We start from the raw sequence: 115,343 nt of genomic DNA on the forward strand, positions 1-115,343 counted from the left end.
CGACCTGCAGCGCGACATGAAGCATCCCGAACGCCTCTTCGTCGCCCATCCCTATAATCCCGTCTATCTGCTGCCGCTGGTGGAGATCGTCGGCGGCGAGAAGACMTCGAAAGCGACCATCGAGGCAGCGATGGAGCGCCTGGCTCCGATCGGCATGAAGGGGGTCCACATCGCAAAGGAGATCGAAGCCTTCGTCGGCGACCGGCTGCTGGAGGCGCTCTGGCGCGAAGCGCTCTGGCTCATCCATGACGATATCTGCACCGTCGAGACGCTCGACGACGTCATCCGCTATTCCTTCGGACTGCGCTGGGCGCAGATGGGCCTGTTCCAGACCTAYCGCATCGCCGGCGGCGAGGCKGGCATGCGCCATTTCCTCGCCCAGTTCGGGCCATGCCTTGCCTGGCCTTGGACGAAGCTTACCGACGTCGTCGATCTCGACGAAGCGCTGATCGAGAAGATCGGAAAACAGTCCGACGAACAGGCTGCCGGCCTTTCAATCCGCGCACTGGAGCGCATCCGCGACGAAAACCTCGTCGGCATCCTGCAGGCGCTGAAGGCTGGAAACGACGGCAAGGGTTGGGGCGCTGGCGAGTTGCTGAAGGATTTCGAACGTGCCCTCTGGGCCGCAGGCGGCGGGAAAACCACTGCTGCCGATCCTACAGAGCCCCTGAAGCTCGTCGAGACGAAGGTAAGCCCCGCCTGGGTCGACTATAATGGCCATATGACGGAGCATCGCTACCTGCAGGTCTTTGGCGACACCTCCGACGCGCTCTTGCGCCTGATCGGGGTCGATCTTGCCTATGTCGAGGCCGGGCAGAGCTACTATACGGTCGAGACCCATATCCGCCATCTCGGCGAGGCAAAGCTCGGGCAGGCCATCCATTCGACATGCCAGATCCTCGCAGTCGATGAGAAGCGGCTGCACCTCTTCCACACGATCTGCGACACCGAGAGCGGCGCCGTGCTCGCCTCTGCCGAGCAGATGCTGCTGCATGTCGATACCGGCGCCGGCAAGGCGACCCCAGCGCCATCACACGTGCTCGACAAGGCGAATGCTATTGCGGCGGCTCACTCAACGCTGCCTCCCCCGGAAGGCGCCGGCCGCCATGTCGGTCCGAAACGGTAAGGAGATCAGCATGGATTTCGGCCTCAGCGAAGAACAGGAAATGATCGTCGAGACGGTCCGCGGCTTCGTCGAAACCGAAATCTATCCGTATGAAAACGAAGTCGAGCGCACCGGCATCGTCCCGCCGGATCTCGCCGTTGAGATCCGGCGCAAGTGCATCGATCTCGGTTTCTATGCCTGCAATTTCCCCGAAGAGGCTGGCGGCGCCGGCCTCGACCATGTCACCTTCACGCTGGTCGAGCGTGAGCTTGGCCGCGGCTCAATGGCGCTGACGGTCTTTTTCGGCCGTCCCTCTGGCATCCTGATGGCCTGCAATAAGGAGCAGCGCGAACGCTATYTCCTGCCTGCCGTCCGCGGCGAGAAGATCGACGCGTTGGCGATCACCGAGCCCGATGCCGGCTCCGACATGCGCGGCATGAAATGCACCGCTCGCAGCAACGGCAGCGATTTCGTGCTCAATGGCACCAAGCATTTCATTTCGCATGCCGATGCCGCCGATTTCATCATCGTCTTTGCCGCAACCGGCGAGGAGGAAACGCCAAAGGGCCTTAAGAAGAAGATCACCGCATTTCTGGTCGACCGCGGCACGCCGGGCTTCGAAATTCTCAAAGGCTATGATTCTGTCTCCCACCGCGGCTATCAAAATTGTACCCTGAGCTTTGCCGACTGCCGTATTCCGCAGTCCCAGGTGCTTGGCGAACTCCATCGCGGTTTCGAGCTTGCCAACCAGTGGCTCTATGGCACGCGGCTGACGGTCGCCGCCACCTGCGTCGGCCGGGCGCGCCGCGTCTTCGACATGGCTTTGTCCTATGCCGCCGAGCGCAAGCAGTTCGGCAGGCCGATCGGCGCCAACCAGGGCGTCTCCTTCAAGCTTGCCGACATGATCACGGAGATCGACGCAGCCGACTGGCTGACGCTTTCGGCGGCATGGCGCCTGGATGCCGGCCTGTCCTCCGATCGCGAAATCGCGTCGGCCAAGCTCTACGCCTCTGAAATGCTTGCCCGCGTCACGGATGAGACGATCCAGATCTATGGCGGCATGGGCCTGATGGACGACCTGCCGCTCGCCCGCTTCTGGCGTGATGCACGTGTCGAGCGCATCTGGGACGGCACATCGGAGATCCAGCGGCATATCATCAGCCGCGATCTCCTGCGGCCTCTGGGAGCGTAGCCGATGACGTCCCGCCCGCTCGAGCGCCTGTTCAGACCACAAACGATCGCCGTCTTCGGTGGCCGTGAGGCGCGCCGGGTGATCGAACAGTGCGACCGGATGGGGTTTGCGGGTGAGATCTGGCCCGTTCATCCGACGCTCGACGAGGTCCTCGGACGGCGCTGTTACAAGAACGTTTCCGAACTGCCCTCTCCGCCAGACGCGGCCTTCGTCGGCGTCAACAGAACATTGACCATCGAGATCGTCCGCAGYCTGTCGGCGGCTGGCGCCGGCGGCGCAGTCTGTTATGCCTCGGGCTTCAGCGAGGCCGTGGCGGAACTTGCCGATGGCGCCGACCTGCAAAAGGCGCTGATTGCCGCTGCAGGCGATATGCCGATCCTTGGGCCGAACTGCTACGGCTTCATCAACGGCCTCGACGGCGCGCTGCTCTGGCCCGACCAGCACGGCATGGCGCGTGTCGATCGCGGCGTGGCGATCCTGACCCAATCGTCGAATATAGCGCTCAACCTGACCATGCAGACACGTGGTCTGCCGATCGCCTATGTCGTAACGGCAGGCAACCAGGCGCAAACTTCGCTGTCCGACGTCGCCTGTGGCCTGCTTTCCGACCCCCGCGTGACGGCGCTTGGCCTGCATATCGAAGGCTTTGGAGATCCAGCAGCGCTCGAACGGCTCGCCACTACCGCCCGCCTGACGCGAAAGCCTGTCGTCGTGCTGAAAGTCGGCAAGTCCGAACAGGCAAGGCAGGCAACGCTCTCCCACACCGCATCGCTTGCCGGTGGCGATGCACTGGCCGATGCGGTGCTTGCCCGCCTAGGCCTGGGTCGCGTCGAAACGCTGCCGGCGCTGCTTGAAACACTCAAGCTCCTGCATGTCGCCGGCCCGCTGCCAGGCCCTTCAATCTCCTCGATGAGCTGTTCGGGTGGCGAGGCCTCGTTGATGGCGGATGCCGCAATCGGGCGCGCCGTCACGTTCCGGGACCTCGAACCCGAGCAATTGCCGCGTCTGAGACGCATACTTGGCGATATGGTGACACTCTCCAATCCGCTCGACTACCACACGTTTGTGTGGGGTGATCTTGCGCGCCAGAAAGAGGCTTTCACTGCCATGTTCGAGGGCAGCTACGCCCTTAATCTCGTCGTGCTCGATTTTCCCCGCACCGACCGGTGCAGTACAGCCGACTGGGTGACGACGGCGGATGCCGTCATTGCCGCCGCCTCTGCGACAGGTGCGCTCGCCGGGATCCTGGCGACCCTACCCGAGACCATGCCGGAAGCCGTTGCCAGCCGCCTGATCGCCGAAGGCGTCGTTCCCTTCTGCGGCATCGATGAAGCCCTGATTGCTGCGGAAGTCGCAGCCGGTATCGGCCGTGCTTGGCGCAAACCACCTCCTCTGCCGCTTCTCGATGTGTCATCCGTTGAAGGCGCAATCGAAACGCTGACGGAGGCCGATGCCAAGGCCGAACTCAACCTCGCCGGCCTTCGGATACCCAAAGGCCTGATTGCAAGCTCGCCCCTTCAGGCGGCAGACTGCGCTGAGCGGATCGGTTTCCCCGTCGTCCTGAAAGCTCTGGGCATCGCCCACAAGACAGAGGCTGGCGCAGTCGCACTCAACCTGAAGGATGCAAAGGCCGTATCGGATGCCGCATCGGCGATGGCCGCGACAAGCCGTTTTCTGGTCGAGCAGATGGTTGACCAACCCGTCGCCGAGCTGATTGTCGGCGCCTCCCGAGACCCGGTCTTCGGATTATCACTGACGCTTGGCGCCGGCGGGATTTTTGTCGAATTGCTGGAGGATTCCGTCATTTTGCCGTTGCCGACGACGAGAGCGGAGATTTCCGAGGCAATTGCACGCCTGAAGATCGCAAAACTGATCGATGGCTATCGTGGACGCCCGAGAGGCGACCTCGAGGCGACCGTAACGGCTGTCGCACGGGCGGCAGATTATGTCGTAATGAATGCGGCACGGCTGGAGGAACTGGACATTAATCCATTGTTGGTTCTTCCCGAAAGTCGCGGCGTTGYCGCAGTCGATGCCCTGATCCGGCGAAGGAGGTAGCATAGGTTGAGCGACCCCATTCGCACCCGACAGGTTGGCGCAGTGCTGGAAGTCATCATCGATCGGCCGAAGGCAAATGCCATCGACCTTGCCACCAGCCGCGCCATGGGACTGATATTCCGTGATTTCCGCGACGACCCTACGCTGCGCGTGGCGATCATCTCCGGCGCGGGCGAGAAATTCTTCTGTGCCGGATGGGACCTGAAGGCAGCCGCTGCAGGCGACGCGGTCGACGGCGATTATGGTGTCGGCGGTTTCGGCGGGCTGCAGGAACTGCGCGATCTCAACAAGCCGATCATCTGTGCTGTCAACGGCATCTGTTGCGGCGGCGGGCTGGAGATCGCGCTCTCGGCCGACCTGATCCTAGCAGCCGAGCATACGACCTTCGCCCTTCCGGAAATCCGCTCCGGCACGGTTGCCGACGCCGCTTCGGTGAAGCTGCCGAAGCGCATTCCCTATCATATCGCCATGGACATGCTTTTGACCGGCCGCTGGCTTGACGTCCAGGAGGCGCATCGCTGGGGTTTCGTCAACGAAATCCTGCCAACGGACAAGCTGATGGAGCGGGCCTGGGATCTTGCCCGCCTGCTCGAAAGCGGACCGCCGCTCGTCTATGCGGCAATCAAGGAAATCGTGCGTGAATCGGAGGGCTCGACCTTCCAGACTGCCATGAACAAAATCACCAAACGGCAGTTTGCAACGGTCGACAGTCTCTATTCGAGCGAGGACCAATTGGAAGGCGCACGGGCTTTCGCCGAGAAACGAAGCCCTAACTGGAAAGGACGCTAACAAGGCGGCGGCAACCGCATCGTCTTCCCGCAAGCGTACGGGCACCACGAACGGAAGAGGAAACCGCGCGTGGATCATGCCCAAAATCGAAGTCAACGCACCATAAGAAGGAGAAGGGGAATGAACGACTACACGAAATATCTCTCAAGCCGGGTGACCGCCGGCGGCCTCAGCCGCCGCGAATTCCTGGGACGTGCCATGGCAGCCGGCCTGACGCTTGCTGTTGCCGACAAGCTCTTTACCGAAAGTGCCGAAGCCGCCGAACCGAAGCGCGGCGGTCATCTGAAGCTTGGCCTGGAGGGCGGAGCTGCAACCGACTCCAAGGATCCGGCGAAATTCCTGTCACAGTTCATGTTCTGCGTCGGTCGCTGCTGGGGCGACATGCTGGTTGAATCCGACCCGCTGACGGGTGCCGCGGTGCCGGCGCTTGCCGAATCCTGGGAGCCGTCGAAGGATGCGGCGATCTGGACCTTCAAGATCCGCAAGGGCGTCAAGTTCCACAATGGCAAGGAACTGACGATCGATGATGTGGTCGCGACCCTCAAGCGTCATACTGACAAGGCATCGGAATCCGGCGCGCTCGGCGTTCTCGGCTCGATCAAGGAAATCAAGGCGGACGGCGCCGACCTTGTTCTGACGCTGTCTGAAGGCAATGCCGACATGCCGCTGCTTTTGACCGACTATCATCTGGTCATCCAGCCGAACGGCGGTGCGGACGATCCGCTCGCCTCGATCGGCACCGGCCCCTACAAACTGACGAGCTTCGAGGCGGGCGTGCGCGCCACCTTCGAGAAAAACGCCGACGACTGGCGCACCGATCGTGGCTATGTCGATTCCGTCGAAATCATCGGGATGAACGATGCCACGGCGCGCATCGCCGCACTTTCGTCCGGCCAGGTGCACTACATCAACCGCGTCGATCCGAAGACTGTCGATCTGCTGAAGCGCGCTCCGACTGTCGAAATCCTTTCGACTGCCGGGCGTGGCCACTACGTCTTCATCATGCATTGCGACAAGGCACCGTTCGACAATAACGACCTGCGCCTCGCGCTCAAATACGCCATGGACCGTGAAACCATGGTGCAGAAGATCCTCGGCGGTTACGGCAAGGTCGGCAACGACTTCCCGATCAACAGCACCTACGCGCTGTTTCCCGAGGGTATCGAACAGCGCGCCTATGATCCGGACAAGGCGGCCTTCCACTACAAGAAATCGGGCCATAGCGGCTCGGTTCTGCTGCGCACATCGGAAGTCGCCTTCCCGGGTGGCGTCGATGCTGCCGTCCTCTATCAGGAAAGCTGCAAGAAAGCCGGCATCGAGATAGAGGTCAAGCGCGAGCCCGGCGACGGCTACTGGTCGAACGTCTGGAACGTCCAGCCCTTCTCCACTTCCTACTGGGGCGGGCGTCCGACGCAGGACCAGATGTATTCCACCGCCTACCTTTCGACGGCCGACTGGAACGACACCCGCTTCAAGCGTCCGGATTTCGACAAGTTGCTGCTTCAGGCCCGTTCCGAACTCGACGAAGCCAAGCGCAAGGAGCTCTATCGCGCCATGGCGATGATGGTCCGCGACGAGGGCGGTGTCATCCTGCCGATGTTCAACGACTTCGTGAACGCCTCCACCAAACAGGTGAAAGGCTATGTCCACGACATCGGCAACGACATGTCGAATGGATACGTCGCGACACGCGTCTGGCTGGAGGCCTGACGAAGGGCGTCTGCCCTCCGATCTCCACSGAAGCCAGGACCGTGGGATACCCCCCGCGGTCCTCCTGACGTTTCAGCGCGAGGCCTTCATCATGTCCAATCCGATCCCAGGCAATATCCTGCCCGGCCTTAGGTTCCGGCAGCGTTTTCCACTGCTTGCCCTCATTCTCGAGCGCTTCGTGCTCAGCATCATCCTGCTCTTTGCCGTCTCCATCCTTATCTTCGGCGGCCTGGAAGCTCTTCCTGGCGATTTCGCCACCACCTATCTCGGCCAGTCGGCAACGCCGCAAGCGGTTGCCAATATCCGCAAAGATCTCGGGCTCGATCGGCCGGTGACGACACGCTACGTCGAATGGCTCGGAAATGCCGTAAAGGGGGATTTCAGCACCTCCTGGGCCAGCAAGAATTCCGTCAGCGAGCAGATAGGCAAGCGGCTCGGCAACTCGCTCTTCCTTGCGGGATTTGCCGCGCTGATCTCCGTTCCGCTTGCCGTCGGTCTCGGCATGGTCTCGGTACACTTCCGAAACCGCCTGCCGGACAAGATCATCAACATCATTTCGCTTGCGGCGATCTCGTTGCCGGAATTCTTCATCGGCTACCTGCTCATCATGTTTTTCGCCGTGAAATTCGGCGTCGCCACCTTTCCCGCCACCGTCTACGAGAGCATGGGCTTCGTCGACCGGCTGAAGGCCATCGCCCTGCCGACGGCGACCCTCGTGCTCGTCGTGCTTGCCCACATGATGCGCATGACACGCGCTGCAATTCTCTCCGTCATGTCGTCGGCCTATATGGAAACGGCAGAACTGAAGGGGCTTTCTGCATTCCGCTCGATCGTCAAGCATGCCGCGCCGAACGCACTTGCACCGATCATCAACGTCGTGGCGCTGAACCTTGCCTATCTTGTGGTGGGTGTGGTCGTGGTCGAGGTGGTCTTCGTCTACCCGGGTATGGGTCAGTACATGGTCGATGCCGTCACCGTGCGCGACATGCCGGTGGTGCAGGCCTGCGGCCTGATCTTTGCTGCCGTCTACATTTTCCTCAACATGCTGGCTGACATCCTCGCCATCATCGCCAATCCCAGGCTGAGGCATCCCCGATGAGATTGAGAGACATCCCCATCACCGCCTGGATCGGCATGATCGGCATCGCAGTCGCTTTCATCTTCGCGCTCTTTGCGCCCTTCATCGCTCCCCACGGCGAGACCGAGGTCGTCGGCAGTGTCTGGCAGATGCCGGACGCGCAATATATCTTCGGCCTCGACAATCTCGGCCGTGACATCCTCTCTCGGCTGATCTACGGGGCGCGCACAACACTCTTCGTGGCACTCACCGCCACGATCATCTCCTTCTCGCTCGGCGTCATCTTGAGCTTCACGGCAGCCGTCTCGCGCGGGATGATCGACATGATCTTCTMCCGTTTCAACGACTTGATGATGTCGATCCCGACGCTGATCTTCGCGCTCGTGGTACTTGCTGTCCTGCCACAGAACATCATCGTGCTGATCCTCGTCATGGCTATCCTCGATTCCACCCGTGTCTATCGTCTCGGCCGTGCCGTGGCGCTCGATGTCGCGGTCATGGAATTCGTCGAGGCGGCCAAGCTGCGCGGCGAAGGAAAGCTCTGGATCATCTTCCGGGAGATTCTGCCGAATACCATGACGCCGCTGCTTGCCGAGTTCGGCCTGCGTTTTGCCTTCTCGATCCTGTTCCTGTCGACATTGTCCTTCCTCGGTCTCGGCATCCAGCCGCCTTCGGCCGACTGGGGCGGCATGGTCAAGGACAATAAGGACGGCATCATCTTCGGCATTTCGGCCGCCCTCGTGCCGGGGACGGCGATCGCCGTGCTTGCCGTCTGTGTCAACCTGGTTGTCGACTGGCTTTTGAAACGAACCTCGAGCCTCAAGGGAGGGCGCGGCGATGCCTGATCTTCTTTCCATCCGCAATCTCAAGATCGAAGCCACCAGCTATCCACCGGGCGAAGCGCCGAAGCGTGTGACTATCGTCGACGGCGTTTCCTTTGATGTGCAGAAAGGCCGGGTGCTCGGCCTCATCGGCGAATCCGGCGCCGGAAAGTCTACGATCGGGCTCTCCGCACTTGCCTATGGTCGCGGCGGTGCGGAGATTACCGGTGGCCAGGTGCTGCTTGATGGCAGCGATATACTCACCCTCGGCAGGGGCGGCATCCGGCAGATCCGTGGCGCCCGCGTCTGCTACGTCGCACAGTCGGCCGCGGCCGCCTTCAATCCCGCCCACCGGCTCGGCGACCAGGTGATCGAGGCCTCGGTCAAGCACGGGCTGATGAATAAGCAGGAGGCGAAGAAACGGGCGCTCTACTTGTTTCAGGTGCTTGGCCTTCCCCATCCCGAAAGCTTCGGCGAACGCTTCCCCCACCAGGTCTCGGGCGGCCAGCTGCAGCGGGCCATGACGGCGATGGCGCTCTGCTCCAATCCCGAACTGATCGTCTTCGACGAGCCAACCACGGCGCTTGACGTCACCACCCAGATCGACGTGCTGGCGGCGATCAAGCATGCGATCGAAGAGACCCATACCGCTGCTCTCTACATCACCCATGATCTGGCTGTCGTCGCCCAGATCTCCGATGACATCATGGTGCTGCGGCACGGCAGAACCGTGGAATATGGCAGCGTCAAGCAGATCATCGAAGAACCGCGGGAGGATTATACGCGCGCCCTCGTCAATGTCCGGCAAACGCTGCGACAGGAGGCGATTGACCAGTCCGACACACTGTTGAAGGTCGAAAACGTCAGCGCGGAATATTCCAATGGCTTCAGGGTGCTAAACGATATCAGCCTGCATGTCCCAAAGGGACAGACGCTGGCAATCGTCGGCGAATCTGGCTCGGGAAAGTCGACGCTTGCCCGCGCCATCACCGGGCTCTTGGCACCGACCGCCGGTACGATATCCTTTGCCGGAAAACCACTGACGCCTGAAGTCCGGCATCGGCCACGCGACGACCTGCGCCGCATCCAGCTCATCTATCAGATGGCCGACACGGCGATGAACCCGCGCCAGACCGTGCGCGACATCATCGGCCGGCCGCTGACCTTCTACTACGGCCTGCGCGGCACCAGGAAGACTGCCCGGGTGAAGGAACTGCTCGACCAGATCGAGATGGGAAACGGCTTCATGAACCGCTACCCAGCCGAACTTTCCGGCGGGCAGAAGCAACGCGTGGCGATCGCACGCGCCCTTGCCGCGAGACCCGAGCTCATCCTCTGCGACGAGCCGACCTCAGCGCTCGACCCGCTGGTGGCCGAAGGTATCCTGAAGCTGCTGCTGCGCCTGCAGGAGGAGGAAAAGCTCTCCTATGTCTTCATCACCCACGACATCGCCATCGTGCGCGCCATTGCAGATAGTGTCGCTGTGATGCATCGCGGCAGGCTCGTGCGCTTCGGCCCGAAGGCGAAGGCGCTCTCGCCGCCCTTCGACGACTATACCGACCTGCTGTTGAAATCCGTTCCCGAAATGGAGATCGGTTGGCTGGAAAAGGTGCTCGCCACCCGCCGGATGGAAAGTGCCGGAAACTGAACCATTCAGGCGGCCAATCCCAGTTGGCTGCCCGAACAATTGCTTCCGGGGAGAACCATGAGCCAACGCTCCTTCACGACGATCGAGAACCAGTGGATCACACTTGAGGACGGAACGCGCCTTGCCGCGCGCATCTGGATGCCGGATGGAGCAGACGCCGATCCGGTGCCGGCCGTCTTCGAATTCTTGCCTTATCGCAAGCGCGATGGCACGAGCCTGCGCGATGAATCGACCTATCCGGTCTTTGCCGCCGCAGGTATTGCCGGAGTGCGCGTCGATATCCGCGGCTCGGGCGAATCCGAGGGGGTGATCGACGGCGAATATACCGAGCTTGAGCTTGCCAATGCCTGCGAACTGATCGCCTGGATCGCCGCCCAGCCGTGGTGCAACGGGTCGGTCGGCATGATGGGCATTTCCTGGGGCGGTTTCAACAGCCTGCAGGTCGCAGCGCTTCGTCCCCCGGCTCTGAAGGCCGTCATTTCGATCGCCTCGACCGTCGACCGCTATAATGACGACATCCATTACAAGAACGGCTGTCACCTTTCTGCGCAACTCTCCTGGGCCGCGACCATGCTCGGCTACCAGTCCCGCCCGCCAGATCCTGCCGTCGTCGGCGATCGCTGGAAGGACATTTGGCTGGAACGCCTCAGGGAGGAGCCCTTCTTCATGGAGGAGTGGCTCACCCACCAGCGGCGCGACGCTTTCTGGCAGCACGGTTCGATTTGCGAAGATTTTTCGAGTGTCCGGATCCCGGCACTTGTGATTGCCGGTTGGGCCGACGGCTATCGCAATACGCCATTGATGGCGATCGAGGGGTTGGGGACCGATGCGAAAGCGTTGATTGGCCCTTGGGTGCACAAGTATCCGCATTTCGCCTGGCCGAAGCCGCGCGCGGACTTCCACGGCGAGGCGATCGCCTGGTGGAACCGCTGGCTTCGCGGCGAGGAGAACGGTGCGGAGAAGACGCCGCAGCTTCGCGCCTATGTCCTCGATGCCGTACGGCCTGCACTACGCCGCGATGCCGACCCAGGTTTTTGGATCGCGAAGGATGCATGGCATGCACCCAGGATGCATTCGCTGYACGTCGGACCGTCAGGCAGGCTCGAGGAAGGTGTGGCGGACCCGCAGGCATTGTCGAATGACGTCTATCTGCGTTCGCCGCTCGATACCGGAACCGCCTCCGGGGAATATTTCACGCTGAAACCGGATGCCGAAATGGCGATGGATCAACGTGGGGATGATGCCGGCTCGCTGGTTTTCGAAACCGCACCGCTTTCTGACGATCAGGACTATCTTGGCCGACCCGTCCTCACTCTTGCGCTGCGTTGCGAGGGCGAAAACGCCAATATCTGCGCACGGCTTGTGGACGTGCATCCTGACGGTACGGCAACGCGTGTTGCATTCGGTGTCCTCAATCTTGCCCATCGCAATGGCAATGCCGAACCGGAGCCCATGGAGCGCGGGAAACAGACGACAGTGCGGCTGCTTCTGGATGTCTTCGGCTATCGGTTTCGTACGAGTCACCGCATCCGCCTTTCGCTTTCGACGGCCTATTGGCCAATGATCCTGCCACCGCCAACCGATCCGGGACTTGTCATCGACACCGCTTCGGTCGAGTTCGCCCTGCCGCTTCTGGGCGACCATCAGCTTTTTGCCGTGAAGGAACCGGAAAATCCCGATCCGCTGCCGAAATATATCGAGCATGCGCCGGGAGAGACGAGAAGGCGGGTCACGCGCGAACTGTCAGCCAACCGGACCGAATACGCTATTCGCGAGGATACCGGCCTCTTCGAGCATCCCGACACCGGGCTCAGCACGCGCCAGCTGCGAGACGAGATTTGGTCGATTGCATCAGACGACACGCGCTCGATGACGGGGCGGTCCACCTGGACCTGCGACATGCAGCGCCCCGGCTGGGCCGTCACCACGGTCGCCACCGCCTCGATCGGCTGCACGGCAACACACTGGATCATCGCGGCCACCGTCACTGCCTATGAAGGTGGTTTAAAAGTCTTCGAGAAGGACTTTGGCGAAAAGCAGATAGCCCGCGACCTGATGTAGTCCTCAGCGCGAGGCAAATAGCCGTACTGCCTCGCGCACCGCCCGGAATCCCTCCCGGGCGCCCTCACTCATGTGACGGGCACGCAACCAGGCGTGCACCATCTGCGGCTCCTCCCGAAACCAGACCTCGATGCCTGCGGCCGCAAGCCGGGCAGCATAGGTGCGGCCGTCATCTCTCAGGGGATCGAAGTGAGCAACGGTGATGAAGGCGGGCGCAAGTCCGTTGATCGAGGCTGCGTGAAGCGGCTCGGCCACCGGGTCACGCGGCGGAGCTTCTACGACGTCACGGTAATAAGCGACGTCGGCCGTGGTCAGGCCCGGCGCATTCGCCATCTCGACATAGGAACCCGTTTGCAGGTCGCCACCCAGCGCGGGGTAGATCAGCACCTGGCCGGCGACGCCGGGCAGATCCTCTTGCAAAGCCCGTACGGCCAGCCCCGCCGCGAGATTGGCGCCTGCGCTGTCACCGATCAGGACGACCTTGGCGCCGGTAGACGACAGAAGGTGTTTCAACACGAGGAAGCAATCCTCGCTCTGCGCCGGCCAGCGGTATTCGGGTGCCAGTCGGTAATCGACGGAAACGAGTTCGGCGCCAGCAAAATCTGCGATTTCAGCACAGATCGAGTGATGGCTTTCGAGCGAGCCGACAACGAAGCCGCCGCCGTGAAGATAAAGGAGAACGGTTGATGTCGTGATTGTCCGCGGCCGATACCGGCGGATCGGTATACGCAGCACCATGCCATCGGCATAGACCAGCCCCTGCGGCAGAAGGTGGTCAAACCGCGCGCAGAGCGCATCGTACCATTGCCGTTGCTGCTGGATCGATGCTTCGACCGCGTCCGGCGGATAAAAGCCTTCGCAAATCTCCAGAAACTCCAGAATACCCTCTTCGGTGGGCATCGGTCGGGCGGTCGGCATGAAGATCCTTCCACGTGCTCGCAAGATGCTGTCGAGGCGGCGGCCAGCCAATACCTCATCATGCACGCGCTCCGCCACGACACCTGTCTTGCCGCGACCCTTGGTGTCGCCGGCAAGTCTGTCGCTGGAAAACAGACCCGCGCGCTTGTCCGGAACAACCGATGTCGGCGAGGCGATAGTGCGCAGTCACTCGGTCGGCTATCGTTAAAGTGCCAATTGCGACCCACGCCGCCGAGAGGATCACTCATGCGACGACCAGTGCCGTTTCTGAAGAGGACAATGGATCTGATCGGCGCTAGCCGAAGCAGACCGGCACCCGCCGCCTACAAGCAGTTCCGTCAGGCGGTCGTCGACCGGTAGCGGATGCATCCGTAGGCCTTTCCCCCTTAAAGCCAACGAACACAAGCAACAGCGATTACATCATGGCGCGTCCCAATATTCTCATCATCATGGTCGATCAGCTCAACGGCACGCTGTTTCCGGACGGGCCGGCCGACTTCCTGCATGCGCCGCATCTCAAGGCACTCGCGGCACGTTCGGTCCGCTTTGCCAATAGCTATACGGCAAGCCCTCTTTGTGCTCCGGCGCGCGCCTCCTTCATGTCGGGCCAGCTGCCGAGCCGAACGCGTGTCTACGACAACGCGGCTGAATTTGCCTCCGACATTCCGACTTATGCGCATCATCTCAGATCCGCCGGCTATCACACCAGCCTGTCGGGCAAGATGCATTTCGTTGGCCCCGACCAGCTGCACGGCTTCGAGGAACGCCTGACGACCGATATCTACCCGGCAGATTTCGGCTGGACGCCCGATTACCGCAAGCCTGGAGAGCGTATCGACTGGTGGTATCATAATCTCGGCTCGGTCACCGGCGCTGGCGTTGCGGAAATCACCAACCAGTTGGAATATGACGACGAGGTCGCCTACAACGCCAGCCGAAAGCTCTACGACCTGTCGCGCCGCCAAGACGAGCGTCCCTGGTGCCTGACCGTCAGCTTCACCCATCCTCACGATCCMTATGTGGCCAGGCGCAAATTCTGGGATCTCTACGAGGACTGCCCGGCTCTCGACCCAACGGTTTCGGCACTGCCGTTCGACGAGATGGATCCGCATTCGAAACGCCTGCTCGAGGCCTGCGACAACGGGGCCTTCGATATCACCGCCGAACAGGTCCGGCGGGCGAGGCGCGGTTACTTCGCCAATATCTCCTATGTCGACGAGAAGGTCGGAGAAATCCTCGGCGTGCTGGAGCGCACGCGGATGCGCGACAACACCGTCATCCTGTTCGTCTCTGACCACGGCGACATGCTGGGCGAGCGCGGACTGTGGTTCAAGATGTGCTTCTTCGACGGCTCCGCGCGTGTGCCGCTGATGATTTCGGCGCCCGGCTGGCAGCCCGCCTTGGTCGATCAGGCGGTCTCCACGCTCGACGTCACGCCGACGCTTGCCGGTCTTGCCGGTCTTGATATCTCGGCGATTGCGAAATGGACGGATGGCGAAGATCTGGCACAACTGGTGAACGGCACGAACGCCCGCGGTCCGGTTTTGATGGAATATGCGGCCGAAGGATCGATTGCACCGCTTGTGGGAATTCGCGATGGGCGCTTCAAACTCACGGTCTGCGAGAAGGATCCGCCTTTGCTATACGATCTTCAGGCCGATCCGCACGAACTGGTCGATCTAGCCGGCGATCCGGCCTATGCGCAGACGCTGGAAGCGCTTCTCAGTCAAGTAAAGCTACGCTGGGACCTTGCAGGTTTCGATGCGGCGGTTCGAGAAAGCCAGGCGCGTCGCTGGGTCGTCTATCCCGCGTTGCGGCAGGGGTCTTACTATCCCTGGGACTATCAACCGCTACAGAAAGCCGCCGAGCGATACATGCGCAATCATATGGACCTCAACGTGCTGGAGGAGAATCAGCGTTTTCCTCGGGGCGAATGACGGTCGAAGAGGCGCGTGGCCGACCTGAAGGACATGTTCGAGCGTGATGTGTCGCTCGTCGCTGACATCCTCATTCGTCTGGCAACTGAACGCAGACACGGCTTGCTCTCTGAAGACCATTCGGCGGCCGAACAACGTTTCCACCCGTCTGCCCGGTATCGGCCGAGCGGTCGGGCATGATGACCGCGGATCCCGCAAATGCGTTTGGACACATTGGAGGACCAAATCATATCGGGGGTAGATGCGTCATGAGTACCTCACCCCCCCCCGGAAAACTCCAGCCTTCGCCGGTCCAGAAACCTGGAGCGGCTCAAAAAGGGCCTGGGCTCCAATCGCCGCCGGATGAAAGTTCAGTGGTGGGTCATCAAGCCACCAGACCCTTGGTCAACTCCAGCGCCTGCCGCTCGAACAACCGGCGATAGATGCCTTCCTTAAGCCGGATCAGCGCTTGATGGTCGCCCTCTTCAACAATCTTCCCTTTGTCGAAGACCAGCAGCCGGTCCAGCGCCCGCACCGTGGACAGCCGATGCGCGATCACCAGCGTCGTGCGGCCGTCCATCAGGCGTTCCATGGCCTGCTGAATCTGCACTTCGCTCTCGCTGTCGAGGCTCGACGTCGCCTCGTCCAGGATCAGCACCGGCGCATCAGCCAGGAAGGCACGGGCAATGGCGACACGCTGCCGCTCGCCGCCTGACAACTTGACGCCGCGTTCCCCCACCATCGTCTCATAACCCTTGGGAAGGTTCATAATGAAGTCGTGCGCACTGGCCTGTTTCGCCGCGTACTCGATCTCGCGGCGCGAGGCGGCCGGTCGACCATAGGCGATGTTTTCCGCCAGCGTGCGGTGAAACAGGATGGGTTCCTGCTGCACGATGGCGATCTGGCCGCGCAGGCTTGATTGCTTGACCCCTGCGATATCCTGTCCGTCGATGCGGATCGAGCCCGACGTCACGTCGTGGAGGCGCTGGATGAGCTTGACGAATGTCGTCTTGCCCGAGCCCGAATGCCCCACCAGGCCCACGCGCTCGCCCGGCTTGATGGTGACCGAAAAGTCCTCATAAAGCGGGGTGGGATGCGCGCCATATTGGAAGGTGACGCGATCGAAGACAATCTCGCCCTCGCCAATCTTGATAGACGTGGCGTGCGGTTTGTCCTCGATGCCCAGCGGCATCTTGTCGAGCAGCACCAGTTCTTCCATGTCGTTGACGRCACGTTGCAGATTGCGGATGTCCTGGCCTACATTGCGCAGATAGCCTTGCAGAACGAAGAACATTGCCAGCACGAATGTGATATCGCCAGCCGTCGCCAGCCCCTGCTGCCACATGATCAGGCCCGTGCCCAGAATACCTGCCTGCATGGAAACCATCATGAAGCCCTGGATCGTGCCGCTCGATGTGCCGCGCTTCCATGTCCGTCGCGTGCGGCTGTCCCATTTGGCCAGCACGTGGCGCAAGCGGGCCTCTTCGCGGCTTTCAGCGCCGAAGGCTTTGACCACCGCATTGCAGCTTATGGCATCCGCCAGCGCACCGCCCAGCTTGGTGTCCCAGGCATTGGCAAGCCTCGCCGCCGGTGACACGAAGCCCATTGAAAGCGCCACGGTTACGCCGATATAAATCAGCGACCCCGCCCCAACGATCAGACCCATGATCGGCCAGTAACTGCCCAGCACGATACTGGCGCCCACGAGCATGACGATGGACGGCAACAGGGCTACCAGCAGCAGGTCGTTGAGCGAGTCAAGCGCCCACATGCCGCGGGTGATCTTGCGCACCGTCGAACCGGCAAAGCTATTGGCGTGCCAGTCGGTCGAGAACCGCTGCACCTTGTGGAAGCCGTTATTGACCACATCCGCCATGATGCGCAGTGTCAGCCGGATGATGCCATTGAAAATGAACCAACGCAGTACCACACTGGTCAGGCCCAGAACGACGACGATGACAAAGGCGCGGAACGCACTATCAGCTGCATTGCTGCCGGCAATGGCATCGACGATCCTGCCGGAAAACACCGGCACCATGACTTCGGCCAACGTACTGGCAATCACCAGCACAATGATGATGCCGACCAATGCCGGCCGATGGCTCCAATGATGAAAAACAAAGCCGAGCACGTGGCGATAGGCATCGGCGCGGAAATCGAGCTTCTTGCGAGTCATTTTAACCAGCCCGGCCCCGTGTTTCGGCAACCGGTCCTCAAAATCGAGAGTTAGATGGCACAGCCCGAACGGGAGACGAAATGATCCCGTCAGATCAATCGGGCTATGAAGGAAGAGAAAACCGCATGTCGCGCCCTCGAGGCGGGCCGCGAATGGAAATGACCTAGTGTCGGGACATCCCACGCGGGAAGGTTTCGATGATTGCTGGTGTCATGCAACGCCTCCCTTATGTTCGATCTAAAGCGGTGAGCGTTTTGTACCGAACCAATTCGCCATTGCCAACCGGTTTTTTACAACCTTATCGAAAGTGATGCGAAAACGACACAATTTGGCTKGCGGACTGGCGAGAGCCCGTCACCCCGATCTGATACAGGTTTGCAGATCGTGAGGAGACTTCTTTAGGCCACGGGCGCCTCTTGCCGGCCGAAGGCGCACATCGCCTTGTCGGCGGTCACCTCCTCCCTAGATCTCCGATATGGACGCGGCGCAAACAACAGTCGATGGCAGATCGGTCAGAGCAGCCCCACGCAAGCCTCTGCAAAGGCTGAACGCAGCCGTTGTGCAGGAAGTCGAGCGCCAATTGGGTGGGCGCACGCGTGATATCCACCTCGATGGTGAGCTAGCTTATCTTTTTCGCGAGCGCTCCTGGCCGCAGGCTTCAAAAATCATCCGCGCATGGATGGTCTGGGTTATCGTGCTCGATGTCCTGACCTTGAGCCTCAACGCCGTCCTGCTTTCGATCGAGACTGTTGAGCCAATGCTGCTTCCAGCATCTATCCTTCCCCCCGCTGCGATCGTCACGGCGATAGCTTTTCGAAAGCCGCTGTCCCCGTGGCAACAGGGCGCTTTCCTTATTTCTGGGGTTTTCCTGATTCTACTGTCCGTGKCGTTGGTAGGYGTCAACACTGGTGGCGAGTTTTATGAACGGCACCTCACGATCATGCTGTTTGTGGCCGTCACCGCCATCGTTATATTCCCTGTCCCATTAAGCTGGACCATCACGATTGGTGCCTACGCCTTGGGCATCTACCTCGTGTTTCAGCTGCGAAATCCGGACATCGGCGTGGGTAGTGCAATTGCGGGAACACTGTTTTTCACAAGCGGCGTGGCTGCAACYGTGATGGCGCGCCGCACAGCAACAATCCTTGCCCAGAAGACTTTCCTGCTCGAGCTGCGGGATCGAAATCGCCTCGCGGACCTGACTGATGCAAATGCCCGCCTCGAACTGCTTGCGCGAACAGATCCGTTGACAGGTGTCGCGAACAGACGTTCGATGATGGACGCGCTGCAGCGTTGTTGGAACGACGATCATAGCCCAAACAACGGTGTCGCGATGCTGATGTGCGATATCGACGACTTCAAGAAGCTCAACGATAATCTCGGTCATTCCGAGGGCGATCGGTGCCTGGTCAAGGTTGCCGGCATTATTCAGAGCAGCATGAGAGATGAGCGGGATCAGGTCGCTCGCTACGGAGGTGAGGAATTTCTTGTTCTTCTTCCAGGCGCCCATGAAGAGGCTGCCAGGGCAGTCGCTGAGACAATCCGAGGACGTGTGGAAGCTGCCTCTCTTCCGAATCCGACATCTCACGTCATCCCTTATATCACCGTGAGCATTGGAGTAGCGACAGCGACGCGAGACGGTGCCGGGGCGTCGGCGGAAGACCTTCAACGCCAGGCTGACGCGGCTCTCTACCTTGCCAAGAAAAGAGGAAGGAACTGCGTTGTTTCCTACGGGGCCGAAGCAGAGCAAGCCTTGAAATGAGCTGATGGTCCTTAGCGTGTCATAGATGGACAGCCCGGCGAGACAACTCGAGTGATCTGCTTCCGCCGCAAAGTCGACGTGGACCAAGGCAGGGCCCGATCTGCACACGGACGGTACCTCAAAGGCGTCTTTAAGCATTCGCATCGAGCGCCAAGTGAACCTTCCTTCGGCGAAATCGGTTCTATTGATTACAGACGGAAAACGACAATGGAGGAAACCATGGCTCGTCATGGCGGCTGCCTGTGTGGCGCGGTTCGATATCAGGTGGCGGGAGAGCCATATCGCATCGGTCTTTGCCACTGCGCTGATTGTCGGAAAGAAAGCGGATCGTCCTTCACATCCTTCGCCCACTGGTCACGCGACGCATTCTTATTTTCCGGCCATATCGAGACCTACAAGGGGCGCAGCTTCTGCCCTCGATGCGGCAGCAGGCTGTTCTGCCTGAACGATAACGACGTCGAGATACGCTTGGGCTCGCTTGACGCTGCGCCTGCCCGACTCCTTCCGGAAATTGAGGTCTGGACGAAGAGGCGCGAACCTTGGCTGCAGCCGCTAAACGGGACAACTMAGCATGTCGAAGACACGCCTCCGGAGTAGAGCGACTGTTCCCGGCTCGGCAGAGCTTGGATTGGTCTCACCGTTCGAGAGCTGCGATGGCATGTGGAATGTCGTCAAAGCACTCTTGACGGTCATGTCGCCCCTTATCGCTGACTGGGTGCTCAAACGCAGTTTGGTCTCAGTTGGGTATTGAATATCCAGTGATAAATGAGTTTCAACAACCAATCGCGCAATTTACGGTCGTTTCATCAGTTCATGATTATGTACACGACGCCTCGGGTCTGAGCAGCGGCAACTGAGTGGCCTTCTCGATCTCCACCGGCTTCGGCCGGAGCCCGACGACCCGACTACTCCTTTCGGTTGAAAACCTGCAAAGCTCCTTCCTTCCGCCGATGACGATGCTAGAGTTTCGACTAGTGACCCGGCTAACATCGACAGAGTGGTGAATGAAGGCATTGCTTACAAAAGCCGCGGCGACGGTCATCGTACTGTTCGCCCGCGCGGTCACGGCGGTCCGCGCCGTGTGGCCCGAGGGAGGGCTGCCTTCCCGCCCCTGCGTTTATTATGCCAACCACTCCAGTCACGGCGATTTCGTTCTGGTCTGGACGGTATTGCCGCCAAGACTGCGTCATCGGGCTCGTCCGGTGGCAGGGGCCGAATATTGGCTGAAATCCTGGCTCAATCGCTTCATCGGCAGCGATGTCTTCAATGCGGTGCTGATCGCGAGGGATCGGGACAAGCGGACGGAAGATCCCGTTACGCAGATGGCCTCGGCCATCGATGACGGTTCGTCCCTCATTCTCTTCCCTGAGGGTACGCGAAACCAGTCCGATGCCCGGCTCCTTCCGTTCAAAAGCGGCATTTTCCATCTGGCCGTGGCGCGCCCTGATGTCGATCTAGTGCCGGTCTGGATCAGCAATCTGAACCGCGTCATGCCAAAGGGTGAGATCGTTCCGATACCGCTGATCTGCACTGTGACCTTCGGCAGCGCTTTGCAGATCGCGCCGGGTGAAGACAGGGATGTTTTTCTTGAACGGATGCAGGCCGMTCTCCTGGCTCTGTCTCCGAACACTGTAGGCGGTGGGGAATGAGTGGCGCGAATTCCGATCTTATGACGCTCGTAGCCGGAATCTTCGGCGTGCTCATCGTTGCGTCAGTCATCGGTTACATATTGCAACAACGCCTCTCGCCGAATGGTTCGAACGCAGCTGTCGAAAACCTCAACGCGCGGATCAAGGCCTGGTGGGTCATGGTCATCCTGATCGGCATCGCTTTCATAGCGGGCCGTATCGGCGTCTTGATCCTGTTTGGCTTCTGTTCATTCGCAGCACTTCGCGAATTCGTAACCCTCATCAATACCCGAAGGGCGGATCATTGGGCGCTTGCGGCAGCCTTCTTCGTCGTCGTTCCGATCCAGTATTTTCTGCTCTGGGCTGAACAATACGGCATCTTTTCGATCTTCATCCCCGTCTATGCCTTCCTGCTGATGCCGATCATCTCGGTACTCCGAGGCGATACGGAGCGCTTTCTCGTTCGCATCGCGGAGGTACAGTGGGCCCTGATGATCTGTGTCTTCTGCGCTTCCCATGTACCTGCACTGCTGACCTTGAAGATACCGGGATATGAGGGGCGCAATGTGCTGCTGATCGCCTTTCTGGTCATCGTCGTCCAGCTTAGCGATGTCCTGCAATATGTCTGGGGCAAACTGTTCGGGCACACGAAGATTGCGCCAAGACTGTCGCCATCGAAAACGGTCGAAGGCTTTGTCGGTGGGATCATAAGCGCGACGCTGATTGGGACAGGCCTTTGGTGGATTACACCATTTGCCCCGCTTCAGGCGGGGCTGCTCGCCTTGGTCATCACCCTGATGGGCTTCTTCGGTGGCCTGGTCATGTCGGCGATCAAACGCGACCGCGGTGTCAAGGACTGGGGCAATCTCATCGAGGGCCATGGCGGATTGATCGACAGACTGGATTCCGTCGTCTTCTCGGCACCCATCTTCTTCCATCTTACCCGTTACTGGTGGTCGCTCTGATGCCTGTTGTCCTGCAACGTCTGTTGCGCAGCGGTGTGGTACACGTCCTGTTCGCTTTTCTGGCGATGGGCAGCTGGGCCGTCTTCGCCAATCGCGTTCATACCATGCCAGCGCCGCTCTATGCCGGTCTTGTGCAGGGGACGATATCCGCCTGCATGACGCTTTTCCTGAAATCGGTGATTGACTGGCTTTCCAGCCGCTTCAGCGGTTCAGCACGATTTTGGGCGCCACCGCTGATCGCCTGCCTTGGCTCGGCCAGCATTCTCGCGGCGATCCACGCGGCGAGCGGCACACCGGAGATACTCCGGACCATCGCGCTGCCGCTGCTGGTGTCGACGACGTATGCTGCAATCTACAATTATTCGATCTCCACAAGACGAGGTTTTGACACATGATGGAGACAGGAGACAGGAGACCTCTGGCGAGCCGCAATACCCGCTGGGCGGGCGCAATTGCCCGATGGATGGCCGCGCGGGCCATCACGCCGAACCAGATTTCGCAAGCCAGCATGCTGGCGGCAGCAATCGCCGGCGGCGCTTTCTATCTGGCGGGACAGACAACAGGCCTGCCACGTGCCTGCTACCTGTTGCTGGCCGTTCTATTCTGCCAGGCACGCCTCCTTTGCAATCTGTTCGACGGCATGGTCGCCGTCGAAGGCGGAAAGGGAGAGGCTGACGGTCCTTTCTGGAACGAGTTTCCGGATCGCATCGCCGATCTGATGATATTCGCCGGCGTTGGATATGGAATCGGTATGCCGGGCCTGGGCTGGGAGGCCGGCGCCTTCGCTGTGTTGACAGCCTATGTCCGCGAACTCGGTCGCGCCACCGGCAATCCCAGCGACTTCTCTGGCCCGATGGCAAAGCAGCATCGGATGGCGGCGGTAACGGCGGCGGCGTTGGTATCCCTTCTCGAGCCATTGTGGGGCGGGCAAAATCAGATCCTGATGATCGGACTCTGGGTAATAGCGCTGGGAGCAGCCCTTACAACGATCCGCCGCTCGAAGACATTGGTCACGCGTCTCAAGCTTCGCTGACGAAGTGGTCATGGGGATTTCGGCGTCGCCGGTCTCGACAGTCGTCAGGCGCCTTCCGGTTCTCTCATTGCCAGGCCTGGCCAGAGCGCGCCGATCGGAGCGAAGGCCGAGGACGGTATCGTCGTTGACATAAGCGCGAGAGCGCAGCCAAAGCGGCCGGTATCCATGTCAGCCAGCTCTTCCGCTAGCGCAAGGGCCGCCGTCCCGGAAGATTCCTCTCTCAGTCCGCAGCTTTTCATTTTCCGCGCCTTGCAATTGCGTCAGCTCTCCGCTTCCTTGCTGTACGAAAATGTTTTGGGAGGCACGGATGAGGGAATTCGAACGCGTCGATCAACTGTTCGAGGCCTGGAACAATCAAGAGTCGCCCGGCTGCGCGGTTGCGGTCATACGCGATGGGGATATTGTCCATAAGCGCGGCTTCGGCATGGCCAATCTGGCCCATGGCATCGCGATCGGGCCGTCCACTGTCTTTCATTCGGCATCCGTCTCCAAACAGTTCGCGGCATTTGCAATCCTGCTGCTGTCAGCCGAAGGAAAACTGTCCCTTGACGATGCCGTGCGGAAATACGTGCCCGACCTGCCTGATTTCGGCGCGCCGATCACCCTGCGACATCTGCTCCACCATACCAGCGGCATCCGCGATCATTGGGAATTGCTGTCCCTCGCAGGCTGGCGTTACTCCAAGGACTTGATCACCGACGACGACATCCTTGCCGTCGTCTCCCGCCAGCAGGATCTGAACTTCCAGCCGGGCGACGAACATCTCTATTGCAACACGGGTTATGCCTTACTGGCGCAAGCCGTGAAGACGGTCAGCGGCCAGTCCCTGCGTGCCTTTAGCTCGGCCCGGATTTTCGAACCCCTCGGGATGCGCAATACGTTCTTTCGCGACAACTATGCCGAGGTCGTCAGGAATGTCGCCGACGGTTATGTGGAGACGGAATGCGGAGTAGAGATCTCGAACACCAATTTCGACACGGCAGGCGCGACCAGCCTGCTGACGACAGTCGAAGATCTCGCGCTTTGGGACGAAAATTTTTACCATCGGCGCGTAGGAGGGCCAGACGTCATCGCAAAGATGCTCGAACGCGGCCGGCTGAACGATGGCAGTGAAATCGGCTATGCCGCGGGCCTCGGCATCGGTACCTATCGCGGCATAACGATCGTCGAACATACCGGCGGCGATGCCGGCTTCCGCTCCGATCTCATCCGTTTTCCCGAGCAGCATTTCTCCGTGGCGATCCTCGCCAATTTCGGGTCGATCGTGCCCAGCGCCCTCGTCCGACGGATCGCCGATATCTACCTCGCGGATGTGTTGCAGCCGGTACCGGAACCTGCGCCGAGCAGGTTTCCACAGCCCGACGCGGATGCATTGGAACTGCTCACCGGCTATTACGCCGAGGCGCGACTAGCCGGCCGGGTCGCCCGCCTCGCGACGCATGATGGGAAGTTGCTGGGCGGCTACGACATCGAGTATGATGGCTATGCCCTTGAAGCAGTGGATGATCGTCGCTTCCGTTTCAGCGATTTCCCAAACAGTGAGATCGAGCTGGAGCAACAAGAAGGTCAGCCGGCGACCGAGCTTACGTCCTATGTCGACGGCAAGCGCGGCTACCAATACCGGCGATTGCCTGCATATACGCCTTCACCAACGGAGCTTGCCGACCTGGCCGGCTCCTATCGTCCGGTCGAAAACGACATGCCCTATGAAGTGAAGGTCAGGGAGGCGGGCTTGGTGTTCAGATCTTTGAAATCCCGAGAAATCTCGCTGACTGCAGTCGCTCCGGATCATTTTCTCGGTGATGGCGACCGGTTCACCTTCACCCGCGACGGAGACGGCCGGGTCACCGGCGTGCTGATGAACAGCGGTCGCGTCCGCAATTTCCGCTTCGAACGGCTTTGATCCGCTCGCTTGTGGCACACAACCGTTCAGTTTGACTTTTCGGGCGTCGCAGGATCGGCTTCCGCCTTGAAAGGACGTGAACCAACGACCCCGTCGTCCGAATATGCGAGGCGCGTGAAAAGCAAAATTTGTGGTGATTTCGTTTGGTTCGTAAGGTCGTCGCTTCGCCGCCGCCTAACTCGGCGAGGCGTCATGACCGCCGGCGGCTCTTTGACCTAAGCGGGCAACAACTTCAGTGCGGTTCTGCGCCTGCAACTTGCGCATTATGTGTTGCAAATGCATCTTCACCGTATGTCCCGATAAATTGAGTTTTCCGGCAATTACCTTGTTTGAGCAGCCGGATTGCAACTCTGCGAGGACATCAGCTTCCCGGGGAGTGAAATCGGCAATCGCCAGGTACTGCATCCTGTCATCCAAGCTTTTTTCGGCCTCGCTTCTGGCCGGACCATGCTCGTTTGAGCCGTTTRTAACAGCTCCCAACAGCTGCGGGAAAAATGTTCCTCCTGCCAGAACGAGACGAAGACCGGCGAGGGCAATGTCAATCGGCAGTGAAGTCGAGAAAAAGCCGCGGATACCCATCTTGAGCGCCTKACGGGCTATGTCGACGTCGTCGGTACCTGAGAGCAACGTGATAGAAGCCTCGGGAAAACGTGCAGCAATTGCCGCGAGGTCATCCCGCAGGCTGGTGCTCTCGACACCTCTACCGGCGAGATCTAGTGCAATCAAGCGCACCTCAGCTCCAAGAGCTCGGTCGAGGCTCTCGGTCGAGACCAGATCGATAAAACTCCAACCGGCGAGTTCACGCTCGAGAAGCTTCACCACGGTGGTGCGCGCCAGTGTAGAATGCTCAATAACGATCACAGTTGGTGCATTGCGCCCCATACGGCGCTTAGGTTTAACACTGTCGGACACTTGCGTGCTCCCCGGAATATTTGCAACCCAACAGTTTTGGATACTATTCCTGTTCTCGCTTCATGTCATGATAAAAAGCGAGTGTATTTTCGATATCAATAGTCTGATCTCTCATGATAATTCTTATAGTCTATAAAGCTTCATCGAGAGATAACTGGGCTTGCAGAGCATGTTGAAAAGCTTGTTTCGAGGATCTGCTGAATCGACTTGTCGCTGCAGACTTTCCAGTCTCCGCCCAATTGACGTACGGCAAGCAAGTCAACAAAGCTTTCAAAGGCACTGAAAAGGCAGCCGATCTACTACAGACCCTTTCCGGAAAGAGCCGTTGGATATAACGAGCTGCCGATCAGCTCGGCTTTGTTTCCATTTCTCAATTCAAAGCAGGTGCAGACCTCGACAGTGAAAGCGACTAACGCGAAAAGTGACACAAGCGTGAGATCGCTGATAACCCGTTATGATTATTGAAAAACTCGGCTCTGGCGACGCATAAATACCAGTTAGCATCGTTTTCACTCAGGCAGCACTGCGCCGGTACCCGCAGATGCAGGCCGGAGGCAACTGCCTCGCCGCCGAAATCCAAAGCATGTCACCCAAAAGTGTACAGCGGTTTTGCGACGACGACATGCGAAAACAAAGGCCTACGCATCGGCCCRAAAATCGGAATCGATTTGCGGGCCGGTGCGTAGATTAAAAGAGTTAGAGGTCCTTAGCGCGTCCGAATGGACGCACGGCGTTCTAAAGTGTGGCAAGCGAATCTGAAAGATTGTGACACGCCTTAAAGCAATGCGGATAGGTCATGGTGGAATGTTCGGCGTCTCAATGAGCCGGCCGTGGCCATGTCGGCCCGGGAGACGAAAGCCGGGCGGAGGAAGCAATTCGACATATGGCYTGAAATGGCACGAAGAACAGTCTCGTGCAATTGAGCCTCCGCAAAGCAAGTGGGGAGTCCATCCGCTAGAGTATTGTTTTCACGCGATTCCGAACGCAAACCGCTGCACGCTTTTGCTGGAGTTGCGCTAGCTATGCATGAAGCCCAGAATGTCGTCTACGAGAGCCGAATGGGCGTCCGTGAGGTTGCCCCCGCCGCCATGGCCCCCGATGCCGGCCAGCTGAAGCGCATCCTGATCATAGAGAACGTGATCGATCTGTTGGGCGTCTGCCGTGCCACCGGCGGGAACGGCAATGTTGATGGGATGGAAATAGGCGAAATTGACGTCAACCATGCTGCCGGTTGACGATCCAACCCCGCCACCGCCGCCCGCGTGGTTACCGGTAAAAATCGTGTCTGACGACAGGTTGAAGCCACCGCCATCGCCGCCGATGCCGGCGATCTGCACAGTGCCCTGATCGAAAATGACATTGTTTGTCTGATGAGCCTGCGCCGAGCCGCCTGCGGCGCCGATAGCGATGTTGATCGGCGAGAAGATCGCTATGCTGACGTCGACCATGCTGCCGACGAAATATCCATCGCCGCCGTGGCCCGCATAATAGTCGCCGGTCAATGTCAGCGCAGTTCCCGGGCTCATCGACGGGCCATGGCCCGCAACGTTATGGTCTCCGCCCGAGCCACCCATACCGCCAATCTGGGTTGCGCCCTGCAGGAACAGTGCATTGTTGGATTGCTCGGAGTGAGCCGTGGCACCGGGGCCGGCAGCCACAGCAGCATTCACGGGGGCAAACAGCGCGACTTCGGTGCTGACGAGTCCGCCGTAGAAGAGCCCATTGCCCCCGCCGCCGGCATGACTGCCGCCATCACCGCCGCCGATGGCAACATTTCCGCTTCCACCATTCCCCCCAATTCCAGCCATTTCGGTGGGATGCTGATTGATGAGCGCGTTGTTGCCCTGAAAGGCGTCGACACTCGAATGAGGTCCAGCAATAGCGGCATTGGACGGCATGAAGACGGCCAATGCGTTGCTGCTGATCACGCCTTCGCTTATCCCGTCACCACCGCTACCGGCCGACGTATAGCTCGGACCTGAAGCGACATCCAACGGAAGCCAGGTCGGCACCAGCGCCAGATGCCCCGCGGCCACATTTGAAGCGAGGTTTTGATCGGTGCCCGCTTTGGGCACGTCTTCCAGTAAGGGACGAGTTTCCGTCATTACCGTCTCCGTTCCGCGTCCGACCGCGCGTCCATCGGGCGTGCAGCACATGCAGCCTGAATTTTTCAGCATTGTGCCTCTGAACGTCAGAAAAGCAGAGCCTGCAATTCGTCTACATCCCCGCGGCTAGTACCGTAGCCATTTGGCTGTCATGGCCGGAGCGTCCCATTGTCCGGGTTCGAGAGCACCATCCGTCTTCGGACGAAAGGTCCTGCAGCTTGCACCCACTTTCTCGCGGCGGACATGAAAGTTTTGCAGCCTCGAACAGGATCTCTTCCGCCAGGCGCAGGCTGATCAAAACCCCGCAATACTGCCGGTTCGCCCGGACGGCCGTGCTTCGAAGAGCGGCGTCGCTTCGACGAAGTCGGACCACCAGATACCAATCCAAAGCAACGCCTTATCATCTCCAAGTATACGCCCAAAGGAACGTCGCCGAATATCTAGATAGTTCGCAGATTAAATCGCGAGCAATATTCGCCCGCGGTTGTATTGGCTGGCGGTGATAACGAATACCCACGCCGTAAGGTGGACGCCGTAAAAGGTTCACGGACGAAACGAAGTAGAAGGAGTGACATCAATGCCTATTCCACAAATGTCTGACACGATTTATCTCAACAACCCGGATGCGGGCGACGCCAATGCCGGCAACGGCGGTGATGGCCACAACGGTGGCAACATTAACTACAACCCGGTTGCATATGTAGACCCCGTGCAAACGGTCTACGGAGCAACCACCGATGTGCATAACGGCGATCACGTCTGGCAGGGGGCAGATTGGGACGCCGGCGGCGGTGGAGCCGGTGGCTTCAGCCAGGCCCAGAACGGTTTCCTGGCATCGCTCACCAGCGGCGCTGGCGGCGCTGGTGGAGATTCACACTCCAACGGCGATCAAGGAAACACGAGCGGCGGCGATACGGCTGCGGTGGCTGCGGCGACGACCGCGACACAGTATACGCAGCTCGTGGCCGATCAGCACGCCACCATCCTCGCAGGCGTCGGCGGTAACGGCGGCAACGGGAACAACGCTCTGGGCGGCGATATCTCGTCAGCTTTGGTTCACACCGATCCCGAAACGACGACGGTGAACAATGCTCTCGATCATTTCATCAACGCCTTCGGCCATATCGACGTCAGCCATCTTGGCTCATGAACTCATTCGCCTTGAGGGTCGCCGGTTTCGGCTGGCGACCCTGATCATTTGCTGAACCAGCAAGCAGCCTCTTCTTGTCAGTATCAAATGCAGCGAGATCTGATAATGGCAACGATTTCTACAAAGCCATCGCGCCCGCAGACACATCTCGTTGTCGCGCTCCGAGCTTGTGCAGGAGCCTTCACGTTGGTCTTCCTCTATAGCTGCGGCTACAATCTCTTTCTTCTGGCGCCTTCCATCTACCTCCTGCAGATCTATGACAGGGTCCTGTCGAGCCGAAGCTCTGACACGCTCCTGATGCTGACGTTGATCATCGCCGTCGCGGTGCTGGTCGGGTCCATGCTCGATATCGTGCGCAGGGCAGCTCTTTCGCGCATCGGGAGCTGGCTGGACCACAGGCTGCGGCCCGTGGTGCTGACCGCATCATTCGAATATGCCGCTCGCGCCGATACGGGAGCCGCCACGGAATGCTACAGGGATCTGGCCGCATTGCGCCAGTTCCTCGATTCACCGGCCAGCTCGCTGTTTTTTGACGTTCCCTGGGCGCCGCTATTCCTGCTCCTGCTCTTTCTTGTTCATCCGCTGCTCGGGACCATCGGTCTTCTGAGCGCATTTGCGCTTCTGCTGTTTGCATTCCTGACGGAACTGGCGACGCGAGAGCCGCTTGGCCAGGCCAATCTTGCCCTTTCGAGGAGCTATTTGCGATTTGCGACCGCCCTCAAAAACATCGAGGTTATCAGGGCGATGGGCATGCAGGATGGCGCAGCGCAGATCGTCTATCGCGATGCGGAAATGGCAAGAAGGTCGCAGGACATCGCGATGCATCGCACGGAGATCATTCTTGGTTTCTCCAAATCGATCCGCACACTCGCGCAGATCCTCATGATGGGATCGGCGACATGGCTGGTGCTCGCCAACAATGGCAGCCCCGGAATCATCTTCGTTGCCAGCCTGCTGCTCGGACGCGGRCTCGCGCCGATCGAGGGCGCAATAGGGGCATGGCGCGCCTTCACGTATGCGCGCAATGCCTTTAATCGTCTGAACAATATGCTGATAACAGTTGCATCGGGATCCGATGCCCGAATGGTGCCGGTACCGGAACCCGGTGGCCTCGTTCTCGATAACGTCAGCTATATCAAGCCATTCGCCAATCAGCCAATATTGACGGATATCACCTTGCGCCTGGCACCTGGCGATTGCGTAGCGCTTATCGGTCCGTCCGGATCGGGAAAATCGACACTTGGACGCGTCATAGCAGGCGTTGTGCAGGCGACGAGCGGATGTGCTCTTCTCGGTGGGGTCGATATCTCGGCTCTACGCCTTTGCGGCGGGACCCGCCACGTCGGATACCTGCCGCAGGACATCGAACTCTTCGGCGGAGCAATCAAGGATGTGATCGGCCGGCTGGACGGGGGAGATCCCGGCAAGGCGATCGACGCCGCAAAGCTGGTCGGATTGCACGAAGCGATCATGCGGCTCCCCCGGGGTTATGAGACCGATATCGGTGAAGGGGGAAACCTGCTCCTTCGAGCTCAGCGCCAGCAGCTGGGACTGRCACGGGCGGCCTATGGAAATCCATCTCTTATCGTTCTCGACGATCCGAATTCGAGCCTGGATTATGACGGCGAACGAATGCTGTTCATGGCAATCGAGCGCATGAAATCCAGGGGCATGACCATCGTCATCATAACGCACCGGATGGGGATCCTGCCGGTCACCAACAAGATTGCCGTCATGCGTAACGGGACCGTGGCTGCCTTCGGCGACAGTGAGCGGATTTATGAAACTTATCTTCAACCACCGTCTCGAACAAGAACATAGGGAAGGACGCTGCCATGACCCTTGTTCAACTGGACGCAAAGCCGGCGAGATCTTCAAATTGGTCAAGGACGGTCCAGCGGTTCGCTCGACGATCGACAGCGGCAACCAGGCAACAGACGGCCTATTCGTCTGATATCGGATCGCAACAGCGCGGGCTCGCCCCCCCTTCACCCATGCCGGGGCTCAGAGGCGTTGTTTGGACGGGTAACCTGTTGATCCTGGTCTTCATCGTCGGATTGGGGATCTGGTCGGTTCTGGCGCCGCTTAAAAGCGCTGCGATCGCATCGGGCGTCATCGAKCCGGAATCCAGCCKCAAGACCATTCAACATCTGGAAGGCGGGATCGTGCGACGGATACTCGTCAAAAACGGCGATGCGGTCACGGCCGGGGAAGTCGTCATAGAACTCGACGATACGAAATCTCGCTCGGAGCGCGACAGCATTCAAGGGCAACTTTGGGACGCCGAAGGAAGCCGCGCCCGCCTGCTTGCGGAGCAGACGGGCCGCGACAATGTCGCCTATCCCCAGGATCTCAGGGCAGCAATGGACAAATATCCTGCGGTCAGCGCGATTCTGACCGGGCAACAGAAAATTTTCGAAGCCCGTCGCCGGGTCATGCAGGCGGAAATCAGGATCACCAATGAAAAAATCGCGCAGGTGCGGCAGGAAATCGTCGGGCTTGGCGCGCAGAAGGCAGCACTGGCCGACAGAGTCACAATCTCGCAGCAGGAAATGGAACAGGTTGCGGTCCTCAACGCCAAAGGACTGGAAAAAAAGAGCCGGCTTCTCAACCTCGAGCGGGAAAAAGCAGACCTTGACGGCCAGCAGGGTGAAGTAGAGGCACAGATCTCTCGCGCCTACCAGGTGATCAGCGAATCACAGGCCGATCTCGCAAAGCTTGAGAGCGACCGGTTGAGCGAAGTCGCCCAAGGTATGCGCGATATGGAAAGTCGGATCATGCAACTGCGCGAGCGCTTGCGGGCGATCGACGACCAACTTTCAAGGACCGATATCCGAGCTCCCGAAGACGGAACAATCATGAATCTGYGCATCYACACATCAGGTGGAGTGATCGGCGCGGGCGAGCCGCTCGTCGATCTCTTGCCACGCTCCGATCGCCTTATCGTGTCTGTCCACGTGAGGCCGGAAGACATCAATCTCGTCCGTGTGGGGCTCGAGGCACAGGTTCATCTCCTTCCATACAATCAGCGGCGCGTTCCACTCCTGAAAGGTCGTGTCGAGTATGTTTCAGCGGACCGTCTCACCGATACGCAGAACGGCCAGCCCTACTTTGCCGCGACAATCCGTGTCACGGACGAGCGGTTGGCGAAAATGAATGATGTCGAACTGGTCGCGGGCATGCCCGCACAGACACTGATCGAAACGGGCAAAAGCAGCGTGGCGCTCTATGCCGYTAGACCACTCCTCGACAGTTTCAACAGAGCATTTCGCGAGGACTGACACGGTGATGGGCAAGAGAAAATTCGACGACGACCAGATTACCGGCATTCTGAAGGAGCACCAGGCCGGAGTGACGGTGGCAGATGTTTGCCACAGACACGGTATCAGCGAGCCGACCTTCTACCGGTGGCAATCCCTGCAGTTCCGAAATGTCGGTCTCGAAGCCAAAAGGGTGAGAGCACTGGAGGAAGAGAACCAGAAGCTCAAGAAGCTTTTGGCCGAGGCCATGCTCTCGGCGGCAACGCTCAGCGAGATGCTGGCGAAGACATCGAACGGGCGAAACTAACCTCTAAATGAGGGAGCGGGGCGAAGGATACGGCTGTATCTGCAGGCGTTCGAGCCCACCGTCCAGCTCTTGCCATCGCTTATTGGCAAAATCAACTTTCGCTAGAATGAAGTACTTATCGACAAAAAACAATTCACTATCCTGTACAATCATACGTTGACATCAACAGCGGGGCGCCTGAAGAGGATTCGTCAGGAATATTTCCTCAAGTTGCATTTCATTCATGTCCCGCGCGGATTCTTTCACACAACATCTTTCCCTCTCAAAGCCGACAGGTTTCCCTTTGACCCATCTCTTTCCAATGTAGGGCAGACGCCGCCACTTTCATGCAAGATACTGTTTATAAAAGATAAAATTATTATCGGTAAAGAAATTGGCAAGCTGCAAGAGCCGGCTGGCGATCTCCCAGACTTATCACTTCAACGTCCTMAGAGAGTTATCATGCGCCTATCACGGCTTCTCGTGGCCTTTCCTCTTTTTGTCCTCCTAACCTCTTGCGTAACCACGGATCCGAGGCTTGCGTCGGTGCTTCGGGAGACCTCTGTCACCCAAATCCGTGTGGAGACGGCGCCCGATATCAACATGGGAGGCTTCGACCGCACGCGAGCCGATCCACAACTACCAGCAGTCGTTCGCGCGCTCGATAATTCGCTGAACCGTGACGTTAAGGGAGTGCCGGACGGCAAGACAGCGAGCAGACTGATCGTCACCCTGCACATCGTCGATCTTTCCAGTAAAGCCGGACGCATCATTGCCGGCAATGACAGCTATATCTCCGGAACGGTTCGCTTGGAGGACGCAAAGACGGGCCGACTGATTGCTGAGGCCCAAAACATTCGCGGCGAAGACAAGGGAATTCGAGGTGACGGGGAGATCGGGATCGTCATAGCCATGGCGATCAATGCCGCGCAGTCTTCCCAGACAGAGGACGCTCTCGCGCAGAGACTGTCGGATGCCTTCAGCCGCAAGGTAAAAGCCTGGCTGACGCAAAAATAGATCCGACTTGCAACGCAGATGATTTGGGAATCCCGCGCCGGTTCCGCAAAACCATGAACCACTCTAACCGCGGGCTGCACTGCGATCGGCAGCGAGGTCTTCGCATCGCGGGGCAGCGTCGAGTGGATGCGGCTCGACACGCCCTGTCACCTCTCTCCAAACGAGACCCGTTCCGCAAGGAAGGTTCTGCGTCATCCACGACGCCATGGCGGCCGACAAAAACGTCCCGGTGCTTTCTTTACGCGGCGACGTCAGGAACAGGCACGCCTAGTAYCTCGGCATGTTTACAGAGCTTCTCCCAGGGCAAATMGCCGACCGGCACACCCTCTTCCAACGCCAAACGGCGCCGGCGCGCTGCGCTGTCACCCGGCATGCGGACGGGGCCATTGTTCCAGGGCGCCGGAGGATTATTGCGGCATGCGGTCGCAAGAAAGTCAGACTGCACTGTAAAGGCGTCCAGCCCGGCGAAAAAGGCGGGATCAATGACTTGCACAAAAGCGCTTTGCGAAAAGACACCGGATGGCGCATTCGCCCGCCCCTTGCCGGAAAGCCCCTGCCCCAGCAGTTCGACTATCAGGCTGAGACCAAACCCCTTGTGTCCCTTCAGCTGACCGCCGAGAGGCATCATCGTCCCGCCACGTTCGGTCACCTCGCGCGGATCGTCGGTCGGCTCGCCTGCGGCGGTGAAAGCCCAAGCCTCGGGAAATCTCTTGCCGGCCTTGGCCAAATTTTGCGTCATGGTCGTGGTGGTAATCGATGCCGAAACGTCGATCAGGATCGGATCCGTGGACGTCGGAAAGCCGGCAGCCATCGGGTTGGGCGTCAGTAGCGGCTTTGTGCCTCCATAAGGCGCAACACGGCTTGCGGCCGGGTGCGACACCGACAACTGTACGATGAGGCCCTGTTCGGTGACCTTTCGCATGAAGGCTGAAAGAGCACAGGTATGATGACAATTGCGGATTGCGGCGGTGACGACGCCATGATCGCGTACGCGTTCGCAGGCCTGGTTGATCGCCATAGTCAGCAGCCATGCGCCTGGTAACGATTTGCCGTCCCAAACAAAGGCTGCGCCACGGTCGTTGACGACCTCATAGCTGCCCGACTTTGCCAGCGAACCGTCTTCTAACGCCTCGACATACCAGTTCAGAAGGCTGACGCCATGCGTTTCATGGCCGATCATGTCGCCTTCCACCAGGATGGCGGCTGTCGTTTCGGCCTTGTCGGCCTCCATGCCCGCGCAGGTAAGTATTTGCTCGGCGAATTGGGTTAGGGCAATACGGTCGATCAGAGGCATGGGCATCCATCCGTCATATCCGAGAAAGTACGGGCCGCCATGAGCGGGCAGCCCGTGCCTGAATCGGCTCACGAGGTCACTTGAAGTGGATCTGCGACAACTGCAGCTCGGAATTCGTCGCAATCGTCGGCTTGAAGTCGAGACGCGGCGAGACACGCGTGAAACCCACCATGTGAAACATCGGGATGTCGGCAATGATCTCGGTGTTCACCTTGGCGAAAAGCTCCTTCCAGAGTTTCGTGCGATCGTCGCCGGTGGCGGCGGTCGCCTTGGCAATTAGTGCGTCGACAGCCGGATCCCGAACCATGGAGTGGGAGCCGTCGGTCGCGTATTTTACAAAAGCGGTGAAGACGGGATCGCCGGTCGCATTATCATGCTGCGACTGGGTCAGCGTCGGACCTGAATTGGCTACGAAAGGTGCAACGAAGTATCCGTTCCACACGGAAACGTCATACATGTCGAGCTTTACGTTCAAACCTATTTCCTGAAGCATTGCCATTATCGCTTCCATCGCTTCGGTCGCGTTGGGATATTGCCCGTTGCGACCGATGATGCGAATCTCACGATCGACCGGGACACCATCAGCTTTCGCCGCTTCCACCAGTTCCTTTGCTTTTTCCGGATCATAGGACCAGACGGGGATATCGGCATTGTATCCGATGGTGGTCGGCACGACGAGCTGTGTTGCGATCTTCGCTTGTTCTGGGAACAGCGTTCCGAGCATCGCCTGACGATCGATGGCGAGGTTCATAGCTTCGCGTATGCGTCGGTCGTTAAGCGGCGCCTCGCGCGTGTCAATGCGCAGCGATGTCGTCTCCGAATTCGGATAGGCGAAATCGGTTTCCTTGTTGGTGGCATCCTGCACGGATACGGCGGGAACGACATCTGCTTCGCCTGCATCGACCATGGCGGCGGCGACCGCACTGTCAGAACGGAAGAGATAGGTCGCTTGCTCCACCTGCGGCTTCTCACCCCAATAGTCCGGATTGCGCTTCAGCACGATGGACTGGCCGATATCCCATTTGTCGAACGTGTAAGGGCCGGTGCCAATCGGCTTGCGGGTGAACTCGTTTGCTGGCGTCGCCTCGGCCGATTCCACGGCCATCACGGTCATTAAAAGCGGAAGAATCGGCTGCGCCGGTTTTGTCGTAATGCGGATCGTGTTGGCGTCCGGCGTTTCGAAGCTGAATTCCGTGCCGCCGAAATATTTGCCGCCGGTCTCGCAACTGAGCTTCTTGTTCTTGTTGCGCTCGATCGTGAACTGGACATCTTTGGAGGTGAACGGCTTGCCATCGTGCCATTTGACATTCGGGCGCAGCTTGAACTCCCAGGTGTCGTCGTCGATCTTTGACCACTCCGTCGCCAGGCGGGGCTTGAGGCCGCCATTGACGTAGTCGAATTCAACCAGCATCTCGTTGACGTTTTCAGAAATGACCCGGCCAACGTCCTGGCGGGCAGCCATACAAGGCTCGACGACATCGACGGTTTCGGCAAGCACAACGCTTACGTTGCGTTTGGCATCTTCAGCCTGGGCCGAGCCGAAGCCCAGCGCGATCATCGTGGTGGATAAGCAGGCAGCTCTGATGTGCAGTTTCATTCCGTTCTCCTCCCATGCGCCTTCGGCGCTCCTCACATAAAGTTTCCTCGTCTACTTTCTGGGATCCGGCACCATTTTCCTCCTGGTAGGCGGATCATCTGATACACAAAAGCACTAATATTTTAGTTGAAATACTCGATCAAACGCGTCACCCGACGCACGAGCTTGCAACCCTGTCCGGGACGCTAAAACTTCACTTGGCCGAAGCAATCAGTGCGCGCATCATCTCGACTTCCTCGTCGGTGAGATCTGTCAGCGGCGCACGTACCGGTCCCGTCTCAAAGCCGCGCAAACGCACGCCTGCCTTGACGGCGGATACCGCATAACCCGTTTTGCGATCGCGGATGCKGGCAAAAGGATAATAGAAGTCGCGCAGCATCTGTTCACAGGTCGCGTCATCGCCGGCAAGGAATGCCTTGTGGAATCTCAATGCCGTTTCAGGCACAAAATTGAAGACCGCCGAGGAATAGGTCGACATGCCGGCGCCGCGATAAGCCTGGGCGAACAGTTCGTGCGTCGGCATGCCACCGATATAGGAAAGACGGTCACCGAGGGCGATCGTGACACGGCGCACCGTATCGATGTCACCGGTACCATCCTTGAAACCGATCAGATTGGGGCATTCGTCGGCAAGCTGGGCAAGCTGCTCGGCCGAAACCCTCGCCTGGCCACGATTATAGACGATAACGCCCATCTTGGTGGCCCGGCAGACGGCCCGGACACGCGCCGCGATGCCGTCGGCCGGCGCCTCGGTCAGGTAATGCGGCAGAAGAAGAATGCCGTCGCCACCTGCCGCCTCGATCTCGCGGGCCATGTCGCAGGCAATGCGCGTTCCATAGCCGCATCCGGCAATCACCGGTGCGTCGCCGGACACGGCACGGGCGGCTTTCACCACCTCAACCACCTCCCCCGGCGTCAGCGAAAACAGCTCACCCGTGCCGCCGGCAACGATCAGGCCGGCAACGGGATAAGATGACAGCCATTCCAAATGCGCTGAAAACGGCTTGGTTGCAAATCGATCCTCCGCATCGAAAGGCGTGACGGGAAAAGACAGAAGGCCGTTTCGAATGATCTCGCGAAGTTCGGTCGGGGCGATCATCGTGCTACTCCTCGTTTCAGTTCCGCAGGTCTGCGGGCAACAGCGCGGCGGGGAAATTCTGGTAGGCCACGGGGCGCAGGAACCTGCGGATCGACATGGTCCCGACGCTGGTTGCGCCGAAATTGGTCGAGGCCGGGTAGGGTCCGCCATGCACCATGGAATCGACAACCTCGACGCCGGTCGGGAAGCCATTGACGAGCACCCTGCCCGCCTTCCTTTCGAGGATCGGCAGCAGGTCGCGGGCAAGGCCAATATCTGCGTCGTCCATATGGATCGTCGCGGTCAGTTGCCCCTGGAAGCTTTCAGCAAGGGCGACCATTTCTTCAGGCGAGCCGACACGCACGACGAGGCCGAGAGGACCGAACACCTCCTCGCTGAGCGAGTGATCAGCAAGCCAGGCCGAGCCATTCGTCTCGAACAGGTTCGGGCCTGCAGCACGCTCAGCACTCTCTGTCGTCAGAACCGGCGCGACTGCGTTGCTTGCCCGCATACGTTCGACACCTTCGTGATAGGCGTTGGCGATGCCTTTGGTCAGCATGGTCTGCGGCGCCACCTTTTGAAGAGCTGCCTTGACAGCACCGGTGAACTTGTCCGCCTCTGGCMCGTCGACGACGACGGCAATGCCGGGATTGGTACAGAACTGGCCGGCACCAAGCGTCAGCGAACCGGCCCAGCCTGAACCGAGCGCCTCTGCCCGGGCAGCGGTAGCGGCCGGCAGCAGGAACATCGGATTAACGCTGCCGAGTTCCCCGAAAAAGGGGATCGGCTCAGGGCGCTGGGCGCAAAGGTCAAAGGGCGCACGGCCGCCGCCGAGCGAGCCGGTAAATCCAACGGCCTTGATGGCCGGATGGGTCACCAGAGCCGTTCCGACATCACGGCGGCCGCCCTGGATCAGGCTGAACACGCCGGCCGGCATGCGGGTGCGCTCGATAGCGGCTGCAATGGCCTCGGCAATGATCTCACCTGTGCCGGGATGGGCGGAATGTCCCTTCACCACGACCGGGCACCCCGCGGCAAGCGCTGCTGCCGTATCGCCGCCGGCCGTCGAGAATGCGAGCGGAAAATTCGAGGCGCCGAAGACGGCGACCGGGCCGATCGGCCGTTGCACCAGGCGGATCTCGGGCCGCGGCGCCGGTTTCCGATCGGGTTGGGCCGCGTCGAGGCGAGCGTCGAGATGCGCGCCCTTGCGGATATGGTCGGCAAAGAGTTTGAGCTGGCCGGTGGTGCGACTGCGTTCGCCGTCGAGGCGGCCTTCTGGAAGCCCGGTTTCCTGCGTTCCGATGAGGGTGACGGCCTCACCGCGCTTGTCGATCTCCTCGGCGATTGCCTGAAGGAAGATGGCGCGCTCCTCGCGTGTCGTTGCCGAAAACGCCGCAAAGGCAGCTTCGGCCGCGCGGCAGGCGCGGTCGACCAGGTCCGTCGTACCGACGGCAAAATCATGAGCCTGCCCATGGGCCGGCTCGGAACGAAATGTCGCCGTTCCGGCAATCCACTCGCCGGCGATGAGATGCCTGCCTGAAGGGGTCCAGGTCATTGTTATCCTCCTCGGCGGAGCCTTGCTCCGTGCTTATGCATGTCGATCTGTTGTTGAGGACGCGTCGCCCTATCGGCCATTCACCTTCCGCCAATCGGCAAAGAGCGTCAGATTGTTTTCGTCTGTGGCCGGGTAGAGGCCAATGATCGTATGACCTTGCTTGACGCGCTCCGTGACGAAATCCTCGTAGGCAGTCATCTCTACCGCTTCGTCAGCGATCTCGTCGGCGATCTCAGCCGGGATGACGATTACGCTTTCGTCGTCGCCGACAATTATGTCGCCCGGGAAGACCGGCACATCGCCACAACCGATCGGCACATTGATGTCGATCGCCTCGTGGAGCGTGAGGTTCGTCGGGCTGGAGGGACGATTGTGATAGGCGGGAATATCAAGGCCACCGATTGTCATGGCGTCGCGAAAACCGCCATCGGTGACGACGCCGCCGCCGCCACGCATCATCAGGCGGGTAATCAGGATGTCGCCGGCGKAGGCGGCGCGCGGATCCTTGCGGCTGTCCATCACCAGAACATGACCTTCAGGGCAGGTCTCGATGGCAAGCCGTTGCGGATGTTTCGGGTTGCGAAAGACGTTCATCGCGTTGCGGTCCYCGCGCGCCGGCATGTAGCGCAGAGTGAAGGCCGGCCCCACCATATTGCGGCCCTTCGGCTGCACGGGCCGAACGTCCTGGACCGTCTGGTTTCTCAGACCGCGCTTGTAGAGTGCCGAACAGAGCGTCGCGACAGAGACACCCATCAGCTTTTCACGGGTTGCGGGGTTCATGTTTCCTTCTCCTCCTCGTTCAGGCGCCGAAGCTGAGCGTTTCCACAGTCCAGTCGCGGGCCTTGCCCGTCAGGCTGCAACCGAGCCCCGGACGCGCGGGCACGATCATCCGGCCGTCCTTGATGTCGAGCTGTTCGTTGAACAGTGGCGCCAGCCAATCGAAATGCTCTACCCACGGCTCATGCGCATAGGCGGCAGCCAGGTGCAGATGGATTTCCATGGCGAAATGCGGCGCCAGGCGCATGCGTTTCGCCTCGGCCTGCGTGCAGATGCGCAGAAAGGGCGTAATGCCGCCGACCCGCGGCGCATCCGGCTGAATGAAGTCGACGGCATCGGCCCGGATGAGCGCCATATGCTCCTCGGCACTTGCCAGCATCTCGCCGGTCGCGATCGGTGTGGCGAGTTCTCGCGCAAGTGCCGCGTGGCCCTCGGCGTCATAGGCGTCGAGCGGCTCTTCGATCCATTCAAGATTGAGCGGCTCGACCAGGCGGCCGAAGCGCAAGGCCGTCGTGCGGTCCCATTGCTGGTTTGCATCGACCATCAGCGGTACACGGCCATCGATATGGCTGGTCACGGCATCAAGCCGGCGAAGGTCGGCCATCGGGTCGGGCTGTCCGACCTTGATCTTGATGCCGCCGATACCGGAGGCGATAGAGTGATCGATAGCATCGCGGATTTCCTCGACGCTCGATGACAGAAAGCCTCCGGAGGTGTTGTAGCAGGCGACGCTGTCGCGATGGGCGCCAAGTAGTTTTGCAAGCGGCAGACCGGCACGTTTCGCCTTCAGGTCCCAGAGGCAGATGTCGATGGCGGCGATCGCCTGTGTAGCAATGCCGGAGCGGCCGACCGAGGCCCCGGCCCAGCAGAGCTTGTCCCATATCCGCGCGGTATCGTTGGGGTCTTCGCCAATCAGGTTGTCGGCAATCTCGCAGGCATGTGCATAGAGGCCGGGCCCGCCTGCCCGCTTCGCGTAACTGAAGCCGAGACCACTATGGCMCGCTTCGGACATGATCTCGCAAAACAGAAACGCCACCTGCGTCAGCGGCTTCTGCCGGCCCGTCAAAACCTTGGCATCGCTGATCGGCCGCGCCAACGGCAGGTAGGCGAGCGACAGGGTGACCGAGCGGATGGCGTCCAGCTTGGACGGACCGGCAGCGAAGCCAGCCTTGGGAGGCTGTGCAGGGATCGTGCGTCTATCGGGATCAATCATCGTGGTGCCTCAGTTGATAGCCGGTTCAGGTGTCTTGCCACCGAATTCCGTCTTCAGGAAATCAAAGTCGCAGCCTTTGTCGGCCTGCTCGATATGGCTGGAGAACATGAAGCCGTAACCGCGCTCGTAACGCCGGGTCGGCGCAACCCAGGCGGCACGCCGCGCTACGATCTCTTCTTCGGAAATCAGCATATTGAGGCTGCGTGCCGGAATATCGAGGTCGACCATGTCCCCCGTTCTCAGCAGTGCCAGAGGGCCCCCAACATAGGATTCCGGTGCGACATGCAGCACGCAGGCGCCGAAGCTGGTCCCCGACATGCGGGCATCCGAGATGCGCACCATGTCGCGCAGGCCAAGCTTCAACAGCGCCTTCGGCATCGGGATCATGCCCCATTCCGGCATGCCCGGCCCACCTTGCGGGCCGGCATTGCGCAGCACGAGCACGGTGTCCGGCGTCAACGGATAGTCGGGATCGTCGATGATCTTCTTCATGTCCGCATAACTGTCGGCGACCAATGCCGGGCCGCGATGGCGATGGAATTTTGGGTCGCAGGCCGCTGGTTTGATGACCGCGCCATCGGGACACAGGTTCCCCTTGAGCACGGCGAGAGAACCTTCGTGATAGAYCGGGTTCGACAATGGCCGGATAACGTCGTCATTGTAGACCTTCACTTCGTCGAGACCATCCACCAAGGGCTTGCCGGTGACGGTAATCGCGGTTGGATCCAACTTGTCCCCGAGTTGCTTCATCAGTGCGCGCAAGCCACCCGCATAGAAGAAATCCTCCATCAGGTAGGTCGAACCGGAAGGCCGTATGTTGGCGAGAACCGGCGTTGTGCGACCGATGCGATCGAGATCGTCCAGCTCCAGCGGAACGCCGGCGCGTCGGGCCATGGCGATCAGGTGGATGATCGCATTGGTGGAGCAGCCGGTCGCCATGGCAACYGTAACGGCATWGTCGACGGCCGCCGGAGTGATGATCTTGTCTGGCGTCAGATCCTCCCACACCATATCGACGATGCGGCGGCCACAGGCTGCTGACATGCGTTGGTGGTTGGCGTCGGCTGCCGGGATCGAAGAAGCGCCCGGCAGCGTCAGCCCCATAGCCTCTGCGATCGCCGTCATCGTCGACGCCGTGCCCATGGTCATGCAATGGCCATAGCTGCGGGCGATCCCACCTTCGATGCCCTGCCACTCCTCCTTGGTGATCGTGCCGGCACGGCGCTCGTCCCAGTATTTGAAGCCGTCGGTACCGGAGCCGAGCGTCTTGCCGGCATAGTTGCCGCGAAGCATCGGGCCCGCGGGTAGGTAGACGAAGGGAATGCCCATGCTGACTGCACCCATGACCAGGCCCGGYGTSGTCTTGTCGCAGCCGCCCATCAGMACSGCGCCRTCSAYCGGATGGCTRCGCAGSAGTTCCTCGGTCTCCATCGCCAGCATATTGCGATAGAGCATAGTGGTCGGCTTGACGAAGTTTTCGGAAAGGGAAAGCGCAGGAAGTTCCATGGGGAAACCACCCGACTGTAGGATTCCCCGCTTCACCCAGTCGGCGCGTTCACGGAAATGCATGTGGCACGGCTGAGCTTCGGACCAGGTGTTGATGACGGCAATGATCGGCCTTCCCTGCCAATCCTCCGGCGCATAACCCATCTGCATGGTCCGCGACCGGTGACCGAATGAGCGCTGATCATCCGGCAGCATCCATCGGGCAGACCGCAATTGCTCGTAAGTTTTCCTCGCGGTCACGGCTTTCTCCCATCTGTCCCACTCGCCCGTCTGCACGTTCGCTCCAACTGATATTTTAGTTCAACACATATATCAATGGCAAATTTGCATTCTTGTACATTAGGCGGCGCACAGCTATGAATGGAGCGAAAAGGATTGCCTCACATGAATTCCCAGTTCGCCTCCACATTCGGCCTGACTGCACCCGGTTTTCCAGTCGCCGCCGCCGGTACCGTCCAACGGGTCTATGATGATCTGCGAAAGCGCATCATCACCATTCAGCTGCCGCCAGACACCACGCTGTCGCGCACCGAGCTGACGGAGACCTATGAAGTCAGCCAGACTCCCATTCGTGACGCATTGCAGCTTCTCAAACAGGAGGGGCTGGTTCGCATTCATCCGCAGTCCCGTACTGTGGTGACCCGAATCGACGTCCTGCAGATTTACGAGGCGCATTTCCTTCGCATCGCACTGGAAACGGAAGTCTGCCGCCGCCTGGCGACCGACCCGGATCTGGATCCGAGCGTCATCACGCGGGCCCGCTCGATCATCAAGATGCAGTCGGCAGTCGCCGATGACGCCGATCAGATTGCGATCTTCCAAGAGCTTGACGAGCTCTTTCACCAGACATTGTTCGCTGGCGTGAAGCGTAGCAGCCTTCACCAGCTGGTTCGCGAGCGGTCCGGCCATCTCGAGCGCATTCGTCGTTTGCATCTACCCGAAAAGGGCAAGATCATGACCATTCTCGAGGGGCACCATGCGATTATCGACGCGATTGCCGCTCGCAACGAACAGGGTGCTGTCGATGCGATCCGTGACCATCTGAGCCGCACCGTCGCAAAAGTCGAAGACCTGCGGAAGGAATTCCCGCATTATTTCGTCTGATACTGCCGCGCCGTGGGTTGCCGCCGGTCTCAATTGACCGGGGTTAACAGCGGCCTGCCCGCGAAGAAGGCGGCAAGGTTGTCGACCGTCAATTGCGCCATCCTGTCGCGCGTTTCCTCGGTGCCGCTGGCGTGATGGGGATACAGCACAACGTTGTCCAGCGTTGCGAAGCGCGGATCGGGATTGGGTTCGTTGAGGTAGACATCGATGCCGGCCGAAGCGATCCGCCTTTCCTGCAAGGCCCCGATCAGGGCAGGTTCATCGACCACAGTGCCCCGAGCAATGTTGATGAAGCTGCCCGTTGGTCCAAGCGCATTCAGCACTTCCGCCGAAATCAACCCTTCAGTCGAGGGGCCGCCCGGCGTCGCCACGATCAGGATATCAGCCCAGTCCGCCAACTTTACCGGGTCGTCGAAATAGGCAAAATCATTGTCAGCTTTCTCCGTCCGCCCATAATAKCCGACCGTCAGCCCGACAGCTTCGCATCGCCTGGCAATCGCAATACCTATCCGGCCGAGGCCGACGATCCCTGCCTTCTTGCCCGACGTCGATGTGGTCAGTGGCATCATGCCCTTCAGCGCCCAGTCGCCGGAGCGCACATAGCGGTCGCCTTGCGGCAAGCGCCGACGCGCCGCCAGCATCAGAAGCAGCGCCATGTCGGCGACGTCGTCGCAAAGCACCTCGGATGTGTTGGTGAGCTTGATGCCGCGCCGTGTCATCGCCTCGACGTCCATCTGGTCGTAGCCGGCCGAGGAACAGGCGGCGAGCTTCAGCGCCGGCAATTGCGAAAGCAGGGTTTCGTCGATCGTCACATGGCCGTTGCAGACCAGAGCTGTGCAGATCKGGCCGGCTTTCCGTAGGAGAGCATCGCGTTCTTCGCCTTTTGCAAGATCCAGCCGGTGCAGCGTATAGGTCTCYTCCAGCATCGCCATCTGACGGGGCCGGAGCGGATAGGCGACGATGACATCGGGCTTCATGCGGGAACGAGTCCTTCCTGTTTGTAACGTGCGGCGCGGCGGGCGGCCTGAACCTCCGGGTCGGGATCGAGGCTGGCGGCAAGAAGCGCCTGAGTGTAGGGGTGGGAGGGCGCGTCGAAGATCTGGCGAACCGGGCCCTCTTCGACAATCGTGCCGGCCTTCATGACGATGACACGATCGGCAAAATCGCGCACCACCGGCAGGTCGTGTGCAATGAAAAGGTAGGACAGGCCGAATTCACGACGCAGACCCTCGAGTAGCGCGATCACCTGTGCCTGGACCGACACGTCGAGCGCTGACACCGCCTCGTCGCAGATGATCAGTTTCGGCTCCATGGCGAGCGCACGGGCAATCGCGATGCGCTGGCGCTGGCCGCCGGAGAACTGATGTGGATATCGGTCCGCCATATCCGGTTTTAGGCCAACCTTGACCAGCAATTCGGCCACTCTCTCCTTCCACCTCGCTTTCGGCAGGATATCCGGGTGAATGACCCAGGCCTCGGAAATCAACCGGAACACGCTCATCCGCGGGTTGAGTGACTGCGTCGGGTCTTGAAAGACCATCTGCAAATCGCGACGCAGCCCGAATATTTCCCTCGGGCTCATCGCAAGCAGATCGTTGCCGCGATAGAGGACCTGGCCCTCCTGCGGATCATCGAGGCGAACGATCGCCCGGGCAAGCGTCGACTTAYCGGAGCCGCTCTCGCCGACAACGGCAACCGTCTCGCCCGGCATGATAACGAAATCTACGCCTTTCAGAGCCTGGAATAGGCCATAGCTCTTCTTCAAACCAATTGCGCGCAGCAGCGGTTCGCCCTGCCGGTCACGCTCTTGCGGCATCGCACCTTTCCCGGGCGCGGCGGCAATCAGCTTCTTCGTATAGGGGTTCTGCGGGTTGCGATAGACTTCGGCCGCATTGCCCGTTTCGACGATGCATCCGGAACTCATCACCACGACCCGGTCGGCGATTTCCGCAACGACGCCGAGATCGTGCGTGATCAGCAACATGCCCATTCCGGTTTCCTGCTGCAACTCCTGCAGAAGTTCGAGCACCTGCGCCTGCACCGTAACGTCCAGCGCCGTGGTGGGTTCATCCGCAATCAGGATGTCGGGCTTGCAGGCGATCGCCATAGCGATCATCAGACGCTGCCGCTGTCCGCCGGAGAACTGGAACGGATACTTGCGCATCGCCGCTTGCGGATCGGCTATGCCGACGCGCCCAAGCAATTCGAGCGCCCTCGCACCGGCGCGCTCCCCCGACTGACCATGCGTGGTCATCATTTCGGTAATTTGCCAGCCGACCGTATAGACCGGATTGAGATGCGCCAGCGGGTCCTGAAAAATCATGGCGATCTTTGCGCCGTTGATCGAACGCCGCTCCTCAGGCGTCATTTTCAGCATGTCGCGCCCATTGAGGAGAATGGTACCACTGGTGATCTTGCCGGGCGGTGTATCGATCAGATTCATGATCGCCGAGGCAGACACGGACTTGCCCGAGCCGCTTTCCCCAAGGATCGCGAGCGTCTCACCACGATCGAGATGCCAGCGAACATCTTGTACCGCCTTGACGGTGCCGGTCACTGTGTGGAACTCGACCGAGAGGTCACGGACTTCCAAAAGATGTTCAGCCATTCTTCCTGCCTCCTATTTCAAGGCGCCAGCGTTGTATCGGATCGAGCGCGATGCGCAGCCAGTTCGACAGAAGGTTGAGCGACAGCGTCGTCAGGATGATTGCAAGGCCCGGCCAGAAGGAAAGCCACCAGGCATTGGTGAGATAAGGCCGCCCCTGGGCAACCATGAGGCCCCAGGTGATCTCCGGCGCCTGAATGCCGATCCCAAGGAACGACAACGAGGACTCGGCCAGCATGACGAAGGCGAAATCAAGCGTCGCGATCGTAACCAGCGTGGGCAGGATCACCGGCAAGATGTGACAAAAGACAATGCGCCAGTGCGATGCTCCCATGACCTTCGCCGCCTGCACGAACATCCGCTCGCGCACCTCAAGCACTTCGGCGCGGGTGGTGCGCAGATAGATGGGAATGCGGGTGATCGCCAATACCAGGACAATATTGGCGACCGAAGGTTCGAGCATATAGAGCACGATCACCGCCAGAAGCAGCGACGGAAAGGACATGATCACGTCGCCGAGGCGCATGATCCATTGAGCGGCGGAAGAGCGGCTGTAACCCGCCACCAGACCAAGCGTCGTCCCAACGATCGATGATGCGAGCACCGCTGCCGCGGCCACGAGGATGGTGTTTTGCGCCGCCACGACGACGCGGGCAAGAAGCGGCCTGCCCAGAGCGTCGGCGCCCAGGACATAAAGCAATCCGCGTGTAATATCGAACGGCGGCGCGTTGCGGCCCCGCAGATTCTGCTTGGTGGCAATGCCCTCCAGCAAGAACGGACCAAACAGCGCACAGAGAAGAACGATCAACAGAAAAACAGCAGCGAAGAAAGCGAGCTTGTCCGCCCACAGCATAGTCAGCCAACGTCCGATCGGGCCGTTCGGTTTTTTCACGGCGAGGATTTGTGTGTCGGTCATCGTCATCGCTCAATACCGGATACGTGGATCGAGCAGCACATAGGCGAGGTCGATCAACAGGTTCATGATGAAGATCGCCAGTGCCGAAACCATGATGACGGCCAGCACGACGGCGAAATCGCGAAGTAGGATGGAATCGATCATCAGCTTGCCGATGCCCGGAAAGCCAAACACCGTCTCTACGACAACGGCACCGTTCAAGATGGCAGCCGCCTGGTCGCCTATGACTGTGATCACCGGAAGCATGGCGTTGCGCAGTCCGTGAATGAAGATGATCGAGTTCGAGCGGACGCCCTTGGCACGGGCCGTCTTCACATAGGCGGAAGAAAGAACGCTGATCATCGAGCCGCGGACCACCTGCAGGATCAGACCGAAGGGCCTGATGAACAGCACGCTGACCGGCAGGACCCAGTGCCAGACGCTTCCCGTTCCCGATGTCGGCAGGACATGCAGTTTGACGGCGAAAATGACGATCGCCACGATGGCCAGCCAGAAATCCGGTGCCGCAGCGCCGATCAGCGAGAAGAAAGTGGCGAGACGGTCGAATACACCGCCGACGCGAAACGCCGCTAGCGAACCAATGACGATCGCTGCGACTGTGACCAGCGCCATGGTGATGACAGCCAGCCAGAAGGTCCAGACGAAGGCCTCCAGCACGACATCAACGGCCGGACGGGCCTGTCGCAGTGACTGACCGAAATTGCCCTGTGCGAGATCGGAAACGTAACGGCCGAATTGCACGATCAACGGATCGTTGAAACCGTTCATCTCACGGAATTGCTGGCGCATTTCCGAGGTTGCGTCGATTGGCAGGTAGAGATCAGTCGGATCGCCCGTCAGCCGGGACAAGAAGAATACGATGACGATGAGCACCACGAGCGATACGCCACTGGCGATCGCCCGCTTGCCGATGAAACTTTTCATGCCACTCCTCCCGAGTGAAACCCATGTGGGTTCATGCGATCCAGTTTCCGTCTTCACCGTCCGGAGCTCGACTTGTCATGCCCCGCGGCGACGCGGCTCGGCCCTAAAACGAGCAGCACCACAACTGAAATATTAGTGCTTCTAAAATTTTTGTGAAGCTTTTTTTGAGAAATCGTCATGCCTTGGGGATATTGCAGTGAAGCAAGGCCAGGTGCGAAGCACCACCGATGGAAATGTGACCACCTTTAAGGCTATTCCAATTGCTACGCCGCCCGGGGGCGATCTGCGGTGGCGGGCACCTGCCGCGGCGGCGTCATGGGGACGGGATGAGGAACGCCAGACGCGCGAGGCCGCCTCGCCTTCGTCTCAATGCTGTCTTTTTGAAGGCCAGCGAAATGCTGCCCTCGTCCCATCTTGATGTCGAGTTTCTTGTGGCTCGCCTGCGCGTGTCACCAGTTCTCCAAAACTGTGCCGCCCGAAAGTCTCCGAGCGCGACACGCGGATAGGCTTCTCACGTGTCGACCTGGTGCGAAGCCATGGAGTGGCCGCGATAATCAAGTGAACACGGAACGGGTCTCACATATCTGGCTTCACCCGCGAGCGGCTCTATTTTCCAAAACGCAAACGCCGCCGCCGCCCGCTAAACGATCATTCGCCTGCTCAGCTCTTCACCGACCCGGCTGCCATGCCTGCGAGGAAGTAGCGTTGAGCAATCAGATACAGGATCAAAAGCGGGAGCGATCCCAGCACGCTCATCGCCATCATCTCGTTCCATTCGAACGCATGCTGGCCCATCAGCAACTCGATACCGATGGGAACAGTCCGCATGTCCATCGACTTCGTCAAAGTCAGCGCAAAGAGGAATTCGTTCCATGCCAGCAGAAATGTGTAGACCGCGGTCGCGACGATACCGGGCACCGACAGCGGGATGATCACACGCCACAGCGCCGTCCAGCTTGACCCGCCATCGACAAGTACGGCCTCATCGAGCTCCCTCGGCAGGGTATTGAGATAGCCGGTCATCAGAAGGATCGCATAAGGCAGGGTGAAGACCATGTAGGTCAAAATCAGCGCAAAATAGGTGTTGAAAATACCGAAGGCGACGACCATGCCGAAATAGGGGATCAAAAGCGTGATCGGCGGAACGGTCTGCGTGCTGATGATGAACACGTTCAGCGTTTTCTTGAGCCGGAATGAATACCGGCTGAAAGCATAGGCCGTCAGGATGGCGATCAGCACCGTCAGAACCGTTACCACTCCCGCGACGAGATAGCTGTTGAGAAAGAAGCGAACTTTCGTCGGGTCGTTGAAGATCGAAAGATAGGCGACGTTGGTGAATTGCTCGGGCAGCAGCCGCGGCGGCAGGGCAAAGATCTCGGTGTTTGACTTCAAGGATGTGAAGAACATCCACAGGATCGGAAAGCCCGCGAAGACCAGACCGACCGCCAGCCCGAGATATGTCAGGAGGGTCGGTACTATGGTGCGACTGAGAGAGCGTTTTGCCATTGCCGGTCACCTGGCCTTCTGATGTTTGATGTAGAAGTACGTGGCGCCCATCGAGATGATCAGAATGAAGATTGCGCTCGCCGACGCGCGCGAAAATTCATAACTCGAAAACGCAAGCTTGTAGGTGTAGGTGCTGAGCACCTCGGTCGCGTAGATCGGACCGCCTCCCGTCGTCATCCACACAAGGGGGAAGACCTGCATCGTCCAGATGAAATCAAGCAAGGCAATGCTGATGATGATCGGCATCAGTTGCGGGATCGTGATGTAGCGGAATTTCTGGAACTCGTTGGCGCCGTCAATGCCAGCTGCCTCGTAGAGATCCTTGGGTATGCCCTGAAGGCCAGCGAGAAGGCTGACCATATAGAGCGGATATCCCGCCCAGATATTCGCAAAGGTCAGCGCATGCAGCGCGGTTTTCGTCGAAGAAAACCACTCGACCTTGAAGTCAATGATATGGAGCGTCATCAGGATGCTGTTGACCACGCCATTTGGGTCCAGGAGCAGCCGCCAGATGATGGCGATGATCACCGCCGTGAAGAGCCAGGGCAAAATGTAGAGAACCCGCAGGATGCTTCTGATCAACGGATCGACACGCTGGCTGTTGAGCAGAAGGGCGAAGGCCAGACCGAYCAGGAGATGGAAGATGACGCTCATCACCGTGAAATAGAGTGTCTGCCCGACCGACTGCCAGAAAACCGGATCTCTGAAGATCGTCACATAGTTCTGCAAACCGACGAAGGACGCGTCCTTTTTAGTGATCGCACCGTCCATGAGCGAATAGCGCAGGACAGTGATCATGGGAAACAGCATCAGGAGACAGAACAGAAACGTCGCTGGGGCAACATAGAAGTAGGGAACCAGCCTCTTTCTTGTTTTGTAAGACAGCATGCCACGCTTGCGTATTTTCGCTTGCGTCCGGATCATAGTTTCTGTGGCGAGGCTCATGAGATGTGATTTTCCGCCTGGTCGTGAAATCTATCAATTCGTCCTGATGTAGTGGCAGCGCAATAAACTCTATCGCGCTGCCGACGATTGGTCGGTGGGGTGCTTACTTGTTAAACTCGACCAACCATTGCTTCTGCGTATTGGCAGCCGCGTCCTTTGCGGTTTGCTGACCGTCGAACATCTTTTGAACTTCGACGTTCATCTGGCGCATGAGATCTTCGGCCACCGGCAGTCCGACGAATTCGTTGGCGAGCTTCCCGCTTTGGAATATCTTGAAGGCTTCTTCAAACAGCGGGTCGGACTTGGAGAAATCCGGTTTGGCGTTGATATTGCCCGGGAAGGCATTGGCGATCGACACGAGGCGGCTGTTCACTTCCGGGCTCATCAGATATTCGACGAGCTTCCAGGCTTCCGCCTTGTGCTCGCTTTTGTCGCTGATGCCGATACCCCAGGAAGCATAGGGAAGCCCGCGCTTGCCGGTATAGCCGTCGACGGCTGGAAGGGCGGAGATGCCGAACTTGAGATTGGGGTTTCGCTGGCGAATGAGATTGATGTGGGCCAACGAGTCGATCATCATGCCGACACGCCCGTTGACGAATTCTTCGACCTTGTCCTGCTCCTTCTTGGCAAAAATACCAGGTGAGATGACGCCGGCATCCTGCAGCGACTTGATGTATTCAAGCGTGCCGACAACGGAGGCGTTTTCCAGGTCGGGCTTGCCATCCTTCAGCATGGATGCTCCGGATGCCCAAACCCAGGACATCACGTCATTCTGGATGCCGCCGGGATTTTGCAGCGAAAGCGGTAGCACCCAACCGTATTGGTTCTTGTCCGCATTGGTCATCTTCTTGGCGGCATCGGCGAATTCGGTGCGGTTTGTCGGCAGCTTTTCGACGCCGGCCGCCTTTGCCAGATCGAGGTTTACGAAAACAGGGTAGACGAACGAGGCAAGCGGGAACATGACGCTTTGCCCGTTGACCTTGATGATGTCGGCGATCTGGCTCTGATCATATTTGGCGTCAGCCATCAGGCTGTCCATCGAGGCGATTGCTCCCTGCTTCGCCAAGCCGTTGACCCATGCGCCGTCCAGGCCGACCACATCGCTGAGTGTCCCCGACGCTGCGCCGACAACAATCTGATCATGGGTAGCGGAATAGGGACCGCTGACGAGCGTCACCTTGATGCCGGGGTTTTTGGCTTCAAAGTCATCCATGATGCTTCGCAGAGCACCGGCGGGCATTTCCGGCTCCCACCACTGGATGAACTCGAGATTGGTCTGAGCAAAGGCGCACGTGGCGCATAGTGCCCAGGCGGCCACGGCCGACTGAGCCGCCACGATAAATCTTCTGACGTTCATGTTTCCCTCCCTGAAAACGATATTTCGTTCGATCCTCCCGATCGAGACCAAAGTAGGTTCCTTTAGGGGTCTGGCTGTCAATGAAGAACTGCAATCGGCAAAAGCAAGCAGGCGGCAAAGACCGGAAAAATCAACGTAAGTCATTGATTAATTGTGGTTTTATCCATGGATTTCGAGCTGCTTTTTTCTGCTCCGCATATTTCTCGTGTCGCATTTTTTCTTTACTTTCGTAAACAAATGAAAGCCGTTCCGCTCAAAGGAAAACAAATGAAAGGCTTGCGGATCGAAGAGAAGCGGGGTTCGGATCGGTCGTGGCGCCTGTCGATATCGCACCTAAAATGCGTTCAACCAACGGCCAGGTGTGCTCGGATTATCAACGAACACCGGAAGGACCCACCTCCGCAGCGAGCTTAAAGGCTGCGGGACGGTGTGACATCCCACGCTCTCGCGCGATGAACTTATCGGCGAACGCTTCTGAGCAACGGAACAAGCATCCCTTTGCGCTACGCAGGTCGACCGAAGGATGGAAGGGAAAGCTAAGAGCCTGATCCCACCAACCAGCTCCGCTATTTGCGGATCATGCTAGATTGCCAGATGCGTCTGGGGATCGAAGAAGTGCAACTTGGCCACATCGATCGCCAGGTTGATCATTGCGCCCGGCTGGGCTGTACTGATGGATTCGAACTTCGCCACGGCGTTTGCCGCGCCGCTCAGATCCTCGACGGCATCGGGGTCACCGGAATCGATCCGCACCGCTTCGATCTTCAGATGGACGATCAGTTCGGAGCCCAGTTCCTCGATCGATTTTACAAGACCCGGGATCGTCGCGTAGCGCGATCCCGATTCCAGACCGCTGTCGTAAAGGTCTTCCGGGCGAATGCCGAAGATGATCGTCTTGCCTTCGAACGCCGCCAGACCAGGAGACTGCTCGAATGCGCTCGCCGCGACCGGTATGGAAAAGGTGGGCAGATCGATCCTGCCGTTCTGCAGGCGGCCTTCGAACAGGTTCATGGACGGCGACCCGATGAAACCCGCAACGAAGGCATTGACCGGTCGGCTGTACAATATCTTTGGCGTGTCGACCTGTTGAAGGACGCCGCCCTTCAAGACCGCAACCCGGTCACCCATGGTCAAGGCTTCGGTCTGATCGTGCGTCACATAAATCGTCGTCACGCCCAGCTGTCTCTGCAGGCTGACGATTTCGGCGCGCATTTGCACGCGCAGCTTGGCATCGAGGTTAGACAGGGGCTCGTCCATGAGAAAGGCCGCCGGTTCGCGCACCATGGCGCGTCCCATGGCGACCCGCTGACGTTGGCCGCCGGAGAGCGCTGCCGGTTTGCTGTCGAGCAGCGTATGCAGCTGAAGGGTCTTGGCTATTTCGTGGACCCGCTTCGTGCGTTCGGCCTTGCTCTTCCCCGCAAGTTTCATCGAGAAGGCAATGTTGTCGAACACCGTCATATGCGGATAGAGCGCATAGCTCTGAAACACCATCGCTATGTCCCGGTCCTTCGGCGCGAGATCCTCGACATTCTCTCCACCGATGCTCAGGGTCCCGCTGCTGATCTCCTCCAGCCCGGCAATCATGCGTAATGCCGTCGATTTTCCGCATCCCGAAGGGCCGACAAGGATGAGGAACTCGCCATCATTTATCGTCAGGCTAAGATCTTTGATCGCGTGGAATTTGGTTCCAAAGGTCTTGCAAATCTTGTCCAGCACAACAACAGCCACTGCACTTCCTCCCTCGTATCATTGTCATCCAATCCTCAGGGGGACAGCCCTCCCGGCGCCGCCTTCAGATCGAACTCAAACAGTCATTTGCGCAGCGCCAATCCGATCGTCCAGGGCACCAGAGTGATGAACTCTCAGTCCGGCGACGCAATCGGTCTGGGCACGGGCGCATTTTCCTCAGCCATCCAGGCGAGACAGGTGCTTTGATCCGGCAGAGCCATGCGGCCGCCCGGGCCGGTCACAGAGATCGCGGCTGCCGCAGTTGCGTAGACGGCGCAGGCGACAGGCTGCTTTCCCTGTGTCAGCGCAAAGGCATAAGCGCCGTGGAAGCAATCTCCGGCGCCTGTCGTGTCGACCGCTTTGACCTCGTAGGCCGGAACATGCCACAAAACGGMATCTCCCGTCTGCCTGATATAAGACCCTCGCTCACCGTCAGTCAGAACGACTGCGGTGCGGTCGTCAGACCAAAGCTTGTGCAGGATCACCGTCGGATCGGTTTCGCAAGAATAAGTCTGCGCGAATTTCAACGGCAATACCAGATGGTTGGACAGGCTCATCAATCGTCCGGTCGCAGGCCCGATCGTCCATTCAATGTCTGCCACCACTGCCAGGCCCAGCATGCGGGCGCGCGCAACGATCGTATCTGCGTGAGTGGCATAGCCGTCGATCAACAGCACCTGGGCTTGTGCAAGAGTTCTGTCGGTCAGCGCGTCTGAGGTTCCGTGCGGCACATCATCGTCATAGGCAATAAACCTGTCGCCTTCGGGTCCGACCGTGATCACCGACCGTATTGGCCTGGCGTCGGGACGGCGCGGCGCAAAGGATATATCGACCCCGTGCCGTTCAAGTTCGCGGGCGCTGACATCGGTGAGAGGATGATCGCTCAGCCAGCCGATGAAACCAGCCCGTCCCCCCAGCCTTGCGACCGCAACAAGGGCTGTCGCGACATTGCCGCCGTGGTCCTGGGTGCGATTTGTCACCTTTCCCTTACCGGCACTCAGCGGTCGGTCGACATAGATGATATCGTCGATCGCGAGAGCCCCGAAGCCCAGAACCTGAAGGTTATTTATCACCTGTCAACCGCCCGCGGCAGCGAGCGCCTMTTGCGGCGCCATACCGCTGTGAATGACAAGCTTGAAGGCGCGCGCCGCCATCGTCGTATCGCCGTGACCCCAAAGGTTTCGCCCCACCACGGCACCCTTCGCCCCTGCACGCAAGGCATCGGCGGTCTGGGTCAGAGCCCCGAGCAGATTTTCCGTTTTCGGGCCGCCCGCGATAACGACGGGAACCGGGCAGGTGGCGACGGTTTCCCGGAAAGAGTCGAAGTCCCCGGTGTACCCGACCTTGATCACGTCAACGCCGGTCTCGAACCCGATCCGTACGGCATAGGCGATTTCGTCGGGGGTGAAGACGATCTTGCCGCCGTTTGAATAGTCGCGGGGATAGACATGCGCAACGACCGGCATTTCAAAGCGAGCCGCGGCGTTGACGGTATCGGTGAGCCAGCGAATGTATTCGCCTTCGGTATTGCCGCGCACCGGAATGGCGACGGCAAGAGCATCTGCACCGTATCGTACCGCATCCTCAGGGGTCGCGATCAACTGACGAATTCGGTCGTCGGGCGTAAAGCAACCGGCTTGAATGACCAATGCGGCCTTGCCTGCATAGGCGGGCCACAAGTGGCGCGCAGCACCAGGCTGAATGCTGATATAGTCCGGCTCTCCGGCCATCACCCGCTTAAGAGCGCCCGGCAGATCCGCGAGACCACCCTCACGGACATTGCCATAGCCAACGAAGTGGTCGACGGCGCCACCGAACAAATGCCCTGACGGATGTGAAAACAGCCGTGACAGGCGAATTTTGGTTCCAAGGCCCATATCGATGCTGTCCCTTTACCAGTTTGATTTCGTGTTGAGAAACACTAACTCGAAAATAAACGAATGTTCAATATTTCGATTTCTTTCGTTTTCATTTAAGATGGCTAGAACGCGCGCTAGGTTCCCATCGACACTGCCTTTCCTCGCGCCTTTTGAGTTAAAGTGGTTGTCGCGTATTTTCGAATTTCGAAACCTCGGCACCCTCGCTTATATGAAAGGAATTCGAGGTCACACATGCTGGCGGAACAACGGCGACATCAGATCATGCTGGAACTTCAGCGGACCGGCCAGGCGCGCACCAGCCAGCTGGCGGAAAACTTCGGCGTCTCCGAGGTGACCATCCGATCCGACCTGGAAATTCTGGATGCCAAGAAGCAGCTCATCAAGACGCATGGTGGCGCGATCGCATTGCCGGCCAGCTCTCCCGCGGCAGCCTTCGAAGAACGGATGAACCGAAATTTCGACGCCAAACGACGCATCGCGCAGATGGCGGCACGCCAGATCATCGACAACCAATCCGTTGTGTTCGACAGCGGCTCGACGCTGCTACAGGTCGCCATGCAAATGCCCCCGGTCAATAACGTCGTGGTGGCCACAACCGCCATGAACATCGCGCAGCATCTGATGTATCGGCCGGGGCTGGATGTGCACATGATTGGCGGCCGGGTCTTTCCGAGCACCGTCAGCACGATCGTGTCGGATTCAGACAAGGCCGTGGGCGGTCTCGTCGCCCATCAGGCGTTCCTCAGCGCTCATGCCATCGATCACGCATTCGACGTCGTCGACGTCTCGGAAGACATAGCGCGCACCAAACGTAATCTGGTCCGCATGGCGAGACGCGTGATCCTCGTGGCGGATTCCAGCAAGTGGGATATTGGTGCCTCGTCCAAGGCATTTTCGCTTTCACGGGTCGATCTGATCATCACCGACACTGGCATGCCGCATGGGATTCGCAGTCGGCTGGACAAGCTGGGGGTCGAGGTGCGCTACGTGTAGGGCGGCGGCGGTTGCGCCGCTGTTTGTGCTTGTGTAACAAAAAATTTTGCGCATGCGACATTGTCAGGCTAGAAACGCAATTCGAAAGCCCTCACACTGACCGCCTTTGCGATATCGGCTGACGCAGACGAGCCTTGGCGCAGTGCAACCAGAATTGCCAATGGACAAGATGACGATCAAAACCATGGACGATTTCGCCCGGTCCTGCGGCGTTTCCCGTCCAACGCTTTCGCGGTATTTCGATAGCCCGAGCAGTGTAAAGCCGGGGACGCGCAAACGCATCGAGGACGCGCTGTCGGMATCGGACTACCGTCCCAATCTCTATGCGCGCAACCTTAATCGCAAGAGGACACGTAACGTCGGCATTCTCGTGCCCGTCATTACAGATCCATTCTATGCCGAAATGGTCAATCGTCTCGAGTTGCGCGTCCGTGATGAGGGTTACTGGCCAATCGTCATCTCGTCCCACGGCTTGCCGGATCTCGAAGCCGAGGCTGTCAACACACTCCTGTCCCTGAAGGCAGCCGGCGCGATCATCGCCCCGCTGGGTCTCACTTCCGAGCCGGGCATCTTCGAAAAACTCCGAGAGAGCATCCCCATTGTCTACTTCGATACGTTCATCGAAGGCGACACGCCCTTCATTGGCAATAACAACGCCCAAAGCGTTGCGACGATCGTCGACTATCTCTGCCGATCGGGCGAGCCGCCTGCATATTTCGACATTCCGCATGTCAATCACAATTCCGGGGAGCGGCTGGCAAGCTATATCGCCACGATGGAGTCGCTCGGTTTCGAACCGGTCGTGTTTGGCGCCACCGAGAGCTACGGCTGGGATTTCGAACGTATGGGATATGAGCAGACCGATGCAATGATCGCGGCTGGAACGCTGCCGGGCAGGACAATCCTCTGCGCGAACGATCGCCTCGCCTTCGGCGCGATGGCCGCCGCCCATTCTCGCGGCCTTCGCGTCGGCCGCAGGAGCGATAGCGATCTTCGCATCGCCGCCCATGACGACCATCCCCTCAGCCGCTATACCTGCCCGCCACTGACGACGATGKCGCAAGACTTCACCGCCATGGCACGCAGCAGTGTCGACACACTGCTTTCGATGCTGGACGAAGACAATGACACCACGCAGGTCGTTGCACGAAGGATCATCCTCGACGGTACATTGGTGATGCGTCAGTCGGCGTGATTGAGGAGGCTGCGCCATCCGGCAACCGCCTCTTCCACCGCCCGCCGCGCCGCCGGAATGTGCCGCCCCATGGAAACGAAACCATGGATCTGGTCCTGCCAACGCCGAGGGATTACAGGGACACCCGCCTCTGCAAGCCGGCGGGCATAGGCGTCGCCCTCGTCTGCGAGGATATCATGGCCGGCAATCGCGACGAAGGCCGGTGGCACACCCGCGATATTTCCGACGCGCAGGGGGGAAACGCGCCAATCAGCAATATCAGCCGCATCGCGGACGTAATGATCCCGGAACCAGCGCATCGTCGAGGTCGTCAACCCGTATCCTTCGGAAAACCTGACATAGCTGTCGGCCGTCTGTCCGGCATCGGTGTTGGGATAGAGCAGAAGCTGCGCAGAAATTTTCCGCGCGACGCCATCCCGCGAGAGAAGTGACAGGACAGCGGCCAGATTGCCGCCGGCGCTATCGCCCGCGACCGCGATCCGATCCGGATCGATACCGAACGCGCGTGCCTGCTCCACCACATAGGCAAGGGCCGATACGCAATCTTCCAAACCCGCCGGGAACTTGTGCTCGGGGGCCAGCCGATAGTCGGGGCAAAATACGATACAGGCGCCGATATTTGCAAACCACCGGCAGATCTCGTCGTGGGATTCAAGCGTGCCGACGACCCAGCCGCCGCCGTGAAGGTAGAGAAGTGCCGGCGCATCCGCGTCTGGAGCACCCACACCGCGATAGATCCTGAGCGGGATCGGGCCGCCTGCCCCGGCGATCGTTCTGTCCTCGATGGCAGCGACCGGCTCGCGATCACCCTGCAATGTCGGGCAACCCGCGTCATAGGCAGCGCGCGCCTCGTCTGCTGTGCCGCGCTCAAAGGGTGGCTGCTTTGCGGCGCGACCGAGCGCCAGGACATGCGCGGCGCCGGGATCCAATCGATCTTTCATCGCTTCACCTCAAGCAAGCAGGCTGCGGGCTTCATCTTCGCCGAGCAGCGGCGGTTGCGCAACTGTGCCCGCAATCGTAACCGCGCTCCTGATCTCGCTGGATGCCAGGGTCGCTTCCATGATCTCGAGCACGTGAAGCGCCAAATCGCCGGAAGCGCGCGGCGCCCTGCCCTCGCCAAGCGCGCGGACGAGATCGGCAACGCCCAGCATACGATAGTTGGCGCGGTCGGGAGCGCTATACGGCCAGTTCGGGGCGCCATACAGATCGCCTTCACTTTCGAAATTCTTCCATTCGGCGCCGCGCTCGGAAAGCGAGACCGTTCCGCCGAACGTATCGGGATCGGGCAAGCGCAACGAACCTTCTGTGCCGTGCAACTCGATCGGATGATTGGAGTGCCGGAAGACGTCCCACGACGCACCGAAATTCACCGTCGCGCCCGACTGAAACTCAAGAAGCGAGAGCACGTTGGTCGGCGTCCCCACCTTGAACGTCGTGTTCTTGAAGGGGCCATCAGCCGTGATCAGCCGTTCTTCCTGGCCTTTCGTCGCCATCGCCATGACGCTTTTCACCGGGCCGAGCAGATTGACGAGCATCGTCAGATAGTAGGGCCCCATGTCAAAGAGTGGGCCACCACCGGGTTGATAGTAGAATTGCGGATTGGGGTGCCAATGCTCCATGCCACGGCCAAACATGAAGGCAGTGCCGCTGACCGGGCGGCCGATCGCACCTGCATCCATCAGGCCTCGTGCACGCCGGCCAGCGGCGCCGAGGAATGTATCGGGAGCCGAACCTAACAGAAGACCGCGACCTCCGGCTTCCGCCACTAGCTTGCGGCCCTCGGTGGCCGACGTCGCGAGCGGCTTTTCAGTGAAGACGTGCTTGCCCGCGGAAAGCGCCGACATCGTCACGTCGAAATGGACGGCCGGGATGGTGAGGTTCAGGACAAGGTCGATTTCGGGGTCGGCCAAGAGCGCATCGACCTCCATGGCCCGGATGCCATATTCCTTCGCCCTCAGTGCCGAAATATCGGATGAGATGTCGGCACAGGCTCTCAATTCGACTCCGGCAAACAGGGCGGCGTTGCGCAGGTAGGTCATCGAGATATTGCCGCAGCCGATCACGCCGATGCCCAGCCTGGTTCCCAGATATACTTTCATGAATTGGCCTCCCCACCAATTTCACAGATGTTTCGCCCATCCTCGATGGGCTTGCTACCGCGACAATCGCTATAGAACATTTTATTTCTTGACGCGCGATAAATTTTTATAAAACATACGGAAATAGCAATCCGACCGTCACACGCGGCTCGCCAGGGGATGTCGCCACTTCACCATCATGCCAAAAGCGCGGTCATACCGGTCCAGCGGCATATAAACGAAGGTCTACCCAGGTCGAGGTCAAGGAATGGGCATGAGTATCAAAGACCTGAAAGTCGGCTGCCAGACATTCACCTGGGAAATGCTCGGGAGAAACTGGAATGGCGGCCCGGACGATCTGCTGGAAGCCATTGCAGAAGGCGGTTACGCGGGCATCGAGATTACCGACACGATGATCGGCCACTACGCAGATAGTCCCGATAATTTCGCCGCGAGCCTGAAGAAACATGGCCTGACGCTCGCGTCTTTCGCAATGGGCTCGAAAAGCGGCTTTACCGTCAGGCAAGAGATCGAGAGCGACCTCAGGACCACACAGCGCTGGATCGATTTCGCGGCCACCTTTTCCGGCGCACTCGTTTCGATCGGCTCGGCGACGGTTGTTTCCGAGGGGCCGCGGGCGGAAAAATTCGAAATCGCCGCGGAGTTCTACAATCGGGCTGGCGAATTGGGCAAGGCTTCGGGCGTGCATATCGCTGTGCATCCGAGCTCGCACCACAATACGCTGCTGTTCGACCGCGCCGATTATGACCGGATCTTCTCGCTCATCGACAAGAACCTCGTCGGCTGGGTGCCCGATACCGGCCATATCCTGCGCGGCCATGCGGATATTCTCGATACGCTCCGGACCTATCAGGACCGCATCCGCTATCTCCATCTCAAGGACGTGGATGCGAACGGCAAGTGGGCCATTCTTGGCAAGGGGATCTGCGATACGCCTGCCGTGATCGACATCGTTGCCGCTGCGCCGMGCTTCAATGGCTGGCTGGTCCTGGAAGAGGAATCAGACACGGCCGCTGCCGACCCTGCGACTGCCGTGAAGACGAACCGCGAAACGATGCGCCGGTACGGCGCCTGAGGAAGAGACATGATCCGTAAGGAAGACCGGCGGCTGCGTGTGGGCGTTCTCGGCTGCGGGCCGATCGCACAGTTCGCCCATCTCGAATCCTGCGTGAAGGCCGGGAATGCCGACCTCTATGCCATTTGTGACGCAGCACCCGACCTGCTTGCGCGCATGGGCGCGACATACGAACCTCGGAAGATGTATGCCGATTATGACGCGATGCTCGCCGATCCAGAGCTCGAAGCCGTCATCATCGCCACGTCGGACGCCTATCACGTGCCGATGTCGGTCAAGGCGCTCGATGCAGGAAAGCACGTGCTCTGCGAGAAGCCTACCGGTGTGACGATCGAGGAGGGCCAGGCGCTCGCCGACGCCGTTAAGCGCTCCGGCAAGGTGCTGCAGGTGGGTCATATGAAGCGTTTCGACCCTGCGTTGGAGGCTGCCCGGGATTTTGTCCGCGACGATATCGGCGAGATCTTCGCGCTGAAGGCCTGGTACTGCGACTCCACCCACCGCTACACCAATACCGATGCGGTTCAGCCGCTACCGATCACCAGCAAGTTCGCCAGAAAACCCGCAGGAAATCCCAAGGCTGACCTGCGCCAGTATTTCATGCTGGCGCATGGCTCGCATCTCGTCGATACCGCCCGTTTCCTGTGTGGCGAGATCGTCGCGGTGCGAGCCCGCCTTCTCGAGCGTGCCGGCGCCTATTGCTGGTTCGTGGAAACCGAGTTCGCCAATGGCGCGCTCGGTCATCTCGATCTGACGGTCGCGGTCCGCATGGACTGGCATGAGGGCTTCCAGCTCTATGGCGAAAACGGTTCGGTGATCGCTAAGACCTTCAATCCCTGGTACCTCAGGGCGAGCGAGGTCGAGATCTTCCACGAAAAGGACACGACCACGCGCAAGCCACTAGGCGCCGACGGGCACTTCTTCCGCCGGCAACTGGAAGGGCTTGCCGATACCGTGCTGAACGGCGCGCCGATGCGCGGCGCCGATATAGAGGACGGCATCGCCTCCATCCGCGCCATGGTCGCCATCGCCCGGTCGGTCGAAACGGGCGAACGTGTCGAACTCGCAACCGTCACAGGATCGGTCTGATGCAGCTTGGCATCTTTGCAAAGACCTTCCCCGGCACCGATCCTCGGCAGGTGCTCTCCGCCGTGCGTGACAGTGGATTTGCGACGACTCAGTTCAATTTCGCCTGCGTCGGTCTGCCATCGATGCCGGACGCAGTGGCGCCGGAAACGATTACCGCGATCCGGGCGGCATCTGAAGAGACCGGCGTTTCACTCGCGGCACTTTCAGGCACCTATAACATGGCCCATCCGGACAAATCCGTGCGGGAAAGGGGGCTCAAACAGCTTGGGGTGGTGATTGAAACGGCAGCGGCCCTGCAGATTCCGCTGGTGACGCTCTGCACCGGCAGCCGCCATGCCCAAGACCAATGGATGCATCATCCGGACAATGCGCTTCCGTCCGCCTGGGCCGATATGGCGGCCGAAATGGAAAAAGCGCTGGAATTCGCCGAGCGGCACGACATCGATCTCGGCATTGAGCCGGAACAGGCAAACATCGTCACCTCCGCTGTTGATGCGGTGCGGCTGATCGGAGAGATGGGGTCGAGGCGCCTGCGCATCGTGCTCGATCCGGCAAACCTCTTCGAGCAGGCGACACCGGCCGAAGTGTCCGACATCGTCGACAGGGCGATCGATATCTCGGCCGGGTACGTGACGATGGCCCATGCGAAAGATCGTTATGCCGATGGCCGCTTCACGACAGCAGGTCAAGGTATCGTCGATTTCCCTGCCTTCATCGACGGCCTGCGCGTGACCGGTTTCGACGGTACGCTCGTCACGCACGGTCTTGCGGCAGAAGAAGCACCCGCCGTCGCCAGATTTCTTTCGGATCTGATCCGATGAAGACCCACGTCGCCTTCAGACGAGACGATACCGACCTTTCAGTTTACGACTGCGGAACAGGCAAAGCCTTGCTCTTTCAACACGGGCTAGGAGGCAATGAGGCGCAGGTCGCACAGGTCATCCCCGAAGGGCTCGACTGGCGGCGGATCACGACTGAGTGCCGCGGGCATGGGAGCTCAACGCTCGGCACGCGACGCCCCTTCTCGATTGCGATGTTTGCAGCCGACGTCATCGCCGCGGCGGACGAAAAGGGAATAGACCGGTTCATCGCCGGCGGCATCTCCATGGGCGCAGCCATCGCGCTGCATCTGGCAAAAACCCATCCCGAGCGTGTCACGGGTCTCATTCTGGTCCGTCCAGCCTGGTCGTTTGCCCGCGCGCCTGACAACCTCGCACCGATCCGCGAAATCGCGGACTTGCTGAGATCCCATCMGCCTGCCGAAGGCCAGGCACTTTTTGCCGGGTCGGCGACGGCGGAACGTCTGCGCGTGGAAGCGCCGGACAATCTCGCCTCCCTGCTCGGCTATTTCAAGCGTCCTGATGCCTTTGCCTTTGCCGCCGTGCTTGATGACATCGCTTCAGATGGCACCGACGTTTCGCGAGAGGACGCGGCAAAGCTGGCTATTCCCGCGCTCGTCCTCGGCAACCGGCAGGATGCCATTCACCCCCTCGCCGTCGCACAAGTGATGGCTGATGCGCTACCCAATGCGCATTTCCTCGAAGTGCCCGCGAAGGCGGCGGATGCCGAAGCGCATTTCGCCGCGGTTCGAACGGTGATCCAGCAATTCCTCACCACAGAATTCAAACATCGGAGCGTCGCTCAGCCATGACATCGAAATCTCTCGCGAGCGGCGCCATCACCGCATTGCCCCGCCACAGGCTGCTCGGCGAGTTTTCGCTCTGGTCAGCGGATCTCGCCAATATGGAGCGCGACCTTCACCGCATCGAACCCTATGTCGATCTCCACCATATCGACGTTGCCGACGCACGCTTCACGCCCGGCTTCCTGTTCTTTCCCGATTTCGTCGCCCGCATCGCCAAGCTGACGGCAAAACCGATCCATGTGCATCTGATGGTCGAGGCCGAGATCGTCGAGGAGCAGACACGCCAGTTCATCGAGGCGGGCGCCGATCTCGTCAGTGTTCATGCGGAGAACGGTGAAGCAGGTTTGCGCGCGGTGGCGCTCGCAAAAGAGCTTGGGGCCGAAGCCGGCGTCGTTCTGCGACTGGAAACCCCGGTCGCCGAGGCAGAACCGTTCCTCGCAGAGGTCGCTTTCTTCACGCTGCTCGGGACCTCGATCGGCGTCAAGGGACAAAGCCTTTCGGACAAGGCTTGCGACCGGCTGCGCGAAGCGCGGTCGCTGATGAAGCGCGCCGGACGTGAAAAGGAGATTGTTCTCGCAGCGGACGGCGGCATCCGCGAACAGACCGTTCCACTGTTGCGGGCAGCAGGTGCCGAGACGGTCGTGCTCGGATCACTGGCGTTCGGTGACACGGATCTGCCGGGCCGTATCGCCTGGCTGCATGCGTTGGAGACCCGGCCCTGATGAGCAGGATTGCGCTTGCATTCGATCTGGGTGGAACGGAGTTGCGCGCCGCACTGGTCGGCGACGGCGGCAAATTGCTGGCCTTCGCATCCGTGCCGACGCGCGCCAGGGATGGACCGGATGCAGTCATCGCGCAGATCACGATGCTTGCGGAAAAAACCTGCTCGGAAGTTCCCGACGCCAGGCCACTCGGTATCGGCATCGGAGCGCCCGGCCCGCTTGATCCGGTCGCAGGCATTCTTACTGCACCGCCGACGCTGTCGGGCTGGCGTGAAGTCCCCCTCGCGAGCCTCCTTCAGGACCGCTTGAACCTGCCTGTCCGGTTGGAGAACGATGCAAACGCCGCCGCTCTCGGCGAATGGCGTTTCGGCGCCGGCCGCGGCGCCGCCTCGCTGGTGTTCGTCACCGTCTCCACCGGCATCGGCGGCGGGGTGATCTCCGATGGCCGGATCGTGCACGGGCGCCGCGGGCTCGCAGGCGAAATCGGCCATATGACCATCACAAGCGAGAGCGAACGATGCCTTTGCGGGGCGGTGGGCTGCTTCGAGGCGGTGGCGTCGGGGACTGCACTCGGCCGACGTGCGACGGCTCTGACAAAGCCGGGCGACGGTTCGGCGCTTCGAACACTGTCCCACGACGGTGAAGTGACGGGCCGACACGTTGTCGAGGCTGCGCGCGGCGGCGACGAAGCAGCCCTTGCGCTGATCGACAGGGAAGCCCGCTGGCTGGGCATCGGTTTTACCAATCTGCTCCATCTCTACTCGCCTGACATGATCGTCATGGGCGGTGGAATTTCCCACGGCTACGATCTCCTTCACAACCCGATCGAGGCCACCATTCAGGAGCGGGCGATGCCCGCTTATCGCGATGTGCCGGTCGTGCCCGCGCAACTCGGAAGGCATGCCGGCTTGATCGGCGCCGCAAGCCTGATCCTTCTCAATTGAGAGATTTGAACCGCACCGGTTCAGCGGAGGCTTCAGCTCATGAGAGAGCGGAGCCGATATGATCATGACGACGAACAAGTTTTCACCTGAAGTCCGTGACCGGGCTATCCGCACAGTTTGATGATTGCTTTCGTTTTTTGCCGACGCGACCACGTGCCGGTCCAAAGTTTGAGTTGACCGCTTTCGATGGCGAGGCGACATTCCCAACCTGCAGCGAGGCAGGAGGAAAAACGATGGACGACCCAGACCATTGGCACCATATGGCAAACGCACCGAAAGACGGTAGTCGGATCCTGGTCACGATCCGCCAGTCCGAACAGGGCCCGGCAGAAGTTGACCTCGCTTACTGGTCGAAAGGCGATCGGTTCGGGGGAGAAGGCTGGCGCGCGTCTGATTCCTCGCCCGGGCAGATCATCGAATATGCCGAACCGGAATTGAAGTGTTGGATGCCGATGCCCTCGGCCAACCTCAGTCGCAACTCGATGCCCGCCCCCTGGGAAGGCGAGGACGACCAAAACTTCGACGGCTCAGGCATTTAAACAAGCCTCGGTGTCAGGTCGCCTTTAAGGAAGGCGAAAGGGTGTCGAAGCCACACCGTCAAACATTTTGTTTGTTAGCGGTTCTCGGCTTGCTGCATCCGCTGAGGCGCTCTTGTCTTGATCAAGGATGCTCATATTCACTAGTGTGYCGGCCACCTAAGAAACGAGTTATTCATGGCATTCGTCTTCCGCCTGCGTGTGCTTGTTGCCCTCGGTTGCGCCCTTTTTCGACGGTCTGACACGCGCAATCCTTCGATTGCAGCAAGGCGCAGACCGTAATCGAAAAGGCGGTTTGCGCCGCTCCCGCCCYGATTGCTCAGGATACCGACTTGGCGGCATCCTATCGGCAGGCATTGATGTGATATCAGTTGAGTTCAGTTCATGTGAACAGAAAGCCATTCGACTGCCCGCAACAGGCGAGGGTTGCAACCAGCAATTCGGATTGTCGTCGTGAATTCGGGACCCTAGCAAGATTGTCACGCTGTGTTTAATCCATCCAGCCTAGGGCGACGCTTTGCATCCCGGCCTCGGCCGTCACACCTTTTGAGGGCCCGATGGGGTTCAAGAGTGGGCCGAGTCCCGAAAATTGCATAACGATCACGAAGACCAGTTTCCCGACCTAAACCGCTCCAAGGCGTAAACCGCGATTCGGTCGAAAAAAGTCGACCTTTTCTTCCAGCGCGAAATCCGAGAACAACTACGGCCGACAGGCTTGCTCCGACCGCTGCTGACCGCTAAATTGCTGGTGCGATCAACTCTCAAACACGAGGATTTTCATGCCGACTGGCAAGGTCAAGTTTTTCAACGCGGACAAGGGCTTTGGTTTCATCACACCGGAAGACGGCGGAACTGATGTCTTCGTCCACGTCTCCGCCCTGCAATACGGCGACGTCCTGAAGGAAGGCCAAAGCGTCTCCTACGATCTCGGTCAGGATCGGAAGACGGGCAAGTCAAAGGCGGAAAACGTCAGACCGCTCTGAGCGCGACAGACGCTCATCCACCTGTCCCACGAGCCTGCGAGAGGCATTTCGAGCAATCGGTCCCGCTCGACGACACGGACTGGAGATCCTCACTTTTTCACAAGTGACATCGCCGAGCGGGATTACGGTAACGCCAAATCACGTCCGGTCGGAATGCTTCTCACGACCAAGCAGGTCATGTCAGTGTCTGGTGGCAGCCCGTGGTGTTTTGGCAGGCTTAGGAGGCGGCGTTGTCGTCGGAACGCTCTGCGCGCCGCTTCCGGTTTTCGGTTTGGCTTTCGTCTTCGCCGGCGCAGCCAGGGCCGCCGGCTTCTTCCCTCGAGACTTTTTGACAGCCTGGCCATCCGCCTCGGCGCTCGCTGCGATCTCCTGGAACGCCTGCAGCCAGTGCTTCATATCCTCGCCCTGTGGCCGGCCTTCCCGTTCCCATATCTCATAGGCCCGCTGCCTGATCCGATCCTCTTTCGACCCCATCTTTTCCTCCATTMGAAACCGGTGTCTGAGCCAATCAGATGGCGCGCGAAGCTGCGGCGGCAAGAGCCGTGTCAGTCTTTGCCGCCATCATCGTTCAGGCTCCTCCCCTTCCGACTTTTTTCGCGAACACTTCGGGGCTGAACCGAAGGCGTTTCCCATCGATCCTGACCGCTTTCATCCGCTCTCAAGGCGTCGTTACCCGTGTTTCAGGCCGCCCTTTGAGAAGGCTAGCCACGTCCGGATCGCCGCCCATGCAGGCCAACGCATCGAAAAAGGAGTTGCGCGCAGGCTGTCTTCCTCAGCGTCATACTCTCGGCTGAATACGATCCCGGGGACATCCGGCCGTGTAAGGCTGGGGCGGCGTGTCGGCGGAACTGGAGGAGACCGATCTCGATCCTGTTCTTCGGCGAGTCGTGAATGAGTTCGCCGATGCGCATCCGGACCGGGAGATCGACGTCGACCTGCCATGGCCACTTCTCGTCATCTGCGACGGACAGAGTATCGCACAGCTCGCACCGGAGCGGCTAGCGATCGCGCACGGGCGCGCGGCTGGATGCCGGCGACTTCGAACTTTCCGTCCAGAATACAGGCCAACCGATCTCGGCGGCTGCAACGGAGCGACTGTTCGAGYCGTTCACCCCAGCCGCAGGAAACGGAAAGGAAGGCCTCCGGCTTCGGTCTGGACATTGCCAGCGAGATTGCCAAGCGCATGGTGGAGCACTGGCTGTGGTGTCAAATCCAAGCGCGATCACCTTCGCCCTCTCCCTTCACCGCATCGCTGAGCACATTTGAAAAAGTTTTCGTAACTCTCGGAACAAACAGCATTTTCCTTTGTTTTTCATTGGCACATGAGGAAACACAAATGACCAAGATTACGACAATTTCGTTCGCCCTGCTGCTGTCGGCCACTACAGCCTACGCCCAGAGCGAGACCCCTTCCACGTCACAGACGACCCCTGCCGTCAACACGGAACACAACCCCGGCGCACCGGTGGCCGGCAAGAACAGCTTCACGGAAGCACAGGCCAAGGAGCGTATCGAAGGTGCGGGCTATACAGACGTCACCGGATTGAAGCTCGACGACCAGGGCGTCTGGCGCGCGGCCGCCAAGAAGGATGGCAAGGATGCCGGCGTCTCCCTGGACTTCCAGGGCAATGTGACGATGGCCAAGTAAAAAATCCAAGGAGACGACCCATGCGAACAGTTACTGGACTCTATGACAGCTACGACGACGCCCGTGCGGCAGTGAAGGCTTTGGAAGACTCGGGGGTGCCTTCCGACGACATCAGTATCGTCACCAACAAGGCGAACGGTAAGACCGACGTCGAAGGCCAGGGCAGCTACGCTGCGGAAGGTGCTGGCGCCGGCGCCGGTGTCGGTGCGGTCGCGGGCGGCGCCGGCGGCCTTTTGACCGGCCTCGGCCTGCTCGCCATTCCTGGTGTCGGTCCAGTCGTTGCAGCTGGCTGGCTGGCAGCGACGGCCGCCGGCGCTGCCGCGGGCGCAGTCGCGGGCGGCGCAGTCGGCGGCATTGTCGGCGCGATGGTTAATGAAGGTGTTCCGGAAGAGGAGGCGAACTTCTACGCAGAAGGGATCCGTCGTGGCGGTTCGGTCGTGACTGCGAAGGTCGATGATGGAAGGGTTGCGGAAGCGAAGGCCATCCTCGACCGGTCGCGTCCAGTCGATTTCGCCTCTCGCCGATCCAACTATCAGGAACAGGGTTGGATGCGCTTCGACGAAGCTGCAGCGCCCTATACGCCGGAGCAGATCGAAGCGGAGCGCCAGCGCTACCGAGCAAACCGGCTGTAACTGACTACGCTTTCAAATGAAGCGGGCGACCTATCGAGGTGCCCGCTTCCCATGCACCTCTTCGATGCGTTTGATATATGACTTGCATGCGGCCTCGCCTCCGGCATGGTATCTGTCACGGATGATCATGGGCAGAATTTACTGGATCGCGACTTGCCAGGACCTGTTGATCGCCTGACGTTCGTTCGTACCCGGTGCCTCGGAGGCTCCATGGCACGACTGAATTGAGCATGACACTGTCATGCTGTGGGGTTGGCGCGGTGGCGGCAGAAGGCTAGGCTTGTCTTGCCTTGCGGTTGGCGTAGCGACGGTCGCGTTCGGCCTTTCGCGCCGCCTCATCTTCGATCACCCGCGCTACACGAGCGTTTTGGGCGCTCTCGCGAGCTTCGGTCACGGCCAACGCTTCGGCCTCCGCGGTTGCTCGCTGTTCTGCCGCCTCGGTCTCAACGCGCTTGCGCTCCTCGACCTTCAGGCGTTCGCGCTCCAGGCGTCGTTCCTCACGAGCCGAGACAATGGCAAGGCGTTCTGCCTGCCTTGCGATTTTACCTGGTTCGGCCGCAGTTTTTGCCGCACGGAAGGCATTGAGGAGAGCAGTCTTGGCGTCCGCGGATGCTGCACGGCGGTCAGAGAGCTCGCTGTTTCTAGCTTTCTTCAAATTTTTATCCTGATAATCGGTGTTGGCCAGTGATCAGCGCGTCTTGGCGCGTTTGGCAAGAAGGGCGGACGTTGCCGACGTCCGGTCGGCCAGTTCCTTGGCAAGACGTGCCTCTCGCAGCCTTAAGGTCTTGGCGTCCCGAGCCTGGGCGACGGATTCGAGCTCTTCCACCGCGTTATTCTTGGCAAAAAACTGCGTCTGGACGTTGCCGAAGGCGATCTCCGCCTGCTGGCGGGATTTGCTGTGTGCTTGTTTCATTGGGTTCCTGAGTAATTCGGCTGGCAAGCCGAAACGAAAAAGGCCAGGCGACACGCCTGGCCTTTAATTGGATAGGTGCTCCCGGCAGTGCCAGTACATCCGTGGTCAAAGGGAAGCAGATATCGATTAAGCGGACTGCAGATTGCAGGCCGACATCTTACCCGACTTCATGTCGCGCTCGAGGTCGAAGCCGATCTTCTGGCCCTCGACGAGTTCGCGCATTCCGGCGCGCTCAACGGCAGAGATGTGAACGAACGCATCGGCGCCGCCGTTATCAGGCTGAATGAAGCCGAAGCCCTTGGTGGAATTAAACCATTTAACTGTGCCAGTGGTCATTGATGAACCCTTTCATAGCATAGAGTGAGGAACCGCGAAGCGAAGGCTCCGCAGACTGCGACAACGACTGTTTTTGAAAGGAAGTTCGCTTAAAGCGCGGTGCCACTCACGCGGTAGACAAAGTTCGGCAAGCAAAAGATCGATGAACATCTCTATAGTGTGGTCGGCTCGATTGGTCAACGATTAGCTTCCTCACTGATGGATTTTCTCCTTAAGGTTGCGACCGACAAAAGATCCCTCACAAGAAATTCACCTGTGAAATTCCTCGACAGGTTCATCTATCCCTTGGCAGTGCGGCCCGTCCCGCCAGCAATCCGATTGCGTTTCGCTACGCCTCCGACGCTGCTCCCAAACTTGGCGCACCATAGCGACCAGGTAAGATCAGGGCGTGTGGATCGCTCCAGCCATCAGTCGCATGACCTGTCGGACGAAGACCTGACGACATGCTTGTGGCAGGATCAACTGCTCCTGAGGGTAAAGTTCAGCCCCTGACTGAATGTCGGATGCGTTCACTTCACGACTACCCATTGATTTATAGAATCGACAGTTTTGGGTTCACTGAGCACAGTCAGTTAAAAGCGGTTGGGGGCAACTGACCGCCTACCTTGTTCTCTCCACTTGTCGGCGTGGGCCGGATCGCCATATAAGGCGCGATGAGTCCAGATTCCAAGATTTTCGTTGGCTTGCGGCCGATCCGCAAAAAGTTAGTTTCAGACCGAAACCCAGATGCTCCAAAATGCCAATGGGACGGGTGCGACAAGGGTGGCCTTCATCGCGCTCCGGTGGGACGTGATGCGGAGGGACTGTATCTGCTGTTCTGTTCTGAGCATGTGAAGGAATATGGCAAAGGGTACAATTTCGCGACCAATCTGTCCGATCCTGTCATCGCCCGCTATCAGAGAGAAGCGGCAAGCGGCGCCCGCCCGACCTGGGGACAGAGGATCCACCAGCCTACTGAGATGCCACTCCCCTTCACAGTCCGTTCGGGTTCGGCAAAGGCGACGAATGCTCGCAAAAGCGCGGCAGAACGCCAGGCGGTAAAAGCGGATCTTCAACGACGTAAATTGAAGGTGCTGGAAGCCAAAGCTTTCGAAACACTTGGTCTTCCGCCAGAGGCAACACCCGCGGAGATCAGAAGCCGCTACAAGCAGAAGTTAAAGATGCATCATCCTGATGCTAACAGCGGAGATCGGAACTCGGAAGACGAGCTTCGGGCTGCAATCGACGCCCATAAGATTCTCAAGCTTAACGGCTTCTGCTGAAACAAGAGACAAGGCTGCCAAATCTCGAGCGCCCGGAGGAGGAAAGCCGGAGGAGGAAAGGTTGACCTGCATTCCAGGGACAGGCCTTTTTTGATCGCTGGCTACGCTCGGATCGACCTATTCGCATGGCGGAACGCTTGATCATTCTAGGCCCGCAGCGAGGCCCTAATGACGGCATTGGCGCCAGCGATCCTCTTCTCTCAGCCTTTGGCAAGCTCGATCGTCGACTGCAGCAATAATCTCGCGCCTGAAACGACATGCCCGGGCGCGGTATATTCGGCTTCATTGTGGCTGAGGCCGTCACGGCAAGGTACGAAGATCATCGCCGAAGGCGCGATCCGATTGACGAACAGAGCGTCGTGGAAAGCGCCCGACACCATCCTTTTCGTCGCCAGCCCGGTGCCTTCCGCGGCGCGCTCCAGTACCGTCAGCAACTTTTCGGGGAAGGTTGCCGGTGGCATGTCAAAGCTTTGCTTGAACAAAACCTCGCAACGCTGAGCCTCAGCACGCTCGCGAAAGCATTGCTCGATCGTCGCGTTAAGCCGGTMGATCGTCAATGGATCGGGATGACGGATATCAATAGTGCAGCGCGCCAGCGCCGGAATGGCGTTGATCGCGCCCGGCTCCACCTCGATGCGCCCGATGGTAAATCGGGTGCTTTCGTCCTGCGGCATGACAGTGGAATAGAGCGTGTCCAGCGCCGAGATCATGGCGCGCAGAGGATCTCGGCGGTAGGAAAGAGCCGTCGTGCCGGCATGKGCCGTCTGACCCGATACGTCCACCTGCAGCCATCGCGTTCCTTGAATACCAGTCACGATACCGATCGGGATATCGTCCTTCTCCAGCGAAGGGCCTTGCTCTATGTGCACCTCGAGATAGGCATGGACCGGCATGCCAAGATCGCGCATCGCAGCCTGTGGAAGAGCCTCGAGCGTTTCCCTCAATTCGTCGCCGAACACGGCACCGTCAGTCGCAACAAGGTCAGGCCATGCGGCAGGGATCGCGCCCGCCGAAAAGGCGGACGAACCCATGCAGCCGGGTGCGAAGCGGCATCCTTCCTCATTGGTCCAGGCGACGACTTCAATCGCCCTGTCCGTTTCGATACCAGCATCCTCGAGGCTTTCGAGAACCTCGAAGGCCGAGAGCGTTCCGAGCGCGCCGTCGAAACGACCGCCGGCTGGCTGGCTGTCGAGATGACTGCCGATCAAGAGCGGCGGCGCCCGGTCGTCCCTGCCGGAACGGCGGATGAAGAGATTGGCGACGGGATCCTGGAACACGGCAAACCCGCGTGTAGCGGCCAGCCCGGCCAGCAAGGATCGGGCTTCGCGATCCAGTTCGGTCAAGGCTTGACGGTTGACGCCACCCCGCGCGGTCGCGCCGATCTCGGCAAACTGGTCGAGGCGACCCAGCAGGCGCGCCCCGTTGATATCGATATCCGCAGTCATCGTACGGCCTTTCAGGAATAGGCTGCTTCGTGAAAGTCGATCTCAAGACGTTGCGCATGTCCGAATATCGCACTTAACCGCTTCCGTTCGGCAGAATCCATGGTTTCGCCCGCGTCGTCCAGAACAGCCTTCAGCCAGCGCGCCTGCGCTTCGAACTCTGGTTCTGCGTGAAGCTTGACCCATTCCTTGAGCAAGGGATCGCTGATTGCGGTCGAGTTCGCCGCCGTCGACCAGGTCCAGTACATCCATTCGGCGGCGAACATGGCAGCAATCGTGTCGAGAAAACCACCGTCACGGGCAATCGCCAGCATGCCGTCGCGGAAGGCCGCAACATCGGGCCGGCCTGTATCATGCCGTGAAGGGTCGATGCCGCGTGCCGCAAAGGTCTTTTCGAAATAGGCGATCTGCTGGTTTGCGAGCGCATCCAGAACGCCGATCAGCCACCGCTTCTGGCCGATGGTTTCGGCTTTGGCGGTGGCATAGGAGAAGATCGCAATCGCCGTGTCGACGAAAGCGCCCTCGAAGACGAGGTATCGCTCGAATGCTTCGTTCGAAAGGCGGTCGGCCTTGATATCCGCGACGAAACGATGGTTCACCATGGCTTCGAAAACGTCACGGTTCTCGTCGAGCATCTGTTGCGAAAGGGGGCCGCCCATGATCGCTACGCCTCCAGGCCGGGTTTTGCGGCTTCGACGAAGGCTGCCACGCGGGCCGGGTCCACGGGGTTCCACCAGACGCCGCCCTCCTTGAGCGACGAGGCGACGATGACGCCGTCAGTGCGCTTGAGGATGTCGACGATGTTATCCCTGGTTACGCCCGACCCGACGAGCAGCGGAAGGTGGGTGGCGGCACCGATTTCCTCGATCTCTCCCATCGTTGCGCTATTGCCCGTTCTCTGGCCGGTGGCGATCACCACGTCTGCATCGAAGAATGCGAGGTCGCGGGTCAGTTCGTCGATCGTGCGATCAGCGGTAATGGCGTGCGCGCCATGTTTCACATGGCTGTCGGCAAACACCTTGATATGCTCGGCGCGCAGAGCCGAGCGATAGCGCATGGCCTCAGCCGCCCGACCTTCCATGAAACCTTCATTGGCGACATAAGCGTTCGCCCATTGATTGACGCGGATGAAGCGCGCCCCGCCTGCCGCCGCAATCGCGAAGGCCGGGATCGGCGCATTGGCAAGCACGTTGATGCCCAGCGGCACGCCAGCGGCGCGCGCGATGCGGTCGGTCACGACCGACATGAAGGCCGCGGTCTCATGGCCGATATCCTCGGGCTTGGAAAAGGGAATATCGCCGTGATTTTCGACGATCAATCCGTGTATGCCGCCTTTGACGAGCGCGTCTGCGTCGCGCATGCACGTGTCGTAGATCGTCTCCATCGCTGCGCTACGATAGCGTGGAGCACCCGGGAAAGGCGGGCAATGGATCATCCCGATCAACGCCTTGTCAGTGCCGAATATTTCCCGTATGGCGCTTGTGGCCTTATCCGATATCTGCTGCATTTTTCTTTCCTCTCTGAAAGCCAGCCATGCGTGCCTATGTCATTGGTAACGTCGCCATCGACGAAACCATTTCCGTAATGTCCATGCCCGAAGCGGGCGCCTCGATCCTCGGTCGGGAGGAGACCCGCGACCTTGGCGGCAAGGGCGCCAATCAGGCTGTCGTGATGGGCCGCACGGGCCTTCCCACGACGCTCGTCACCGCTGTCGGCGAGGATTTTCGCGCCCAGACGATCCGTGACCAGCTTGCCGGCGAGGCGCTGGATGCCCGTCTGTTGGGCAGCCCGCATCGCACCAGCGATTTCTCCATCATCTTCACCACGCCGGACGGCGAAAACGCCATCGTCACCACGACGGAATCGGCCGAAGCCTTGACCCTGTCAGAGGCGCTCGCCCCGCTTGGCGACGCCGTCAGCGGCGACCTCGTCGTGCTGCAGGGCAATCTCAGCGAAGACATCACCCGCGGCATTCTTGCCGAAGCCAGACGCCGCGGCCTTAAGACCGCCTTCAACCCCTCGCCGCTCCGCCCTTACTTCGCCGAGCTCTGGCCGCTTGTCGACATCGCCTTTCTCAACAGAGGCGAGGCCGAAAGTCTGACCGGATCGTCCGGCGAGGCCGCGATCCGTCGTCTGGCCGAAGCCGGAGTGTCACAGACCGTCCTGACGCTCGGTGGCAGCGGCGCTATCCTTGCAAGCGGACATCAGGTGCTTGCAACCGTTCCGGCCCGTGCCGTCGAGGTCGTTGACACGACCGGCGCCGGCGACACCTTCATGGCCGTAGCACTTGCCTCGGCCGCGCTCCGCTCCACCATGCTCGACGCCAAGGCCATCCATCATGCGACCGCTGCGGCTGCCATCACCGTCGGCCGCCGTGGCACGCGTTCGGCCTTTCCGAGCAAGGCGGAACTCGCCGGCATCCTTGCCGGCGATTGACGCCTATTTCGCCTCCGTCAGCCAGCCGAGGATGTTCTTCCAGAGACGCCCGTAGCCTTCCCATTCGCAGAAGGCGGGCGAAAGCCAGTGTGGGCCGATATCGGACGTCCAGGCAGCCGTCTTGCCCTTGCCGAAGCGGCCGGTGACCAGCAGTGGATGACCGCCCTCCGTATCCGGCAAACGGGCGATGACCTCAACATCGTCGCGCTCACGCACCTCTACCTCATTGACGCCGAGAAGCAGTGGCCATTCGCCCGGGAGACCGGCTACGGTCTCGTGACCCGACTTGACGAGGACAGGCGTCGTCCCCTCCGGGATTTCGACCCGATCATCGTAAGGCAGGCAGGTGACCGGCAGAACATCCTCGACCGGGGTGCGGCGCCAGCGCGCCTTGCCATCAATGCCCTGGAAAGAAAAATAGCCGCCGACCATCAACAGGCCGCCGCCCTTTTCGACCCAGGCCTTGATCAGTTTCAGGCGGTTTGGAACGGTCTTCGAATGCAGCCAGACCGCCGGGGGAAGAAGCAGCGAATTGGCGCCGATATCTGACAGGATGATCGCGTCATAGGCATCGAGCCCTGCCATATCGAAGGGGAATTGTTCGACCGCTTCGTGCGCCGGCATGTAGGTGAGTTCGAACGCACTGCCTTTGAGCGCCTTGACCAACGGCTCGGCGCCCAGATGGAAGGTGACGCTGCCGAACTGATCGAAACCTTTGTAGTGCGTGGCCGAACTGACCCAGCTTTCGCCGACGAGAAGAACCTTCTTTGTCATGATGTTTCCATTTCTTTTTATGTTTGTACTCAGGCACTTGCCTGAAAGACCGATCGCGGGTTGGCGCGCATGAAGATGTCGAGCGTTGCGTGATCGAGACCGTGGCGCTTCAGGCGCGGCAGGAAGTGACGCAGGATATAGGCGTAGCCATTGCCCCCATAATGCTTGAGCATCATTTTCAGGAAGACGTCGTGGGACAGGAGAAGACGGTCGGTGTGTCCCATCTCGACGAGCTTGACGATCGCGCGCGCCGCCTCCTCATCGCTCGGGCATTGCACCTGCTGGTCCGCATAGAAGAAATCCATGCCGATCATGTCATATTCGAGAAATGCGCCGCGGGCGGCGAGTTCCGACTGATATGTGAGATCGTCATGTGACGGGTTCATGTGGCAGAGCACAGTATGCCTGAGATCGCCACCTTCCGAGGCGACGACATCCAGAACCCTGTGTCCGAGGCGGAACCAGCCGGGAAGATGGACCATCAGGGGCAGACCGGTGCGTACCTGGGCCTGTGCGGCACCGCGCAGCGATTTTTCCTCCTCGGCGGTGAAATCCGAGGACACGCCGATCTCGCCGATCAGGCCGATCCTGACATCCGTGCCGTCAGCGCCAACAGTTGCTTCCGAGACGATCTCGTCGGCGATCTGCCCGACCGACATGCCCGCAACCTTCTGGGGATGCGAAGAGCCGAGATAGAAGCCGGCTCCCATGACAATATTCAGTCCCGTCGCCTTGGAGATCCGTCGCAGGGCCAGCGGATCGCGACCGATGCCCTGGCATGTCGGCTCGACGACTGTCTGGCCGCCGAGACCGGCAAAATCCTTGAGCTCGGTGACAGCAAGCTTCTCATCGTCGAGCGTAATGTTGTGCTTGTTGACGAAGGGATCCTGCCTAAGTTCGCCGAGGATCTCCATGCAGACGAAACCCTCGGCGAGATATTGCCGCTCGGGCTCCTTCGGCGCGTGCCACCAGCAACGGCAGTCATTGAGGATATGCTCGTGCATCAGCGTGATGCCGATATCCGACACCGGAACCGGCCCCTGGACCGTCATTACATTGCCGGAGCGCACGTGACCCGGCGAAAGCTCGTTCGGCGGCATCAGCTCTTCCTCCTGCCTGCCAAGCGGAAGTTGGCGGTGAAGATGCGGGTATTCAGCCAGATGGCAACCAGGATGATTGCGCCGGTGACAATCTGGGTGAAGAAGGGCGAGATATGCATGAGGATCAGGCCGTTACCGATGACGGCAATGGTCATCGTGCCGAGGACGGTCCCGATCATGGTGCCGCGTCCGCCCATCAGCGAGGTGCCGCCGAGCACGACGGCCGCGATCACCTGCAGTTCGAAGCCGACAGCAGCATTCGAAGAACCGGAACCGAGACGGGCCGCGATCAACAGGCCCGCCAGCGCCGAAGCGACCCCTGATACCAGATAGACCGAGGCGACGATCCATTTGGCGGGCAAGCCGACCCGGCGTGCGGCCTCCATGTTGGATCCGACCGCCACGATCTGCCGACCGTATTTGGTAACGGCCATGATGACATATCCGACGATCGCGACCAGGATTGCGATCAGCGCCGGAACGGGAAAACCGGCAAGTTCCCCCCGTCCCAAGTAGAAGAAGCCTGGCTCGTTGTTGATCGGAATGGAATAGCCCTGCGTAAGGTAGAGCGCCACGCCGCGCAGGATGGAAAGCCCGGCAAGGGTAACGATGAAGGCGGGAATATTCTGATAGGCAATGAACCAGCCCTGCAGAAGGCCGATAATGCCGCCGAGGGCAAGCATGCTGAGGCAGACGACCGGCCAAGGAATGCCGGTGGCGAGCGTAATGGCCGCGACGGCGTTGATCAGCGCCAGCATCGAGCCGACAGACAGATCAATGCCGCCGGTCACGATGACGAGCGTCATGGCGATCGCGACGGCGAGGATCGGTGCAGCCTGACGCACGATGTTCAGGATGTTGCCCGTCGTCATGAAGGTGGTGGTCGTCAGCGAAAAGAAGACGAGGCATGCCAGAAAGAAGAAGGCGATCGACAGGACCTGGGCGTTTTCACTCAGGAAGTCGGCCATCGGCGAGCCTTTGGCGCGTTCGGTGTAGACGGTCAATGTCTTTCTCCCCCGACGATGAGCTTGACGAGATCCTCGAGATTGGTCTTGGCGATATCGCGCTCGGCGACCTTCGTGCCCTCGTACATGACGGCGATCCGGTCGCAGACCCGGAACAGGTCCTGAAGGCGATGGGTGATGAGGACGACAGACACGCCCTTTGCCTTGACCCGATTGATCAGAGAAAGCACGGCTTCGACTTCGGCGACAGCAAGGGCCGAGGTCGGCTCGTCCATGATCAGGACCTTGGGGTTGAACGACGCCGCTCGGGCGATCGCAATTGCCTGGCGTTGGCCACCCGACAGCTTCTCCACCTTGGCGGAGAGCCGCGGAATGCGGATCTCCAGCGCATCCAGCATCCTGCGCGCCTCACTCATCATTTTCTGACGATCGAGAAAGGGACCTTTGGTCAGCTCACGCCCAAGAAACAGGTTGCCGACGACATCGATGTGATCGCACAGGCTCAGATCCTGGAAGACCATTTCGATATGGCGGTCGCGGGCATCCGCAGGCCCGGAAAGGCGAACCTCTTCGCCGTTCAGTGAAATCGTTCCGTCATCCGGCAGATAGGTCCCGGAAATGATCTTGGTCAGCGTCGACTTGCCGGCGGCGTTGTCGCCGACGAGGCCGAGGCATTCGCCCGGAAAGAGGTCGAGGTCAACGCCACGCAGCGCCTGATGCGAACCGAAGGTCTTCTTGATGCCACGCAACGATACGGCTGGCGTTCGCGCAGACGAGCCGGAGGAATGCGGGGAGGCTTGCGCCTCCCCGGCTCCGGCATAAACAGGCCGGTTGTCACTCATCATTTGAAGACGGCCCGGTAAGGCTCGACATTTTCCTTCGTCACGATCGTGATCGGAACGGAGATGCTCTTTTCGACGCTCTGGCCGGCGCTCAGCTTGGCGAGAGCCTCGACCGCGGCCTTGCCCTCGCCGGCCGGATCCTGCTGGACCACGGCAACGACATAGCCATCGTCAAGACCGGAGATCGCCTGCGCAGTCAGATCCCAGCCGAAGACCTTGATGCTGTCCTGCTTGCCCTGGCTTTGAACGGCAGCGATCGCGCCAAGGAGAGCCGGCTCGCCCGTTGCGTAGATCGCCGTCATGTCAGGATTGCCGGTGATGAGGTTTTCAGCAGCGGCAAGCGCATTGTCCTGGATATTCTGGCCGTCGACAACCCCTGACGTCTCGATCCCGTCGCTCTTGATGGCGTCCTCGAAGCCCTTCTGGCGAACGTTCTGGATATAGGAGTTGAGCGCGCCGACGACGCCAACCTTAGCTTTGCCGTCCATGTTCTTCTTCACGTAGTCGAGGAAATAGGCGCCCATGTCGGCGCCGGCCTTGCCGTTGTCGACGCCGATCTGCGACTTCTGGGGGCCGTCCGGCAGGATCGCATCGATGGCAACGACGGGGATGCCGGCATCCGACGCCTGCTTGACGGCCGGCATGATGCCGTTGACGTCGATTGCAACGACGATCAGGCCATCGACCTTCTGCTGGATGTAGTTTTCGATGGCGCTGTTCTGGGCGGCAGCTTCGTTGTTGGCGTTGAAGATGACCAGCTTGTCGCCGGATGCATCAGCCGCCTTCTGGGCACCTTCATTGATCTGGTTGAAGAAAAGCGCCTGCTGATTGATCTGCACAAGCGCATAGGTTTTGCCGGCGGCCTGGGCAAGGGAGGCTCCTAGCGTGGCACCGGCAAGCGCGGTGAAGGCAAGCGCGGCTGTAAACGCGCGACGTCTGATCTGTTTCATGTTCTCATCCTCTGGTTTTGTTCTCGTTGCTTATTATGGGTCGACGGCGGCGCAACGGAGTTCCGCACGACGATTTCGACTGGCACGAGTTCTTCGGTGGCGAGCGATTTGCTCTCCTGCCAGTTTGTTTCGAGAAGAAGAGATAGGGCACGGCGGCCAATCGTGCGCACCGGCTGCCGGATCGCGGTCAAGGGGGGCGCAAAGAGGTGCAGCGGGCTGACGTCGTCAAAGCCGATGAGCGAGAGATCCTCGGGGATCGAAATCCCCCTCTCCCGCAGGACCTCGATCATGCCGATTGCGATTTCGTCGGAGCTGGCAAAGATGGCCGTTGCCGGCATGCCTTCGTCCAGAAACCGGCGCGCCATGTCGCGCCCGCAGCCAACAGTATATTCGCCGCTGTAGCGACTTATCGATATGTCGTCGCCAAAGCGCTCGCGTAACCCTTCACGCAATCCGTTGAAACGCCGCTGCGTGCTGATCATGGCATCGGGGCCGCCGACATAGAGCACGTCGCGATGGCCAAACTCAGCCAGATGGCGGCCCGCCAGATGCCCACCCTGAAAGTTGTCACAGAAGAGCTTGGGAACGGCTGCAAGCGGAACGTCTTCGTCGACGACAATGACCTTGCCGGTCCGGTTGATCAGCGCCGCCAGATCGCCGTTGTCAGGATGGTTGGTGACGAACACCAGTCCATCGACATGATTGTGCTCAAGGAGCCTGAGATAGGCAACCTCGCGACCGGTGCGATTGAGCGTCGCATAGAGCGAAACGGCAAGCCCGCGGTCATTCGCCTCCTCCTCCACGGCCGCCACCATGGTCGCGAAGAACGGATTGGCGATATCGGGAACGACGAGGCCAATCGTGTCGGAGCGACCGCGGCTCAGTCGCCGCGCGTGCGGATTCGGCTGATATTTGAGGGAGGCGATGGCATTCTCGATGCGCTGCCTGGTGAGGGCTGGAAGATCCAGCGAACCATTCAGCATGCGCGACACCGTMGTCACCGAGACACCGGCGGCTTTCGCAACATCCTTCAACCCTGGGGTTCGTTCCTGCGCCATCGAGCTTGTAAACCGCTTTAGTAAACCGCTTTACTTACACTCCACGACAAGAGAGGAKCTGTCAAGAGACCGTATGCGAAGGTTTCACATATGCGTTCTTGTCGAATGGATGTTCAATAAGCGATCCGATGAAACCTCAGACGTCTGCGTCCAGCCAAAGGGTCTTCGCAGGAACGCATCTCGCCGGAATTCTGAGATTGATCGGTMTTATGTCGGCGTGCCCAGCGGGGGAAGGAGGACGTAACCGTCTCGATATCGGCAGCTTTTGCAAGAGTGTTGGAACTTGACGTCTCACATACCTTTGCGCGAAAGCCAAATGCGCGTCGATCGGCCAGAAAACGGAAACAACGCGGACTTTGGAAAACCTCTCGGTGCCATCAGTCCTCTATCGGGAAGGCAAAGCCAGCTTTCACTCGATCCATCACAACCATCGTTTTGAAACCTTTGATATCGTGGTTCTCATAGAAGAATCGACGCGTAAAGGCTTCGTAGTCCTCCATGTCCTTCGCCGTAATCACCAGGATGAAATCGGCATCACCCGTCACGTAATAGCCGATCATCACTTCCTTGGTGGCGCGGATCGCCGCCTTGAATCGATCGACGATATCGGCCCGTTCACGCTCCAGCGAGACAAGAACGATCATGGTGACACCGCGCCCCGCAGCCTTGGGCGAGACGATCGATACGTCTGCCTCGATCACCCCTTCTTCACGCAACCGCTTCAGCCGTCGCTGACAGGCAGTCGGCGAGAGATTGACGATCTGCGCCAACTCTTCCGAGGTCAGGCGATTGTTTTTCTGAACGGCGGCGAGCAGCGCTCTGTCGGCTCTGTCGAGAGTAGTCATGCAGAAATCCTGCGGTCAATGTCCAGTTTGAGCATAATTCCTGCATGAAGGATGAAATCAATGCAGCCATCCGATCATGGCGCGCGGTTAGTCTCTCTGTAAACCCCACTTGGAGCTCCGCATGAAAGGCATCGCCAGCACTGCGCTGAAAAACCTGAACCGACCCGATCTGATCGAGGGCCGGGCCTTTCTGAACGGCACATGGGTCGTGCGCAGAGAGATCCTGAGCGTCATCGATCCGGCAACCGGTGAGCAGATCGCAGATGTCGCGGCCTGCTCGCTCGAAGATGCCGATGCAGCCGTCGAAGCCGCAAGAAATGCCTTTCTCGACTGGCGTGACAAGCTCCCCGTCGAACGCGGTCAGGTCCTGCGCGCGTGGGGCAGGCTGATGCGCGATAACGCCGAGGATCTCGCCGTCATCATGACGGCCGAACAGGGCAAGCCGCTGGCAGAGTCGCTCGGCGAGATTTCCTACGCCGCGAGTTTCCTTGAATGGTTTGCCGGCGAAGGCGAGCGCGCCTATGGCGAAACTCTTCCGAGCCACCTGCCTGGCAGCCGCCTTTCGGTACAGATGCTTCCGCTTGGCGTCACTGTCGCGATCACGCCGTGGAACTTTCCCTCCGCCATGATTACCCGCAAGGCGGGTGCTGCACTGGCGGCCGGCTGCACCATGATCGTCAAGCCTGCCCCGGAAACACCGCTTTCAGCACTTGCCTTGGCAAAGCTTGCGCAGGAGGCCGGGATGCCCGCAGGTGTCTTCCAGGTGCTCACAGGCGAAGCCGCGCCGCTTGCGCGCCGTCTGCTGGAGCACACGGACGTGCGGGCCTTTTCCTTCACCGGCTCGACAGAAGTAGGACGCATCCTGCTTACACAATCGGCGGCGACCGTGAAGAAGGCCTCGCTGGAACTTGGCGGCCATGCACCTTTCATCCTGTTCGACGACACCGAGCTCTCCAAAGCCGTAAAGGGCTGTGTCGGCGCAAAATTCGCCACGTCGGGCCAGGATTGCCTTGCCGCCAACAGGATTTACGTCCAGCGCGGCCACTACGATCGGTTCGTGGATGCCTTCGCCAAGGCGACCCAAGAGCTGAAGGTCGGCCATGGTCTTGAACCCGGCACCGATATCGGGCCGATGACGCGCCCTTCGGTCGCGGAAAAATGCCGCCAGCAGATTGCGCAGGCGCTTTCTGCCKGTGCACGTCTCGTCTGCGGCGGGCAGGACAGCCCGCTCGGCGGCAATTTCGTCACGCCGACCGTGCTTGCAGATGTCACCGACGACATGCTGATTGCGCGCGAAGAAACCTTCGGCCCGGTCGCTGCAATACTGCCGTTCGATAACGAGCAGGACGTGCTCGCCCGTGCCAATGCCACCGAGATGGGACTGGCAGCCTACGTCTACACCAACGATCTCGGCCGAGCGATGCGCCTCACCGATCGGCTTGAATACGGCATGATCGCCGTCAATACGCCGAAATTCACCGGGGCCCCGATACCCTTCGGTGGCTGGAAGCAATCCGGCCTTGGTCGCGAAGGCTCGCGCCACGGCCTCCTGGAATATCTCGAAGCAAAATATGTCTGCTTCGGCAACCTCGCTGCATGAAAGGATCCGTTGTTATGACCATCAATCCCAACCAGATCGCCGAGATGGACCGCAACTCGGTCCTGCATCCCTTCACGCAGCTCAAGGATTTCGCCAGCGGCAAGTTGGGTGATCCGACGATCGTTGAAACCGGAAAGGGCATCCGCATTCAGGATGCGAACGGCAAGCAGCTGATCGACGGTTTCGCCGGTCTCTACTGCGTCAATGTCGGCTATGGCCGCACCGAAGTCGCCGAGGCAATCTCGCGCCAAGCCTACCGCCTGGCCTATTACCATACCTATGCCGCCCACACGACGGATGAGCTCGCGATCCTCTCCGATCGTCTGGTGAAAATGGCGCCCGGCAAGATGAGCAAGGTTTTCTACGGCATGTCGGGTTCCGATGCCAACGAAACGCAAGCAAAGCTCGTCTGGTACTACAACAACCTGCGCGGCAAGCCGAACAAGAAGAAGATCATCTCCCGCGAACGGGGCTATCATGGTTGCAGCGTCGTCTCCGGCTCGATGACCGGCATGAGTTTTTACCACGACCACATGGACCTGCCGCGTGCCGGCATTCTCCACACCGGCGCACCGCATCACTATTGGGGCGCGGAAGCAGGTGAGACGGAAGTCGAATTTTCCAAGCGCCGCGCTGACGAGCTTGAAGCCCTGATCCTGCGCGAAGACCCGGACACGATCGGTGCCTTCATCGCCGAACCGGTGCTCGGCACCGGCGGCATCACCCCGCCGCCGCAGGGCTATTGGGACGAAGTGCAAAAGGTCCTCCGGAAATACGACATCCTGCTCATCGCCGACGAAGTCATCACCGGTTTCGGTCGTACCGGCTCGATGTTCGGATCGCAGCACTACGGTATCGAACCCGATCTGATCACCGTCGCCAAAGGCCTCACCTCGGCTTACTTCCCGCTATCGGGGGCCATCGTCGGCGAGAAGGTCTACAAGGTGATGGAAGAAGGGGCCGACCGCGTCGGCGCTTTCTCGCACGGCTACACCTATTGCGGCCATCCGATTGGCGCCGCAGCAGCAAACGCCGTTCTCGACATCGTCGAGAAGGAGGATCTGCCAGGGAATGCGCGCACGGTCGGCACCTATTTCCAGGCGCAGCTGAAGGCCAGGTTCGCTCAGCTTCCGATCGTCGGCGAAGTGCGCGGCGTCGGCTTGATGGGCGCCATCGAATTCGTTGCGGATCGGGAAAAGAAGGTGCGTTTTGCACCCGGCCTCACTGTCGGCGCACGGATCTCAAAGGCGGCGCGCAGTCGGGGCCTCATTGCCCGTGCCATGCCGCATGGCGATATCTTGGGTTTTGCACCGCCACTCGTCACGACAAAGGAAGAAGTCGACGAGATCGTTGCCATCGCCGAATCCTCTGTCCGCTCCGTCATGGACGAATTGGTCCAGGCTGGCGAGACGATCTGAGGCAAGCACAGCTGCCGGGCGAGATAAGCCTCGCCTGGCAACGCCCGTTTCTCAGTAAAAATCGCGACGATCGTGATTATTCCTGAAGCAATCACGGTTCACGATGCATAAGGCTTCATCTTTTGCGATGAAGCGTGCATAATGTCATGAAATAATCGTCCTTAAAACGAGACAATTTCATGCGACGTCAGGCCAATCCCCTCAACCTTGATCCGATCACGGCAACAAAGCCGGTGGCATGGCGGCCGAACCTCGCCAAGCAAAAGGGTGAGACGAAGCATGCCGCGCTCACCGAGCGCATTATCGCCGATATCGATGCCGGCGTCCTTAAGCCGATGGATCGCATGCCGACGCATCGCGATCTGGCGCGGGAACTCTGCCTTTCTGTGCAGACCGTCAGCCTCTCCTACAAGGAGGCTGAGCGGCTTGGCTATCTGAGCGGTGAGATTGGGCGCGGCACCTTCGTCAAGGCACGCGTGACGGACCGTGCCGGACGCATGATGCTGGATCATAGTGCCAACGAGGTGCTCGACCTTTCCATTATTCGCGGCGTCTATCTCGATGCGCATGAAACCGCGTCGCGCGAGATCCTTCGCGAGCTGGCCGACGGCGACAATGCAAGCTTCATGCGTCCCTGCCGCCCGATCGCCGGCCTTGATCGTCACCGGGAGACGGCGCGCATCTGGTTGCGCACGCTCGGCGTCACGGCCGGGGCAGACCGCATTCTCGTTACCAACGGTGCCGCCCATGGTATTTTTCTCGCTTTGACCTGCATTGTCCGCTCCGGCGATGTCGTCTTGTGTGAAAATCTCACCGATCACGGTATCATCGGGCTTTCCAATATCCTCGGCTTCAGCCTGAAGGGCTTACCCACGGACGATGAGGGCATTTTGCCCGATGCGCTGGAAACCGCCTGTGCGGCAGGCGGCGTCCGGGCACTGGTGCTCATTCCGACGCTCAATAATCCGACAAGCCATGTCGCAGGCGCCGCACGCAGACGCGAGATTGCTACAATTGCGGCGCGTTATAGTGTTTTCGTCATCGAAGATGAGGTCTATCGTCCGATGATCGAGGAGGACCTGCCTTCGATCACCGAGATGTTGCCCGATCTCGGTTTCTTCGTCACGAGCTTCACCAAGGCGGTGCTGACAGGGTTGCGCGTTGGCTATCTCGTCGTTCCGCCCGCCTATTCCATTCGCGCCGCCTCGATCCTGCGCGTATCAAGCTGGAGCGGCACCTATCTGACCGGCGAAATCGCCACGCGCTGGGTCGAGAACGGCACGGCGCAGCGCTTGCTGGAAATCCAGCGTGACGAGGCGCGCGCGCGCCAGACCATCGCAACGGAAATCCTCGGCGACCATATCGCCTCCAGTCACCCGCTGTCGCTCTGCGCCTGGCTCAAGGTCCCATCACACTGGACCGAGGACGGTCTGGTCCGCTCGCTGACCAACCAGAACGTCGCGGTCACGCCCTCCGAACCCTTCATTGCCGGACCGGGCCATGGTGGCGGCATTCGTATCTGTTTGGGCGGACGCCTGAACCATGCAAGCCTGGCCAAGGCGCTGACGACCGTGAGGCAAGCCTTCGAGCAACTGCCGCCGGTCTATGATATCGGCTCGATCGGCTAGAGGCTCGCACGACAATCATTGAATCATTACAATATAATAATTGACATGATTTTACTTCGCTCTCAACATGACAATCATGAAGAGCGAAATCCTGTCCAGATCGACTGAAGAAAAGGTGCTGCCAGTCATTCTGGCGGACATCGAGCAGGCTGCCGCTCGCATCGCCGGCGGGGTGGCGTGCACACCACTCGTTCGTTCCAGCAAGCTCTCCGAACGCACCGGTCAACCCGTCCATCTCAAGCTCGAAACATGCCAACCCATCGGCGCGTTCAAGCTGCGCGGCGCGATGAATGCGATCCTGTCGCTGGGTGATGCCGAGCGCAAGCGCGGCCTCGTCACCGCCTCGACAGGAAATCACGGTCGCGCCGTCGCGTATGCCGCACGCGAATTGGGCGTTCTGGCCACCATCTGCATGTCGTCGCTCGTTCCAGCCAATAAGGTCGAAGCAATCCGCACGCTCGGGGCCGAAGTCCGCATTGTCGGCGCATCGCAGGACGACGCACAAGACGAAGCCGAACGCCTGATCGAAAGGCGTGGCCTCACTCCGATCCCGCCTTTCGACGATGCGAACGTCGTTGCGGGTCAAGGCACGATCGGCCTCGAAATTGTTGAGTCCCTGCCCGAACTTACGACCGTGCTGGTGCCTCTTTCCGGCGGCGGCCTGGCGGGCGGCATTGCCGTTGCCGTCAAGGCTTTGAAGCCTGAGATCCGCGTCATCGGCATCTCGATGGAGCGCGGGGCAGCCATGCACGCGGCGCTTGCCGCCGGCAAGCCTGTCGCGATCCGCGAGGAGGAGACGCTGGCGGACTCGCTTGGTGGCGGCATCGGGCTTGCGAACCATGTGACCTTCACGCTCTGCCGCCATCTCCTCGACGACATCGTGCTTTTGACCGAAGACGAGATTGCTGAAGGCATCCGCCATGCCGCGCGCCAGGAGAACATAACCGTCGAGGGTGCCGGTGCGGTCGGCATTGCCGCCATCCTCGCAAACAAGGTCGAACTGTCAGGCCCCACTGCCATCATCATCTCAGGCGGCAACATAGACCCGGCGCTGCACCAGAAAATCGTCGCGAGGGCCGCCCCATGAGCCGCATCAGCATCCTGATGGAGAAAGACCTTCGCGCCATCGTCAAGCTCGACGTCTCCGCCGTCGATTGCGTCGAGCAGGCCTTTGCTGCGCTCGCCACCAAAGCCGTTGCCATGCCTCCGATCCTGCGCCTGGACATTCCGGACTTTCGTGGTGAAGTGGACGTCAAGACGGCCTACGTGCCGGGCTTTGACGGGTTCGCCATCAAGGTCAGCCCCGGATTCTTCGACAACCCCAAGATCGGTCTGCCGAGCCTCAACGGGCTGATGATCCTGCTGAGCGCCAAGACTGGATTGGTCGAAGCCCTTTTTCTCGACAACGGTTATCTCACGGATGTGCGCACGGCAGCCGCCGGTGCGGTCGCCGCGCGGCACCTGTCACGCCAAGACGCCTGCGTCGCGACGATCTTTGGTGCAGGCATGCAGGCGCGGCTGCAGCTCGCGGCTCTCCTGCTTGTGCGCCCGATCACAGCGGCGCGCATCTGGTCACGCGACCACGCAAAGGCGCAGAAGCTTGCCACTGACGTCGCTCGCGACCACGGGATCGAGGTCGCCGCCATTGGCGATCCGCGCGAAGCCGTCCGTGGTGCAGATACTATCGTCACGACGACGCCCGCAGAACAGCCGATCCTGATGGCTGAATGGCTCGAACCTGGTCAGCATCTGACCGCCATGGGATCGGATGCAGAGCACAAGAACGAAATCGATCCGGCCGCCTTTGCTCGGGCGACTTACGTCGCGGATCGGCTCTCGCAGACCCGCATCCTCGGCGAGTTGCACCATGCCATCAAGACCGGCGCAGTCACGCCGGACCGGCAGTTTGCCGAACTCGGAGCTGTCATCGCCGGCAAGGCAGTCGGCCGCTCGAGCGCAGATGAAATAACCTTCGCAGACCTCACAGGCACCGGCGTGCAGGATACTGCCATCGCCAATCTGGCCCTTGCCCGGGCGAAAGACGCGGGAAGCGGCCAGACGATCGAAAACGACATCAAAATGGGAGATGCAGCGTGAGCGTGACGCTGAACTTTACGCGCGAGGAATATGCCGCGCGCCTTTCCAAAACCCGTCATGCGATGGAAACGGCGGGGATCGACCTCCTGATCGTCACCGATCCATCTAACATGCACTGGCTCACCGGTTATGATGGCTGGTCCTTTTATGTGCATCAGTGCGTTCTGGTGCCGCCGAGCGGYGAACCAATCTGGTACGGCCGCAAGCAGGACGCCAATGGCGCAAAGCGCACCGCCTACCTGCACCATGACAATATCGTCGGCTATCCGGATCACTACGTCCAGTCGACCGAACGCCACCCGATGGATCTCCTGGCGCAGATCATCGATGAGCGCAAATGGGCCAGCCTCACGGTTGGTGTTGAGATGGACAATTACTACTTCTCGGCAGCCGCCTTCGCATCCCTGCAGAAGCATCTGCCCAATGCCCGCTTCAAGGATGCGGCAAGCCTCGTCAACTGGCAGCGCGCGGTCAAGAGCACGACAGAGCTCGACTATATGCGCAAGGCAGGCAAGATCGTCGAGCTGATGCACAAGCGCATTGTCGACGTCATCGAACCCGGCATGCGCAAATGCGATCTCGTTGCAGAGATCTATGATGCCGGCATTCGTGGCACGTCGGAATTCGGCGGCGATTATCCGGCAATCGTGCCGCTTCTGCCGTCGGGTGCTGACGCCTCCGCCCCGCATCTGACCTGGGATGACAAGCCGATGCGCTTGGGCGAAGGAACATTCTTCGAGATCGCCGGCGCCTACAAGCGCTACCATTGCCCGCTGTCGCGTACCGTATTCCTGGGCAAGCCGACGCAGGCCTTTCTCGACGCGGAAAAGGCGACGCTCGAAGGCATGGAAGCCGGTCTTTCCGCAGCAAGGCCGGGCAATAGCTGCGAAGACATCGCCAATGCCTTCTTCGCCGTGTTGAAGAAATACGGGATCATCAAGGACAACCGCACCGGCTATCCGATCGGTCTGTCCTATCCGCCGGACTGGGGCGAACGCACCATGAGCCTTCGCCCCGGCGACCGCACGGAGTTGAAGCCTGGTATGACCTTCCATTTCATGACCGGTCTCTGGCTCGAAGATATGGGGCTGGAAATCACCGAGAGCATCGCGATCACCGAAACCGGCGTCGAATGCCTGTCGAACGTGCCACGCCAGCTGTTCGTGAAGGGCTGATGCGATGCTGACCAGCACGCCCCGCCCCTCGCCGATCACCCCTTCCGTCGATTTCGACGCGAAGGGCGTGCAGCACGGGCATCTACGCCTGCCCTATAGCCGTGATGACAGCGCCTGGGGCTCGGTGATGATCCCGGTCTGCGTCATTTCCAACGGGGAAGGCCCGACCGCTCTTCTCACCGGTGCCAATCATGGCGACGAGTATGAAGGTCCGGCGGCCCTCTTCGAACTGGCGCAAACGCTGGATCCGGCGCAGGTGAGCGGGCGTATTATCATCGTCCCGGCGCTCAATTATCCCGCGTTTCGCGCCGGCACACGCACGTCGCCGATTGATCGCGGAAACCTGAATCGCAGCTTTCCGGGTCGCCCGGATGGTACGGTCACGGAAAAGATCGCGGATTATGTCACCCGCCATCTGATACCACTCGCCGACATCGTGCTCGACTTCCATTCGGGCGGCAAGACACTGGATTTTCTGCCCTATGCCGCAGCACACGAACTGCCCGACAAGGCCCAGGAAGCGCGCTGTTTTGATGCCGTTGCGGCTTTCGCTGCACCCTACTCGATGAAGATGCTGGAGATCGATGCGGTCGGCATGCTCGATACGACGGTCGAAGAGATGGGCAAGGTTTTCGTCACTACCGAGCTCGGCGGTGCGGGCACTGCCAGCGCAAGATCCATCGGCATTGCCCGACAGGGCAGCCTCAACCTCCTGCGTCACGCCGGAATTCTGAAGGGGGTACCAGACGCTCGGCCGAGCAGTTGGCTGGATATGCCATCGAGCGATTGCTTCAGCTTCGCCCAGGATGAGGGATTGATCGCATTTGCACTTGATCTCGGCGATCCCGTCAGGACCGGCGAGATCATCGCCTGCGTCTATCCCATCGGAAAAACCGGCATCAAGCCGATCGAGTACCGCGCCTCCATGGACGGCGTGCTCGCGGCGCGCCACGTACCCGGCCTGATCAAGGCCGGAGACTGCCTTTCCGTCATCGCCACGATCACGGAGAAAACCAACCACAAAACCCCGTGAGATCCGAAAACGGACCACGAAAACCCAACCAGAGGAGTATTCGCATGCATATCATGAAAATCGCCGGGCTCTCTGCCCTCGCTCTTAGCATTGGAATCACATCTGCCAGCGCGCTCACCGTCGAAGAGGTCAAAAAGGAGGGATATATCCGCGCCGCGACGGCCAACGAAGTGCCCTATTCCTACATGCAACCCGACGGCACCTCCGCCGGCATCGGTCCTGATGTTGCGAACGCCGTGCTGAAGTCGATGGGAATCGAAGAAACCAACTGGACCGTCACGCCATTTGGCACACTCATCCCGGGTCTTAAGGCAAAACGCTTCGATTTTGCCGCCGCCGAGCAGAACATCTCGCCGGAACGGTGCAAGCAGGTGGCCTTCACCGAGCCAAACTCGTCCTATGGCGAAGGGCTTCTGGTCAAGAAGGGCAATCCTAAGGGGCTAAAAACCTACGCAGACATCGCCAAGGATCCTTCGCTCACCGTGGCTGTCGTTTCGGGCGCCAACAATGTGGACTTCCTGCGCGCCGTTGGCGTCAAGGATGAGCAGATCGTCTTCATCCCAGCCAATGCCGACGCTATCCCGACCGTTCAAAGTCGAACTGACGCGTATGCGGCGACCGAGCTGACTGTCGCCGCACTCGCCAAGGACCAGGCCCAGGTCGAGCAGGTAGCACCGTTTGAAGATCCGATCGTCAAAGGTGCACCGGTGCGCAACTACGGCGGCTTCGCCTTCCGCCCTGAAGACAAGGAGCTTCGAGACGCCTTCAATGCAGCCCYTGTCGAATTTCGCAAGACGGACGAGTACAAGAAGATCCTTCTCAAGTACGGCGTCTCAGAACAGAGTATCGCCGCGGCTGCAGGAAAGAACGTCGCCGACCTCTGCGCCGGCAAGTAATGGCAGAAGGCGCTCGATCCCAATCGAGCGCCATTCGTAAAAATCGGGAGATTTCCGGATGGGCTGGACAGCCTACCTGCCGATGCTCTGGCAAGGTGCGATCGTCACGATGACAATTACATTGGCGTCGATCGCCATCGGCGCGGTGCTCGCTTTTGTGTTCGGCATACTGCGTGTTGAGGGCGGACCGATCCTATCGGCTATCGCGCTGTGTTATACGGAGGTCTTCCGCGGCACCTCGCTCTTTGTCCAGMTTTTCTGGTTCTACTATGCGTTGCCGCTTGTCGGCTTKAGTTTCGATCCGATCACGACGGGCATTCTGGTGCTCGCCGCGCATGCCGGCGGCTACGGCGCGGAAATCGTGCGCGGCGCGCTCTCGTCTGTCTCAGCGCAGCAGCTGGAAGCCGCCCGCGCGCTGAATTTCAACCGTTTCCAGACGCTGTTTCGCATTTCCTTGCCGCAGGCGGTCGTCGAGATGATGCCGGCATTCGGCAATCTCGCGATCGAAACGCTAAAGCTTTCCTCGCTGGTTTCGCTGATCTCGATCGCCGATCTCACCTTCGCAGCCCAGTCGATCCGCAACATGACGCTCGATAGCGCCAGCATCTATTCGATCACGCTCGTCTGCTACTTCGCCATGTCGCTCCTCTTGATGGTTGCGATCCGTGTGATCGAGCATTTCGTGCGACGCGGCGACGTCTTCCCCCGCGGCAGCCACTCGTGAGGACTTTACCGTTATGATGTACGGTTACGAATGGGACACGACGACCTGGGTTACCTACACGACCTCGATCCTTCCCATCATCCTGATTGGTCTGACGGTCACATTGAAGGCGGCAGCCGCCAGCTTTGCGATTGCCCTGGTGCTTGGCCTGGTGTTTGCCTTGCTGCGCCGCAGCCGCATCAAGGTTATCTCCTGGACGACCGCCTTCATCGTCGAGTTCCTGCGCGATACGCCGCTTCTGGTGCAGTTGTTCTTCCTTTACTACGTACTGCCCGATTTCGGCATCGTGCTGCCCGCCTTCCTCACCGGTGCGCTGGCACTCGGTCTGCAATATGCGGCCTATACGTCGGAGGTCTATCGCGGCGGCATTGAAGCCGTGCATCGTGGCCAGTGGGAAGCAGCAACCGCGCTCAATCTGACGCGTATGCAGACCTATCGCGACATCATCCTTCCCCAGGCCATTCCGCGCATCGTGCCGGCCATGGGCAATTATCTCGTGGCTATGATCAAGGAAACGCCGGTCCTCTCCGTGGTCACCGTTCTCGAGATGATGGGGCTTGCCAACATGATCGGCGAACGCACTTTCGAATATCTCGTGCCGCTGACGCTTGTCGGCCTGATCTTCCTTCTGCTGACGCTGATCTGCTCGGCAGGCCTCCACCGCTTGCAGAAAGCGCTTCCAAAAGCAGGAATACCCTTGCGATGACCAATAACATCGATCCGCCCATCATTGAGTTTTCCGACGTCACCAAGCGCTTCGGCATTCTGACGGTGCTCGACAACTTCAATTTCAGCGTTGCGAAGGGTGAGAAAGTCACGCTCATCGGACCGTCAGGCTCCGGCAAGTCGACGGTCCTGCGTATTCTGATGACACTCGAACCCTTCCAGGAAGGCAAGCTGACGCTTGCTGGTACGCCCTACCACGAGCCGGGAGGCAAAGGGCCTTTCCAAGCGTCGGAAAAACACCTGCGTCAGATCCGCAATCACGTCGGCATGGTCTTCCAGAGCTTCAATCTCTTTCCTCACATGACGGTGCTTCGCAACGTTGTCGAAGCACCGGTGCGGGTGCTGGGAATGGCGCGGGCGGAAGCGGAGGCGCGGGCGATTGAACTGCTGCAGATGGTGGGGCTGGCGGATAAGAAGGACCAGTACCCGGCGCAGCTTTCCGGCGGGCAGCAGCAGCGTGTGGCAATTGCCCGTGCGCTTGCGATGCGTCCACGGGTTCTGCTTTTCGATGAACCGACTTCGGCACTTGATCCGCAACTGGTGGGCGAAGTGCTTTCCGTCATCCGCGGACTGGCGCATGAACATGATCTGACCATGCTGCTCGTCACTCATGAAATGCGCTTTGCCCGAGAAGTGTCCGATCGCGTCTGCTTTTTCGATAAGGGTCGCATCTGCGAGCAGGGTGCACCGGAAAAGATATTCGGCGCGCCGCAAGAGGAGCGGACGCGTGAATTTCTGTCATCCGTTCTAGGTTGATCAGGAAATTCAGCGGCAGCAGAGTCGTCGGCGGCAGCCTAAAAAATGGTCGAGGAGTCGAATGCTGCGTCCCATACGCTCACGACCGAAGTTACGGCACTGTCCGATCGCCTCGCGCAGTTCCGGCTCGGCGTCTCTTCACCCTCCGGTGGTCACAAAGCAATAGTAGAACGCCATGGCGAGCGACGGTCGCGCGCAGCACAGATTTCGCTTATTCAAGGAGGAGCAACAGCTTCCCCTGCGCGTGCCACGAAACAGAAGCTGACGGCAACGTTCAGCAGCGGTTCGTCTTGTGCTATCGCCACGGATCAGAAAGCGGCATTTGCGAGTGGATGGAGTCAGGTCCTCGGTTTGACAAGAATCAGCGCCAGAGGCGGGTGGTATTCGAGTGAAGCATGAGTGGCGTAGTCTGCACTCGACGACGTACGGATCCGCGATCGACATGCCATGATGAGTCGGATGATGGCGGCCGGCCGGAGTGAGAGTTATGACATACGAGGATTACAATGCGTTTTGCGGCATGCTGCCGGCGACGAGCTACGTCGTCCAATGGGGCGGGTCGCATGTCTGGAAAGTCGGCGGCAAGGTTTTCGCGATTGGCGGTTGGCACGACGACGAACCACGTTTCACCTTCAAAGTCAGCGAAATTGCTTATGAGATGCTGAAGGAACAACCTGGTTTGCGGCCCGCCCCGTATCTCGCATCGCGCGGCATGAAGTGGATCCAGCACTTCGCAAAACCCGGCCTCTCGGACGCCAGCTTGCGCGACTACATCTGCGAGTCGCATCTCATCGTCTCGCGGGGCCTGCCGAAGAAAAGGCAGCTCGAGCTGGGCCTGATGACGTCATAGACGCTGGCGGGTCCAATTTGAGAAGTGGACGCTCAACCGTTGGAATGTCGGCGTCGAAAAGGACCACGAGCAGCATCGGTAAGCCCGCTCCCTTCCGCGAGAAGGCTCCGTGGATGACCTGTCGGCCCAATGACAGGGTGCCAGATAGGAATTTGGCGAGACGTGGGCGCAAACGCTTTGGGATCTCGACGACATTTAATCTCACTCACCGCAGCTGGAACGGCGCTTGTATTCGGATGGGCTGCATCCCACGAGGAGTTGAAATTGTGAAGACAGATGGAAAGCCGAGCTGAAGCCCAGGAGCCCGGCCACTTCCTTGATAGATTTATCCGTATTGGCGAAAATATCCTGCGCCCGCCGTATTCTTAGGGATACGAGGTGCTGTTTGGCCGAGACGCCCGTCCTCTCGCGGAAGACGCGCCGAAAATACGAATAGCTGACACCAAGTTCCTGGGCGACATCCTCGACCGATACTCGCTGCGTGCAGCGCTCCATCAGGATGACGCGTGCCCGTTCCACGAGACGATCCGCCGGCGCGGCCGATGCCAGCTCTCGTTGTTGGGAGAGCAAAGCCAGAAGCTGCAAGCCGAGGGTTGAAAGAAGCGGTTGATTGGCAAGCCCCTCCTCCACCGCGAGGCTGTGGATCTTTTCGAAAACGGCCGCGAAATCCGGGCTCGACGGCAGCACGGAATGCGCGGGGTCAATCAATCCAGCGGTTCGGGCGAAATCGAAAGCCGTGCTGCGACATTCGATCCAGTTTTCAGTCCAGCCCAGCTCGGGATCGGGCGCGAAGCGATGCCAGACGCCAGGAAACAGAAGGACAATGGACCCGGCCTCGACCGGCTGGCGCCTGCCGCGGCGTCCGAATTCGAACAGGCCGCGTCCTTCCGCGATAAAGATGACCTGATAGGCCTGCAGGATACGGCCCCTCTTCCAGTCGAAATGATGATCGTCTGGATGGCGAATGGGAGGATATATGGAATGAGGCAGGATTTTCGTATGCCCGCTGGAGATTGCCGTGCATCCCCAGGCAGAACACAGCCGATTATCGGGTAAATAGAGGAAATAATTCTGTGTCATGTAACTTTTCCGAGGATCATTTTTTGTATGCTTCAGATCATTTTTGAAGAAATGAGCGTGATGTCAACTGGCATCGGCGATGCTACGGTTTATCAAGAGGACGGAACCGACAGCGCAAGTTGCCGCTGAAGGCAGATGATCGAACCGCAACTCCAATTGCGGCTCTGGAGGAGAAATGTCAGTGTTTTCGTTGCTGAGCGCAGCCGGGCTATGCCTGCTGCCATGCCCAGTTCATTGCCCGGCGTCGGACCGCGCATGACGGACCGCAAGCTGAAGGTTGGCCTGTTCGGGATAGGCCTTGCAACATATTGGCCCCAATTCGAGGGGCTGGAAGAAAGACTTTCAGCCTATGTCGGGCAGATGGCCGGGAAGCTTGCCCGCCCGGATATCGACGTCGTCAACCTTGGCCTGATCGATACGCCCGAAAAGGCATTGGAGGCTGGCCATCGCTTCCGCGAAGCCGATGTCGATATCATCTTCCTGCATGTGACGACCTACGCGCTTTCATCCACGGTCCTGCCCGTTGTGCGCCGGGCACGCGTTCCGGTCATCATCCTCAATCTGCAGCCGGAAGCCGCGATCGACTATCGCCGCGTCAACGCACTCGGCGACCGCACGAGGATGACCGGTGAATGGCTCGCCCATTGCGGCGCCTGCCCCGTCCCGGAACTCGCCAATGTCTTTCGCCGGTCCGGTGTCGCTTTCCACCAGGTCACGGGCATGCTGCATGGCGACGCGCATGTTGAGCGCGAAATCGCCGACTGGATCGATGCAGCCCGTGTCGCCCATGTGATGGCACATAACCGGCTTGGCGTCATGGGGCACTACTATAACGGCATGCTCGACATCTATTCCGATCTGACGGCGCAAACCGCAGCCTTCGGCACGCATATCGAAATCGTCGAGATCGACGAACTGGCGCGCCTGCGGCGCGAATTGGCCGACGAAGAGATCACGGCCTCGCTTGCGACGATGAAGGCCGAATTCGACATCGATGCGGATTGCGATCCGGCCGAATTGCGCCGAGCGGCCGCTACCGCGGTGGCCCTGCGCAAGTTCGTCGATAACAAGAAGCTCGGCTCGCTCGCCTATTATTACGAATCCACGCCCGGCCATGAATACGAGGACGTGATCACCTCGGTCATCGTCGGCTCCTCCCTGCTAACGGCGCAAGGCGTGCCGGTGGCCGGCGAATACGAGGTCAAGAACGCCCAGGCGATGAAGATCATGGACACATTCGGAGTCGGCGGATCCTTCACCGAATATTACGCCATGGATTTTGTCGAGGATGTCGTGCTCATGGGACATGACGGGCCGGGCCATATCAAGGTCGCAGAGGGCAAGACGAAGATCCGGCCGCTGAAGGTCTATCACGGCAAGGTTGGATCCGGCGTCAGTGTCGAAATGTCCGTTCGGCATGGCCCGGTGACGCTTCTCTCGGTCATCGAGCGTGAGGGCCGGATCGTGCTGATCTGCGCCGAGGGCCAGTCCGTTGCAGGACCGATCCTGGAGATCGGCAATACGAACAGCCGTTACAAGTTCGAGATCGGTGCCCGCCGTTTCGTCGAGGATTGGAACGCTGAGGGTCCGGCCCATCACTGCGCTGTCGGCACCGGACATATCGCAACGAAAATCAAAAAATTTGGCAAGCTTCTGGATATCGAGGTGGTCCAGATCTGCTGAACAGTCTCGTGCATAGGCTGGGTGTCGCCCCGGTCAACAACAGATCAACAGGTGAGGAGGACCTGACATGCCAACATGGAATTCGAAAGACCCAGTCCGCGGACGCGGCTTMAAAGGACTGCTGATCGCAGCCGTCCTTGCTCTGGCAGGCCAGACGGCACATGCCGCCGAAATTCATCTCGACGCTCCCGCACCGACGCCGCCGGCCGAGGTGGCAAAGTTCGAGCCGATTGAACCGGGCAGCGCCAAGGATCTGACGATCGGCTTCACGCAACTCATCCTCGGCGTTCCCTTCACCGATGCGCTGCAGCGCGGTATGGAAAAGGCGGCGGAGACTGCCGGCTTCAAGCTCGTGACCTGCGATTCCAAGATGGATGCAGCAACGGCACTGTCCTGCGTCCGTCAATTCAAGACGCAGAACGTCAACGGGCTMGTCACCTTCCAAGCGGACGCGGCAGCGGCAGCCAACATCTGTGCCGAGGGACCGCAGGTTCCGGTCATCGCGATCGATATCGAACAGWAGCCCTGCCAGACCGCCTTCGTCGGCGCTGCCAATTCCTATGCCGGCGAGATCGTCGGCCATGAACTCGGCATGTATTTCGCAAAGAATTTCAATTGCGAATACGATGCTTTCGTCTCGCTGGAATCGACCGCCGTCGGTGTCGTCAACGACCAGCGCATGGGCGGCATCCGCAAGGCCTTCGAAGCCGTCTGCGGACCGGTTCAAAACCTGCGCATCATCGACACCGGTGCCGGCGGCCAGGCCGACGCTGCACAGCGCCAGTTTACCGATACCCTGACTGCCTTGCCCGGTGCCGGCAAGATCATCACCGTCGGCATCAACGAAGACGTCATCACCGCAGCTCTTGCCGCGGCGCGCACGCAGGGACGGAATCAGGACCTCTACCTCGGCGTTCAGAATTTTGATCCGGACAATTGCCAGATCTGGACCGCTCCGCATTTCATCGCGACAGCCGCCTATTTTCCCGAGCGTTATGCGAACCTGATCGTGCCCAATCTTGTCAAGGCCATCAAAGGCGGGAAGATCAACAGCCAGATCCTGGTTCCGCACGAACTGATCACGCCTGAAAATATCGCCAGGGTCTATCCGGAGTATGCCTGCAAATGACCACCGACTTCCTTGCCGTGCGCGGCATCCGGAAATCGTTCGGCCCGGTCGAGGTCCTGCATGGCGTGGACCTCGATCTTGCGGGCGGGACGATCACCGCCCTGCTCGGGGAAAACGGTGCCGGTAAGTCTACCTTCGTGCGCATTTTGGCCGGTGACCACCGGCCGGACGATGGCACAATAGCCGTGGACGGCAAGGCAGCATCCTTCCATGGCGTGAGCGATGCAAGGGATGCCGGCATAAGACTGATCGCCCAGGAGATTGCCGATGCCCCGACCCTGACGGTTGCGGAAAATATCCTGCTTGGCGCGTGGCCGACCAGGGGCGGCCTTCTTGATCGCCGCGCGATGCGGGCGATGGCACGCGAAGCGCTCGATCTTCTCGGTGCCGACTTGCCTTTGACGGCGAAAGTGGCAAACCTCAGGCTCGGCGAGCGGCAGATCATCGAGATCGCCCGCGCAACGATCGGCACCTCGAAATGCATCATCTTCGACGAGGCGACGGCTGCCCTATCGGACGCTGAGGCGCGTAAGCTCTTTCAGCTGATCCGGCGTCTGGCCGAACGCGGAACCGCTATTCTCTATATCACCCACCGGCTCGACGAGGTCTTTGCCCTGGCCGATCGTGTCTGCGTGCTGCGCGACGGCCGCGTTTCGCTCGATCGTCCAACCAGCGAGGTCAGCCAGGAACAGGTGATTGAAGCGATGGTCGGGCGGGCAGTCGCCCATACGCGCCACTCGCTTGCCGCCCCCTCCTCCGTCGCACAGCCGGTGCTTGAGGCCGATCGCCTCGCCTCCGATGCCTTTTCGAATATCTCCTTCTCGCTGCGCCCCGGCGAGATCCTCGGCATGTATGGCAAAGTCGGCTCCGGCGTTCAGGAGCTCGCCGCATCGCTGGTCGGTGCACGGGCGTTCGATCAAGGCACGCTGATCGTCGACGGCAAGTCGGTGCGCTTTCGTCACCCCGCCGAGGCGATCGCGGCGTCCATCGGCCATTTGCCGGCCGATCGGGCAAGCGAGGGGCTTCTGCGCACCATGACGCTCGCCGAAAACCTGTCCGCACCGAGTTGGTCGCGGCTGGCGCGTTACGGCATGCTGAGCGGCGATCGGCTACGCGCAGCCTATTCCAGATGGCACCGGGAGCTGCGTGTAAAGGCGGACGCGTCCGGCAGCCAGACGATTACCGAATTGTCCGGCGGCAATCAGCAGAAGGTGTTGCTCGGCCGCTGGCTTGAGGCGGGTTCGAAAATCCTTGTCTTGACGGAGCCGACGCGCGGGGTCGATGTCGGCGCCCGCCAGGAGATCTATCGTGTGCTGGCGGAACTTACGGTCAAGGGCCATGCCATCATCATCGCGACCTCCGACTATGAAGACATCAATGCGGTCGCCAGCCGCGCGCTGGTGCTCGTGCGCGGACAGTTGATCGCGGAAATTCCGCATGAGCGTATTTCGACCGAAGCCCTGACAGAGGCCGCAGGAGGCGGTGTCCATGCATGACAAGCTTCAAACCGAGGCCATGACAACCATGGCGGACACTGACGCGAATGGTGACAAGGCCAGCTTCTTTCGCAAGACACCGGAATCGGCGGCCCTTCTCGCCTTCCTGCTCGCGGAAATCGTCTTCTTTTCGTTGAGCTCGCCCTATTTCCTGACTTGGGGCAACTGGGTCAACGTGATCACCGCACTGTCCATAACTGGCGTGCTCGCTGCCGGCGGAACGATGCTGCTGATTGCCGGCCAGTTCGATCTGTCGGTCGGCAGCGGTGTTGCCTTCGTGGCGCTTGTCATGGCCCTGACCGTCAACAGTATCGGCATCGTGCCGGCAAGCGCCCTCGCGCTGGTCGTCGGCATGGGCATCGGCGTGATCAACGGCTTTCTGGTMACAAAAATCGGCGTTAATGCGCTGATCACCACGCTCGGGACGCTGGCAATCTTCCGAGGACTGACCCAGTCGATCGGCGGGGGCAAGAATCTGCTGATCGCCAATTTCGATTGGGCAATCTGGCGCCCCTTCTTCAATATCCCGCTGTCGGCGCTGGTCTTCATTCTCGTGGCGATCGTCATCGRCATCGTCCTCAAGCGCACCGTGTTCGGCCGGTCCATCTATGCGATCGGCGCCAATGAAAATGCGGCGCGGCTGGTTGGCATCAAGACGAAGCGCGTGGTCTTCTCAAGTTTCCTGTTATCGGGCGCCTTTATCGGGCTCGGCGGACTGATGAGTGCCTCGCAGCTCGGCTCAACATCCGGCACGACCGGCCTCGGTCTGGAACTCGCGGTCGTCACCGCCGTCATTCTCGGTGGAACATCGTTGAAGGGCGGCACCGGAACGATGTTCGGCACGGTGATCGGCCTGCTGATCGTCGGTGTCTTGAACAATGGCCTGACGCTGATGAACATCAATTCTTCCTGGCAGCAAGCTGCTACCGGCATTCTGCTCATTCTTGCAGTATCCTTTGACCAGTTACGGCAGCGACTCGTCGGAAGGCGCTGAGGAACCATGACGAAACAGGCAACGTTCAGGCTGCTCGACAATGTCGATGTGGCAACGCGTGACGGCGTGATCCTGAAGACCGATATCTGGCTTCCCGCGTCGGACGGCGCCTGCCCGGTGCTTCTGCAACGCACTCCCTATCGCAAGGAAACGCCCTTCGGCTCGCAATATATTTCCGCCCTGGAATTCCAGACGGCGCTACGCCGGGGTTATGCGATCGCGGTCCAGGATACGCGCGGCCGCTATCAGTCGGACGGCGATTTCGTTCCCTTCAAATTCGAAGGACGTGACAGTGCCGACACGATCGAATGGCTGCGACGCCAGTCCTTCTGCAACGGAAAGGTCGCAATGTTCGGGGCGTCGTATGTCGGCGCAACGCAGGTGCTGGCGCTCCAAGAGGATCCCGTGGGGCTGGCGGCGATTGCGCCGCAACTGACGACCGCACGCCACGGCGAAACATGGATGTATCGCGGCGGTGCCCTCGAACTTGCATTTCTGCTGCTGTGGGTGATCGAGTCGCTTGGGGCCGATCATATCCAGCATCGAATGGCGGCGATGCCAGCCGATATGCGCGACCGTGTGCAGGCGCTGCTCGAACTTTTGCAGCGAGATCCTGCTGCGGCATTCGCGAGGCTGCCAATCCTCGATGAAGCGATCACAGAGCTTGCACCCTACGTTCGCGACTGGTTCGATCCGCAGGCGGTCGACAGCAGGCCCGGAACTGACCGGCTCGACTGGACCCGAACAAACCACACCGCGATGCTCGTCGTCGCCGGGTGGAACGACCTCTTCCTGGAAGGTTCTATCGAGCTTTTTGAACAGGCGAAATCGCGCTGGGCGGGCAACAGCCAGATGCCGGACCGGCTCATCATCGGCCCTTGGTCTCATGGCAATCCGAGCGACTGGCAGGGCGAGGAGTGGCTCGGCTATGCCGCATCAAGCGTCGACCTTGTGGAAGAGAACCTGGATTTTTTCGACAGCGTTCTCCAGGGCCGTCAGCCGAGATCGCCGATGGTCCGATATTTCCGTTCGGGTTCCAACAGCTGGCACGCTGCTCCCGACTGGCCGCTTCCTGATACGATCGCCGTACCGCATTTTCTCGATTGCAGCCGAGGCGCGCTGGGTACGGCACCGGGTGCGAAAGCGACCAGCAGCTACATGTCCGATCCGTCGACCCCGGTGCCGAGCATTGGCGGTGCGACATTTCTGCCCGGCCTGCTTCTTGGCCGCAATTCAGGACCGCGCGATCAGACGGGGATTGAGACACGAGAAGACGTCCTGGTCTTTACCGGTCATCCACTTCGCGACGATCTGGAGGTGACGGGGCTGGTGACGGCGAGCCTCTGGGTCACGACTTCGGCCATGACCTGTGACTGGACGGCCAAGCTGTGCKAGGTCGATTCGGATGGAAAAAGCGTCGGCATTGTCGATGGGATCCTGCGATGGAACCGAAGCGAAGCGAGCGACGAACCTCAGGAGATCTCCATCCGCCTCGGACATATGAGCCGCTTGCTGAAGAAGGGGCATCGGCTACGGCTGCAGATCGCCTCCTCGAACTTCCCGCGTTTCGATCGCAATCCGCAGTCTGGCATCGCTTCCACTCTTGCGAGGCAATCGGATTTCGCGACGGCCGAGCAGCGCATCTTTTCCGGGACCTCCTATCCAAGCCGGCTCGTCCTGCCGGTCGTGACCGCAGCCTATCCGATAGCGGCATCACTGGCCGGGTTGGGCGACGCAGGCGGCGGTCGATCGGCTATTCGAAGAGAATGAGGCTTGCCGGAGTTGGCGGCATCGGTTTGACCATGACGCCGGCAAGGCCAGCCAGTCTTGCCATTTCGGTCAGCTCACTTTGCGTATAGGCTTGGCCCGCCGGCGTGCCGACAAGCATCTCCCAAGAGAACGCCGCGGGAAAAGGCGGCGACACGCCGTCTTCGTTCGGCACGAAATCGACCGCAACGATCCGACCATCCTCTGCCAGGCTCGAGATGATCTTTCGTAACAGTTGGGCACATGTCGGCAAATCGAAGTGGTGCAAAAAATTCGGAAGTAGGACGAGATCATAACCCGCGCCCCATTCCACATCGAAGGCGCTGCCGGCGATCGTCCGGTACCGGTCAGCCACACCGGCTTTTTTCGCATTCTGCCGCGACAGCTCCAACACCGCAGCCCAGTCGACGGCGACGATCTCCGCCGATGGAAAGGCCTTCGCAATTTCGATCCCGAAAACGCCTGGACCTGCAGCGATGTCCAAAACCTTTTTGGGAGGGCTCGGCCAGCCGGAGATTTCGCCAGCCAGTATTTTGGCGCTGAGCCCGGTAAACGAGCCCATGCCGCGCGCAAACTTCACCCAAACGGAGTTATCTGGGGACATGTTCGCAAGCCCGGCCGAACCACCGTTTCGCACGGCGGCGGCCGGATCGCGCAGAAAATTATCCAGTATTTCGGGTGCAGCGACGAACTCGACGGCAGAGCCCATATAGGCCGGCGAATTGCGATCGAGGAACATTCTGGTCGAGGGCGTCATTCGGTACTGTCCGCTCTCCTTCGTCAGGAAACCATGTACCACGAGGTAGTCGCACAGGATACGCACCCCACGCTCCGAGGCGCTTGTTGCCGATGCCAGCAATGCTGCCGTTTTGCCCTCGCCGATATGAGTAAAGAGATCGAGCTCGATGGCCGCCCTGATCGCTGCAGTCTTTCGGCATGCAAATAGTGCGTCGACTACGAGTTCGGGCGACACTACGCCGGCATGGGCGTCTTCGACGATTGTTTCCATGGGATCCCCCAGAGCCTCGACGATCTTGCCTGGCAGCGCCAGCCGCAGAAATTATGCGTATATCCGCACATTCTACAATACATACCACGCTAACCCTATCGGGTGATCGCGCCAGCTGTCCTGCCGGCCCGCCAACGTTAGAGCACCCACAGGGCGACGCCGACGTCCGACTGCTGAGGATGATATTCAAAGGACGAAAAGGCCTTCGGCGGCCGGTAGCTTCGCGGCGCGGCAACCGCCATATCGAAATCGTTGAAATCGCAGCAAAGCCTGCTATGTTCTCTTTTTGTTTCGGCATAATAATATAAATGCCTTTCCGATCGCTGAAGCCGCCATGAACGACATGAGTTCATCACCCGTCCGAAAAATCGTGCATGTCGACATGGACGCGTTTTATGCGTCGGTTGAGCAACGCGATAACCCGGAATTGCGTGGCAAACCGATTGCCGTCGGTGGATCGGCCGCCCGCGGCGTGGTGGCGGCGGCGAGCTACGAAGCGCGCAAATTCGGTGTTCACTCGGCGATGCCCTCGGTAACCGCCAAGCGCAAATGCCCGGATCTGATTTTCGTGCCGCCGCGTTTTGACATCTACAAGGCAGTGTCCCAACAGATCCGTGAGATTTTTGCGGAATACACGCCGTTGATCGAGCCGCTATCCCTCGACGAGGCCTACCTCGACGTCACCGAAAATCTCAAGGGCATGGAGATCGCCAGCGAGATTGCACTGGAGATCCGTGCAAAGATCAAGCAGGTCACCGGCCTCAACGCGTCGGCCGGGATTTCCTACAACAAGTTCCTGGCCAAGATGGCGAGCGACCTTAACAAGCCTAATGGTCAGGCCGTCATCACGCCCAAGAACGGGCCAGCATTTGTCGAGGCCCTCCGGATCAATAAATTCCATGGCGTGGGGCCAGCCACCGCCGAGCGTATGCGGAAATACGGGATCGAGACCGGCGCCGATCTTAAATCGAAATCGCTTGCTTTCCTGCAGGAGCATTTCGGGAAGTCAGGACCATATTTTTATGGCATTGCCCGCGGCATCGACGAGCGACAGGTCAAGCCCGATCGGATCAGAAAATCCGTCGGTGCCGAGGACACCTTTATCGAAGACATCATCGATCTCGATCTTGCCAACGCAGAACTGAGGCCGCTTGCCGAAAAGGTCTGGCGCTACTGCGAGGCGCAGGGCATCGGCGGCAAGACGGTGACCGTGAAAATCAAATATTCGGACTTCACCCAGGCAACGCGCAGTCGAACGGAGGCAGTCCCGTTCGCCAACGTGGCTGAAATCCTCGACGCATCATCAGCACTTCTTGCGACCGTCTATCCGTTCAAGCGCCCTGTGCGCCTGCTCGGCGTGACGCTTTCTTCGCTGACAGGCGCAGGAGCCGGCAATACGCACCAGCAGGCCCAGCTTGATCTCGAATTGTAACGGACGAATATCCGCCAKCTTATTTGGATCCGAACCCGGATACGCATCGCGCCGATTGCAGCCATGTCATTTAGGGTGCACCGCAGGATCGGTACGCCGCGGGCGAAKGCCAATGGCAACCATGCTGTAATGCCCTAGCACGATGAACGAACCTAGGATCGACCCCAGGTGGATGAAGAAGCCAACCGCGTCCTCGTTGAAATCCCAGAATTGCATGGTTGGAAGGTTGAGCAACCGCGGCCATATCCCGAGTTCGAAAGAACTGTGCACGCCATGCACGGCAATGCCGACGGACGCAAGCCTGAGCGCCAGAGTGCGTGTGGCATTCTTCCCTGAGATGCCCAGGATGGCGCGCGCCACGTTCATGACGATCGACCAGTGCAGTCCCAGGTGAAGGGCTACGACGACCAGCGACCAGTAAGCCGCGAGAATATGGATTTCGCGGGCGGTCGCGCCGCCGACGGCAACCTGCCTGAACAGCGATTGGGAAACGAGCACACTGGTGCTCATGAGAGCGACCATGGAAACCAGGAGCGTCAGATTGAGAACCACCGTGATCCATGGCCGTGACGCGCGCCTCGTCTTCGGTAGCCTGCCCCACCAATGGCGGTTGAAGACGTTGTGAAGGAAAAGCAGAGCAAACATGACTGTTCCGACAAGTTCGTGCGTGCGGTTGTCKAGCCACCAGTAGGCCATCGCCACCACGAAGAACCCGACTGCCACAAAATCCAGAACGAGCCGGGTCTGGAACACCGGACTCATTCGAACACCTTGCCGTCGAAGGCACCGAGCGCGTCGAAGGTATAGAGGAAACTGCTGTCGGATCGCGACGAATGGCAGGACTGACAGCGGGCGGTGTTCTCGTCCATGTTCACCGACTTGTCGGCCCAGAACCACTGGAACTGCCAGTCGTCCGTCTGACGGTCTTCGTCGTAGTCCTTCCCCCAGTCTTTGCCCTTCTGCATGACAAAGTAGCGGTAGACCTTGCCGTCACGGTAGTCGACAAGCACGAAATGGGTACCATCGGGAATGGGCTGCCCCTTCCTGGCCGCCTCGAGCGCATCAGGGGTAGTCATGATGTGTTCGGTCACGTCACCGCGACGAACCGTGGTGTAGTGGACGAGAGCCCCGAGATCAGGCGGGAACTGGACGCGGTTCTCCTCGGCGCGGACCGGATATCCGGTGAGCGTCACCAATATCGCCGCGGCCAAGGCAATGCTCTTTCTTAGGATCTTCATTCTGCAAGTCTTCCCTGACGATGCGAAGAGGTCAGGGTACGCGATGGTGCGCCGCAGCATGAGCCGATCAAACTTGATTGGCCCTATTAGGCAGGCTTATCAATCGCGGAAAGTTGATAAGCCTTGACGATCTAACCCCTGGCCCGCTGTCTGAGCGCTTCGACGAAGACCGAGAAGGCGGGCGAGGCATGTCTCCGGTTTGGATAGTAGAGATGGTAACCGGGAAACGGCTCGCACCACGCGTCCAGAACCCGCTCAAGTCGTCCTTCCGCCACGTGGGAGGCAACCTGGTCCTCCGGAAGGTATGCGAGACCTAGGCCGGACAGCACAGCATCCAGGCGCATTGCCAGGTTGTTGAAGACGAGCTGTCCGTCCACGCGCACCTTGATCTCCCTGCCGTCACGCTCGAATTCCCATGGGAATATGCCGCCCCTCGTCGGAAGACGCATGTTGATGCAGTTGTGCCCGGTCAGGTCCTGAGGCGTCTCCGGGCGTCCACGCCGCTCGAAGTATCCGGGCGTGCCCACAACTGCCATGCGCATGTCGCCGCTCACCCKCACCGCGATCATGTCCTTGGCCACCTGCTCGCCAAGCCGGATGCCTGCGTCGTAGCGCTCCGCAACGATATCGGTCAAACCGTAGTCGACGATCACCTCGACGTTGATCTCTGGATAGTCGACGGCCAACTGGCGGATCGCAGGCGCGAGGACCAAGACGGCCGGATGTTCCCCCGCGGTGATGCGGATGTTGCCCGAGGGCCTGTCCTTCAGCTCACTAAGCGCGCTCAGTTCCAGTTCGATTTCCTCGAAACGCGGGCCGACCGTCTGGAGGAGCCGTTCCCCGGCCTCGGTCGGGGACACGCTGCGTGTCGTCCTTGTGAGAAGCCTTATGCCCAGACGCCCCTCGAGAGCGCGGACGGTCTGGCTCAGCGCCGACTGGGAGACGCCGAGCTTGGCCGCCGCCTTGGTGAAGCTCTGCTCCCGAGCAACCGTGAGGAAGGCAACGAGGTCGTTGAAATTCTCATGCGCCATTCATAAGCTCCACTAATAGGTTCATGCCGATTATAGCTGCTAATCTAATCCAGGCGCGAGCGCTAGATTCCGGATCAATGAAAACAGGCGGTCGACTGCCGCCGTATCATCGGAACCCAGCATGACAAACCATTCCGGGACACAGAGCGGCTCCAGCAAAACCGCCATCCTCGCCATCATCCTCGTGAGCTACGTCATGATCGTTCTCGACATCTCGATCGTGCTCACCGGCCTTCCGAAAATCCATTCCGAGCTCGCATTCACCGACACCGGACTGTCTTGGGTGTCGACCGCCTACACGCTCGCGTTCGGTGGTTTTCTGCTTCTCGGCGCACGGGCGGGCGACATCGTCGGTCGGCGGCGGATGCTGCTGGTCGGTCTCGCGGTGTTCTCGCTAGCGTCGCTCGTCATCGGCATCGCGCAGACTCCGGCGGTGATGATCGCCGCACGCGGCGTTCAGGGGCTTGGGTCGGCAATCCTCGCACCTTCGACGCTCGCGCTGCTCCAGACGAATTTCGAACCCGGGCCGGAACGCACAAGAGCCGTATCGTACTACGCTGCCGCGGCGGGCGTCTCGGCTGCCCTCGGACTGGTCGTGGGGGATTGCTTGCGGACTGGCTTTCTTGGCGCGTCGGGTTTTTCGTCAACCTGCCGATCGGCCTTGGAATGATCGTCGCCGCCCTGCTCTATATCAGTGAAACCGAGCGGGCCACCGCCCGCTTCGATCTGGCTGGAGCGGCGGCGTCGACCGTCGGCATGATCTCCCTCGTCTACGGCGTGATCCGGTCCGCTTCGACCGGATGGGCGGACATCCCCACGATCACAGCCGTCGTATTCGGCGTCGTCATGCTCGCGCTGTTCGCCGTCATCGAATCCCAGGCCTCCCAGCCGATCATGCCGCTCAAGCTCTTTGCCGACCGGGAACGGGCAGCCGCCTATGCGGGACGGGCGCTCTTCCTCGGAGCGAATGTCGGCTTCTATTTCTTCGTCGCGCAGTTCCTTCAAAGCGTCATGGGGCTCAGCCCGGCGGCGGCGGGAGTGGCTTTCCTGCCGACGACCGTCGTGAACTTCCTCGCCGCCATGGCCGCCCCTGCCCTGATCGGCAGGTTCGGTTCGGCACGGGTCCTGACGGCGAGCATTGGCTGCGGACTGGTCGGAATGGGGTGGCTCAGCTTCGCCATCGAGGGTTCGTCCGTCGCTGCGTTGATCGTCCCCATGATGCTGATCGGTGCTGGACAGGGCGGCGCACTCGGACCGCTGACCGCGTCTGGCATCGCACGGGTCCCGCCCGACAAGGCCGGAGCCGCGTCCGGTGTCGTCAATGTCGCCCATCAACTTGGGAGCTCCCTGGGTCTGGGCGCTCTCGTGGCCTTCTCCGTCGTCGGCACGGATGGGCTTTCCGGGACCGCCCTTCTCGCCCACCGCGCTGCGATGGCGTTGGAGGCGGGCACGGCGTTCATCGCGATCACGCTGGTGCTTGTCCTTGCTTTCATCATGCGGGGGCCTCCCCGCTCTGCCGCGATTAGTGCGAGGACGGCTTGAGGCTGCGGAGGATGAAGCTCATTCGCCGTGCTTATCAAGTCATGCGCATATCCGTCCCTATTCAGACAATCACAGCCTCGCCACATGGAGGCGGGGCAATCGAAGGAGCAAGACGATGAAAACCAGAACTATCGGCGGCCTCGCAGTCTCGGCGCTCGGGCTGGGCTGCATGAGCATGAGCTCGGCCTACGGCCCGCCCGCGGACAAGCAGGAGATGATCAAACTGATCCGCGCCGCCTTCGATCGCGGCGTGACGTTCTTCGACACCGCCGAAGCTTACGGGCCGTTCGCGAACGAGGAACTGGTGGGCGAGGCCCTGCAGCCGATCCGCGATCATGTGGTGATCGGCACCAAGTTCGGCTTCAACATCGACCAGAAGACGGGCGCGCGGACGGGCGGCACGAACAGCCGTCCCGAACACATCCGTCTCGTCGCCGAGAACTCGCTGCGCCGTCTGAGGACCGACGTCATCGACATCTTCTACCAGCACCGCGTCGACCCGGCCGTCCCGATCGAAGACGTCGCGGGCGTGCTCAAGGAACTGATCGCCGAAGGCAAGCTCAGGCACTACGGACTGTCCGAACCCGGTGTCGCGACGCTAAGGCGCGCCCACGCCATCCACCCGGTGGCGGCGGTCCAGAACGAGTATTCGCTATTCTACCGCGGAGCCGAAGCCGAGATGCTTCCCACCGTGGAGGAACTGGGGATCGGCTTCGTGCCGTTCAGTCCGCTCGGCGCGGGTTTCCTCACTGGCAAGATCGACGAGAACACCAAGTTCGACGAGACGGACTTCCGCAACCACGTTCCGCGCTTCTCCTCGGAAGCCCGTAAGGCGAACATGGCCCTTGTCGACGTCGTCAAAAACGTGGCCGAGCGAAAGGGAGCGACGCCGGCTMAGGTCGCGCTCGCATGGCTCTTGGCGCAGAAGCCCTGGATCGTCCCGATCCCCGGGACCACCAAGCTCCACCGCGTGGAGGAAAACCTCGGAGCTGCCGACCTGGAGTTGACGGCGGCGGACCTCGCTGAAATCGACGTCATGGCGTCGAAGATCGAGATCAAGGGGGAGCGCCTTCCTGAGGCGGCCTTGAAGATGACGGGCCTCTGACCGGCGGCAGCCCACAGAGCATACGGTTCTAAAATCATCGCCGGGCGACAGCTGTCGCCCGCGGTGGAAGAATTTTGCCGATTTCGAACAAGGAGACTGGAAAATGGAAGAGAGACCGAAGTTCAAACTCAGTCGCCGTGGCCTTCTGATGACGGCCGGAGTGCTCGCGGCAGTTCCGCATGTGAGCGTCGCAAATGCGCAGACGTCCGCCAACGCCGCATCGTCGGCGACCACCACTGGCCGGCCGCATGCGATGCCCTCGCGAAAACTCGGGACGTTGGAAGTCTCCGCCGTCGGCATCGGGGTTCAGAACATGAGCCGGACATATCAGACCACCGTTCCGAGCCGTCCGGAGATGATCAACATCATCCGCACGGCCTTCGATAACGGCGTCACCTTCTACGACGCCGCGGAGGCCTACGGCCCGCACGAAGTCGAGCGGATACTGGGCGAGGGCGTCACGCCGTTCCGCGACAAGGTGGCGATCACCTCGAAATTCGGATGGAACATCGATCTTGAAACCGGCGAGCGTCGGCCGGGCCTCAACAGTCGACCGGACCACATCAAGCTCGCCGTCGAAGGCATGCTCAAGCGCCTCAGGACCGACCGCATCGATCTCCTTTACCAGCACCGCGTCGACCCGGAGGTACCTATCGAAGATGTTGCGGGTGCTCTGAAGGAACTGATGGACCAGGGCAAGGTGCTGCACTGGGGTCTTTCGGAAATGGGGCTTGCGACACTGCGCCGTGCCCACGCCGCGCTCCCGGTCACCGCCGTGCAGAGCGAATACTCGATGCTCTGGCACGGACCTGAGGAGAAGGTGCTGTCGCTTTGCGAGGAACTCGGCATCGGCTTTGTTCCCTGGAGCCCGCTTGGGGTCGGTTTCCTGACTGGAGCGATCGACCGGCGCACGCGTTTCGCCGAGGGCGACATCCGGGCCGTGGAGTCGCGGTTCTCTCCCGAAAACCTGCCCCATAATCTCAAGCTCGTCGAACTCGTGCGCGGCTGGGCGGAACGCAAGCAGGCCACCCCGGCGCAGATCGCCCTCGCATGGCTGATGGCCCAGAAGCCCTGGATCGTGCCGATCCCGGGAAGCACGCAGATGCCGCATATGCTGGAAAACATCGGTGCCGCGGCCGTCACCTTCTCAGGCTCCGAAATCGCAGAGCTGAACGCCGCAGTGTCGGCGATCGAGGTGAAAGGCGCACGGCTGCCGGACGCAGTGTTGCAATATTCCGGCGTTGAAGCGCCAGCCAAGTCGTAGCGAACGCCAACCATCGGCTGCCGGAGCATGCGTTCGGCAGCCGACAATGTCTCGAACGTGAGGTCCATGATGAACAATGACCTGTCCCGGCGTGCCGTGCTGTTCGCACCCGCGTTGCTGTCTGTCGCCAGCGCGGCGTCGGCTGTGGAAACCAAAACGGACGACGTTCGGATAGCGCCGTCCAAAATCCTTGTGGCCTATTTCACTCGCTCGGGAAACACGCGGGTAATCGCCGGCACGCTCAGTCGGGATCTAGATGCGGATCTGTTCGAGATTCGGACGGCCCGTCCGTATCCCGACGACTACGAAGAGACGGTCGAGCAAGCGCGCAAGGAGCGCGACAACGGCGTCGAGCCGCCCCTTCTCGATAAGGTGCGGAATATCCGGGATTACGATACGGTATATCTCGGCTTTCCGATCTGGGGCGAGACAGCCCCGTCCGCCATCCGCTCCTTCCTCAGGACACACGATCTGTCCGGCAAGACCCTGCGTCCGTTCATCACCCACGGCGGCTACGGCGTCGGTTCGAGCCCCGTGGTCCTGGCCAGCCATGCCAAGGAGACACGCATCGAGGCACCATTCGTGATGGAGGCAGACCAGGAAAGACGGACGCTGGAACAGGTCAGGATATGGTTGTCGCTTGTCGCCCGATGATTGGGTACTCGCCTGCGTCATATCACGGATCAATCACTCGTCCGCAAAGGGCCGCTACGACATGCTCTACAATGGGACAGTTTTAATCGTTACGATCCCGAAAGGATTGAACTTAAAACTATCCTCGCCATACCTCCCATCGTCAGACAAGCTGTATTTGTCGCGTGCAATGGTCTCCAGGACGCCATTTTCAGTCATCTTGGTGGCAATGGCATCGATGAAGTCGGCAATTTCGATCTGATCGCCGTTTGTATATATTTTGGGGTTAGGGAGTTTCACATCGTCTATTATCACATCGGGCAAGCCGACCAGGTGAAAACCAACGGTTTCCATGCTTTCACCGGCAGTCGGATCACCAATGGGACGGCGGGCGAAAGCGAGGCGACAGGTCCATGCAAGCGCCAGGGTATCGTTCGATATCGTTGCTTCGTGAGCTTGATCGGCGAGTTCCTTCCATCGATCTATCCCGTGTGCAACCCCGGCACTCTCACCCTTGGCGGCAAGCGCACCACCATCCAGCATGAATTGCACGAAGCGCAATGCAATAGCAGATATCGCAACGGTCTCTTCCGCCACCACATGCGGCCCCAGAACATACAAGACTGACCCATGCTCTGAGACGGCTCTTTCATCCGCCTCGTTAAAAGCGTTCTCTGCCACGCGATCCCAGCAGACGGCGAAGGATTGTTTCATGCGATCGTCCGCGTTGTCCACGGAATAGCTTTCATCGATCGAAAAACCCTCAGCGAATTGGCTGATGGCCGTTTCAGCGGTTTTTCTCAGCGACGCAAGGCCATTCTTGTCACCGAGAAAGCAGATCACATGACGAGGCATCACCGTAGACCGGGTGGGTGCGGTGGCTGGATTTTTGCCGAAGCCAGCAGACAACGCCGGCCACGCAAAAAGCGCGCTTCCAAGCAGCGCGAACAAATTCCGACGCTTTGGGTTCATCCGAATTTCCATGATTTTCGCAGGATATGACGACGTGAATAGAAACTGTTGGAGGCTCTGGTTCGCCGCACGATAACGCTTATAGCTCTAGGCGGAAACCGCAAGCGCCCACCAATATTGGTGCTTGGTATGACAATGGGACCTTTACCGTAACCTCACTCAAGCGTCTTTGGGGATGGTGCCCTTGATGAACCTTTGGCACGTCATTTCCAGGGTCGACAATGCCGGAGACAATATGACTACCGGGGACACCAGCTTCGACGCGCTGAAGGCTCCGCGAGCACGCGCCGTTCGCACTATTTCTCTTTAACGACCCGGTTCGTGAAGTGGGCGTTTCCGAGGCCGGTGCCAATCGTGAGCACCGCCCATCGCGAAACGTCTTTCACTTGGGGCAGCTGAGAAAGTCCCTGCAAGACGGCGTCATTATGCATCATTATGAAAGTGTCATGGCCGCCGATGTGCGGTATTGCCTTTTTGAGCTCAAAGGGAAGGTTGAAATGATCGCTTTCCCAATTTCCACTCGGCAAATTCTGGCCTCCCCGAATGATTGATCCGTCGGCTTCGACAACTCCGGGACAGCCGATACCGATCAGCGGCGCTAGCCCTAGACGAGCCGACTTCGCCTTTCCTATGAGTTCGTCGAGCATGGAGGCAAGCCTGGAGATGGTTGCGGTACGGCTTGGCTCATCGTCTGCGTGGCGCCAGAGAATCGACTCCACGACACGTGTCTCGTCAAGGTTCAGGCTTTTCCCCTTGCCGAACTCGACGATGCCCGCTCGCACGTTGGTGCCACCGATATCGACGGCCAAGATTGCTTCATGGCCATTGAGCATCCAGTCTGGCATGAGATGGACTGCGCCTATCAATCCGGCTTCGTCGGGATGATGGACGATCGGTAGCAGCTTGACATCCAGACCAGCAGCTGTGAGCAGGAGCTGTGTCCTGGCGATCGCCAGCTCGCCGGCACGCCCCTGCCTGAACCCGCCGCCGATGACAATTTTCTCGGTTTTCAACCAGATGCGCGTTTTGAGAAATTTCCCGATCACGCCTGCAAAATCCTGAGCGAAGCCTTCGATTGCGCCCATGATGACGGCTGCTGCCTCGACATCATCACCGCGCAGCAGCGCGTTGATTTTCTTTCTGGAGATATCTTTCGCCGGCGTCTTATTAAGCGGATCCTTCCCGTGTGCAGGCAGAAGTTTCCGGAGCTCGTCGACTTTCAGGGAGAAGGTCGTTTTATTGGCGTCGTCACCGAGAAAGCCGTTCTTGCCACGCAATTTGCTGCTGTATTCATCAATGATGACAGCGGGGAGTTCTGCAGCACCATGGGCCAGGGGAACCGCCCGAGCTTGCTTTTCCGATTTGGCTTTTGCCATCGATAACCTCGACGTCTGGGAAACCCAAGGATGGGACAGGGTAACGCGGGGTCATTGGTAGAGGTTCCCTGAACAACGAGCCGATCCTTGCCAAGACCTCTCGGCCGCGGCCGATCGAAGAAGCCATGATCGGGAACCGTAGGCCCTGCCAGGAATTCCTGCTAACGCAAGAGACAATGGAGTGGAAAACGATGACACAAGGCGACGTTGACAAAGGCGCAAGCCATTTCCTATCTTTGACATCGCTCTTTGATGATCGAGGCGCGGCTGAAGAGGCCGCCGAACGGCTGAAGGCGGCTGGCATTCCACGAGGGAGCATCAGCCTGATCACAGATGTGCAGGCCCCGACAAAAAAGCCGGACGATCAAAACAGCCTTTGGGACAAACTCGAAAATTTCCTGTTCCCGCAAGCTGACCATGCGGCTTACAGGGAGGGCATTCGGCGAGGCGGCCATCTGCTCGCGATATCCGGCCTGTCGCCTGACCGTCACGACCTGGCGTTCAACATCCTCGATGACGCGGGAGCTGTCGATCTGGATCAACGCATCGAAACCTGGCGTTCCGAAGGCTGGAGCGATTCCCAAGACTTTCTGGACGAACTGCAAGCCCCACCCGCTATCATCGATGGCGATGTTGCAGCCTCGCTCATTGACAAAGGACGAGGCGAGGAGGTGGTTCCGGTGATCACCGAGAAACTCAAATTCGGGGAGAAGACTGATAAAAGCCGCCC

Annotated in this window: 104 protein-coding genes and 2 pseudogenes (1 of these 106 running past the window's edge); 62 read left to right on the forward strand and 44 right to left on the reverse strand. The window is 59.9% G+C overall.

Annotated elements, in window-relative coordinates; all coding sequences use genetic code 11:
- From AC1DNW_RS18585 to AC1DNW_RS18625, 9 genes are all read left to right on the forward strand, one after another.
- Window positions 1–1,126, forward strand: a 1,126-nt coding sequence (locus tag AC1DNW_RS18585) for a carnitine 3-dehydrogenase (protein WP_477853989.1), incomplete at its 5' end; no start/stop codon positions are given.
- 10 nt (window positions 1,127–1,136) lie between these two features.
- Window positions 1,137–2,297, forward strand: coding sequence for an acyl-CoA dehydrogenase family protein (locus AC1DNW_RS18590; protein WP_477853990.1), 1,161 nt, complete (start codon window positions 1,137–1,139; stop codon window positions 2,295–2,297).
- Window positions 2,298–2,300: 3 nt separating this feature from the next.
- Window positions 2,301–4,355, forward strand: coding sequence for an acetate--CoA ligase family protein (locus AC1DNW_RS18595; protein ID WP_477853991.1), 2,055 nt, complete (start codon window positions 2,301–2,303; stop codon window positions 4,353–4,355).
- 6 nt (window positions 4,356–4,361) lie between these two features.
- Window positions 4,362–5,144: a carnitinyl-CoA dehydratase gene (locus tag AC1DNW_RS18600; RefSeq protein ID WP_477853992.1), complete on the forward strand. Its 783-nt coding sequence runs from the start codon at window positions 4,362–4,364 to the stop codon at window positions 5,142–5,144.
- A gap of 120 nt (window positions 5,145–5,264) precedes the next feature.
- Entirely contained in the window at window positions 5,265–6,854 is a 1,590-nt protein-coding gene (locus AC1DNW_RS18605; RefSeq protein ID WP_477853993.1) for an ABC transporter substrate-binding protein, read from the forward strand.
- Between the two features lie 91 nt (window positions 6,855–6,945).
- Entirely contained in the window at window positions 6,946–7,953 is a 1,008-nt protein-coding gene (locus AC1DNW_RS18610; protein WP_477853994.1) for an ABC transporter permease, read from the forward strand.
- Complete coding sequence (locus tag AC1DNW_RS18615) at window positions 7,950–8,777, forward strand: ABC transporter permease (RefSeq protein ID WP_477853995.1); 828 nt, start codon at window positions 7,950–7,952, stop codon at window positions 8,775–8,777. Before AC1DNW_RS18610 ends, AC1DNW_RS18615 begins: the two co-directional genes overlap by 4 nt.
- The gene (locus AC1DNW_RS18620) at window positions 8,770–10,401 is read left to right on the forward strand and encodes an ABC transporter ATP-binding protein (RefSeq protein WP_477853996.1); all 1,632 of its coding nucleotides are present in this window, start codon (window positions 8,770–8,772) and stop codon (window positions 10,399–10,401) included. Before AC1DNW_RS18615 ends, AC1DNW_RS18620 begins: the two co-directional genes overlap by 8 nt.
- A 57-nt stretch (window positions 10,402–10,458) precedes the next feature.
- Window positions 10,459–12,462: a CocE/NonD family hydrolase gene (locus AC1DNW_RS18625; protein ID WP_477853997.1), complete on the forward strand. Its 2,004-nt coding sequence runs from the start codon at window positions 10,459–10,461 to the stop codon at window positions 12,460–12,462.
- A 3-nt stretch (window positions 12,463–12,465) separates the two neighbouring features.
- On the opposite strand, the gene AC1DNW_RS18630 is transcribed toward AC1DNW_RS18625, so the two are convergent.
- Window positions 12,466–13,380, reverse strand: a complete 915-nt coding sequence (locus tag AC1DNW_RS18630) for an alpha/beta hydrolase (RefSeq protein ID WP_477853998.1) — start codon at window positions 13,378–13,380, stop codon at window positions 12,466–12,468.
- 422 nt (window positions 13,381–13,802) lie between these two features.
- Here AC1DNW_RS18630 and betC point away from each other — a divergent pair, with 422 nt between their 5' ends.
- Together betC and AC1DNW_RS18640 are read left to right on the forward strand one after the other, a co-directional pair.
- A complete protein-coding gene (gene betC, locus AC1DNW_RS18635; RefSeq protein WP_477853999.1) occupies window positions 13,803–15,317 on the forward strand; it encodes a choline-sulfatase in 1,515 nt (504 codons plus the stop codon).
- 15 nt (window positions 15,318–15,332) lie between these two features.
- Window positions 15,333–15,497 carry a hypothetical protein gene (locus AC1DNW_RS18640; protein ID WP_162747164.1) on the forward strand — a complete coding sequence of 55 codons (165 nt, stop codon included), beginning with the start codon at window positions 15,333–15,335 and terminating at the stop codon, window positions 15,495–15,497.
- 184 nt (window positions 15,498–15,681) lie between these two features.
- Here AC1DNW_RS18640 and AC1DNW_RS18645 read toward each other — a convergent pair whose 3' ends face one another.
- Entirely contained in the window at window positions 15,682–17,472 is a 1,791-nt protein-coding gene (locus AC1DNW_RS18645) for an ABC transporter ATP-binding protein (protein ID WP_477854000.1), read from the reverse strand.
- Between the two features lie 475 nt (window positions 17,473–17,947).
- Between AC1DNW_RS18645 and AC1DNW_RS18650 the strand changes: the two genes are divergently transcribed.
- From AC1DNW_RS18650 to AC1DNW_RS18680, 7 genes are all read left to right on the forward strand, one after another.
- Window positions 17,948–19,234 (forward strand): GGDEF domain-containing protein, encoded by a 1,287-nt coding sequence (locus AC1DNW_RS18650; protein WP_477854001.1) that lies wholly within the window; start codon window positions 17,948–17,950, stop codon window positions 19,232–19,234.
- A 207-nt stretch (window positions 19,235–19,441) separates the two neighbouring features.
- Window positions 19,442–19,831 carry a GFA family protein gene (locus AC1DNW_RS18655; RefSeq protein ID WP_477854002.1) on the forward strand — a complete coding sequence of 130 codons (390 nt, stop codon included), beginning with the start codon at window positions 19,442–19,444 and terminating at the stop codon, window positions 19,829–19,831.
- A gap of 407 nt (window positions 19,832–20,238) precedes the next feature.
- The gene (locus tag AC1DNW_RS18660) at window positions 20,239–20,883 is read left to right on the forward strand and encodes a lysophospholipid acyltransferase family protein (RefSeq protein ID WP_477854003.1); all 645 of its coding nucleotides are present in this window, start codon (window positions 20,239–20,241) and stop codon (window positions 20,881–20,883) included.
- A complete protein-coding gene (locus tag AC1DNW_RS18665; protein WP_113309033.1) occupies window positions 20,880–21,827 on the forward strand; it encodes a phosphatidate cytidylyltransferase in 948 nt (315 codons plus the stop codon). The genes AC1DNW_RS18660 and AC1DNW_RS18665 overlap by 4 nt, the downstream gene beginning before the upstream one ends.
- Window positions 21,827–22,222, forward strand: coding sequence for a hypothetical protein (locus tag AC1DNW_RS18670; protein ID WP_477854004.1), 396 nt, complete (start codon window positions 21,827–21,829; stop codon window positions 22,220–22,222). The genes AC1DNW_RS18665 and AC1DNW_RS18670 overlap by 1 nt, the downstream gene beginning before the upstream one ends.
- Window positions 22,219–22,860, forward strand: a complete 642-nt coding sequence (locus AC1DNW_RS18675; RefSeq protein ID WP_477854005.1) for a CDP-alcohol phosphatidyltransferase family protein — start codon at window positions 22,219–22,221, stop codon at window positions 22,858–22,860. The genes AC1DNW_RS18670 and AC1DNW_RS18675 overlap by 4 nt, the downstream gene beginning before the upstream one ends.
- Before the next feature lie 307 nt (window positions 22,861–23,167).
- Window positions 23,168–24,763, forward strand: a complete 1,596-nt coding sequence (locus AC1DNW_RS18680; RefSeq protein WP_477854006.1) for a serine hydrolase domain-containing protein — start codon at window positions 23,168–23,170, stop codon at window positions 24,761–24,763.
- 174 nt (window positions 24,764–24,937) lie between these two features.
- Here AC1DNW_RS18680 and AC1DNW_RS18685 read toward each other — a convergent pair whose 3' ends face one another.
- Both AC1DNW_RS18685 and AC1DNW_RS18690 read right to left on the reverse strand, forming a co-directional pair.
- Window positions 24,938–25,645 carry a LuxR C-terminal-related transcriptional regulator gene (locus tag AC1DNW_RS18685; RefSeq protein ID WP_477854074.1) on the reverse strand — a complete coding sequence of 236 codons (708 nt, stop codon included), beginning with the start codon at window positions 25,643–25,645 and terminating at the stop codon, window positions 24,938–24,940.
- A 1,046-nt stretch (window positions 25,646–26,691) separates the two neighbouring features.
- Window positions 26,692–27,780, reverse strand: coding sequence for a hypothetical protein (locus AC1DNW_RS18690; protein ID WP_115037803.1), 1,089 nt, complete (start codon window positions 27,778–27,780; stop codon window positions 26,692–26,694).
- Between the two features lie 577 nt (window positions 27,781–28,357).
- Here AC1DNW_RS18690 and AC1DNW_RS18695 point away from each other — a divergent pair.
- From AC1DNW_RS18695 to AC1DNW_RS18715, 5 genes and pseudogenes are all read left to right on the forward strand, one after another.
- Window positions 28,358–28,930 carry a PE-PGRS family protein gene (locus tag AC1DNW_RS18695; RefSeq protein WP_113298626.1) on the forward strand — a complete coding sequence of 191 codons (573 nt, stop codon included), beginning with the start codon at window positions 28,358–28,360 and terminating at the stop codon, window positions 28,928–28,930.
- A gap of 105 nt (window positions 28,931–29,035) precedes the next feature.
- Entirely contained in the window at window positions 29,036–30,751 is a 1,716-nt protein-coding gene (locus AC1DNW_RS18700; RefSeq protein WP_477854007.1) for a type I secretion system permease/ATPase, read from the forward strand.
- A gap of 14 nt (window positions 30,752–30,765) precedes the next feature.
- Window positions 30,766–32,211, forward strand: a complete 1,446-nt coding sequence (locus AC1DNW_RS18705; protein ID WP_477854008.1) for an HlyD family type I secretion periplasmic adaptor subunit — start codon at window positions 30,766–30,768, stop codon at window positions 32,209–32,211.
- A gap of 7 nt (window positions 32,212–32,218) precedes the next feature.
- Window positions 32,219–32,476: pseudogene (locus AC1DNW_RS18710) on the forward strand (transposase); the annotation flags it as partial.
- 462 nt (window positions 32,477–32,938) lie between these two features.
- Window positions 32,939–33,493: a hypothetical protein gene (locus AC1DNW_RS18715; RefSeq protein ID WP_477854075.1), complete on the forward strand. Its 555-nt coding sequence runs from the start codon at window positions 32,939–32,941 to the stop codon at window positions 33,491–33,493.
- 238 nt (window positions 33,494–33,731) lie between these two features.
- Here AC1DNW_RS18715 and AC1DNW_RS18720 read toward each other — a convergent pair whose 3' ends face one another.
- The 7 genes from AC1DNW_RS18720 to araD form a co-directional block, all read right to left on the reverse strand.
- On the reverse strand, window positions 33,732–34,793 hold the full coding sequence (locus AC1DNW_RS18720; protein ID WP_477854009.1) for an Ldh family oxidoreductase: 1,062 nt from the start codon (window positions 34,791–34,793) through the stop codon (window positions 33,732–33,734).
- 70 nt (window positions 34,794–34,863) lie between these two features.
- Window positions 34,864–36,384, reverse strand: a complete 1,521-nt coding sequence (locus AC1DNW_RS18725; protein ID WP_477854010.1) for an ABC transporter substrate-binding protein — start codon at window positions 36,382–36,384, stop codon at window positions 34,864–34,866.
- A 193-nt stretch (window positions 36,385–36,577) separates the two neighbouring features.
- Entirely contained in the window at window positions 36,578–37,483 is a 906-nt protein-coding gene (locus AC1DNW_RS18730; protein ID WP_477854011.1) for a 5-dehydro-4-deoxyglucarate dehydratase, read from the reverse strand.
- Between the two features lie 16 nt (window positions 37,484–37,499).
- The gene (locus AC1DNW_RS18735; protein ID WP_477854012.1) at window positions 37,500–39,017 is read right to left on the reverse strand and encodes an aldehyde dehydrogenase (NADP(+)); all 1,518 of its coding nucleotides are present in this window, start codon (window positions 39,015–39,017) and stop codon (window positions 37,500–37,502) included.
- A 69-nt stretch (window positions 39,018–39,086) separates the two neighbouring features.
- A complete protein-coding gene (locus tag AC1DNW_RS18740; RefSeq protein WP_477854013.1) occupies window positions 39,087–39,797 on the reverse strand; it encodes a ribonuclease activity regulator RraA in 711 nt (236 codons plus the stop codon).
- A 19-nt stretch (window positions 39,798–39,816) separates the two neighbouring features.
- On the reverse strand, window positions 39,817–41,007 hold the full coding sequence (locus AC1DNW_RS18745; RefSeq protein ID WP_477854014.1) for an L-talarate/galactarate dehydratase: 1,191 nt from the start codon (window positions 41,005–41,007) through the stop codon (window positions 39,817–39,819).
- Window positions 41,008–41,016: 9 nt separating this feature from the next.
- On the reverse strand, window positions 41,017–42,753 hold the full coding sequence (gene araD, locus AC1DNW_RS18750; RefSeq protein ID WP_477854015.1) for an L-arabinonate dehydratase: 1,737 nt from the start codon (window positions 42,751–42,753) through the stop codon (window positions 41,017–41,019).
- Window positions 42,754–42,897: 144 nt separating this feature from the next.
- Here araD and AC1DNW_RS18755 point away from each other — a divergent pair, with 144 nt between their 5' ends.
- Window positions 42,898–43,617 (forward strand): GntR family transcriptional regulator, encoded by a 720-nt coding sequence (locus AC1DNW_RS18755; protein ID WP_477854016.1) that lies wholly within the window; start codon window positions 42,898–42,900, stop codon window positions 43,615–43,617.
- 29 nt (window positions 43,618–43,646) lie between these two features.
- Here AC1DNW_RS18755 and AC1DNW_RS18760 read toward each other — a convergent pair whose 3' ends face one another.
- The 4 genes from AC1DNW_RS18760 to AC1DNW_RS18775 are packed head-to-tail and all read right to left on the reverse strand — an operon-like array spanning window position 43,647 to window position 48,062.
- Window positions 43,647–44,594: a 2-hydroxyacid dehydrogenase gene (locus AC1DNW_RS18760; RefSeq protein ID WP_477854017.1), complete on the reverse strand. Its 948-nt coding sequence runs from the start codon at window positions 44,592–44,594 to the stop codon at window positions 43,647–43,649.
- Window positions 44,591–46,225, reverse strand: a complete 1,635-nt coding sequence (locus AC1DNW_RS18765; RefSeq protein WP_477854018.1) for an ABC transporter ATP-binding protein — start codon at window positions 46,223–46,225, stop codon at window positions 44,591–44,593. The genes AC1DNW_RS18760 and AC1DNW_RS18765 overlap by 4 nt, the downstream gene beginning before the upstream one ends.
- A complete protein-coding gene (locus tag AC1DNW_RS18770; RefSeq protein ID WP_477854019.1) occupies window positions 46,218–47,138 on the reverse strand; it encodes an ABC transporter permease in 921 nt (306 codons plus the stop codon). Before AC1DNW_RS18770 ends, AC1DNW_RS18765 begins: the two co-directional genes overlap by 8 nt.
- 9 nt (window positions 47,139–47,147) lie before the next feature.
- A complete protein-coding gene (locus tag AC1DNW_RS18775) occupies window positions 47,148–48,062 on the reverse strand; it encodes an ABC transporter permease (protein WP_113301372.1) in 915 nt (304 codons plus the stop codon).
- Window positions 48,063–48,273: 211 nt separating this feature from the next.
- On the opposite strand from AC1DNW_RS18775, the gene AC1DNW_RS18780 reads away from it, so the two are divergent.
- Window positions 48,274–48,480: a carboxylesterase family protein gene (locus tag AC1DNW_RS18780; RefSeq protein WP_477854076.1), complete on the forward strand. Its 207-nt coding sequence runs from the start codon at window positions 48,274–48,276 to the stop codon at window positions 48,478–48,480.
- Window positions 48,481–48,722: 242 nt separating this feature from the next.
- Here the strand turns inward: AC1DNW_RS18780 and AC1DNW_RS18785 are convergent, their stop codons facing one another.
- The 6 genes from AC1DNW_RS18785 to AC1DNW_RS18810 all read right to left on the reverse strand — a co-directional run bounded on the left by AC1DNW_RS18785 (window position 48,723) and on the right by AC1DNW_RS18810 (window position 55,475).
- Window positions 48,723–49,568, reverse strand: coding sequence for a carbohydrate ABC transporter permease (locus AC1DNW_RS18785; RefSeq protein ID WP_113309018.1), 846 nt, complete (start codon window positions 49,566–49,568; stop codon window positions 48,723–48,725).
- 6 nt (window positions 49,569–49,574) lie between these two features.
- Window positions 49,575–50,492: a carbohydrate ABC transporter permease gene (locus AC1DNW_RS18790; protein WP_477854077.1), complete on the reverse strand. Its 918-nt coding sequence runs from the start codon at window positions 50,490–50,492 to the stop codon at window positions 49,575–49,577.
- A 124-nt stretch (window positions 50,493–50,616) separates the two neighbouring features.
- Window positions 50,617–51,870 (reverse strand): ABC transporter substrate-binding protein, encoded by a 1,254-nt coding sequence (locus AC1DNW_RS18795; RefSeq protein WP_113301368.1) that lies wholly within the window; start codon window positions 51,868–51,870, stop codon window positions 50,617–50,619.
- A 582-nt stretch (window positions 51,871–52,452) separates the two neighbouring features.
- Window positions 52,453–53,598 (reverse strand): ABC transporter ATP-binding protein, encoded by a 1,146-nt coding sequence (locus tag AC1DNW_RS18800; RefSeq protein WP_113309015.1) that lies wholly within the window; start codon window positions 53,596–53,598, stop codon window positions 52,453–52,455.
- A gap of 134 nt (window positions 53,599–53,732) precedes the next feature.
- Complete coding sequence (locus tag AC1DNW_RS18805) at window positions 53,733–54,671, reverse strand: PfkB family carbohydrate kinase (RefSeq protein WP_477854020.1); 939 nt, start codon at window positions 54,669–54,671, stop codon at window positions 53,733–53,735.
- Between the two features lie 3 nt (window positions 54,672–54,674).
- Entirely contained in the window at window positions 54,675–55,475 is an 801-nt protein-coding gene (locus AC1DNW_RS18810) for an aldolase (RefSeq protein ID WP_477854021.1), read from the reverse strand.
- 234 nt (window positions 55,476–55,709) lie between these two features.
- Here AC1DNW_RS18810 and AC1DNW_RS18815 point away from each other — a divergent pair, with 234 nt between their 5' ends.
- Both AC1DNW_RS18815 and AC1DNW_RS18820 read left to right on the forward strand, forming a co-directional pair.
- Window positions 55,710–56,471 carry a DeoR/GlpR family DNA-binding transcription regulator gene (locus AC1DNW_RS18815; protein ID WP_037123396.1) on the forward strand — a complete coding sequence of 254 codons (762 nt, stop codon included), beginning with the start codon at window positions 55,710–55,712 and terminating at the stop codon, window positions 56,469–56,471.
- A gap of 160 nt (window positions 56,472–56,631) precedes the next feature.
- Window positions 56,632–57,666: a LacI family DNA-binding transcriptional regulator gene (locus AC1DNW_RS18820; RefSeq protein ID WP_477854022.1), complete on the forward strand. Its 1,035-nt coding sequence runs from the start codon at window positions 56,632–56,634 to the stop codon at window positions 57,664–57,666.
- Here AC1DNW_RS18820 and AC1DNW_RS18825 read toward each other — a convergent pair.
- Together AC1DNW_RS18825 and AC1DNW_RS18830 are read right to left on the reverse strand one after the other, a co-directional pair.
- The gene (locus AC1DNW_RS18825) at window positions 57,654–58,607 is read right to left on the reverse strand and encodes an alpha/beta hydrolase (protein ID WP_477832188.1); all 954 of its coding nucleotides are present in this window, start codon (window positions 58,605–58,607) and stop codon (window positions 57,654–57,656) included. The genes AC1DNW_RS18820 and AC1DNW_RS18825 overlap by 13 nt on opposite strands.
- A 9-nt stretch (window positions 58,608–58,616) precedes the next feature.
- Window positions 58,617–59,765 carry a Gfo/Idh/MocA family protein gene (locus AC1DNW_RS18830; protein ID WP_477854023.1) on the reverse strand — a complete coding sequence of 383 codons (1,149 nt, stop codon included), beginning with the start codon at window positions 59,763–59,765 and terminating at the stop codon, window positions 58,617–58,619.
- Window positions 59,766–60,018: 253 nt separating this feature from the next.
- Between AC1DNW_RS18830 and AC1DNW_RS18835 the strand changes: the two genes are divergently transcribed.
- The 8 genes from AC1DNW_RS18835 to AC1DNW_RS18870 all read left to right on the forward strand — a co-directional run bounded on the left by AC1DNW_RS18835 (window position 60,019) and on the right by AC1DNW_RS18870 (window position 66,756).
- On the forward strand, window positions 60,019–60,840 hold the full coding sequence (locus tag AC1DNW_RS18835) for a sugar phosphate isomerase/epimerase family protein (RefSeq protein ID WP_477854024.1): 822 nt from the start codon (window positions 60,019–60,021) through the stop codon (window positions 60,838–60,840).
- A 9-nt stretch (window positions 60,841–60,849) separates the two neighbouring features.
- The gene (locus AC1DNW_RS18840) at window positions 60,850–61,926 is read left to right on the forward strand and encodes a Gfo/Idh/MocA family protein (RefSeq protein WP_477854025.1); all 1,077 of its coding nucleotides are present in this window, start codon (window positions 60,850–60,852) and stop codon (window positions 61,924–61,926) included.
- Window positions 61,926–62,747: a sugar phosphate isomerase/epimerase family protein gene (locus AC1DNW_RS18845; RefSeq protein ID WP_477854026.1), complete on the forward strand. Its 822-nt coding sequence runs from the start codon at window positions 61,926–61,928 to the stop codon at window positions 62,745–62,747. The genes AC1DNW_RS18840 and AC1DNW_RS18845 overlap by 1 nt, the downstream gene beginning before the upstream one ends.
- Entirely contained in the window at window positions 62,744–63,577 is an 834-nt protein-coding gene (locus tag AC1DNW_RS18850) for an alpha/beta fold hydrolase (RefSeq protein WP_477854027.1), read from the forward strand. Before AC1DNW_RS18845 ends, AC1DNW_RS18850 begins: the two co-directional genes overlap by 4 nt.
- Window positions 63,574–64,293 carry a ribulose-phosphate 3-epimerase gene (locus AC1DNW_RS18855; RefSeq protein WP_477854028.1) on the forward strand — a complete coding sequence of 240 codons (720 nt, stop codon included), beginning with the start codon at window positions 63,574–63,576 and terminating at the stop codon, window positions 64,291–64,293. Before AC1DNW_RS18850 ends, AC1DNW_RS18855 begins: the two co-directional genes overlap by 4 nt.
- Window positions 64,293–65,237 carry an ROK family protein gene (locus AC1DNW_RS18860; RefSeq protein WP_477854029.1) on the forward strand — a complete coding sequence of 315 codons (945 nt, stop codon included), beginning with the start codon at window positions 64,293–64,295 and terminating at the stop codon, window positions 65,235–65,237. The genes AC1DNW_RS18855 and AC1DNW_RS18860 overlap by 1 nt, the downstream gene beginning before the upstream one ends.
- A gap of 233 nt (window positions 65,238–65,470) precedes the next feature.
- A complete protein-coding gene (locus tag AC1DNW_RS18865) occupies window positions 65,471–65,776 on the forward strand; it encodes a hypothetical protein (RefSeq protein ID WP_113301355.1) in 306 nt (101 codons plus the stop codon).
- A gap of 776 nt (window positions 65,777–66,552) precedes the next feature.
- Window positions 66,553–66,756, forward strand: coding sequence for a cold-shock protein (locus AC1DNW_RS18870; protein WP_113301354.1), 204 nt, complete (start codon window positions 66,553–66,555; stop codon window positions 66,754–66,756).
- 180 nt (window positions 66,757–66,936) lie between these two features.
- Here the strand turns inward: AC1DNW_RS18870 and AC1DNW_RS18875 are convergent, their stop codons facing one another.
- Window positions 66,937–67,242 (reverse strand): DUF2934 domain-containing protein, encoded by a 306-nt coding sequence (locus AC1DNW_RS18875; RefSeq protein ID WP_477854030.1) that lies wholly within the window; start codon window positions 67,240–67,242, stop codon window positions 66,937–66,939.
- Window positions 67,243–68,092: 850 nt separating this feature from the next.
- On the opposite strand from AC1DNW_RS18875, the gene AC1DNW_RS18880 reads away from it, so the two are divergent.
- Window positions 68,093–68,404 (forward strand): PepSY domain-containing protein, encoded by a 312-nt coding sequence (locus tag AC1DNW_RS18880; protein ID WP_113309003.1) that lies wholly within the window; start codon window positions 68,093–68,095, stop codon window positions 68,402–68,404.
- A gap of 20 nt (window positions 68,405–68,424) precedes the next feature.
- A complete protein-coding gene (locus tag AC1DNW_RS18885) occupies window positions 68,425–69,036 on the forward strand; it encodes a general stress protein (protein WP_477854031.1) in 612 nt (203 codons plus the stop codon).
- Window positions 69,037–69,310: 274 nt separating this feature from the next.
- Here the strand turns inward: AC1DNW_RS18885 and AC1DNW_RS18890 are convergent, their stop codons facing one another.
- From AC1DNW_RS18890 to AC1DNW_RS18900, 3 genes are all read right to left on the reverse strand, one after another.
- On the reverse strand, window positions 69,311–69,691 hold the full coding sequence (locus AC1DNW_RS18890; protein WP_113301350.1) for a DUF6481 family protein: 381 nt from the start codon (window positions 69,689–69,691) through the stop codon (window positions 69,311–69,313).
- A 33-nt stretch (window positions 69,692–69,724) separates the two neighbouring features.
- Window positions 69,725–69,949: a hypothetical protein gene (locus AC1DNW_RS18895; RefSeq protein WP_113301349.1), complete on the reverse strand. Its 225-nt coding sequence runs from the start codon at window positions 69,947–69,949 to the stop codon at window positions 69,725–69,727.
- A 126-nt stretch (window positions 69,950–70,075) separates the two neighbouring features.
- Window positions 70,076–70,285 (reverse strand): cold-shock protein, encoded by a 210-nt coding sequence (locus AC1DNW_RS18900; RefSeq protein ID WP_112547310.1) that lies wholly within the window; start codon window positions 70,283–70,285, stop codon window positions 70,076–70,078.
- Window positions 70,286–70,938: 653 nt separating this feature from the next.
- Here AC1DNW_RS18900 and AC1DNW_RS18905 point away from each other — a divergent pair.
- Window positions 70,939–71,547 (forward strand): J domain-containing protein, encoded by a 609-nt coding sequence (locus AC1DNW_RS18905; RefSeq protein WP_477854032.1) that lies wholly within the window; start codon window positions 70,939–70,941, stop codon window positions 71,545–71,547.
- Window positions 71,548–71,747: 200 nt separating this feature from the next.
- Here the strand turns inward: AC1DNW_RS18905 and AC1DNW_RS18910 are convergent, their stop codons facing one another.
- The 3 genes from AC1DNW_RS18910 to AC1DNW_RS18920 are packed head-to-tail and all read right to left on the reverse strand — an operon-like array spanning window position 71,748 to window position 74,496.
- On the reverse strand, window positions 71,748–72,992 hold the full coding sequence (locus tag AC1DNW_RS18910) for a Zn-dependent hydrolase (protein ID WP_477854033.1): 1,245 nt from the start codon (window positions 72,990–72,992) through the stop codon (window positions 71,748–71,750).
- Window positions 72,993–73,003: 11 nt separating this feature from the next.
- Window positions 73,004–73,648: a TenA family protein gene (locus AC1DNW_RS18915; protein ID WP_115037839.1), complete on the reverse strand. Its 645-nt coding sequence runs from the start codon at window positions 73,646–73,648 to the stop codon at window positions 73,004–73,006.
- A gap of 5 nt (window positions 73,649–73,653) precedes the next feature.
- The gene (locus AC1DNW_RS18920; RefSeq protein ID WP_477854034.1) at window positions 73,654–74,496 is read right to left on the reverse strand and encodes a BtpA/SgcQ family protein; all 843 of its coding nucleotides are present in this window, start codon (window positions 74,494–74,496) and stop codon (window positions 73,654–73,656) included.
- A gap of 26 nt (window positions 74,497–74,522) precedes the next feature.
- Here AC1DNW_RS18920 and AC1DNW_RS18925 point away from each other — a divergent pair, with 26 nt between their 5' ends.
- Window positions 74,523–75,425, forward strand: a complete 903-nt coding sequence (locus tag AC1DNW_RS18925) for a PfkB family carbohydrate kinase (protein WP_113308998.1) — start codon at window positions 74,523–74,525, stop codon at window positions 75,423–75,425.
- A gap of 3 nt (window positions 75,426–75,428) precedes the next feature.
- Here the strand turns inward: AC1DNW_RS18925 and AC1DNW_RS18930 are convergent, their stop codons facing one another.
- The 7 genes from AC1DNW_RS18930 to AC1DNW_RS18960 all read right to left on the reverse strand — a co-directional run bounded on the left by AC1DNW_RS18930 (window position 75,429) and on the right by AC1DNW_RS18960 (window position 81,959).
- Window positions 75,429–76,199, reverse strand: a complete 771-nt coding sequence (locus tag AC1DNW_RS18930) for a glutamine amidotransferase (RefSeq protein WP_477854035.1) — start codon at window positions 76,197–76,199, stop codon at window positions 75,429–75,431.
- Window positions 76,200–76,228: 29 nt separating this feature from the next.
- On the reverse strand, window positions 76,229–77,299 hold the full coding sequence (locus AC1DNW_RS18935) for a phosphotriesterase family protein (protein WP_477854036.1): 1,071 nt from the start codon (window positions 77,297–77,299) through the stop codon (window positions 76,229–76,231).
- Window positions 77,299–78,303 (reverse strand): ABC transporter permease, encoded by a 1,005-nt coding sequence (locus AC1DNW_RS18940; protein ID WP_477854037.1) that lies wholly within the window; start codon window positions 78,301–78,303, stop codon window positions 77,299–77,301. Before AC1DNW_RS18940 ends, AC1DNW_RS18935 begins: the two co-directional genes overlap by 1 nt.
- Entirely contained in the window at window positions 78,300–79,109 is an 810-nt protein-coding gene (locus tag AC1DNW_RS18945; protein WP_113510180.1) for a sugar ABC transporter ATP-binding protein, read from the reverse strand. Before AC1DNW_RS18945 ends, AC1DNW_RS18940 begins: the two co-directional genes overlap by 4 nt.
- Window positions 79,106–80,056, reverse strand: coding sequence for a substrate-binding domain-containing protein (locus AC1DNW_RS18950; RefSeq protein ID WP_113301339.1), 951 nt, complete (start codon window positions 80,054–80,056; stop codon window positions 79,106–79,108). Before AC1DNW_RS18950 ends, AC1DNW_RS18945 begins: the two co-directional genes overlap by 4 nt.
- Window positions 80,053–81,114, reverse strand: coding sequence for a LacI family DNA-binding transcriptional regulator (locus AC1DNW_RS18955; RefSeq protein WP_113308993.1), 1,062 nt, complete (start codon window positions 81,112–81,114; stop codon window positions 80,053–80,055). Before AC1DNW_RS18955 ends, AC1DNW_RS18950 begins: the two co-directional genes overlap by 4 nt.
- Before the next feature lie 377 nt (window positions 81,115–81,491).
- Window positions 81,492–81,959 carry an Lrp/AsnC family transcriptional regulator gene (locus AC1DNW_RS18960; RefSeq protein WP_113301337.1) on the reverse strand — a complete coding sequence of 156 codons (468 nt, stop codon included), beginning with the start codon at window positions 81,957–81,959 and terminating at the stop codon, window positions 81,492–81,494.
- A gap of 121 nt (window positions 81,960–82,080) precedes the next feature.
- Between AC1DNW_RS18960 and AC1DNW_RS18965 the strand changes: the two genes are divergently transcribed.
- The 12 genes from AC1DNW_RS18965 to AC1DNW_RS19020 all read left to right on the forward strand — a co-directional run bounded on the left by AC1DNW_RS18965 (window position 82,081) and on the right by AC1DNW_RS19020 (window position 94,862).
- Complete coding sequence (locus AC1DNW_RS18965) at window positions 82,081–83,559, forward strand: NAD-dependent succinate-semialdehyde dehydrogenase (RefSeq protein ID WP_477854038.1); 1,479 nt, start codon at window positions 82,081–82,083, stop codon at window positions 83,557–83,559.
- A 14-nt stretch (window positions 83,560–83,573) separates the two neighbouring features.
- Window positions 83,574–84,977: an aminotransferase gene (locus AC1DNW_RS18970; protein ID WP_477854039.1), complete on the forward strand. Its 1,404-nt coding sequence runs from the start codon at window positions 83,574–83,576 to the stop codon at window positions 84,975–84,977.
- 179 nt (window positions 84,978–85,156) lie between these two features.
- The gene (gene ehuR, locus AC1DNW_RS18975) at window positions 85,157–86,605 is read left to right on the forward strand and encodes a MocR-like ectoine utilization transcription factor EhuR (RefSeq protein ID WP_115037851.1); all 1,449 of its coding nucleotides are present in this window, start codon (window positions 85,157–85,159) and stop codon (window positions 86,603–86,605) included.
- Window positions 86,606–86,672: 67 nt separating this feature from the next.
- The gene (gene eutB, locus AC1DNW_RS18980; RefSeq protein WP_477854040.1) at window positions 86,673–87,692 is read left to right on the forward strand and encodes a hydroxyectoine utilization dehydratase EutB; all 1,020 of its coding nucleotides are present in this window, start codon (window positions 86,673–86,675) and stop codon (window positions 87,690–87,692) included.
- Complete coding sequence (gene eutC, locus AC1DNW_RS18985) at window positions 87,689–88,702, forward strand: ectoine utilization protein EutC (RefSeq protein WP_115037853.1); 1,014 nt, start codon at window positions 87,689–87,691, stop codon at window positions 88,700–88,702. The genes eutB and eutC overlap by 4 nt, the downstream gene beginning before the upstream one ends.
- A complete protein-coding gene (gene doeA / locus AC1DNW_RS18990) occupies window positions 88,699–89,877 on the forward strand; it encodes an ectoine hydrolase DoeA (RefSeq protein WP_477854041.1) in 1,179 nt (392 codons plus the stop codon). Before eutC ends, doeA begins: the two co-directional genes overlap by 4 nt.
- A 4-nt stretch (window positions 89,878–89,881) precedes the next feature.
- Window positions 89,882–90,910 (forward strand): N(2)-acetyl-L-2,4-diaminobutanoate deacetylase DoeB, encoded by a 1,029-nt coding sequence (gene doeB, locus AC1DNW_RS18995; protein WP_477854042.1) that lies wholly within the window; start codon window positions 89,882–89,884, stop codon window positions 90,908–90,910.
- 44 nt (window positions 90,911–90,954) lie between these two features.
- Window positions 90,955–91,806, forward strand: a complete 852-nt coding sequence (ehuB, locus tag AC1DNW_RS19000) for an ectoine/hydroxyectoine ABC transporter substrate-binding protein EhuB (RefSeq protein WP_477854043.1) — start codon at window positions 90,955–90,957, stop codon at window positions 91,804–91,806.
- Between the two features lie 58 nt (window positions 91,807–91,864).
- Window positions 91,865–92,530, forward strand: a complete 666-nt coding sequence (gene ehuC, locus AC1DNW_RS19005) for an ectoine/hydroxyectoine ABC transporter permease subunit EhuC (protein WP_477854044.1) — start codon at window positions 91,865–91,867, stop codon at window positions 92,528–92,530.
- Between the two features lie 13 nt (window positions 92,531–92,543).
- Window positions 92,544–93,236: an ectoine/hydroxyectoine ABC transporter permease subunit EhuD gene (gene ehuD, locus AC1DNW_RS19010; protein WP_477854045.1), complete on the forward strand. Its 693-nt coding sequence runs from the start codon at window positions 92,544–92,546 to the stop codon at window positions 93,234–93,236.
- A complete protein-coding gene (gene ehuA / locus AC1DNW_RS19015; protein ID WP_113301327.1) occupies window positions 93,233–94,012 on the forward strand; it encodes an ectoine/hydroxyectoine ABC transporter ATP-binding protein EhuA in 780 nt (259 codons plus the stop codon). The genes ehuD and ehuA overlap by 4 nt, the downstream gene beginning before the upstream one ends.
- A 487-nt stretch (window positions 94,013–94,499) precedes the next feature.
- Complete coding sequence (locus tag AC1DNW_RS19020) at window positions 94,500–94,862, forward strand: MmcQ/YjbR family DNA-binding protein (protein ID WP_477854046.1); 363 nt, start codon at window positions 94,500–94,502, stop codon at window positions 94,860–94,862.
- Between the two features lie 201 nt (window positions 94,863–95,063).
- Here AC1DNW_RS19020 and AC1DNW_RS19025 read toward each other — a convergent pair whose 3' ends face one another.
- Window positions 95,064–95,942, reverse strand: coding sequence for a helix-turn-helix domain-containing protein (locus AC1DNW_RS19025; protein WP_477854047.1), 879 nt, complete (start codon window positions 95,940–95,942; stop codon window positions 95,064–95,066).
- Between the two features lie 255 nt (window positions 95,943–96,197).
- Here AC1DNW_RS19025 and AC1DNW_RS19030 point away from each other — a divergent pair, with 255 nt between their 5' ends.
- The 5 genes from AC1DNW_RS19030 to AC1DNW_RS19050 all read left to right on the forward strand — a co-directional run bounded on the left by AC1DNW_RS19030 (window position 96,198) and on the right by AC1DNW_RS19050 (window position 103,014).
- On the forward strand, window positions 96,198–97,625 hold the full coding sequence (locus AC1DNW_RS19030; RefSeq protein ID WP_477832180.1) for an arabinose isomerase: 1,428 nt from the start codon (window positions 96,198–96,200) through the stop codon (window positions 97,623–97,625).
- Window positions 97,626–97,692: 67 nt separating this feature from the next.
- Window positions 97,693–98,754: a sugar ABC transporter substrate-binding protein gene (locus tag AC1DNW_RS19035; protein WP_477854048.1), complete on the forward strand. Its 1,062-nt coding sequence runs from the start codon at window positions 97,693–97,695 to the stop codon at window positions 98,752–98,754.
- Window positions 98,751–100,250, forward strand: a complete 1,500-nt coding sequence (locus tag AC1DNW_RS19040) for a sugar ABC transporter ATP-binding protein (RefSeq protein WP_477854049.1) — start codon at window positions 98,751–98,753, stop codon at window positions 100,248–100,250. The genes AC1DNW_RS19035 and AC1DNW_RS19040 overlap by 4 nt, the downstream gene beginning before the upstream one ends.
- Window positions 100,243–101,244, forward strand: a complete 1,002-nt coding sequence (locus AC1DNW_RS19045) for an ABC transporter permease (protein WP_477854050.1) — start codon at window positions 100,243–100,245, stop codon at window positions 101,242–101,244. Before AC1DNW_RS19040 ends, AC1DNW_RS19045 begins: the two co-directional genes overlap by 8 nt.
- A 6-nt stretch (window positions 101,245–101,250) precedes the next feature.
- On the forward strand, window positions 101,251–103,014 hold the full coding sequence (locus AC1DNW_RS19050) for a CocE/NonD family hydrolase (RefSeq protein ID WP_477854051.1): 1,764 nt from the start codon (window positions 101,251–101,253) through the stop codon (window positions 103,012–103,014).
- Here AC1DNW_RS19050 and AC1DNW_RS19055 read toward each other — a convergent pair.
- On the reverse strand, window positions 102,998–104,020 hold the full coding sequence (locus AC1DNW_RS19055) for a methyltransferase (RefSeq protein WP_477832176.1): 1,023 nt from the start codon (window positions 104,018–104,020) through the stop codon (window positions 102,998–103,000). The two genes, AC1DNW_RS19050 and AC1DNW_RS19055, sit on opposite strands and share 17 nt — an antisense overlap.
- 334 nt (window positions 104,021–104,354) lie before the next feature.
- On the opposite strand from AC1DNW_RS19055, the gene dinB reads away from it, so the two are divergent.
- Complete coding sequence (gene dinB, locus AC1DNW_RS19060; protein ID WP_477854052.1) at window positions 104,355–105,452, forward strand: DNA polymerase IV; 1,098 nt, start codon at window positions 104,355–104,357, stop codon at window positions 105,450–105,452.
- A gap of 66 nt (window positions 105,453–105,518) precedes the next feature.
- On the opposite strand, the gene AC1DNW_RS19065 is transcribed toward dinB, so the two are convergent.
- The 3 genes from AC1DNW_RS19065 to AC1DNW_RS19075 form a co-directional block, all read right to left on the reverse strand.
- A complete protein-coding gene (locus AC1DNW_RS19065; protein WP_477854053.1) occupies window positions 105,519–106,214 on the reverse strand; it encodes a DUF4405 domain-containing protein in 696 nt (231 codons plus the stop codon).
- Window positions 106,211–106,690 (reverse strand): cytochrome P460 family protein, encoded by a 480-nt coding sequence (locus tag AC1DNW_RS19070; protein WP_477854054.1) that lies wholly within the window; start codon window positions 106,688–106,690, stop codon window positions 106,211–106,213. The genes AC1DNW_RS19065 and AC1DNW_RS19070 overlap by 4 nt, the downstream gene beginning before the upstream one ends.
- A gap of 131 nt (window positions 106,691–106,821) precedes the next feature.
- Window positions 106,822–107,721 carry a LysR family transcriptional regulator gene (locus AC1DNW_RS19075; protein WP_113301316.1) on the reverse strand — a complete coding sequence of 300 codons (900 nt, stop codon included), beginning with the start codon at window positions 107,719–107,721 and terminating at the stop codon, window positions 106,822–106,824.
- Between the two features lie 196 nt (window positions 107,722–107,917).
- On the opposite strand from AC1DNW_RS19075, the pseudogene AC1DNW_RS19080 reads away from it, so the two are divergent.
- The 4 genes and pseudogenes from AC1DNW_RS19080 to AC1DNW_RS19095 all read left to right on the forward strand — a co-directional run bounded on the left by AC1DNW_RS19080 (window position 107,918) and on the right by AC1DNW_RS19095 (window position 112,286).
- Window positions 107,918–109,263 (forward strand): annotated as a pseudogene (locus tag AC1DNW_RS19080) (MFS transporter).
- Window positions 109,264–109,378: 115 nt separating this feature from the next.
- The gene (locus tag AC1DNW_RS19085; protein ID WP_477854055.1) at window positions 109,379–110,368 is read left to right on the forward strand and encodes an aldo/keto reductase; all 990 of its coding nucleotides are present in this window, start codon (window positions 109,379–109,381) and stop codon (window positions 110,366–110,368) included.
- A gap of 253 nt (window positions 110,369–110,621) precedes the next feature.
- Window positions 110,622–111,632, forward strand: coding sequence for an aldo/keto reductase (locus tag AC1DNW_RS19090; RefSeq protein WP_477854078.1), 1,011 nt, complete (start codon window positions 110,622–110,624; stop codon window positions 111,630–111,632).
- Between the two features lie 66 nt (window positions 111,633–111,698).
- Window positions 111,699–112,286, forward strand: coding sequence for a flavodoxin (locus AC1DNW_RS19095; RefSeq protein WP_477854056.1), 588 nt, complete (start codon window positions 111,699–111,701; stop codon window positions 112,284–112,286).
- Between the two features lie 66 nt (window positions 112,287–112,352).
- On the opposite strand, the gene AC1DNW_RS19100 is transcribed toward AC1DNW_RS19095, so the two are convergent.
- Both AC1DNW_RS19100 and AC1DNW_RS19105 read right to left on the reverse strand, forming a co-directional pair.
- Entirely contained in the window at window positions 112,353–113,237 is an 885-nt protein-coding gene (locus tag AC1DNW_RS19100; RefSeq protein WP_477854057.1) for a hypothetical protein, read from the reverse strand.
- A 296-nt stretch (window positions 113,238–113,533) separates the two neighbouring features.
- A complete protein-coding gene (locus AC1DNW_RS19105; RefSeq protein ID WP_477854058.1) occupies window positions 113,534–114,613 on the reverse strand; it encodes an ROK family protein in 1,080 nt (359 codons plus the stop codon).
- Between the two features lie 191 nt (window positions 114,614–114,804).
- Here AC1DNW_RS19105 and AC1DNW_RS19110 point away from each other — a divergent pair, with 191 nt between their 5' ends.
- Window positions 114,805–115,343: the 5' portion of a hypothetical protein gene (locus tag AC1DNW_RS19110; protein WP_477854059.1), read on the forward strand. Its footprint extends 73 nt past the window's final position; only the first 539 of its 612 coding nucleotides appear in the window; it begins with the start codon at window positions 114,805–114,807; its stop codon lies beyond the right edge, outside the window.

The organism is Rhizobium sp. 05L429, from assembly GCF_056397645.1.

Bases quoted from the DNA above. Each gene is read 5' to 3' on its own strand.
- AC1DNW_RS18605 (WP_477853993.1), top strand. From the start codon at position 5,265: ATGAACGACTACACGAAATATCTCTCAAGCCGGGTGACCGCCGGCGGC.
- AC1DNW_RS18610 (WP_477853994.1), top strand. From the start codon at position 6,946: ATGTCCAATCCGATCCCAGGCAATATCCTGCCCGGCCTTAGGTTCCGG.
- AC1DNW_RS18620 (WP_477853996.1), top strand. From the start codon at position 8,770: ATGCCTGATCTTCTTTCCATCCGCAATCTCAAGATCGAAGCCACCAGC.
- AC1DNW_RS18630 (WP_477853998.1), bottom strand. From the start codon at position 13,380: ATGCCGACCGCCCGACCGATGCCCACCGAAGAGGGTATTCTGGAGTTT.
- AC1DNW_RS18665 (WP_113309033.1), top strand. From the start codon at position 20,880: ATGAGTGGCGCGAATTCCGATCTTATGACGCTCGTAGCCGGAATCTTC.
- AC1DNW_RS18670 (WP_477854004.1), top strand. From the start codon at position 21,827: ATGCCTGTTGTCCTGCAACGTCTGTTGCGCAGCGGTGTGGTACACGTC.
- AC1DNW_RS18675 (WP_477854005.1), top strand. From the start codon at position 22,219: ATGATGGAGACAGGAGACAGGAGACCTCTGGCGAGCCGCAATACCCGC.
- AC1DNW_RS18680 (WP_477854006.1), top strand. From the start codon at position 23,168: ATGAGGGAATTCGAACGCGTCGATCAACTGTTCGAGGCCTGGAACAAT.
- AC1DNW_RS18690 (WP_115037803.1), bottom strand. From the start codon at position 27,780: ATGACGGAAACTCGTCCCTTACTGGAAGACGTGCCCAAAGCGGGCACC.
- AC1DNW_RS18695 (WP_113298626.1), top strand. From the start codon at position 28,358: ATGCCTATTCCACAAATGTCTGACACGATTTATCTCAACAACCCGGAT.
- AC1DNW_RS18715 (WP_477854075.1), top strand. From the start codon at position 32,939: ATGCGCCTATCACGGCTTCTCGTGGCCTTTCCTCTTTTTGTCCTCCTA.
- AC1DNW_RS18725 (WP_477854010.1), bottom strand. From the start codon at position 36,384: ATGAAACTGCACATCAGAGCTGCCTGCTTATCCACCACGATGATCGCG.
- AC1DNW_RS18755 (WP_477854016.1), top strand. From the start codon at position 42,898: ATGAATTCCCAGTTCGCCTCCACATTCGGCCTGACTGCACCCGGTTTT.
- AC1DNW_RS18770 (WP_477854019.1), bottom strand. From the start codon at position 47,138: ATGACCGACACACAAATCCTCGCCGTGAAAAAACCGAACGGCCCGATC.
- AC1DNW_RS18775 (WP_113301372.1), bottom strand. From the start codon at position 48,062: ATGAAAAGTTTCATCGGCAAGCGGGCGATCGCCAGTGGCGTATCGCTC.
- AC1DNW_RS18785 (WP_113309018.1), bottom strand. From the start codon at position 49,568: ATGGCAAAACGCTCTCTCAGTCGCACCATAGTACCGACCCTCCTGACA.
- AC1DNW_RS18795 (WP_113301368.1), bottom strand. From the start codon at position 51,870: ATGAACGTCAGAAGATTTATCGTGGCGGCTCAGTCGGCCGTGGCCGCC.
- AC1DNW_RS18815 (WP_037123396.1), top strand. From the start codon at position 55,710: ATGCTGGCGGAACAACGGCGACATCAGATCATGCTGGAACTTCAGCGG.
- AC1DNW_RS18825 (WP_477832188.1), bottom strand. From the start codon at position 58,607: ATGAAAGATCGATTGGATCCCGGCGCCGCGCATGTCCTGGCGCTCGGT.
- AC1DNW_RS18830 (WP_477854023.1), bottom strand. From the start codon at position 59,765: ATGAAAGTATATCTGGGAACCAGGCTGGGCATCGGCGTGATCGGCTGC.
- AC1DNW_RS18840 (WP_477854025.1), top strand. From the start codon at position 60,850: ATGATCCGTAAGGAAGACCGGCGGCTGCGTGTGGGCGTTCTCGGCTGC.
- AC1DNW_RS18845 (WP_477854026.1), top strand. From the start codon at position 61,926: ATGCAGCTTGGCATCTTTGCAAAGACCTTCCCCGGCACCGATCCTCGG.
- AC1DNW_RS18855 (WP_477854028.1), top strand. From the start codon at position 63,574: ATGACATCGAAATCTCTCGCGAGCGGCGCCATCACCGCATTGCCCCGC.
- AC1DNW_RS18860 (WP_477854029.1), top strand. From the start codon at position 64,293: ATGAGCAGGATTGCGCTTGCATTCGATCTGGGTGGAACGGAGTTGCGC.
- AC1DNW_RS18865 (WP_113301355.1), top strand. From the start codon at position 65,471: ATGGACGACCCAGACCATTGGCACCATATGGCAAACGCACCGAAAGAC.
- AC1DNW_RS18870 (WP_113301354.1), top strand. From the start codon at position 66,553: ATGCCGACTGGCAAGGTCAAGTTTTTCAACGCGGACAAGGGCTTTGGT.
- AC1DNW_RS18875 (WP_477854030.1), bottom strand. From the start codon at position 67,242: ATGGAGGAAAAGATGGGGTCGAAAGAGGATCGGATCAGGCAGCGGGCC.
- AC1DNW_RS18880 (WP_113309003.1), top strand. From the start codon at position 68,093: ATGACCAAGATTACGACAATTTCGTTCGCCCTGCTGCTGTCGGCCACT.
- AC1DNW_RS18885 (WP_477854031.1), top strand. From the start codon at position 68,425: ATGCGAACAGTTACTGGACTCTATGACAGCTACGACGACGCCCGTGCG.
- AC1DNW_RS18895 (WP_113301349.1), bottom strand. From the start codon at position 69,949: ATGAAACAAGCACACAGCAAATCCCGCCAGCAGGCGGAGATCGCCTTC.
- AC1DNW_RS18900 (WP_112547310.1), bottom strand. From the start codon at position 70,285: ATGACCACTGGCACAGTTAAATGGTTTAATTCCACCAAGGGCTTCGGC.
- AC1DNW_RS18905 (WP_477854032.1), top strand. From the start codon at position 70,939: ATGAGTCCAGATTCCAAGATTTTCGTTGGCTTGCGGCCGATCCGCAAA.
- AC1DNW_RS18915 (WP_115037839.1), bottom strand. From the start codon at position 73,648: ATGGGCGGCCCCCTTTCGCAACAGATGCTCGACGAGAACCGTGACGTT.
- AC1DNW_RS18920 (WP_477854034.1), bottom strand. From the start codon at position 74,496: ATGCAGCAGATATCGGATAAGGCCACAAGCGCCATACGGGAAATATTC.
- AC1DNW_RS18925 (WP_113308998.1), top strand. From the start codon at position 74,523: ATGCGTGCCTATGTCATTGGTAACGTCGCCATCGACGAAACCATTTCC.
- AC1DNW_RS18930 (WP_477854035.1), bottom strand. From the start codon at position 76,199: ATGACAAAGAAGGTTCTTCTCGTCGGCGAAAGCTGGGTCAGTTCGGCC.
- AC1DNW_RS18935 (WP_477854036.1), bottom strand. From the start codon at position 77,299: ATGCCGCCGAACGAGCTTTCGCCGGGTCACGTGCGCTCCGGCAATGTA.
- AC1DNW_RS18945 (WP_113510180.1), bottom strand. From the start codon at position 79,109: ATGATGAGTGACAACCGGCCTGTTTATGCCGGAGCCGGGGAGGCGCAA.
- AC1DNW_RS18950 (WP_113301339.1), bottom strand. From the start codon at position 80,056: ATGAAACAGATCAGACGTCGCGCGTTTACAGCCGCGCTTGCCTTCACC.
- AC1DNW_RS18960 (WP_113301337.1), bottom strand. From the start codon at position 81,959: ATGACTACTCTCGACAGAGCCGACAGAGCGCTGCTCGCCGCCGTTCAG.
- AC1DNW_RS18970 (WP_477854039.1), top strand. From the start codon at position 83,574: ATGACCATCAATCCCAACCAGATCGCCGAGATGGACCGCAACTCGGTC.
- ehuR (WP_115037851.1), top strand. From the start codon at position 85,157: ATGCGACGTCAGGCCAATCCCCTCAACCTTGATCCGATCACGGCAACA.
- eutB (WP_477854040.1), top strand. From the start codon at position 86,673: ATGACAATCATGAAGAGCGAAATCCTGTCCAGATCGACTGAAGAAAAG.
- eutC (WP_115037853.1), top strand. From the start codon at position 87,689: ATGAGCCGCATCAGCATCCTGATGGAGAAAGACCTTCGCGCCATCGTC.
- doeB (WP_477854042.1), top strand. From the start codon at position 89,882: ATGCTGACCAGCACGCCCCGCCCCTCGCCGATCACCCCTTCCGTCGAT.
- ehuD (WP_477854045.1), top strand. From the start codon at position 92,544: ATGATGTACGGTTACGAATGGGACACGACGACCTGGGTTACCTACACG.
- ehuA (WP_113301327.1), top strand. From the start codon at position 93,233: ATGACCAATAACATCGATCCGCCCATCATTGAGTTTTCCGACGTCACC.
- AC1DNW_RS19020 (WP_477854046.1), top strand. From the start codon at position 94,500: ATGACATACGAGGATTACAATGCGTTTTGCGGCATGCTGCCGGCGACG.
- AC1DNW_RS19025 (WP_477854047.1), bottom strand. From the start codon at position 95,942: ATGACACAGAATTATTTCCTCTATTTACCCGATAATCGGCTGTGTTCT.
- AC1DNW_RS19030 (WP_477832180.1), top strand. From the start codon at position 96,198: ATGACGGACCGCAAGCTGAAGGTTGGCCTGTTCGGGATAGGCCTTGCA.
- AC1DNW_RS19040 (WP_477854049.1), top strand. From the start codon at position 98,751: ATGACCACCGACTTCCTTGCCGTGCGCGGCATCCGGAAATCGTTCGGC.
- AC1DNW_RS19055 (WP_477832176.1), bottom strand. From the start codon at position 104,020: ATGGAAACAATCGTCGAAGACGCCCATGCCGGCGTAGTGTCGCCCGAA.
- dinB (WP_477854052.1), top strand. From the start codon at position 104,355: ATGAACGACATGAGTTCATCACCCGTCCGAAAAATCGTGCATGTCGAC.
- AC1DNW_RS19070 (WP_477854054.1), bottom strand. From the start codon at position 106,690: ATGAAGATCCTAAGAAAGAGCATTGCCTTGGCCGCGGCGATATTGGTG.
- AC1DNW_RS19090 (WP_477854078.1), top strand. From the start codon at position 110,622: ATGCCCTCGCGAAAACTCGGGACGTTGGAAGTCTCCGCCGTCGGCATC.
- AC1DNW_RS19095 (WP_477854056.1), top strand. From the start codon at position 111,699: ATGATGAACAATGACCTGTCCCGGCGTGCCGTGCTGTTCGCACCCGCG.
- AC1DNW_RS19100 (WP_477854057.1), bottom strand. From the start codon at position 113,237: ATGAACCCAAAGCGTCGGAATTTGTTCGCGCTGCTTGGAAGCGCGCTT.
- AC1DNW_RS19105 (WP_477854058.1), bottom strand. From the start codon at position 114,613: ATGGCAAAAGCCAAATCGGAAAAGCAAGCTCGGGCGGTTCCCCTGGCC.